80 protein-coding genes and 1 tRNA gene (1 of these 81 cut by a window edge) are annotated in these 85,944 nt (G+C 65.2%); 39 read left to right on the plus strand and 42 right to left on the minus strand.

Annotated features, from left to right (window positions below; all coding sequences use genetic code 11):
• From I6F37_RS29140 to I6F37_RS29165, 6 genes are all read left to right on the plus strand, one after another.
• A protein-coding gene (locus tag I6F37_RS29140; protein ID WP_225153407.1) for a tripartite tricarboxylate transporter substrate binding protein crosses the window boundary here: on the plus strand, positions 1 to 842 show its 3' portion. Its footprint begins 127 nt before the window's first position; only the last 842 of its 969 coding nucleotides appear in the window; the start codon falls outside the window, past its left edge; the stop codon is at positions 840 to 842.
• Positions 843 to 1,047: 205 nt separating this feature from the next.
• Positions 1,048 to 2,160 (plus strand): NADH:flavin oxidoreductase/NADH oxidase, encoded by a 1,113-nt coding sequence (locus I6F37_RS29145; protein WP_225153410.1) that lies wholly within the window; start codon positions 1,048 to 1,050, stop codon positions 2,158 to 2,160.
• Positions 2,161 to 2,290: 130 nt separating this feature from the next.
• Positions 2,291 to 2,698 carry a hypothetical protein gene (locus I6F37_RS29150; protein ID WP_036014633.1) on the plus strand — a complete coding sequence of 136 codons (408 nt, stop codon included), beginning with the start codon at positions 2,291 to 2,293 and terminating at the stop codon, positions 2,696 to 2,698.
• A gap of 286 nt (positions 2,699 to 2,984) precedes the next feature.
• Positions 2,985 to 4,184, plus strand: coding sequence for an efflux RND transporter periplasmic adaptor subunit (locus I6F37_RS29155; protein ID WP_225153412.1), 1,200 nt, complete (start codon positions 2,985 to 2,987; stop codon positions 4,182 to 4,184).
• Positions 4,181 to 7,345 (plus strand): efflux RND transporter permease subunit, encoded by a 3,165-nt coding sequence (locus I6F37_RS29160; protein ID WP_225153414.1) that lies wholly within the window; start codon positions 4,181 to 4,183, stop codon positions 7,343 to 7,345. Before I6F37_RS29155 ends, I6F37_RS29160 begins: the two co-directional genes overlap by 4 nt.
• A 287-nt stretch (positions 7,346 to 7,632) precedes the next feature.
• Positions 7,633 to 8,823, plus strand: coding sequence for an ABC transporter substrate-binding protein (locus tag I6F37_RS29165; protein ID WP_036014626.1), 1,191 nt, complete (start codon positions 7,633 to 7,635; stop codon positions 8,821 to 8,823).
• Between the two features lie 214 nt (positions 8,824 to 9,037).
• Here the strand turns inward: I6F37_RS29165 and I6F37_RS29170 are convergent, their stop codons facing one another.
• From I6F37_RS29170 to I6F37_RS29185, 4 genes are read right to left on the minus strand one after another with little or no spacing between them, the layout of a single operon-like run.
• Positions 9,038 to 9,424 carry an MAPEG family protein gene (locus tag I6F37_RS29170; protein WP_057027794.1) on the minus strand — a complete coding sequence of 129 codons (387 nt, stop codon included), beginning with the start codon at positions 9,422 to 9,424 and terminating at the stop codon, positions 9,038 to 9,040.
• Between the two features lie 27 nt (positions 9,425 to 9,451).
• The gene (locus I6F37_RS29175; RefSeq protein WP_225153416.1) at positions 9,452 to 10,534 is read right to left on the minus strand and encodes a lipocalin-like domain-containing protein; all 1,083 of its coding nucleotides are present in this window, start codon (positions 10,532 to 10,534) and stop codon (positions 9,452 to 9,454) included.
• On the minus strand, positions 10,524 to 12,986 hold the full coding sequence (locus I6F37_RS29180; protein ID WP_036014613.1) for an FtsX-like permease family protein: 2,463 nt from the start codon (positions 12,984 to 12,986) through the stop codon (positions 10,524 to 10,526). The genes I6F37_RS29175 and I6F37_RS29180 overlap by 11 nt, the downstream gene beginning before the upstream one ends.
• Positions 12,983 to 13,636: an ABC transporter ATP-binding protein gene (locus tag I6F37_RS29185; RefSeq protein WP_036014611.1), complete on the minus strand. Its 654-nt coding sequence runs from the start codon at positions 13,634 to 13,636 to the stop codon at positions 12,983 to 12,985. Before I6F37_RS29185 ends, I6F37_RS29180 begins: the two co-directional genes overlap by 4 nt.
• A 145-nt stretch (positions 13,637 to 13,781) precedes the next feature.
• Between I6F37_RS29185 and I6F37_RS29190 the strand changes: the two genes are divergently transcribed.
• Positions 13,782 to 15,107: an MFS transporter gene (locus I6F37_RS29190; protein WP_036014621.1), complete on the plus strand. Its 1,326-nt coding sequence runs from the start codon at positions 13,782 to 13,784 to the stop codon at positions 15,105 to 15,107.
• A 258-nt stretch (positions 15,108 to 15,365) separates the two neighbouring features.
• Here the strand turns inward: I6F37_RS29190 and I6F37_RS29195 are convergent, their stop codons facing one another.
• The 9 genes from I6F37_RS29195 to soxX form a co-directional block, all read right to left on the minus strand.
• The gene (locus I6F37_RS29195; protein WP_036014610.1) at positions 15,366 to 16,574 is read right to left on the minus strand and encodes an MFS transporter; all 1,209 of its coding nucleotides are present in this window, start codon (positions 16,572 to 16,574) and stop codon (positions 15,366 to 15,368) included.
• Positions 16,575 to 16,740: 166 nt separating this feature from the next.
• Positions 16,741 to 16,914, minus strand: coding sequence for a hypothetical protein (locus tag I6F37_RS29200; protein WP_036014608.1), 174 nt, complete (start codon positions 16,912 to 16,914; stop codon positions 16,741 to 16,743).
• 87 nt (positions 16,915 to 17,001) lie between these two features.
• Positions 17,002 to 18,039 carry an MBL fold metallo-hydrolase gene (locus I6F37_RS29205; protein WP_036042512.1) on the minus strand — a complete coding sequence of 346 codons (1,038 nt, stop codon included), beginning with the start codon at positions 18,037 to 18,039 and terminating at the stop codon, positions 17,002 to 17,004.
• Between the two features lie 131 nt (positions 18,040 to 18,170).
• Positions 18,171 to 19,922: a thiosulfohydrolase SoxB gene (gene soxB, locus I6F37_RS29210; RefSeq protein ID WP_225153418.1), complete on the minus strand. Its 1,752-nt coding sequence runs from the start codon at positions 19,920 to 19,922 to the stop codon at positions 18,171 to 18,173.
• Positions 19,923 to 19,972: 50 nt separating this feature from the next.
• On the minus strand, positions 19,973 to 20,278 hold the full coding sequence (locus I6F37_RS29215; protein WP_036014604.1) for a hypothetical protein: 306 nt from the start codon (positions 20,276 to 20,278) through the stop codon (positions 19,973 to 19,975).
• Positions 20,275 to 21,132, minus strand: a complete 858-nt coding sequence (gene soxA, locus I6F37_RS29220; protein ID WP_225153420.1) for a sulfur oxidation c-type cytochrome SoxA — start codon at positions 21,130 to 21,132, stop codon at positions 20,275 to 20,277. Before soxA ends, I6F37_RS29215 begins: the two co-directional genes overlap by 4 nt.
• Positions 21,132 to 21,443 (minus strand): thiosulfate oxidation carrier complex protein SoxZ, encoded by a 312-nt coding sequence (gene soxZ, locus I6F37_RS29225; protein WP_036014600.1) that lies wholly within the window; start codon positions 21,441 to 21,443, stop codon positions 21,132 to 21,134. Before soxZ ends, soxA begins: the two co-directional genes overlap by 1 nt.
• Positions 21,444 to 21,458: 15 nt before the next feature.
• Positions 21,459 to 21,956 (minus strand): thiosulfate oxidation carrier protein SoxY, encoded by a 498-nt coding sequence (gene soxY / locus I6F37_RS29230; RefSeq protein ID WP_036014597.1) that lies wholly within the window; start codon positions 21,954 to 21,956, stop codon positions 21,459 to 21,461.
• A 27-nt stretch (positions 21,957 to 21,983) separates the two neighbouring features.
• Positions 21,984 to 22,277 (minus strand): sulfur oxidation c-type cytochrome SoxX, encoded by a 294-nt coding sequence (gene soxX / locus I6F37_RS29235; protein ID WP_225113698.1) that lies wholly within the window; start codon positions 22,275 to 22,277, stop codon positions 21,984 to 21,986.
• 284 nt (positions 22,278 to 22,561) lie between these two features.
• On the opposite strand from soxX, the gene I6F37_RS29240 reads away from it, so the two are divergent.
• Complete coding sequence (locus tag I6F37_RS29240; protein WP_036014591.1) at positions 22,562 to 23,236, plus strand: DUF938 domain-containing protein; 675 nt, start codon at positions 22,562 to 22,564, stop codon at positions 23,234 to 23,236.
• A gap of 117 nt (positions 23,237 to 23,353) precedes the next feature.
• On the opposite strand, the gene I6F37_RS29245 is transcribed toward I6F37_RS29240, so the two are convergent.
• Positions 23,354 to 25,420, minus strand: a complete 2,067-nt coding sequence (locus I6F37_RS29245) for a prolyl oligopeptidase family protein (RefSeq protein ID WP_036014588.1) — start codon at positions 25,418 to 25,420, stop codon at positions 23,354 to 23,356.
• A 187-nt stretch (positions 25,421 to 25,607) separates the two neighbouring features.
• Here I6F37_RS29245 and I6F37_RS29250 point away from each other — a divergent pair, with 187 nt between their 5' ends.
• Positions 25,608 to 26,855 (plus strand): MFS transporter, encoded by a 1,248-nt coding sequence (locus I6F37_RS29250; protein ID WP_225153422.1) that lies wholly within the window; start codon positions 25,608 to 25,610, stop codon positions 26,853 to 26,855.
• A gap of 140 nt (positions 26,856 to 26,995) precedes the next feature.
• Positions 26,996 to 28,243 carry an MFS transporter gene (locus I6F37_RS29255; protein WP_225153424.1) on the plus strand — a complete coding sequence of 416 codons (1,248 nt, stop codon included), beginning with the start codon at positions 26,996 to 26,998 and terminating at the stop codon, positions 28,241 to 28,243.
• Positions 28,244 to 28,348: 105 nt separating this feature from the next.
• On the opposite strand, the gene I6F37_RS29260 is transcribed toward I6F37_RS29255, so the two are convergent.
• Positions 28,349 to 29,740 carry a M48 family metalloprotease gene (locus I6F37_RS29260; protein ID WP_074448070.1) on the minus strand — a complete coding sequence of 464 codons (1,392 nt, stop codon included), beginning with the start codon at positions 29,738 to 29,740 and terminating at the stop codon, positions 28,349 to 28,351.
• Positions 29,741 to 29,874: 134 nt separating this feature from the next.
• On the minus strand, positions 29,875 to 30,645 hold the full coding sequence (locus I6F37_RS29265; RefSeq protein ID WP_225153426.1) for a thermonuclease family protein: 771 nt from the start codon (positions 30,643 to 30,645) through the stop codon (positions 29,875 to 29,877).
• Positions 30,646 to 31,044: 399 nt separating this feature from the next.
• Here I6F37_RS29265 and I6F37_RS29270 point away from each other — a divergent pair, with 399 nt between their 5' ends.
• The 3 genes from I6F37_RS29270 (at position 31,045) to I6F37_RS29280 (ending at position 33,983) form a co-directional block, all read left to right on the plus strand.
• On the plus strand, positions 31,045 to 32,250 hold the full coding sequence (locus I6F37_RS29270) for an ABC transporter substrate-binding protein (protein WP_036014581.1): 1,206 nt from the start codon (positions 31,045 to 31,047) through the stop codon (positions 32,248 to 32,250).
• A 195-nt stretch (positions 32,251 to 32,445) separates the two neighbouring features.
• Entirely contained in the window at positions 32,446 to 33,234 is a 789-nt protein-coding gene (locus I6F37_RS29275) for an enoyl-CoA hydratase (RefSeq protein ID WP_036014577.1), read from the plus strand.
• Between the two features lie 2 nt (positions 33,235 to 33,236).
• On the plus strand, positions 33,237 to 33,983 hold the full coding sequence (locus I6F37_RS29280) for a hypothetical protein (RefSeq protein ID WP_036014574.1): 747 nt from the start codon (positions 33,237 to 33,239) through the stop codon (positions 33,981 to 33,983).
• Between the two features lie 186 nt (positions 33,984 to 34,169).
• Here I6F37_RS29280 and I6F37_RS29285 read toward each other — a convergent pair whose 3' ends face one another.
• From I6F37_RS29285 to I6F37_RS29295, 3 genes are read right to left on the minus strand one after another with little or no spacing between them, the layout of a single operon-like run.
• Positions 34,170 to 34,982, minus strand: a complete 813-nt coding sequence (locus I6F37_RS29285; protein ID WP_036014572.1) for an enoyl-CoA hydratase/isomerase family protein — start codon at positions 34,980 to 34,982, stop codon at positions 34,170 to 34,172.
• 17 nt (positions 34,983 to 34,999) lie between these two features.
• Positions 35,000 to 36,160 (minus strand): acyl-CoA dehydrogenase family protein, encoded by a 1,161-nt coding sequence (locus tag I6F37_RS29290; protein WP_036014568.1) that lies wholly within the window; start codon positions 36,158 to 36,160, stop codon positions 35,000 to 35,002.
• An 18-nt stretch (positions 36,161 to 36,178) separates the two neighbouring features.
• Complete coding sequence (locus I6F37_RS29295) at positions 36,179 to 37,243, minus strand: acyl-CoA dehydrogenase family protein (protein WP_225153428.1); 1,065 nt, start codon at positions 37,241 to 37,243, stop codon at positions 36,179 to 36,181.
• Positions 37,244 to 37,489: 246 nt separating this feature from the next.
• On the opposite strand from I6F37_RS29295, the gene I6F37_RS29300 reads away from it, so the two are divergent.
• Positions 37,490 to 38,275: an SDR family NAD(P)-dependent oxidoreductase gene (locus tag I6F37_RS29300; RefSeq protein WP_036014550.1), complete on the plus strand. Its 786-nt coding sequence runs from the start codon at positions 37,490 to 37,492 to the stop codon at positions 38,273 to 38,275.
• 147 nt (positions 38,276 to 38,422) lie between these two features.
• On the opposite strand, the gene I6F37_RS29305 is transcribed toward I6F37_RS29300, so the two are convergent.
• Complete coding sequence (locus I6F37_RS29305; protein WP_036014563.1) at positions 38,423 to 38,689, minus strand: GlsB/YeaQ/YmgE family stress response membrane protein; 267 nt, start codon at positions 38,687 to 38,689, stop codon at positions 38,423 to 38,425.
• 33 nt (positions 38,690 to 38,722) lie between these two features.
• Positions 38,723 to 39,289, minus strand: coding sequence for a YidB family protein (locus I6F37_RS29310; RefSeq protein WP_036014559.1), 567 nt, complete (start codon positions 39,287 to 39,289; stop codon positions 38,723 to 38,725).
• 161 nt (positions 39,290 to 39,450) lie between these two features.
• On the opposite strand from I6F37_RS29310, the gene I6F37_RS29315 reads away from it, so the two are divergent.
• Together I6F37_RS29315 and I6F37_RS29320 are read left to right on the plus strand one after the other, a co-directional pair.
• Positions 39,451 to 40,452, plus strand: a complete 1,002-nt coding sequence (locus I6F37_RS29315; RefSeq protein ID WP_036014557.1) for a 2-dehydropantoate 2-reductase — start codon at positions 39,451 to 39,453, stop codon at positions 40,450 to 40,452.
• 20 nt (positions 40,453 to 40,472) lie between these two features.
• Positions 40,473 to 40,688: a hypothetical protein gene (locus tag I6F37_RS29320; RefSeq protein ID WP_074448068.1), complete on the plus strand. Its 216-nt coding sequence runs from the start codon at positions 40,473 to 40,475 to the stop codon at positions 40,686 to 40,688.
• Positions 40,689 to 40,851: 163 nt separating this feature from the next.
• Here I6F37_RS29320 and I6F37_RS29325 read toward each other — a convergent pair whose 3' ends face one another.
• Entirely contained in the window at positions 40,852 to 41,475 is a 624-nt protein-coding gene (locus I6F37_RS29325) for a hypothetical protein (RefSeq protein ID WP_225153429.1), read from the minus strand.
• Between the two features lie 231 nt (positions 41,476 to 41,706).
• Between I6F37_RS29325 and I6F37_RS29330 the strand changes: the two genes are divergently transcribed.
• Genes I6F37_RS29330 through I6F37_RS29345 form a run of 4 tightly spaced genes read left to right on the plus strand, consistent with a single transcriptional unit; the run spans position 41,707 to position 45,286 of the window.
• Positions 41,707 to 43,224: an AMP-binding protein gene (locus I6F37_RS29330; protein WP_036014546.1), complete on the plus strand. Its 1,518-nt coding sequence runs from the start codon at positions 41,707 to 41,709 to the stop codon at positions 43,222 to 43,224.
• Positions 43,225 to 43,245: 21 nt separating this feature from the next.
• On the plus strand, positions 43,246 to 43,884 hold the full coding sequence (locus I6F37_RS29335) for an RraA family protein (RefSeq protein WP_036014544.1): 639 nt from the start codon (positions 43,246 to 43,248) through the stop codon (positions 43,882 to 43,884).
• A gap of 26 nt (positions 43,885 to 43,910) precedes the next feature.
• Positions 43,911 to 44,282: a dimethylsulfonioproprionate lyase family protein gene (locus I6F37_RS29340; protein ID WP_036014542.1), complete on the plus strand. Its 372-nt coding sequence runs from the start codon at positions 43,911 to 43,913 to the stop codon at positions 44,280 to 44,282.
• A 47-nt stretch (positions 44,283 to 44,329) separates the two neighbouring features.
• The gene (locus I6F37_RS29345; protein ID WP_225153431.1) at positions 44,330 to 45,286 is read left to right on the plus strand and encodes a tripartite tricarboxylate transporter substrate-binding protein; all 957 of its coding nucleotides are present in this window, start codon (positions 44,330 to 44,332) and stop codon (positions 45,284 to 45,286) included.
• A gap of 7 nt (positions 45,287 to 45,293) precedes the next feature.
• Here the strand turns inward: I6F37_RS29345 and I6F37_RS29350 are convergent, their stop codons facing one another.
• The gene (locus I6F37_RS29350; RefSeq protein ID WP_225153433.1) at positions 45,294 to 45,653 is read right to left on the minus strand and encodes a glyoxalase/bleomycin resistance/extradiol dioxygenase family protein; all 360 of its coding nucleotides are present in this window, start codon (positions 45,651 to 45,653) and stop codon (positions 45,294 to 45,296) included.
• A 137-nt stretch (positions 45,654 to 45,790) separates the two neighbouring features.
• Here I6F37_RS29350 and I6F37_RS29355 point away from each other — a divergent pair.
• The 3 genes from I6F37_RS29355 (at position 45,791) to I6F37_RS29365 (ending at position 48,002) form a co-directional block, all read left to right on the plus strand.
• Positions 45,791 to 45,867: transfer RNA gene (locus tag I6F37_RS29355), tRNA-Arg, on the plus strand.
• A 119-nt stretch (positions 45,868 to 45,986) separates the two neighbouring features.
• The gene (locus I6F37_RS29360; RefSeq protein ID WP_225153435.1) at positions 45,987 to 46,709 is read left to right on the plus strand and encodes a DUF2569 family protein; all 723 of its coding nucleotides are present in this window, start codon (positions 45,987 to 45,989) and stop codon (positions 46,707 to 46,709) included.
• 153 nt (positions 46,710 to 46,862) lie between these two features.
• Positions 46,863 to 48,002 (plus strand): amidohydrolase/deacetylase family metallohydrolase, encoded by a 1,140-nt coding sequence (locus I6F37_RS29365; protein WP_057027798.1) that lies wholly within the window; start codon positions 46,863 to 46,865, stop codon positions 48,000 to 48,002.
• A 44-nt stretch (positions 48,003 to 48,046) separates the two neighbouring features.
• On the opposite strand, the gene I6F37_RS29370 is transcribed toward I6F37_RS29365, so the two are convergent.
• Positions 48,047 to 48,772 (minus strand): alpha/beta fold hydrolase, encoded by a 726-nt coding sequence (locus tag I6F37_RS29370; RefSeq protein ID WP_225137660.1) that lies wholly within the window; start codon positions 48,770 to 48,772, stop codon positions 48,047 to 48,049.
• Positions 48,773 to 48,892: 120 nt separating this feature from the next.
• On the opposite strand from I6F37_RS29370, the gene I6F37_RS29375 reads away from it, so the two are divergent.
• Entirely contained in the window at positions 48,893 to 49,873 is a 981-nt protein-coding gene (locus I6F37_RS29375) for a helix-turn-helix domain-containing protein (protein ID WP_225153437.1), read from the plus strand.
• Positions 49,874 to 50,048: 175 nt separating this feature from the next.
• Here the strand turns inward: I6F37_RS29375 and I6F37_RS29380 are convergent, their stop codons facing one another.
• The 5 genes from I6F37_RS29380 to I6F37_RS29400 are packed head-to-tail and all read right to left on the minus strand — an operon-like array spanning position 50,049 to position 54,108.
• Positions 50,049 to 51,194, minus strand: coding sequence for an acyl-CoA dehydrogenase family protein (locus I6F37_RS29380; protein WP_225153439.1), 1,146 nt, complete (start codon positions 51,192 to 51,194; stop codon positions 50,049 to 50,051).
• Between the two features lie 13 nt (positions 51,195 to 51,207).
• Positions 51,208 to 52,035: an SDR family NAD(P)-dependent oxidoreductase gene (locus I6F37_RS29385; protein WP_225153441.1), complete on the minus strand. Its 828-nt coding sequence runs from the start codon at positions 52,033 to 52,035 to the stop codon at positions 51,208 to 51,210.
• A gap of 20 nt (positions 52,036 to 52,055) precedes the next feature.
• Entirely contained in the window at positions 52,056 to 52,466 is a 411-nt protein-coding gene (locus I6F37_RS29390) for a MaoC family dehydratase (RefSeq protein WP_225127098.1), read from the minus strand.
• On the minus strand, positions 52,463 to 52,918 hold the full coding sequence (locus tag I6F37_RS29395) for a MaoC family dehydratase N-terminal domain-containing protein (RefSeq protein ID WP_036014516.1): 456 nt from the start codon (positions 52,916 to 52,918) through the stop codon (positions 52,463 to 52,465). The genes I6F37_RS29390 and I6F37_RS29395 overlap by 4 nt, the downstream gene beginning before the upstream one ends.
• Positions 52,919 to 52,926: 8 nt before the next feature.
• Positions 52,927 to 54,108: a lipid-transfer protein gene (locus I6F37_RS29400; RefSeq protein WP_036014515.1), complete on the minus strand. Its 1,182-nt coding sequence runs from the start codon at positions 54,106 to 54,108 to the stop codon at positions 52,927 to 52,929.
• Positions 54,109 to 54,195: 87 nt separating this feature from the next.
• On the opposite strand from I6F37_RS29400, the gene I6F37_RS29405 reads away from it, so the two are divergent.
• Positions 54,196 to 54,933, plus strand: coding sequence for a TetR/AcrR family transcriptional regulator (locus I6F37_RS29405; protein ID WP_036014513.1), 738 nt, complete (start codon positions 54,196 to 54,198; stop codon positions 54,931 to 54,933).
• Positions 54,930 to 56,486 (plus strand): long-chain fatty acid--CoA ligase, encoded by a 1,557-nt coding sequence (locus I6F37_RS29410; RefSeq protein ID WP_036014511.1) that lies wholly within the window; start codon positions 54,930 to 54,932, stop codon positions 56,484 to 56,486. Before I6F37_RS29405 ends, I6F37_RS29410 begins: the two co-directional genes overlap by 4 nt.
• A 122-nt stretch (positions 56,487 to 56,608) precedes the next feature.
• Here I6F37_RS29410 and I6F37_RS29415 read toward each other — a convergent pair whose 3' ends face one another.
• Positions 56,609 to 57,550, minus strand: a complete 942-nt coding sequence (locus I6F37_RS29415) for an SDR family NAD(P)-dependent oxidoreductase (protein ID WP_063824119.1) — start codon at positions 57,548 to 57,550, stop codon at positions 56,609 to 56,611.
• Positions 57,551 to 57,622: 72 nt separating this feature from the next.
• On the opposite strand from I6F37_RS29415, the gene I6F37_RS29420 reads away from it, so the two are divergent.
• Positions 57,623 to 58,279 (plus strand): TetR/AcrR family transcriptional regulator, encoded by a 657-nt coding sequence (locus tag I6F37_RS29420; protein ID WP_225153443.1) that lies wholly within the window; start codon positions 57,623 to 57,625, stop codon positions 58,277 to 58,279.
• Positions 58,280 to 58,405: 126 nt separating this feature from the next.
• Positions 58,406 to 59,083 carry an alpha/beta family hydrolase gene (locus I6F37_RS29425; RefSeq protein WP_225153445.1) on the plus strand — a complete coding sequence of 226 codons (678 nt, stop codon included), beginning with the start codon at positions 58,406 to 58,408 and terminating at the stop codon, positions 59,081 to 59,083.
• Between the two features lie 3 nt (positions 59,084 to 59,086).
• Here I6F37_RS29425 and I6F37_RS29430 read toward each other — a convergent pair whose 3' ends face one another.
• A complete protein-coding gene (locus tag I6F37_RS29430; protein ID WP_036014531.1) occupies positions 59,087 to 60,061 on the minus strand; it encodes a ketopantoate reductase family protein in 975 nt (324 codons plus the stop codon).
• A gap of 151 nt (positions 60,062 to 60,212) precedes the next feature.
• Between I6F37_RS29430 and I6F37_RS29435 the strand changes: the two genes are divergently transcribed.
• A complete protein-coding gene (locus I6F37_RS29435; RefSeq protein WP_225153447.1) occupies positions 60,213 to 61,016 on the plus strand; it encodes an enoyl-CoA hydratase-related protein in 804 nt (267 codons plus the stop codon).
• Between the two features lie 3 nt (positions 61,017 to 61,019).
• Here I6F37_RS29435 and I6F37_RS29440 read toward each other — a convergent pair whose 3' ends face one another.
• Complete coding sequence (locus tag I6F37_RS29440) at positions 61,020 to 61,292, minus strand: hypothetical protein (RefSeq protein ID WP_051057176.1); 273 nt, start codon at positions 61,290 to 61,292, stop codon at positions 61,020 to 61,022.
• A gap of 112 nt (positions 61,293 to 61,404) precedes the next feature.
• Here I6F37_RS29440 and I6F37_RS29445 point away from each other — a divergent pair, with 112 nt between their 5' ends.
• The 4 genes from I6F37_RS29445 (at position 61,405) to I6F37_RS29460 (ending at position 65,753) form a co-directional block, all read left to right on the plus strand.
• Complete coding sequence (locus tag I6F37_RS29445; RefSeq protein ID WP_225153449.1) at positions 61,405 to 62,772, plus strand: FAD-dependent oxidoreductase; 1,368 nt, start codon at positions 61,405 to 61,407, stop codon at positions 62,770 to 62,772.
• A 30-nt stretch (positions 62,773 to 62,802) separates the two neighbouring features.
• Positions 62,803 to 63,807, plus strand: coding sequence for an ABC transporter substrate-binding protein (locus I6F37_RS29450; RefSeq protein WP_225127088.1), 1,005 nt, complete (start codon positions 62,803 to 62,805; stop codon positions 63,805 to 63,807).
• A gap of 358 nt (positions 63,808 to 64,165) precedes the next feature.
• Positions 64,166 to 64,939 carry an ABC transporter ATP-binding protein gene (locus I6F37_RS29455; protein WP_057027464.1) on the plus strand — a complete coding sequence of 258 codons (774 nt, stop codon included), beginning with the start codon at positions 64,166 to 64,168 and terminating at the stop codon, positions 64,937 to 64,939.
• Positions 64,932 to 65,753 carry an ABC transporter permease gene (locus tag I6F37_RS29460; protein ID WP_225153451.1) on the plus strand — a complete coding sequence of 274 codons (822 nt, stop codon included), beginning with the start codon at positions 64,932 to 64,934 and terminating at the stop codon, positions 65,751 to 65,753. The genes I6F37_RS29455 and I6F37_RS29460 overlap by 8 nt, the downstream gene beginning before the upstream one ends.
• Before the next feature lie 120 nt (positions 65,754 to 65,873).
• On the opposite strand, the gene gtdA is transcribed toward I6F37_RS29460, so the two are convergent.
• Positions 65,874 to 66,914: a gentisate 1,2-dioxygenase gene (gtdA, locus tag I6F37_RS29465; RefSeq protein WP_225153453.1), complete on the minus strand. Its 1,041-nt coding sequence runs from the start codon at positions 66,912 to 66,914 to the stop codon at positions 65,874 to 65,876.
• A 213-nt stretch (positions 66,915 to 67,127) separates the two neighbouring features.
• Between gtdA and maiA the strand changes: the two genes are divergently transcribed.
• Positions 67,128 to 67,760: a maleylacetoacetate isomerase gene (maiA, locus tag I6F37_RS29470; RefSeq protein WP_225113688.1), complete on the plus strand. Its 633-nt coding sequence runs from the start codon at positions 67,128 to 67,130 to the stop codon at positions 67,758 to 67,760.
• The gene (locus I6F37_RS29475) at positions 67,750 to 68,262 is read left to right on the plus strand and encodes a MarR family winged helix-turn-helix transcriptional regulator (protein WP_225153455.1); all 513 of its coding nucleotides are present in this window, start codon (positions 67,750 to 67,752) and stop codon (positions 68,260 to 68,262) included. The genes maiA and I6F37_RS29475 overlap by 11 nt, the downstream gene beginning before the upstream one ends.
• Before the next feature lie 153 nt (positions 68,263 to 68,415).
• Here I6F37_RS29475 and I6F37_RS29480 read toward each other — a convergent pair whose 3' ends face one another.
• The 6 genes from I6F37_RS29480 to I6F37_RS29505 form a co-directional block, all read right to left on the minus strand.
• Positions 68,416 to 70,029, minus strand: a complete 1,614-nt coding sequence (locus I6F37_RS29480) for a benzoate-CoA ligase family protein (RefSeq protein WP_225153456.1) — start codon at positions 70,027 to 70,029, stop codon at positions 68,416 to 68,418.
• Entirely contained in the window at positions 70,026 to 71,189 is a 1,164-nt protein-coding gene (locus I6F37_RS29485; protein ID WP_225153458.1) for an FAD-dependent monooxygenase, read from the minus strand. Before I6F37_RS29485 ends, I6F37_RS29480 begins: the two co-directional genes overlap by 4 nt.
• 188 nt (positions 71,190 to 71,377) lie before the next feature.
• Positions 71,378 to 71,593 carry a hypothetical protein gene (locus I6F37_RS29490; protein WP_036026389.1) on the minus strand — a complete coding sequence of 72 codons (216 nt, stop codon included), beginning with the start codon at positions 71,591 to 71,593 and terminating at the stop codon, positions 71,378 to 71,380.
• Positions 71,594 to 71,726: 133 nt separating this feature from the next.
• Positions 71,727 to 72,560: a hypothetical protein gene (locus tag I6F37_RS29495; RefSeq protein ID WP_225153460.1), complete on the minus strand. Its 834-nt coding sequence runs from the start codon at positions 72,558 to 72,560 to the stop codon at positions 71,727 to 71,729.
• 147 nt (positions 72,561 to 72,707) lie between these two features.
• Positions 72,708 to 73,715, minus strand: a complete 1,008-nt coding sequence (locus I6F37_RS29500; protein ID WP_225153461.1) for an NADP-dependent oxidoreductase — start codon at positions 73,713 to 73,715, stop codon at positions 72,708 to 72,710.
• Between the two features lie 461 nt (positions 73,716 to 74,176).
• A complete protein-coding gene (locus tag I6F37_RS29505; RefSeq protein WP_225153463.1) occupies positions 74,177 to 74,977 on the minus strand; it encodes a RimK family alpha-L-glutamate ligase in 801 nt (266 codons plus the stop codon).
• A gap of 373 nt (positions 74,978 to 75,350) precedes the next feature.
• Between I6F37_RS29505 and I6F37_RS29510 the strand changes: the two genes are divergently transcribed.
• From I6F37_RS29510 to I6F37_RS29520, 3 genes are all read left to right on the plus strand, one after another.
• Entirely contained in the window at positions 75,351 to 76,124 is a 774-nt protein-coding gene (locus I6F37_RS29510; protein WP_036014229.1) for a ferredoxin--NADP reductase, read from the plus strand.
• Between the two features lie 375 nt (positions 76,125 to 76,499).
• Positions 76,500 to 78,125, plus strand: a complete 1,626-nt coding sequence (locus I6F37_RS29515; protein WP_036014247.1) for an FMN-binding glutamate synthase family protein — start codon at positions 76,500 to 76,502, stop codon at positions 78,123 to 78,125.
• Positions 78,126 to 78,223: 98 nt separating this feature from the next.
• The gene (locus tag I6F37_RS29520; RefSeq protein ID WP_036014228.1) at positions 78,224 to 78,463 is read left to right on the plus strand and encodes a PilZ domain-containing protein; all 240 of its coding nucleotides are present in this window, start codon (positions 78,224 to 78,226) and stop codon (positions 78,461 to 78,463) included.
• Positions 78,464 to 78,641: 178 nt separating this feature from the next.
• Here I6F37_RS29520 and I6F37_RS29525 read toward each other — a convergent pair whose 3' ends face one another.
• Positions 78,642 to 79,937: a hemolysin family protein gene (locus I6F37_RS29525; protein ID WP_036014227.1), complete on the minus strand. Its 1,296-nt coding sequence runs from the start codon at positions 79,935 to 79,937 to the stop codon at positions 78,642 to 78,644.
• Positions 79,938 to 80,179: 242 nt separating this feature from the next.
• Between I6F37_RS29525 and I6F37_RS29530 the strand changes: the two genes are divergently transcribed.
• Positions 80,180 to 82,255 (plus strand): methyl-accepting chemotaxis protein, encoded by a 2,076-nt coding sequence (locus I6F37_RS29530; protein WP_036014226.1) that lies wholly within the window; start codon positions 80,180 to 80,182, stop codon positions 82,253 to 82,255.
• A 217-nt stretch (positions 82,256 to 82,472) separates the two neighbouring features.
• Here I6F37_RS29530 and I6F37_RS29535 read toward each other — a convergent pair whose 3' ends face one another.
• Together I6F37_RS29535 and I6F37_RS29540 are read right to left on the minus strand one after the other, a co-directional pair.
• Positions 82,473 to 84,443 carry a carbohydrate porin gene (locus I6F37_RS29535; RefSeq protein ID WP_036014225.1) on the minus strand — a complete coding sequence of 657 codons (1,971 nt, stop codon included), beginning with the start codon at positions 84,441 to 84,443 and terminating at the stop codon, positions 82,473 to 82,475.
• A gap of 387 nt (positions 84,444 to 84,830) precedes the next feature.
• The gene (locus I6F37_RS29540; RefSeq protein ID WP_225141012.1) at positions 84,831 to 85,784 is read right to left on the minus strand and encodes a DUF1194 domain-containing protein; all 954 of its coding nucleotides are present in this window, start codon (positions 85,782 to 85,784) and stop codon (positions 84,831 to 84,833) included.
• Between the last annotated feature and the right edge of the window lie 160 nt (positions 85,785 to 85,944).

An 85,944-nucleotide genomic window follows, 5' to 3' on the forward strand; every position in this document is an offset into this window, starting at 1 on the left:
CGGCGGACGTGGTGCCGCGGCTGGTGTTCGAGCATCTCTCCGCCGAACTCGGTCAGCCGATCGTGATCGAAAACCGCGCCGGCGGCGGCGGTGTGGTCGGTTCGGCGGCGGTCGCGAAGTCCGATCCCGGTGGTTACAGCCTGCTCGCCCAGTCGTCGGCGCTGACCATTGCGCCCCTGATGTTCCCGAATGCGAGCTTCGACCCCAGCCGCGATCTCGCCTCGGTGTTCATGATCGGATCCGGTGCCAATGTGATGATCGTGCCGAAGGAGCGCCCTTGGAGAACCATCCAGGACTTCATCGCCGCTGCCAAGGCAAAGCCCGGTTCGATCTCGTTCGGCTCGGTCGGCATCGGCAGCGCCGTGCACATCTCGAGCGAGAAGTTCCGCTACGCCGCCGGCATCGAGGCTATTCATGTGCCGTATCGCGCCGGCCCGGAAGTGATCGCCGACATTCTCGGTGGGCGCATCGATCTGTATTTCTGCCCGCTGGCGACCGCGTTGCCGCTGATCCGCGAGGGCCAAGTGCGCGCGCTGGTGGTCTCGACACCGAAGCGCGTTGCCGAGCTGCCCGATGTGCCGACGCCGGCCGAGATCGGCTTGAAGGACGCCGACAGCGAGATCTGGTTCGGCGTGTTCGTGCCGGCGAAGACCCCGCGCGAGGTCGTCGACAAGCTGCACGCGGCCGCCGAGAAAGTCCTGGCCACGTCGGCGACGCAGGTGAGCCTGACAAAGCTCGGGCTCGAACCGAGGCCGATGAAGCCCGCCGAGATGGACGACCTCGTCAAGCGCGAGCTGGCGGCCAATCAGGAGCTGATCAAGGCCGCCGGCATCAAGCCGTAGGGGCGGGTTACGCCCGCATTCCTCCATCGTCCCGGACAAGCGAAGCGCGGATCCGGGACGACAATAGGGAGACATGTTCGCCGCGGCATCTCCAGCGCAATGCATGCCGCTGCTGGTCGCCATGCTGCCCGTGCGGCTGGCAATTCGCCGCCCACCCACTAAACTTCATGCAATCGCTTCCATTTCTCCAGCCCCGGACCCTCGCATGAGCGCCCTGTTTTCTCCGATCAAGCTGCGCGGACTGACGTTGAAGAACCGCCTCGTGGTGTCGCCGATGTGCCAATATTCGGCCGATGACGGCGTCGCCACCGACTGGCACTTCACCCACATCAACAATCTCAGCCTGTCGGGCGCGGCGATGTTCTGCATCGAGGCGACGCATGTCGAGGCGATCGGCCGTATCACGCCGGGCTGCCTCGGGCTCTACAGCGACGCAGCCGAAGCCGCGCTGAAGCAGATTCTCGCCTCGGTGCGAAAACATTCCACCACCGCGATCGCGATGCAGCTCGCCCATGCCGGCCGCAAAGCGAGCAGCGCGCGGCCCTGGGACGGCGGCCAGCTGATCCCGGTCGAGCAGGGCGGCTGGCAGACGGTCGGACCGTCAGCGGTGCCGCACAAGGAGGGCGAGGCCGCGCCGCTCGCGCTCGATGCCGCGGGCCTCAAGCGCATCCGCGAGGCCTTCGTCGACAGCACAAAGCGCGCCGCGCGGCTCGGCATCGACGCCATCGAGGTCCACGGCGCGCACGGCTATCTCCTGCATCAATTCCTGTCGCCGGTCTCCAACAAGCGCATGGACGAATATGGCGGCAGCCTCGAGAACCGCATGCGCTTTCCGCTGGAGGTGTTCGACGCAGTGCGCGCCGCGTTCCCCGCCGACAAGCCGGTCGGCATGCGGGTGTCGTCGACCGATTGGGTCGAGGGCGGCTGGGATCTGGCACAGACCATCGAATTCGCGAACGCGCTGAAGGCGCGCGGCGTCGACTGGATCGATGCATCCTCCGGCGGCGTCTCGCCGCTGCAGAAGATCCCGCTCGGCCCCGGCTATCAGGTGCAGTTTGCAGAGGCGATCAAGCGCGAGACCGGCCTGCCCACCATCGCCGTCGGCCTGATCACCGAAGCCAAGCAGGCCGAGGAGATCGTCGCGTCGGGTAAGGCCGACATGGTCGCGCTCGCCCGCGGCCTGCTCTACGATCCGCGCTGGGGCTGGCACGCCGCCGCCGAGCTCGGCGGGGTAGTCGAGGCGCCGCCGCAATATTGGCGCTCGCAGCCCTCGACGCAGAAGGCGCTGTTCGGCGAGACCACGTTCGGGGCGAGGTGACTCTCTTCACCTCTCCCCGCTTACGGGGAGAGGGAGTTAGATCCCTCACGCATCCGTAAACCTCCTCACCTTCCACGCCCCCCAAAACTGGCCTAACCTCTCCACACTCAACGCCTCGCGGAGGCTGGCCATGCGTTTTCGTTTTCGTAAAACTGCCCATGTGTTCGAGCGCGTCGGCCTTGCCATGGCGGGGGCCGCGTGCGGATTGTTCGTCGGCGCCTATGTCGGCTCGGCGATCCCCACCCTCACCACGCAGGGCTTCCTGCTGCTGATGATGCTGCTCGGCGGCATCGGCTTCTATCTCGGCATCGACACGCCGCAGATGCCTTTCGACGATGCGCACAGCCAAATTGACGCCGCCGAGCTCATGAGCGCCGCCGGCACGCTCTCCGCCACGCTCACCGCCTTCGCCTCGGTCGCCGTGATCGTGCTCCGGCTCGATCCGCACATGGCCTGGACCTGGCTCGTCTTGGTCGGCTGGATGGCCGGCGTCGCCATGCAGATCGTCGCCGGCGCCAAGGCCAGGCTGCGTAAGTAGCTCTCTTTGTCAGGATGGGCCCGCCTGAAGCGGGCGTCTCGAAGGACAGCCGCCGGGAAAAGCTCGCAATTCCGAGTGCCCGTCGTTCACGGCAGGGTTCGGCTTGCCGCAATTGCCTTGCCCGGCACCGTCTCTCTCTCTGTCAACCCGTCATCCGGTCAGGGCGCCGTTCGGAGCATTGCGCGCGCATTGGTCTTGAAGAGTTCATCTTTGCAACACATCTTGTGGCGCCCGCAGGTAGAGGCGTACCCTGCATCTTCTGCGGCTTTGATGCGAGGACCTGGGGATGAGCGGACCGGACGGAAGCAGGCAGTTGATCAAAAAGCACGATTTCGTTCAGGTCAGCGCAATTGCCGGGCTTCTCGCCGCCGCGTTCGCCCTGTCCGGCTGCGACAAGCCGGCATCGCAGGCTGCGGCTCCGCCGGCGCCGGCGGTGACGGTCGCCCAGCCGGTCAAGCGCACGGTCACCGATTGGGACGAGTTCACCGGCCGCTTCGAGGCGGTGGAGGAGGTCCAGGTGCGGCCGCGGGTCGGCGGCTTCGTCAACTCGGTCGAGTTCCAGGACGGCGCCATCGTGCGTCAAGGTGATCTGCTCTACGTGATCGATCCCCGTCCGTTCGAGGCGGTAGCGACTCAGGCGGAGGGCCAGCTGTCCGATGCGCGGGCGCGAGTGGAGCTTGCCAGGCGCGAGCTCGATCGTGGTCTCAGTCTGGTACAGACCAGCGCCGTCTCCGAGCAGGTCGTCGATCAGCGCCGCCAGGCCTTGCAGGCTGCGCACGCCGCCGAGATGCAGGCCGAGGGCGCGCTGAAGGCCGCCAAGCTCAACATCGAGTTCACGCATGTGGCAGCGCCCTTGACCGGCCGCGTCAGCCGCCATCTCGTCAGCCCCGGCAATCTCGTGCAGGGCAGCGACACCGGCACCTCGACGCTGCTGACTTCGATCGTCGCGCTCGATCCGATCTACATCTATTTCGACATGGATGAGGCGACGTTCATCAAATACAGCAAATTGTGGTTCGAAGGACGGCGGCCAAGTTCGCGCGATACCGCGAACCCGGTGCAAGTGACGCTGGCCGGCGAGACCAAGCCCTCGCGCGAGGGCACCGTCAATTTCCTCGACAATCGGCTGGACGTGTCGACCGGCACGCTGCGCAGCCGCGCGGTGGTGAAGAACACGGATCTTTCGATCCTGCCCGGCCAGTTCGGCCGCGTCCGCCTGATCGGCAGCGCGCCTTACGAGGCGCTGCTGATTCCGGACGCTGCGATCGCAACCGACCAGTCCCGCAAGATCGTGTTCGTGGTCAAGCCTGATGATACGGTCGAGGCACGCCCCGTCGTGCTCGGTCCGCTCGACGACGGCCTGCGCGTGATCCGTGAAGGGCTGAAGCCGGACGATCGCGTCATCGTCAATGGCATCCAGCGCGCCCGCGTCGGCGCCAAGGTCGCTCCCCAGACCGCGCAAGCGCCGGCCGGTGGCAAGTCATGAATCTTGGCCGCCTCTCCATCAACCAGCCCATTTTGGCGATGGTGCTGTCGATCGTGCTCCTGATCGTCGGTGCACTCGCCTACACCACGCTGCCGGTCTCCGAATATCCGCAAGTGGTGCCGCCGACCGTCGTCGTCACGACGCAATATCCCGGCGCCTCCGCCCAGACCGTGTCCGACACGGTCGCAGCTCCCATCGAGCAGGAGATCAACGGTGTCGAGGACATGCTGTATCTCTACAGCCAGGCGACCTCGAACGGCCAGCTCACCATCACCGTCACCTTCAAGCTCGGCACCGATCTCGACAAGGCCCAGGTGCTGGTGCAGAATCGCGTCGCCATCGCGCAGCCGCGCCTTCCAGAGGAAGTGCAGCGCAACGGCGTCACCACCCGCAAGAACTCGCCCGACATCCTGATGGTCGTGTTCATGCTGTCGCCGGACGACACGTTCGACCAGCTCTACATCTCCAATTATGCGCTGCTCCAGGTCCGCGACCAGCTCTTGCGCATCGACGGCGTCGGCGACATCCAGATCTTCGGCGCCCGCGACTATTCGATGCGGCTGTGGCTCGATCCTGACAGAATCGCCAATCTCGGCCTGACCTCGGCCGAGGTGCTCGCGGCCATCCGCGCCCAGAACGTGCAGATCGCGGGCGGCCAGATCGCCGAGCCGCCGATCGCCGATCGCGCCTTCCAGCCCAACCTCACCTTCACCGGACGTTTGAAGGACCAGAAGCAGTTCGAGGATATCCTGATCAAGGCCGGCCCTGACGGCCGCACGGTGCGGCTGCGCGACGTCGCCCGCATCGAGCTCGGGGCGCTGGCTTACAGCACCAACAGCTTTCTGCTGCGCAAGTCGGCGGTCGCGATGCTGGTGACGCAGCGGCCGGGCTCGAACGCGCTCGCGACCGCAAAGAACATCTCCGACACCATGACGAGGCTCAAGGAGAGCTTTCCCAGGGGGCTCGACTTCAATATCGGCTACAACCCGACCGAGTTCATCGCCCAGTCGGTCCACGAGCTGATCAAGACCATCTACGAGGCCATGCTGCTCGTGGTCGTCGTCGTGCTGGTGTTCCTGCAGGGATGGCGGCCCGCGATCATTCCGATCATCGCAATTCCGGTCTCGCTGGTCGGCACGTTCGCGGTGATGGCGGCGCTCGGCTTCTCCATCAACAATCTCACCCTGTTCGGGCTCGTCCTCGCGGTCGGCATCGTGGTCGACGACGCCATCGTCGTGGTCGAGAATGTCGAACGCCATCTCGAGCACGGCCTCAGTCGTCGCGATGCCGCGCTGAAGACAATGGAGGAGGTCGGCGGCGCACTGGTCTCGATCGCCCTGGTGCTATGCGCGGTGTTCGTCCCGACCGCGTTCCTCGGCGGCATCTCCGGGCAGTTCTTCCAGCAATTCGCCGTCACCATCGCCGTTGCGACGGCGATCTCCTGCTTCTGCTCGCTGACGCTCTCGCCCGCGCTAGCCTCGCAGATCCTCACACCACACGAAGAAAAGCGGCCGCCGGCCGCCTGGAACATCATCGCGCGCGGCTGGAATGCGTTCACCGGCGTGTTCAATCGCGTGTTCGACCGGCTGGCGCATGGCTATGCCGGCCTCGCCAATTTCGCGATTCGCCATTCGGTGGTGATGCTGCTGATCTACGTCGTGCTGATCGGCGGCGCCGGCTGGCTGATCGTGACCACGCCGCAGGGCTTCATCCCGGCGCAGGATCGCGGCTACGTCATCATATCCGTGCAATTGCCGGGCGCGGCGTCGCTGGCGCGCACCACCGAGGTCGTGCGCGAGATCGAGCGGATCTCGCTGGATACGCCGGGCATCGTTCGAGTCGCCGCCTTTGCCGGTTTCTCCGGCGCCACCCGCACGCAGGCCGGCAATGCGGCGGCGCTGTTCCCGGTGTTCGACGAGCCCGAGGCGCGGCTGAAGAAGGGCCTGTCCGCGAATGCCATCACGGCCGAGCTGCGCAAGCGCCTGTCCGCGATCCAGGGTGCCTTCATCATCGTGATTCCACCGCCGGCCGTGCCCGGCATCGGCACCGGCGGCGGCTTTGCCATCCGCATCCAGGACCGCCAGGGCCGCGGGCCTGAAATGCTCGCAGCCGCCACCGACGAGCTTGTCGCCGCCGCGCGCAAATCGCCCTCGCTGCTCGCCCCCTCGGTGTTCTCGCCGTTCACGGCCAACACGCCGCAGCTCTTCGTCGACATCGACCGCACCAAGGCGCAGAAGCTGGGCGTGCCCATCTCCAACATCAACGAGACGATCCAGACCTATTTCGGGTCAACCTATGTCAACGACTTCAACCTGTTCGGCCGCACCTACCACGTCACCGCGCAGGCCGACTTCCCGTTCCGGAAAGAACCGAGCGACCTTGCGCGCCTGCGCACGCGCAACGCTTCCGGCGACATGGTGATGCTCGGCAGCGTGGTCGAGTTCAAGGACGTCTCGGGACCCGACCGCGTCGCGCGCTACAATCTCTATGCGGCGTCCGAACTCCAGGGCGAGCCGGCGCCGGGCACGAGCTCGACCACCGCGCTCAACGCCATCAAGCAGCTCGCGAACGATACTTTACCGAGCGGCTTCACCTTCGAATGGACCGACCTGTCCTATCAGCAGGTCACCGGCGGCAATGCCGGTCTCTACGTATTTCCGATCTGCGTGCTGTTCGTCTATCTCGTCCTCGCCGCGCAATATGGCAGCTGGACGCTGCCGTTCGCGGTGATTCTGATCGTGCCGATGTGCCTGCTCGCCGCCACCATCGGCGTTCGCGTCATGGGCCAGGACGTCAACATTCTGACCCAGATCGGCTTCGTCGTGCTGGTGGGACTGGCGGCGAAGAACGCGATCCTGATCGTCGAATTCGCGCGCGATATCGAGAACGAAGGCAAGCCGCGGCTGGAGGCCGTCATCGATGCCTGCCGCCTGCGCTTGCGGCCGATCCTGATGACCTCGTTCGCGTTCATCCTCGGCGTCTTGCCGCTGGTGATCTCGACCGGCTCTGGCTCGGAGATGCGCCAGGCCGTCGGCGTCGCCGTGTTCTTCGGCATGATCGGCGTCACCCTGTTCGGCCTTCTGTTCACACCGATCTTCTACGTCGTGGTGCGGAACCTGGCGGAAGGGCGGCGCGACAAGAAGCCGGAGGCGATGGCCTGACGTCTCTCTCGATGGCCAAAGACTCCGCCACATCCTCCGCTGTCATCCTCGCGAACGCGGGAATCCATAACCACAGGGAGGGGTTTAGCGCGACAGCGGCGAGTCTTCGCCAAACACCATCCTGTGGTTATGGGTCCCGGGCTCGCGCTGCGCACGCCCCGGGACGACGGTGGAGAATGTGGCACGCAGAATCCCATACTAACGACCAACATGAAATGGATGGGCGCGCGCGGGGTTCTTCACTACTATCCGCGCGATTTCACAGAAGAATGCCGGGAGTTAAACATATGAAATCAGCACTTTGGGCCGCAGCGGCCTCGGCCCTTTTGATTGCGGTTCCCGCCTCCGCGCAAGGCGTCAAGATCGGCATCCTCAACGACCAGTCCGGCGTCTATGCCGATTACGGCGGCAAATGGTCGGTCGAAGCGGCCAGGATGGCGATCGAGGATTTCGGCGGCGAAGTACTCGGCCAGAAGATCGAGCTCGTCACTGCAGACCACCAGAACAAGCCTGACCTCGCAAGCTCGATCGCGCGGCGCTGGTATGACGTCGAGAACGTCGACATGATCACGGAGCTGACGACCTCCTCGGTCGCGCTCGCGATCCACGAGCTCTCCAAGGAAAAGAAGAAGATCGACATCGTCGTCGGCGCCGCGACATCGCGCCTCACCGGCGATGCCTGCCAGCCCTACGGCTTCCACTGGGCCTACGACACCCGCGCGCTCGGCGTCGGCACCGGCGGCGCGCTGACCAAAGCCGGCGGCGACACCTGGTTCTTCCTCACCGCGGACTACGCCTTCGGCTACGCGCTGGAGAAGGACACCAGCGAGATCGTCACCGCCAATGGCGGCAAGGTGCTCGGCTCGGTGCGCGTTCCGCTCAATTCGTCGGACTTCTCCTCCTTCCTGCTGCAGGCGCAGAGCTCGAAGGCGAAGATCGTCGGCCTCGCCAATGCCGGCCTCGACACCACCAATTCGATCAAGCAGGCATCCGAGTTCGGCATCGTCGCGAGTGGCCAGAAGCTCGCGGGCCTCCTGATGACGCTTGCCGAGGTGAACGGCCTCGGCTTGCAGGCCGCGCAAGGCCTGGTGCTGACCGAAGGTTATTACTGGGATCTCAACGACAGGACGCGCAATCTCGGCGAGCGCTTCCTCAAGCGCACCGGGCGGATGCCGAGCATGATCCACGCCGGTACCTATTCGGCGACGCTGAGCTATCTCAAGGCCGTCAAGGCTGCCGGCACCAAGGATCCGGATGCCGTCGCCAAGAAGCTGAAGGAGCTGCCGGTCGACGACGACTTCGCGCAAGGCGGCAAGGTGCTCGAGAATGGCCGCATGATCCACGACATGTATCTGTTCGAGGTCAAGAAGCCCTCGGAATCGAAGAAGCCCTGGGATTATTACAAGCTGCTCGCCACCGTCCCCGGCGACAAGGCCTTCTTCACGGCCAAGGAGAGCGGCTGTCCGCTGACGAAGTAGGGAAAGTGGCACAGCGAGCGCCACACCCGCGCTGTCGTCCCGGACAAGCGCGCCTCAAGCGCGCGCCGATCATGGACCCATAACCACAGGCACGCGTGGTTACGGGGACTCGGAGTGATCAGCTCGCATCACGACATCTTCCTGCGGTTATGGGTCCCGGATCGGCGCTTACGCTTGTCCGGGACGGCAGCGGAATGTGTGGCGGCGGATTGCCTCAGACCAACCGCAGCACCACCGCCCCGAGCGCCCCGACCCACAGCGCCATTGCCGCGAGCGCCTGGATCGCAAAGCCGGTGCCGCGCTTGGCCACGGCTTGCGAATAGCCGATGAAATAGACGATCCGGCCGATGATCCAGATCACGCCAATCGCCGCCGCGATGGCGTCGCTGATATAGATCGCGAACAGCCAAAGGGCTGGCAGGACGATCGGCATCCATTCCAACGTGTTCATCTGGATGCGGAAGGCCCGTTCGAAATCCGGATGCCCCGACATCGCAGGTACCTTCACGCCGGTCTTGGTGCGCGAGCGCGAGACGTTGATGGAGGTGAAGAAATAAAACGCGATCGCCAGCAGCGTGACGAGGGCGGTGAGATGATACATCGTCGGTTCCTTCATAGAAATCGCGCCTCAATAGCCGGTCAGCTCGAGATAGCCAATGCCGTCATGTGTGCCGGCAAAGCTGATCGGCCCTTCCCAGTACGAGAAGCCGGTCCCCATCCAGGCGTTCGGATTGAGCGGCTTGCAGAGGATCGAGAATGATCGCGCGGGGATCGCGATCTGCCATTGCAACGGCAACTTGCGTCCCGCAATCTCAGCCGTCGCCTTCGGCATCATCTGGATGTCGCTGCCTGCAATCATCTGCGTCTCGCCGGCCGCGCTGATCCAATTGCCGAACGGATAATTTCTGCCGTCCTTCTGCCGCAGCCGGTACAGCATCAGCTTGTCTCCGGATGACAGATGCAGCGACAGCCAGTCCCAGCCGGTCTGGTCGGCGTCGAGCGGCTGGCTGCTCCATTCCCGGTCCATCCAGGCCTGGCCCGAGACATCGACCGGCTTGTCGTCGATGCTGAGCGTACCGCGCGCGCGGTAGAACGGCTGGCTGTAGTAGTACGAGGCCTGCCCACGCTCCGACTTTCGGCTGAAGCCGCGATCGCCCTGCAGCACGACCGGCCGGTCGGCCTCGAGCGTCAGTGCGTAGCTGAAATCGGCGCCAGCTGCCTTCAGCGACAGCGGCGCCAAAGCGAGGTCATCGGTGCGGTCAAAACTCTTCATCTCCCAATCGTCGATCCAGGCATCGAACGGTTTTGCCGTCACGCCGGCTTGCCCGACGCCACCCCGTGAAAACGTTTCAGAGAAGCGGTGAGTGTCGGCGCGCGTCACCGCGGCATGCGCCATCCACACCTGTTGATTGGCCCAGCCCTCGCCTTGCGGACCTGGCTGCGCCGCCTGGCGGAACAGCGTCCATTGCAGGCCGCACGCCGCACCGCGTGCGTCGACGAGGTTTGCCGTGAGATACCACCACTCGATACGAAACTGCGGATGCGGTCCGTGATCTTCGGGGAAGGTGAATGTCTTTCCCGGCGTTACCTTTGTAAACCCATCGGCGGTCTCGGCGAGTCCGGCATAGCCCTGCGCGCCGGCGCGGCGCGGGAGGGCGAGGGCGACGATGCCACCGGCGAAGGCGCGCCGCGTGATGGCTTCAGCGCTCATTGGCAAACACCTTGACGAGATTCGCCGGCTGCATCCGCGCCAGCCGCACCATCGGGAGCAGCGCCGCAAGCAGCGAGGCGAAGAGCGCCACCGCGACCAGCTCCACCAGATGCAACGGAAAGACGTGGAACGGCAGCCGCCAGCCGAAAGCTTTCACGTTCACGATTGCAATCAGGCACCACGCGACCAGCAGTCCGAGCGGCACGGCCAGCAGTGCCGTGAACAGCGCGACCGAGAGCGTCTTGGTCAGCTCGATTGCGGCAAGGCGTGGCCGGGTCAGGCCGATCGCCCACAGCGGCGCAAGCTGCGGCAGTCGGGAGTTCGCCAGGGTCAGCAGGCTCGTGAGCAATGCGATTCCGGCGACGCCGAGCGTGAAGGCGTTCAGCGCCGACGTCACCGCGAAGGTGCGGTTGAAGATGCGGATCGATTCCGCCTTCACCGTCGCCTGGTCGGCGATTCTGCGGTCGTCGAGCCCGAACTGCTTCTGCAAAGCCGCAATCAGGCCGGGGATATTCTCTCTCGCGACGATCAGGCCGATCCGCGTCTGCGGCGTCTGCGGAAACTGCCGGATCAATGCGGCGACGTTCACCGTGAGCTGCCCCTTAGGGTTGCCGTAATCGGCATAGATGCCGACGATGTCGAGCTCCCAGGTCCCGCCCGGCGCCGGCACCTCGACGACGTCGCCGATCTGCACGTTCAGCCGCCGGCTCAATTGCTCGCTGATGAAAGCGGCATTGCCCGGCACCAGCCGGGTCCAGGCGCGCGGCGCGGTCTCGATCAGCGGCCAGCGCTCACGATAGAGCGCGTGATCGGGCAGGCCGAGCAACTCGACCGGCTGGCCCTGAAACTGCGCCTCCGCGCGCCCGCCCGAGAGGATCGCCTGAACATCGCTGCGATCCTTCAGCCAGTTCCGGATCGCGACGCCTTGCGCATTGTCGGACGCGCTGACGTAGACGTCGGCGGCGAGCCGCCCGTTGAGCCAGCCGATGAAGGTGCGGCTGAAGGTCTCCACCATGGTGGAGACCCCGACGTTGACGGCAAGCGCGAGCAAAAGCGCCATCAGCGCCAGCGACAATCCGGAGAGCTGCTGCCGGCTGTCCGCCCAGAACCACAGCACGAGCGGGCCTCGCGCGAAGCGCTGGCCTACGAGCAGGATGATGTCGAGGAAGGCCGGCAGGATCAGTGCCGCACCGAACATCAACGCGGCCAGCACGCCGAACCCTGCGATCAGTGATTGCCCGTAGTGGAGCAGCAGCAGCGCGACGGCGAACGCGCCGCAGGCTGCACAGCTCTGCAGGATCAGCCAGCGGCGTTGGCGCTGCTGCCAGGCGCCCGGCTGCGCCGTCGCCAGCACCGGCATCCTGATCGCCTTGATCAGGCTGGTCGCCGCCGCCACAAGCGCACCCGCCACGCTGATCCCGATGCCGGCGAGCCACCATTCGGGCCGCAGGCTGAGCTGCCCAGGGATCTGCGCGCCATAGAGTCCGCGCAGCGAGGCCGCGACATCGGGCAGCAGGGCGGCTGCGATGAAATAGCCGCACGCGAGCCCGATCAGGCCTGCGACCAGCGCCAGCGCCACCAGCTCGACCACCAGCACCGTATTGACTAGCCGCGCCGAGGCGCCACAGGCCCGCAAAGTGCGCAGCATTGGCAGCCGCTGCTCGAACGCAAGGCCGACGGCCGAATTGACGATGAACAGGCCGACGAAGAACGACAGCAGGCCGAAGGCGGTGAGGTTGAGATGAAAACTGTCGGTGAGACGCTCGAGCTCCGTCTCCGCATTGGGCTCGACTCGCTCTAACTGCTCGCCGACCACGCTCGCGAGCGGTGCGGGCTTGCCCCTCGGCTTGCCGATCAGCAGCCGCGAGACCTGGTCGGGCTTGCTCAGCAGCCGCTGTGCCACGCCGATATCGACCACGAGCACATCGGGTGCGAGCTGCGGCTGGACCCGCAGCGGCGGCAGCCTTGCGCCGCTGCTGATCGCCGGGGCCGTGCCCTCTGCTTGCTGCAAGCCCCTCAGCGTCTCCCGGGCCACCAACGTCTGGCCGGGCGGAGCAACGAAGCTGCTGAGATCCGTGGCACCCAGGCGTGGCGCGTTGCCGACATCGACCGGCAGCGTGACCGGCTCGATGCCGAGCAGCCGCACTGAATGCCCGTTGATCTGGACGCGTCCCTCCAGCACCGGCGACACCGGCCAGCCGGCGCGGCGGAGCTTTATGAACAGCTCCTGCGGGAAAGTCGCCGCATTGGGAGCGACCAGCATCGCGGTGCGCACGCCGCCGAACGTCGCTGCAGCGCGCTCATAGGCATTGCGGGCCTGCTGATTGATGGCCTGCACCCCGCTCCACAGCGCGGTCGCCGCAATCAGGCCAATCAGGAGCGTCGCGAACTGCATCTTGTGGCGCCGCCAATGGCTGAGCAGCACGGCGAGAACCCAGAGCGCGCGCTTCATGAAATGCGCCCCGCATGCAACGTGAGATGACGGTCGAGCGTGGCGGCGAGATGCAGGCTGTGCGTCACCATCAGGAAGCCGCAGCCGGTGCGCGCGACGAGGTCGCGCGCCAGCGCCAGCACCTCCTCGGCGGTAGCTTCGTCGAGATTGCCGGTCGGCTCGTCCGCCAGCAGCAGCGCGGGCTTTGTCGCCAGCGCCCGGCCGATCGCGACCCGCTGCTGCTGGCCGCCTGATATTTGCTCTGGATACCGTTTGAGCAGGCTGCCGAGTCCGAGGCGCTCGACAAGCTCTTTCGTCCAGGCCGCATCATGCCGGCCGGCGATCCGCGCCTGGAAGGCGAGATTGTCCGCGACGGAGAGGCTCGGGATCAGGTTGAACTGCTGAAAGACCAGGCCAACGCGATTCCGCCGCAAGCTGGCGCGTCCGGCATCCGATAGCGTGGTGACCTCGGCGTCACCCAGCCGGATCGAGCCGCCATCGGCGGCGTCGAGGCCGGCGATCAGGTGCAGCAGGGTGCTCTTGCCGCTGCCGGATTCACCGGTCAGCGCGACGCGCTCGCCAGCCCCGAGGTCGAGGTCGACGCCGCGCAGAACATGGACGGGCTCGCCGGCCGAAGAGAAGGTCTTTGAGAGGTTTCGGATGCTCAGCACGATGACGGCGCCGGACGGAATTAACGGAATTGCTGCCTAGCACACCTGATGCGGAAATGCCGGGGTTGCGTTGGCCCTGAAGCCGCTGTTAGCTTCCAAAACGGCCAAATCAAGAAAGTGCCGAAAGAGACATACGGGGAGAATGATGAGCGCTCAGGAAACGCCGAATGTGGCGGCCAAGACGACCAAAACGCCAAAGGGCGCCTGGACTGTTACATTTCTCCTCTTTCTTTTCATGGTGGTGAACTTCGCCGACAAGATCGTGGTCGGTCTCGCCGGCGTGCCGATCATGACCGACATGAAGCTCAGCGCCGAGCAGTTCGGCCTGCTCGGGTCCTCGTTCTTCTTCCTGTTCTCGATCTCGGCCATCGTGGTCGGCTTCATCGTCAACAAGGTGCCGACGCGCTGGGTGTTGTTGACGCTGGCGGTGATCTGGGCGGTGTCGCAGTTCCCGATGGTCGGCACAGTCTCCTTCACCACGCTCTTGATCTGCCGCATCGTGCTGGGGGCGGGCGAAGGGCCGGCCTTCTCGGTCGCCGCGCACGCCATCTACAAATGGTTCCCCGACGAGAAGCGCACGCTGCCGACTGCAATCCTGTCACAGGGCTCGGCCTTCGGCGTCATTCTAGCGGTGCCGGCGCTGAACTGGATCATCGTCAACCATTCCTGGCACTACGCCTTCGGCGCGCTCGGCGTCGTCGGCCTGATCTGGGTCGCAGCCTGGCTCGCGCTCGGCAAGGAAGGCCCGCTGGAGGATACCGAGGTCCTGGCCGTCACCGAGCCGAAGATTGCGTACGTGCAGCTGCTGACCTCACGCACCTTCCTCGGCTGCGTGATCGCGACCTTCGGCGCTTATTGGGCGCTGTCGCTCGGCCTCACCTGGTTCACGCCGTTCATCGTCAAGGGGCTCGGCTTCTCGCAGAGCCAGGCCGGCTTCATCTCGATCCTGCCCTGGGTGTTCGGCGCCACCATCGTCATCCTCACCGGCTGGATCTCGCAGGTGATGATGGCCCGCGGCTACACCACGCGCGTCTCGCGCGGCGTGCTCGGCTCGGTGCCGCTCATCGTCGGCGGCCTGATCCTCACCGCGATGGCGCATGTCGAGGGCGCCGGCCTGCAGATCGCGCTGCTCGTCCTCGGCTCCGGACTCTGCGGCGCGATCTACGTGGTCTGCCCGCCGATGCTCGGCGAGTTCACGCCGGCCTCGCAGCGCGGTGCAGTGCTCGCGATCTACGGCGCGCTCTACACGCTTTCAGGCATCATCGCGCCGAGCGTGATGGGCACCGTGATCCAGCGCGCCAGCAGCATGCTCGACGGCTACCTGACGGGCTTCACCATCAACGCGGTGGTCATGATCGGCTCCGGCGTCATTGGCCTGCTGCTGTTGTGGCCGAACACGGAGAAAGCTAGGCTGACACGTGGTGCAGCGGCGCAGGGCACGGCGCTGAAGGGCGCAGTGTCGCCGACGTAAGTCGCGGCTCTCTCTTACCGTCCCCTGGAGGGGGAGGGTCGCTGCGCATGTAGCGAAGCGGAATGCGTAGCGGGGTGGGGTGACGGTGTTTCCCCATCCAGCAGTGCCCGAGAGGAGAGATCACCCCACCCCGCTCGCGCTGCGCGCGATCGACCACGGGCGAGCTTCGCTCGTCCCGGACCCCTCCAGGGGAGGGTAAGCGGCTGCCTCGTTAGCCTTCGCAGGAACGACAGTTGAATTTGTGTCGATGCCGACGGCTCAATTTGCTTTCGCCGGCCGGCGCTCCGTGAACGGCGACAGCACCACCGTCGCCACCATGAAGATCACGGACGCGCCGAACACCCAGTGCGGCGCGCTTTGATCCATGATCCAGCCGAACAGCAGCGGTGAGACGATGCCACCGAGGTTGAAGCCGGTAGAGGCGATGCCGAAAGCGCGCCCCGCGGCACCCGGAGGCGCGGCATTGCGCACCAGCATGTCGCGCGAAGGCGCGATCACGCCGGAGAGGAAACCCGCGGTCGCCATCGTCGCCGTCAAGGCCCAGCCCGGCAGCGTCACCAGCGCGATCAGCAGCACGATGGCCGCATTCGCGGCGAAGCAGGCTGCGGCGACATAGCCGTGACGCTCGGTGCGGTCGGCGAGGAAGCCGCCGGCGAGTACGCCCGCGGCGCTTGCGGCGAGAAACGCAGTCAGCGCGACATTGGCGATCGAATAGGACGTGCCGTAGCCGCTCATCAGCGCCACCACGCCGAAATTGTTGATGCCGGCCACCGACAGGCTGAGCAGCATGAACAGCGCAGTCAGCGTGATCAGCGCCGGCGTGATGATGGCCTGCTTTGGCGCGCTCTCGCTGCCGGGCTTCTTCTTGTGCGCACCGGCATCGGGTATGTCCATGATGATCAGCAGCAGCGCCACCGCAATGCCGATCGCGCCCGAGGCGATCAGCGCGCCGGTGCCGCCGGACAGCGTTACGAGCGCGGCCACGATCGCCGGTGCGACGGCGCCGCCGAGAAAGCCGGCAAAGGTATGGATCGAGAAGGCGCGGCCCATCCGCCCCTCGTCCATGTGCTCCGCAAGAATCGCGTAATCGGCGGGATGATAGACGCTGTTGGCAAGACCCAGCAGCACTGCGCAGGCGATCAGCGAGGCGTAGCTGAGATGCAGACCGAGCAGGATCAGCGCGGCGCCGCCGAGCGCGAGCCCGGCCAAGAGAATGCGCCGCGCGCCAAAATGGTCGACGAGGTAGCCGGTCGGCGCCTGGGTTAACCCCGATACCGCCGCGAACACGGTGAGGGCGAAGCCGAGCTCGACATAGCCGACGCCGAGCTTCTCCTTCAGGAACGGAAACAGCATCGGCAGGACCAGCAGATGGAAATGGCTGACCCAATGCGCGATCGAGATCCCCGTCAGCGTGCGCAGCGCACTGTCCGTCTTGCCTTGTTGCGGTGCGGCGAGAACGTCGACCATTGCAGTTCCGTTTCACTCCCGATGGACCGGCAAACTATCGGGGCTGGCGGTTATTTGTCCATGAACGCAGGCGCATGGCAGGTAGTGCGGGCGGGGCCGTGCGGGGTCAGGTGTGCTTCACGCCGTTGTCCCCGGCGAGCGCAGGAACGACAGCGGAGCTGCATCCTCAGAACGGCTCGTCGTCCGGGCCATAGCGGTCGCGCTTCGGCGTTGCGATGTCGCCGTCTTCGTAGTCGTCGTCATCGGTCTCGCGCCGGCGCGGGGCCCTCTTGGCCTTGTCGTCCGCGGGCTTCTTCTCGGTGATCTTGGGCGGCTCGCTCGACTTGCCGGTCTTGGCCATGGCTGGTCCCGGATGGGTGATGCTGCATCCGAATCTACCTGCCAAATATGTGCGGCGCCTGATTTATCTCAAGGGGCGACGAGGCCGTCAGTGCACCACCGGCCCGCCTGCCTTCTTCCAGGCATCGAGGCCGCCGGCGATATGCGCGGTGTTCGGAAGCCCCGCCTCCTTTGCAGCAGCAACGGCCATCGCCGAGCGTTCGCCGAAGGCGCAGAAGAACACCACGCGCCGCCCGGTTGCGGCCGCGACCTCGCGCAGCATGCCGCCGGGCTTGAGGCTCTCCTCGACGGAGGGATACGGCGTGTGCAGCGCGCCTTCGAGCATGCCGTGCTTCATCCGCTCATTGGTCTCGCGCAAGTCCACCAGCAGGATGTCGGGCCGGCCGAGGCTGCGGATCGCCTCGATCGCGCTGAGCGCGCGGCCTTCCTTCTCCAGCTCTTCCTGGTGCAGGCCGACATGCATGTTGGCGGGAATCGCCACGTCCATCATCTTCGGATTGGGCAGCTTCAGATTGGCCATCAGCTCGACATATTCGTCGACCGAGCGCACCTGGAGCCGTGGATTGTAGCGTTTTTCCTCGCCGATGGTGGAGACGGTGTCGCCCTTGTAGTCGTGGGCCGGAAACACCATCGTCTCGTCCGGCAGCTTCAAGAGGCGGTTGAAGATCGAATCGTATTGCGCGCGCGCCGAGCCGTTCTGGAAATCGGTGCGGCCGGTGCCGCGGATCAGCAGCGTGTCACCGGTGAAGACGCGGTCGCCCATCAAATAAGAATAGGAATCGTCGGTGTGGCCCGGCGTGTACATCACGTCGAGCGACAGGCCCTCGATCGTCACCTTGTCGCCGTCGGCCACCCGCATGGCGACGACGTCGGCCTTGGTCTGGTCGCCCATCACGGTCATGCAATGGGTGCGATCGCGCAGCTCGCCGAGGCCGGTGACGTGGTCGGCATGCAGATGCGTGTCCACCGCCTTGACCAGCTTGAGGTCGAGCTCGCGCAGCAATTGGCAGTAGCGGTCGACCTTCTCCAGCACGGGGTCGAGAATCAGCGCCTCGCCGCCGGGGCGGCTGGCGAGGACGTAGCTGTAGGTGCCCGAAACGCTGTCGAAGAGCTGTCGGAAGATCATGGCAGGACCCGGCTTGGAACTGACTTCCAAGATTCTACTACAATACGGGTCGGAAAGAGAAGTAATTCACTGCGTGAGCAGAAAAATTTAGAAGATTATTATTATGGTCGCATGATCGCGGACAAAACACATCATCCCAGTCCTGCAATGCCTGGATTGCCTTCGACGCCTTTCAGCGTCACGCCGGAGCCGAGCCGTTCGGGCATCATCCGGCCCGAGCGCAGATATTTGCCGACCACGTCCCACACCGGCGCGCCCTGCTGGCCGTTGACTGAGGCCCAGCCCGCGACCTTGTAGCGGTGGCTGGCGCTGAGCGCCTTGCCGCTGCCGAGCTTCAGCTCCGAGATGCGGCTGCCGATCGCAGCGTCCGGCGTGCAGGTGTAGCTGAGCCCGCCGGCACGGACCATGTCGCCGCCCTGCTGGTAGTAGGGATCGGCGTTGAAGAGGTTGTCGCAGACGTCCTCGAGCAGGTCCTTGATCTGGGCCCCCGTCATCTCCTGCACATAGGTCTCGGGATAGGTGATCGCGGTTTCCGCCAGCAGATCCTCCATGGTCATGGCCTGGCCGGACAGCACGGTGACGCCCCAGCGGAAGCCCGGCGACAGCGCGATTTCGGCATCGAGCTCGGTGCGCAGCGCGGTGCAGATCAGCTCGTCCATGGGGCCGGAGAAATTGCCGCGGCGATAAAGCAGCCGGTCGGGCGTCGCGATCTTTTCCGACCAGTCGGCCACGTGCGGTGCACGGACCCGGCCGATCAGCTCGGCCATCGCCGGATCGGGCTTCAGCAGCTCCGAATAGACCGGCAGCAGACGATATCTGGCATCGCTGACTTTGCCGCTGTCGAGCGCGAGATCGAGCACACCCAGAAATTTCCCGTTGGAGCCGGCATTGGTGACGAGGGTCGTACCACCTGCGTTCTTCACCGGCATGGGCTGCGGCACGGCATCATGGGAGTGGCCGCCGAGAATGACGTCGATGCCGGTGATCCGGCTGGCGAGCTTGAGATCCACGTCCATGCCGTTGTGCGACAGCAGCACGACGGCGTCGACCTTGTCGGTGCCGCGCAAGGCATCGACATGCTTCTGCAACTCCTCCTCGCGGATGCCGAAGCTCCAGTGCGGTGTGAACCTCCTGGGATGCGCGATCGGAGTGTAGGGGAAGGCCTGGCCGACGATCGCGATGCGATGCCCGCCGAGCTCCTTGATGACGGAAGGCTTGAACACGCGCCCAGTGGCCTTGTCGAAGGCCGGCGCGTCGTTGAACGCGGCCTCTTCGGTCAGGAACACGTTCTGCGCCAGGAACTCGCCCTTGAAACGCTCGAGATTGTCGCGCAGCGCCTGCTCGCCATAGGTGAATTCCCAATGGCCCGTCATCGCCTCGATGCCGAGCAGATTGGCGACCTCGACCATGTCGCGGCCCTGCATCAGGTTGGCCAGCCCCGTGCCCTGCCAGAGATCGCCGCCGTCGACGAGCAGCGAACGCCGCTCGCCGAAATCGGCGCGCAGGCGATCGACCAGCGTCTTCAGATGGGCAAAGCCCCCGAGCTTGCCGAAGCGGCCTGCGGACTTCTCGAACTCGAAGCAGGTGAAGGCATAGGCATCGGCGCTGTCGGAGCGGATGCCGAAGCGCTCGAGAAAGGCCCGGCCGACCAGATGCGGCGGCCGTCCCGCCATCTCGCCGATGCCGATATTGACGCTGGGCTCGCGGAAATAGACCGGATTGAGCTGCGCATGCGTGTCGGTGATGTGCAGGATGCGCGCATTGCCGAACCGTTCGAGGTCGTAGATGCTGGCGGCGTCAGCGCCGCGGGCGAGCCGCGGCAGGCCAATCGTTGCCGCGGCAAGGCCTGCACCTTTCAGGAAATCGCGGCGGCGGATCGCCATTCAAGAATTCTCCGCGCCTCTCGTGGGGGCTGCGTTCACCGCGGGGCAGTCTAGCGGATTTCCATCGCCTTCCAGGCTTCTTTTTCGGAAACAGCCTGGAAGATCGACGCCCTCGCCAGCGCTTCGGCTTCCCTGGCCGCGGCCACCGCACGGCCGAAATCGCCGCCATCGGCAGCCCTTTTCGCGGCCGCCAGCGCAGATACGGTCACCGTCCACTGGTTGCGCATGCCCGCCGCCTCCTTGGAGGCGGCTTCGGCGGCCGCATAGGCCGCCTTGTAGTCCGCCTCACTCGCCGCGCGCGCGGATGGCGCAAGGCTCAAGGCGAGCAGCATGGCCAAGCCAAGTGACAGCTTCATGGCCGTGCTCCCGGTCCCGAGATCGGCAGGCCGTTGGCGACGTAGGACAGGAAATATTCGACGTCGCGATATTCATCCGACTGCGGCTCCAGCGGAACCGCGCGGGTCTGGCTGTTGCAGGTGACGAAGCGGCGGCTGGTCGTGCCCATGCCGCTCCATTCGGAGCGGTAGATCGGCATCGCGTTGAGGATGCCGAGCGCTGGGGCGAGGGTCTCGGCGCGGATGCGCTCGCCCGGGCTCTGCACGTGGCAGCTCGCGCAGGAGAAATTCATCTGGCCGCGCCGCGTGTAGAAATAGCGCTTGCCGTTCTCGTACGCCGCCAGGGCGCGGGGATCGTCGGGTATCTTGATGTCCATCAGCTTGCCGCGCGAGGTGTAGGCCATGTAGGCGGTGAGCGAGGCCATCTCGTCCTTGATGTAGGAATAGGGCGCCTCGCCATTGGCCTCGCGGCAGCGGTTGAGCGCGAGCTCCAGCGTGATGACCTTGCCTTCGCCGCTGTCGAAGTACGGATAGTTCTGGCGGATGCCGATGCCGCCGTTCGGAAAGCAGTCGGCATAGGTCTTGCCGTTCTTGAACGGGGTCGAGAACATCTCCTTGCCGGCCTCGAGCGCGAACTCGTAAGGAGGGAATTCCTCCTTCTCCTGCCACTGCCGCTTCATGTCCTCGTTCATGGAATACGGACCGTTGACGAAATCCTCGTGCTTCACGTTCGGAAATTTCTGGAAGAAGAAGTTCTGGAACGCCTTGGCGTCGGCGACGGGATCGACCTTGTCGGCAGCGATCACGCGCGGCGCGGCGAGCGCGACGAGCGCAGCGCTGAGCGAGCCCAGCAGGAGGTGGATGCGGGCCTTCATCACGCGATCTTCGCGGTGGTCGTATCCGAGCCGCCCTTGTTGTCGGTCCAGGAGATCTTGAGCTCGTCGCCCTTCTTGGCGCCCTTGAAGCTGAACTTGACGTAGGGGTCCTTGGAGACCGCTGTGCCCCAATCGGCGACGAACACGTCCTTGCCGTTACATTCGAACTTCAGCTGCTGGATGAAATGCGCCGGGATCAACTCGCCCTTGGAGTCCTTGACGAGGCCGGTGTCCATGGGGTGCTGGATCAGCGTCTGCACCTCGGTGATGTCGCCGGTCGATGTTGCGCGCACGCGAATGCTGGATGCCATGTCGAACTGCCTCGCTTAGCCGCCGCAACCGCCGACGGTGACCTTGACCTCCTTGGTCGCGCTGTAGAGCTTGCCGTCGGCCTCCACGATCGCGGTCAATTTCGTGGTCCTAGCCATCTTGAGCCGGTTGGCGACGGCAGGGATCGTGCCATCGGGAATCCTGTAGCTGGCCGCCAGCGCGCTCGGGTTCTCCGCCACGAAGAACGAGATCGAGGTGACCTTGTCCAGCGTCGTCGTCACCGAGATCGGCACGACGCCGCCGTTCTCGGCGATCTCCGGCGCATCCAGCTTGACCTTGTCCGACGGCTCGGCGGCCTTGCCGTAGAGCGCCTTGATCGCATCCGCCTCGCTCTTCTGCCTGAAGGCCTCTTCCGGATATTTGTCGTTCGCCGCGGCGCGCGCGGGCGCGAACGGCAGATTGCCGAGGCCGAGCAGCGCCACGGAGGCAGCGCCCTGAAGGATCAGGCGCCGCGTCGGATGAGGCCTCCAATGAGGCTTGGGGGTCGTGGTCATCTCAAGTCTCCTAGGGGCCGCCGGCGGTTACAGGGTCTGCAGGAAATCAACAATCGCGTTGATCTCCTGCTCGGTCAAAATCCGGTTCCGGCCGAACGGCGGCATCATGGTTTGCGGATTGCGCTTGGTCTCGTCGAAGATGATCGCGGTGAGCTCGTTGCGATCGGGGTATTTGGCCTTGATGTCCTTCAGCTCCGGTCCGATCGTCCCCGGCAGGTCGCCGCCTTTGATGACGTGGCAGGTGAGGCAATTGCCCTTGCCGCGGTCGAAGGCGAGCTTCTGGCCTTCCGTCACGGTGGATTGCGCCCCCGCCGGGGCCATTGCCGCGCCGGCGAGGAGGGCCAGCGCAGCAAGCAGAGCGGGCTTGCGAGGAAAGGCGGTCAAGGCATCGTCCCGGCGTTATCTCGATGATCTCGTTTGCGGAATTGTTCAAAAGCACAAAGGCCATCGCCTGACAATCAAGACTATGCACGCGGTGAAATGGAGTTAATATCCTGCGCATTGCAACTGACGAGATAGTTCGTTCATTCGGATGGGCGTGAACTAGCAGATTATTCTCGGACGTTTGGCCGCCTTTTCTGGTTCGCATTTTTTGGGGACGTCACTTGGCTGAATATGTGGTCGAATTTGGCAGGGATGGCGGACGGGTCGAGCCGGATGGCCGGCTCGATGCGCCTGCCTTCCATCGCAATCACGAACCGATCTGGGCAGCGCTGGAAAAGCATCTCGCGGATGCGACCGGCAACGTCGTGGAACTCGGCAGTGGAACCGGGCAGCACGTGGTGCATTTCGCCCGCCACACGCCGGGCCTGATCTGGTGGCCGAGCGATCTCAACCAGCGCCACCTCAAGAGCATCGAAGCCTGGCGCGTGCACGCCGGCCTGCCGAACATCCGTTCACCCCTGCGCATCGACCTCACCGATCCCGACTGGTGCCCGGAAATGAAAAGCGGGCAGGGGCCGACCAGCCTCGCGGCCGTGTTCTGCGCCAATGTCATTCACATCGCGCCCTGGGCCGTGGCCGAAGGCCTGTTCGCCGGCGCGGGCCGTTATCTGCGCCGCGACGGCAAGCTGTTCCTCTACGGCCCCTTCAAGCGCGACGGCAAGCATACCGCGCTCAGCAATGCGGTGTTCGACACCTCCTTGCGCGAGGGCAATCCCGAATGGGGCGTGCGCGACGTCGTCGACGTCGAGAAGCTGGCGAAGGCGGCAGGCCTCGGCCTCGTCGACACGATCGAGATGCCCGCGAACAATCTGACGCTGGTGTTTGCAAGAGGCTAGGAGGTCGTCATGCCCGGGCTTGTCCCGGGCCTCCACGTTCTTCGGGCGGTAAGGCAAGGCGTGGATGGCGGGGCCAAGCCCGGCCATGACGATGTGGAGACGTCAGCGCACCCAACTCTAGCCTTCATCCCGCCACCCGATCTTCTCCTTCAAGAACCGATAGCCCAGCACCTCGAAACCGGCGCGCTCCTTGTTGTCCTTGCCGTAGCCGTGGCCGCCTGCGGGCGGCTCGTAGAACCAGGCCTCATAGCCCATGGCCTGCAGCTTTGCCGCCATCTTGCGGGCATGGCCGGGATGGACGCGGTCGTCGCGCCGCGTCGTTGCAATCAGGATCGGCGGATAGGACCGGCCGGCTTTCACATTGTGATAGGCCGAGTATGTCTGCAGCCATTCCCATTCCTCCGGCTTGTCGGGATCGCCATATTCCGCGATCCAGCTCGCGCCGGCGAGCAGCTTGGTGTAGCGGCGCATGTCGATCAGCGGGATGGTACAGAACAATGCGCCGAAACGCTCGGGATAGCGCACCAGCATGTTGGTGATGAGGATGCCGCCGTTCGATCCGCCCTGCGCGGCGATGCGTTTTGCGCTCGTCACACCGCGGCGGACGAGATCGGCCGCGACCGCGGCGAAATCGTCGTGTGAAAGCTTCTTGCCGGCAAGCCGTCCGGCATCGTGCCAGCGCGTGCCGAACTCGCCGCCGCCGCGCAGATTCGCCTGCACAATCGTGCCGCCGCGCTCCAGCCACAACTTGCCGAGCGAGGAATTGTAGTACGGCTTCACCGAGTGACCAAAGCCGCCATAGGCGCTCAGATAGACCGGCGCATCGCCGGTCTCGCCGGCAGGGCCCGTCTGCACATAGGGGATACGCTCGCCGTCAACGGAGATCGCCTCGTGCTGCGTCACCACGAGGCCATCGGCGGTGAACGTCTTCGGCGCCTGCTTCAGCACGATCGGGCTTGCGACGCCGCGCTCGATCAGCAGCAGCGCCGGCGGCGTCAGCGGGTCCTGCACATTGGCGAGCAGATCGCCATTGCTCTCCGATGCATGGCGGTCGAGCGGCCAGACATCGACGACGCCGATCTGCGGCAGGCCGCCAAGTGTCTCGCGGCTCCAGCTAGTGGCAGACGGTGTGCAGATCTCGAAGCGAGGTTTGAGCTCGTCGAGAATCGACATCACCAGCTTTCCTTCCGCCCAGAACAACCCTTGCAGCGCGCGCCGCGGTGCGGGCTCGAACAGGACGACAAAATCGCGGCTGCCGGCGAGGAAGGCCGAGAGCGAGATGCCGAGCACGGTGTCGGTGGCATAGGTCCGGCCATCGACCTGCCAGTCCTTGCGTAGCTTCATCGCGAACCAGTCGCCATGCGCCTGCATCCAAATCCCGGTCGGCAGATCGAGCTTCGTCGTCGTGCCGGCCGCATCGCGCAGCCAGATGGCGTGGTTGAAGAAGTCGATCTGGTCGACGATCCAGACCCGGGGCGCCGCTCCGGTGTCGTCGGCCATGCCATAGATCACCATGTGATCGGCGGTGGTCTCGATGACCATCTGTGCCTGATCGACCGGTTGGCCGCGCCGCCACAGGCGGACGGTGCGCGCATAGCCCGAGCTCGTCGCCATGTCCTCGCCATGCGCGCTTGACAGCAGCAGCGTGTCGGCATCGAGCCAGTCGACGCCGCCTTTCGCTTCCGGCAGCGCAAAGCCGTTCGCCACGAAACTTTTCGTGGCGAGGTCGAATTCCCGCAAGGTGACGGCATCGCTGCCGCCGCGCGACAGGCTCAAGATCGCCCGCGAGCTTCCCGGCATCGTGGCGATACCGCTAAGCAACCAGTCCTCGTCTTCGCTTCTCGCGAGCTGGTCGATGTCCAGCATGGTCTCCCATGCCGGATCGGCTTTTCGAAATTCCGCAAGCGAAGTCCGCCGCCACAGGCCGCGCGGGTTGGCGGCGTCTTTCCAGAGATTATGCAGGTCGTTGCCGCGCCGGCTGACATAGGGAATGTTGTCAGGTCGGTCATAGATCGCCGCGAGGATGTCGCGATCGTGCTCGAAGGCCTTGCCGCCGAACGCGGCGAGCGTCAGGCTGTTCTGCCGCTCGACAAAATCGAGCGCCTGCCGGCCCTCGATCTCCTCCAGCCACAGCCAGGGATCGTCGTCGGGCGCTTGAAGCGTGGGCCTGTCGTCGACGGACATGAAGGTAACTCCCGGAAGATCGCGGCGGATAGGATTTGATCGAGCGCAAGCCGTCAAGGGTGCGCAGCGTTATCATTCCAGCGATTGCGTCAGGGGCATGGCCCGCGCCCGTTTGCGCCGGTTGCCGGCCCTCTCTCACCCCTCCATAGTGCCGCGAATCAACAGAGCCCTTTGGGCGGAAATGCCGATGCTGGACGTGACTGCAGCCCATGAGATCGCCGACGATGCCCGCGCGCGCGCCAACGTGGTGCGCCTCGCCGCCGCGCAGGCGCTGACCGGCGCCAACTCGGCCGTGATCTTCGCCACCGGAGCGATCGTCGGCGCCACGCTCGCGCCCGACATGTCGTTCGCGACCGTGCCGATCTCGATGTATGTGGTCGGGCTCGCCGCCGGGACGCTGCCGACCGGCGCGATCTCGCGCCGCTTCGGCCGCCGCGCCGCCTTCGTCATCGGCACGGGTCTCGGCACGCTCACCGGCCTGCTCGGCTCGCTCGCAATTCTGCGCGGCTCGTTCGCGCTGTTCTGCTTTGCTACCTTCCTCGGCGGTCTCTACGGCGCGGTGGCGCAATCCTATCGCTTCGCCGCCGCGGATGGCGCCAGTGCGGCCTACCGGCCGAAGGCCGTGTCCTGGGTGATGGCGGGCGGCGTGTTCGCCGGCGTGCTCGGTCCGCAGCTCGTGCAATGGACTATGGATGTCTGGCAGCCTTATCTGTTCGCCTTCAGCTTCCTGGTGCAGGCCGCCGTCGCGCTGATCGCGATGGGCATCGTCGCCGGCGTCGATATGCCGAAGCCCGCGCCGGCCGATCTGCACGGCGGCCGGCCGCTGCTCACGATCGTGGCGCAGCCGCGGTTCATCGCGGCAGCGCTGTGCGGCGTCATCTCCTATCCCATGATGAACCTGGTCATGACCTCGGCGCCGCTTGCGATGAAGCTGTGCGGCCTGTCCGTGTCCGATTCCAATTTCGGCCTGCAATGGCACATCGTTGCGATGTACGGGCCGAGCTTCTTCACGGGCACGCTGATCGCGCGCTTCGGCGCTCCGAAGATCGTCGCCGCCGGCCTGCTGCTGGAAGCGGGCGCCGCCATCATCGCTCTCTCCGGCCTTACGGCGATGCATTTCTGGGCGACGCTGATCGTGCTCGGCGTAGGCTGGAATTTCTCCTTCATCGGCGCCTCCGCGTTGGTGCTGGAGACGCATCGCCCGCAGGAGCGCAACAAGGTGCAGGCCTTCAACGATTTTCTGGTGTTCGGCATGATGGCGATCGGCTCGTTCTCATCGGGCCAGCTGCTCGCCAATTACGGCTGGTCCGCGGTGAACCTCGTGGTGTTCCCGCCGGTGGTGCTGGGCCTTGCGGTGCTCTCGCTGGTCTCCTGGGCGAAGCGCCGCAAGGCGCGGCTGGAGGCAGCCATGGGCGAATTCCCCGACGCGGTCTAGTTTGGCAAGAGGCTGTCAGCAGCGTTAATACTTCGATGCAGGTCGAAGTGATTTTCGAGGGCCGCGTTGTTACATGATGCTCGTCATGAAGAAGCGAGCGCAGAGCCAGGCGCTTGCGGGGATGCGAAGGAGAAGCGCAAATGCTCGACAGTCCCCGCCACGCTATGCCAATCGACGAATCCTCGCTCCGCTATGAAGGCTGGCGCATCGTCGCGGTCTGCTTCCTGCTCGCGACCTTCGGCTGGGGCCTCGGCTTCTACGGCCAGAGCGTCTACGTCGCCGAGCTGCAGCGCGCGCGGGGCTGGCCGGCCTCGCTGATCTCCTCCGGCACCACGTTCTTCTACCTGTTCGGCGCGCTGTTGGTCGTCTTCGTCGGCGAGGCCGTGCGGAAATACGGTCCGCGGCTGAGCCTGATCGCCGGGACGCTGGCGATGGCGGCGGCTGCGGTCGCGATCGGCGCGGTGCGCGAGCCCTGGCAGCTCTATCTCGCTAATGCCGTGCTCGCCTTCGGCTGGGCCGGCACCAGTCTTGCCATGATCACCAATACGATCAGCCTGTGGTTCGACGAGAAGCGCGGCATGGCGATCAGTCTCGCGCTCAATGGCGCCAGCTTCGGCGGCATCGCCGGCGTGCCGCTGCTGGTGGCGTTGATCGGCCATATCGGCTTTGCCGGTGCGATGTACGCCGCCGCCGGCGCCATGCTGGTGCTGCTCGTGCCGGTCATCCTCCTTCTCGTCGGCCGCCCGCCCGATCGCCACGGGTGGCAGGCGGCGGCGAAGGCGAAGCCGCAATCATCGACTGAGATCCGCGCCTGGGCGCTGCGGGACGCCGGCTTCCTCACGGTGACGATCGCCTTCGCCCTGGTGCTGTTCGCCCAGGTCGGCTTCATCGTGCATCTGATCTCGTTCCTCGATCCCGTGATCGGACGCGAGCGCGCCGCCGTGGCCGTCGCGGTGCTCACCGCGATGGCGGTGGTCGGCCGCGTGCTGTTCTCGCTGGTGATCGACCGCATCAATCAGCGCCTCGCGTCCGCGCTGTCGTTCCTCAGCCAGGCCGCCGCGCTTCTCGTCGTCGTCAACCTGCACAACGATTACGTGCTGATCGCGGCCTGCGCCGTGTTCGGCTTTTCGGTCGGCAACCTCATCACGCTGCCCTCGCTCATCGTGCAGCAGGAGTTCGACTCCGCCGCCTTCGGCGTGCTGATCAGCCTCAACACGGCGATCAACCAGGTGACCTACGCGTTCGGTCCCGGCGTGGTCGGTTTCCTGCGCGATCTCTCCGGCGGCTATACGCTGCCCTTCTATCTCTGCATCGTGCTGGAGGTGATGGCGGCGGCGCTGATCATGGTGCGGGGGAGGCCGCGTCTCTCTGGGATGACATCCGCTTAGCGCGGCGTCGGAGCATGGTCCGGAAAAGTGTGTAGCGGTTTTCCGAAAAGATCATGCTCAAAAGAATAACCTAAAGCGCGATGACGATCCCAATCGCATCGCGCTTTAGTCCGCCACGATCTTGACGCGGTCGCGCACCTTCACCTGCGCGGTGCGATCGAGGCCGTTCAGTACGCGGAAGCGCTCGGCGGGATGGTCGACGCCGGCCATGCGGTGGGAGAGCGACTCCACGGTATCGCCGGGCTGCACAGTGATGACCTTGATGCGCAGCGGGCGCGCGGCCTGGATTTCCTCCAGAGTCAGCCGCCGGAACGAGTTGACGGTCTCGCGCGCATTCCGCTCGCTCTCGGTCGATTTCTGCCGTGCCGCGAAGATGAAGCGATAGACGTCGCTGCCGAAGCGCAGCGCATAGACCTTGAACTGCCATTGGTCGCCCTTGGCGGTGGCGGACGCCGCTGGAAAACCGTTGACGGTGAGATCCTCGGTCGAAGCCTTCTCGACGCCTTCCATCCAGCCGGAATTGAGGTAGTCGCCGAGCGACTGTTCGGCCGGCACGCGCACGACGTCGAAGCGCATCGCCTGCGCGCCGCCCTCGCGGACGCCGATCACGGCCTGCGCGGTGTTGTCGAGCGTGAAATTGTCCGGCGCCTGGAAGGTGAAGCCGAGCTTCGGATGCAGGAAGCGCCGGCCGCGGACAAAACCTTCGCTCGGGTCTTCGCCATAGACGAGGTTGTCGATCGCGGCGAGATAGCTTTCGCGATCGCGCTCGGCGCCTTCAGGCGCGGTGTATTGGCGGGCAATGTTCTGCGCGTTCTGGACGCGTTCCGGAGTTGCCGGATGCGACGAGGTGAAATCCTGCGCGCGCGGATCGAGCGAGCTCTTGCCGGCCTTCAGCTCGGCATTTCGCTCCATCGCGGACAGGAAGCGCGCCGCGCCGTACGGGTCGAAATGCGCCTTTGCGGAGATGCCGACGCCGATGCCGTCGGCCTCGAACTCCTGCTTGCGCGAGAAGCTCGCCATGGTGAGCTTGGTCTTGGCCAGCGCCAGCGCGGTGAGGTCGGGATCGTTGCTCATGTCGGTGACGACGCGGGTGACGATCGCGGCCTGGCGGGCCTGGTCCTCGCGCATCGCCGCGTGCTTGGACAGCACATGCGCCATCTCGTGGCTGAGCACGGAGGACAATTCGGAGGTGTCGCTGGCGAGCGCGAGCAGGCCGCGCGTGACATAGAGCTGGCCGTTGGGCAGCGCGAAGGCGTTCACCGCCCCGGAATTGAGGATGGTCACCTTGTAGCCCTGGTCGGGCCGCTCGGAGGCCGCGACCAGCCGGTCGACGGTCTTGCTGACGAGCGCCTCGAGCTTGGGATCGTCATAGGTCCCGCCATAGCTCGCCAGGATGCGCTCGTGCTCCTTCTCGGTGGCCGGGGTTTGGGCGACGGCGGGCTTCGGCTTCGGCATCGCGACGGCTGCCGGGGTCGCCGCAGTCTGGAACCGGCCCATATCGCCGCAGCCAGCGAGAAGTCCGCCCAGCGCAAGGCAAAGCGCGGCCGGCGCAGCCCGCAGGCGGCGGCAATCGCCCAGTCCGTGCCGTTCTAGCACCCCATTCACGTCGTTTAACCCGTGCCCGGCCTGTCTTAAGGCCTTACCCCTGTCGGCTCGTTTGCGCCCAGCAACTCGATCTGCCCCACGAGGCGTACATCGATGCGTGGCCCCGTATTCCCCTCAACCCAGCCCCGAACGCGAATACGCCGATTCTCCAGGAACTTAAGGGCCATACCAGCGCTTTCGAACGCCGCTAGCGTGCGCTTTGAAATAGTCACGGCAAAGCCGCGTGTCCAGTTTCGTCCGAAGTTGAGGTAGGTCGTTGCCCCAGCTTGCCGGACCGACAGGACTTTGCCTTCGACCACCGTAAAGCGCCCGATCTCCGCCAAAATATCGTCCGGACTTTCCGCGTTTTTTATGGCCGACGGGTCAGCCCAGCTGCCTATTTTTTGGCGCCGCGCCGCAGCTTCGGACGCCATCAGGGCGGCCGCGCAGTCCTTGTCCAGGATCTCGGCGGAGGCGATGGCATCGCCCCGAGCGAGCAGCATGGCCTGCACCGAGATGTCGCCTTCGCCGATGAAGACAAGCGCACTCTGGCGGCCGTAGCGATCAGGCGTGTCGTCAGCGCTCCGCAGCATCACGTCGTGGCCGGCGAGCAGCGAGGTCAGCGCCTGCTTCGTGGTCGCGGTCGGCGCGATGCCGCTGAGGCGGATCTCGCGCCCGTCATCGAGCCGCACGCTGCGCGCATCGACGATGGCAGCGACGCGGCCTTCGCCTTGGGACTCGAACTGGCAGGGGCCCGCGAATGCCGAGCTACTTGCGACGAGAAGACATGCGACGATGAAGCGAAGCCGTTGCGTCACGTGATCCGGAGAGGTTGCATTGCGGCCGGACTTTAACTCATGAGTGGTGAGACGCGAAGGGGCTTTCTCACACCCTTCATTGCGAGGAGCTCTTCGCGACGAAGCAATCCAGACTGTTTCCGCGGACGCATTTCTGGATTGCTTCGCGGAGCCTGTCATCGGGCCGCGCTTCGCGCGGACCCGTTGGCTCGCAATCACAATGCGGGGACAGCTTCCGTCCTCGCGGCATTCCGCTTTGCGGAAAGCGCGCATTGATCATTCATCTGCATCGCACCTGCGCTTGCTGCGCTCTTGCGCATGCGGCATGATTGCGGCAACAGCGAATAGCCAAGAGCAATAACCCAAGAGCAATAACCAAGCCGCCATCAGAGCACGGCGCGATAAGGGAGGTCGTTTTCGATGAAGACTATTTTGTCCGGCATTTTTGCCGCCGCGTTTGCCCTCAATGCGAGCGCCGCACAGGCTCAGGACAAGCCGCCGCTGAAGATCGGCGGCATCCTCGACATGTCGAGCCTTTATGCGGATATCACCGGTCCCGGCAGCGAGACTGCGGCGAAGATGGCCGTCGAGGATTTCGGCGGCGAGGTGCTGGGACGCAAGATCCAGGTGCTGGCGGCCGACCATCTCAACAAGGCCGATCTCTCCGCCAACATTGCCCGCGACATGCTCGATAATCAGGGCGTCGAGATGATCTACGACGTCGCGGCCTCCGCGACCGCGCTTGCCGCCGGCGAGATCGCGAAAGCGCGCAACAAGATCATCATGTTCAACGGGCCGGGCTCGATCCGTCTCAGCAACGAGGCCTGCGGCCCCTACACCATCCACTACGTGTTCGACACCTACGGCCAGGCCAACGTGACCGGTCTTGCGGCGGTGAAGTCGGGTCTCGACAGCTGGTTCTTCCTCACTGCCGACTACGCCTTCGGCCAGGATCTGGAGAAGGACACCAGCGCGGTCGTGACCAAGACCGGCGGCAAGGTGCTCGGTGCCGTCCGCCACCCGCTCAACACGTCGGATTTCTCTTCCTTCCTGCTCCAGGCTCAGGCCTCCAAGGCCAAGGTGATCGGGCTCGCGAATGCCGGCGGCGACACCATCAACGCCATCAAGCAGGCGGCGGAGTTCGGCATCACCAAGGGCGGCCAGAAGGTCTCGCCGCTGCTCGCGTTCGTCACCGATATCGACTCGATCGGGCTCGAGACCGCGCAGGGGCTGCTGCTCGCGGAAGCGTTCTACTGGGATCTCAACGACGACACGCGTGCATTCTCGAAGCGCTTCATGGAGCGCACCAAGCGCGTGCCGACCTCGGCACAAGCCGGCGTCTATTCCTCCGTCACCCATTATCTGAAAGCTGTGAAGGCAGCCGGCACGACCGACGCGGCGGCGGTGATCAAGCTGATGAAGGAGACGCCGATCAACGACTTCTTCGCCAAGAACGGCAAGATCCGCGAGGACGGCCGCATGATCCACGACATGTACCTGTTCGAGGTGAAGAAGCCGTCGGAGTCCAAGGGGCGCTGGGACGATTACAAGCTGCTCGCCACCGTCCCCGGCAACGAGGCGTTCCAGTCATTGGAGCTGTCGCGCTGCCCGCTGGTGAAGAAGTGACGGCGTGACGTAAGGGCACGCCGTCATCCCGGGGCGCGCCAAACAATAGGTCGTCATCCCGGGGCTCGCGAAAGCGAGAGCCCGGGATCCATTGGGCGGCATTGACGGTTGAGAGATGGATTCCGGGTTCGCGACTTCGTCGCGCCCCGGAATGATAAAGTGAGAGAGTGGCACCACAGAATGAGGCCAACATCCATGAACGACATGGTCCTGCAAAAGCTCGAAGGCGGGCTGCTCACCATCACGATGAACCGGCCGGAGCGGAAGAACGCGCTCAATCCCGAGATGGTCGCCGGGCTGGTCGAGGCGGCACGGCGCGCGGCTGATGATCCCGAGGTGCGGGCGGTGCTGTTCAAGGGCGCCGGCGGCTCGTTCTGTGTCGGCGGCGACGTCAAGTCGATGGCAGCTGGTCGCGCGCCGCTGCCGTTCGAGCGGAAGCTCGCAAATCTGCGCCACGGCATGGAGGTCTCGCGCATTCTGCATCAGATGCCAAAGCCCGTGGTGGCGCAGCTCGACGGCGCGGCGGCCGGCGCCGGCCTGTCCATGGCGCTGTCCTGCGACCTGCGCATCGCCTCCGAATCCTGCAAGATCACCACTGCTTTTGCCAAGGTCGGATTCTCCGGTGATTACGGCGGCACCTATTTCCTGACTCAGCTGCTCGGCAGCGCGCGGGCGCGCGAGCTCTATCTGATGTCGCCGGTGCTCACCGCGAAGGAGGCACATGCGATCGGCATGGTGACGAAGGTCGTGCCCGACGCCGAGATCGACGCGGCCGCGCACGAGCTCGCGCTGTCGCTGGCGCAAGGGCCGTCGATCGCGCTCGGCTTCATCAAGCGCAACATCAACAACGCCGAGCACCTGGCGCTGGAGGATTGCTTCGACGGCGAGGCGATCCATCACACCCGTTGCGGCGACACCGAGGATCACAAGGAGGCGGCCAAGGCCTTCGTCGAGAAGCGCAAGCCGACCTTTAGGGGCGCATGACCATGGCGCCCTATATCCGGCTGCGTCAGATCTGCCTGGTCGCGCCGCAGCTCGAGCCCGTCATCACGGATATCGGTCGGATCATGGGCCTCGCCGTCTGCTATCGCGACGGCAATGTCGCCAAATACGGCCTCGAGAACGCGCTGCTCCCGGTCGACACGATCCTGCTGGAGGTGGTCGCGCCGTTCAAGGACGGCACCACGGCCGGTCGCTTCATCGAGAAGACCGGCGGCCGCGGCGGCTACATGGCGATCTTCTGCTGCGACGATCCGGACGCGCGCGGCCGCAAGGCCAATGCGCTCGGCGTGCGCACCGCCAACGTCATCGACCACGCGCCCTATCACGGCGTGCAGCTCCACCCCCGCGACTGCCGCGCCGCCTTCATCGAGTTCAATCACACCGAAGGCAGCGACGACATCCTCGGGCCGTATCCGCCGGCGGGACCGGACTGGCAGAAATTCATTCGCAAGGATGTGACCGAGGCGCTGACGGCGGTGGAGATGCAGAGCCCGGATCCGCAAGGGCTGGCCGAGCACTGGGGCAGGATCATCGGAATTGCGCCTGAAGGCGCCGAACTGAAGCTACCCAACGCGACCTTCCGCTTCGTCAAGGGCGCCAGCGAGATCATGAGTGCGCTGGAGTTTCGGGTGACTGACGTGGCGCAGGTGCTGCATACCGCCAAGGCAAAAGGGCTCGCGGTTGAGGGCAACGAGTTTCTGCTGGGCGGAGTGACGTTCCGCGTGAGTTGAGCGGGCAAACCCTCTCCCCCTGTGGGAGAGGGTGGCTCGCCGCGAGCGGCGAGACGGGTGAGGGGTCTCTCTCCGCGAGCGAATCACTTGCGTTTGAATGCGCTGAAGCAGCCCCTCATCCGGCGCTTCGCGCCACCTTCTCCCACAAGGGGAGAAGGAAGAAAGAAGCGATCGCTTTGTAATAAACTACCTTCCCTTGAAATTCGCCACCCGCCGCTCTTCCGTGGCCTTCACGCCTTCCTGGAAATCGTCCGTCGCGCGCAGCCGCGTCTGCTCGGCGAGCTCGTGATTGGTCGCGGCCATCACGCGGTCGGCGAGGCCATTGCGCATCGTGGCGCGGGTGGAGAGCAGGCCGAGCGGGGAGCATTCGGCGATCTCGCCGGCGAGCTTCATCGCGGCCACCTTCACCTGGTCCTGCGGCACCAGCTCGTTGGCGAGGCCCCATTTGTAGGCTTCCTCGCCCGTGACGCGGCGACTGGTATAGAACATCAGCTCGGCGTTGTTCTTGCCGATCAGCTCCGGCAGCGTCACGGTCAGGCCGAAGCCGGGATGGAAGCCGAGCTTGGTGAAGTTTGCGGAGAAGCGCGCTTCGGGACAGGTGACGCGGAAATCGGCCGACACTGCAAGCCCGAGACCGCCACCGATGGCCGCGCCCTGCACGGCGGCAACGATCGGCTTCTTGGCGCGGAAGATGCGCACGGCCTGGATGTAGAGATGGTTGATCGGGCCGAGACTGTCGGCCGGATCGCCCTTTTTCTCGGCCTCGCGCGCCTCCTGGGCCTGCCGCGCCGGATCGCCGAAATTGGCGCCGGCGCAGAACGCCTTGCCCTGCGCGGAGAGCACGGAGGAACGGATTTCGATGTCGCGGTCGAACTCGTCGAGCGCGTCCGCGATCTGGTTGATCAGCGAGATATCGAAGAAGTTGAGCGGCGGACGGCGGATCTCGATGGTGCCGACATGCCCGACCTTCTCGACGCCGATATCTTGATAGGTGCTCATGATGATCCTCGATTGACTTAACGCAGACCCAATCCGCGGGCGATGATACCGCGCAGCACCTCGGTGGTGCCGCCCTGGATGGTGAGTTTCGGCGCGGTCTTGATCGCGAAGTCGAGCTGCCGCTCCAAGGTCTCACGGTTGGTCGCGGTCTCCTCGACGAAGGCGGCGAGATCGCGCACGCGATGCGGCAGCTGCTGCTCCCAGACCGTGCCGATGTCCTTGACGATGGACGCTTCGACCACCGGCTCCTTGCCGGCTTCGAGCATGCCGGCCACCGAGACCGACATCCGCCGCATGGTGTGGAGCTGCGCGACCAGGCGGCCGATGCCCTCGGCGCTGCGCGTGTCGGGATTGGGACCGACAGCGCGGACCAGCTCGGTGAGGACGTAATAGGTCTCGAGGAAACGCTCAGGGCCCGAGCGTTCATAGGCGAGCTCGCTCGTCGCCTGTTTCCAGGCGCCGTCGACTTCGCCGAGCACGTGATCGTCAGGGATGAAGTGATCGGTGAAGACCACCTCGTTGAACTCGTACTGGCCGGTGATCTGGCCGATCGGGTTCACCTTGATGCCCGGCTGCTTCATCTTGACTAGGAACTGGGTCAGGCCGTGGCGGCGGTTTTCCTTGGTCGGCGGCGAGGTCCGGAAGATCGCGATCATGTAGTCGGCGATATGCGCCGACGAGGTCCAGATCTTGGTGCCGTTGATGAGATAGCCGCCCTCGGTCTTGGTCGCGCGCGTCTTCGCCGCGAACAGGTCGGAGCCGGAGTTCGGCTCGCTCATGCCGATCGCAAAGCAGATCTCGCCGCGGCAGATCCGCGGCAGGATCTCCATCTTGATGTGCTCGGGCGCGTACTTCAAAAGCACCGGCCCGCTCTGGCGGTCGGCGACGAAGAAGCGCCGCGTCGGCGCATTGGCGACGCGCATCTCCTCGGTCACCACGTAGCGCTCGAGGAAGGAGCGTTCCTGGCCGCCATACTTTTTCGGCCAGGTCATGCCGAGCCAGCCCTTGGCGCCGACCCGGCGGGAAAATTCCGGCGCGTCGGTGTCCTCGCGATTGGGCTTGTGCGGATCGAAAGTGCCGGCGGCGATTTCCTCGGCGAGGAAGGCGCGCACTTCCTTGCGCAATTGCTCGCATTTCTCCGGCAGGCGGATCGGATCGAAACGGAGGGCAGCGGTCATTTTTGTCTCGTCCCCTGATCAGCGCGACGCCACGAGCGGCCACAATTCATCGGCACCGCGGTTTGCCACGAGCTTGCCGAGCTCGACGGCCCAGTAGCTTTCCGAGCCGAAATCGTCGCGCCAGGCCAGCGCGCGCAGCGAATAGCGGTGCAGGATGTGCTCCATGGTGAAGCCGATCGCGCCATGCACCTGATGCGCGATGCCGCCGCCCTTCTCGGCAGCTTCCGCGCAGCGGATCTTTGCGGAGGCGGCTTCAAGATAGATCTCGTCGTTGAACGATCTTGCATTGGCGATGGCGTCGGCGGCGGACGTCGCCGCCGCAAGCGCCGCGGCGGATTCGCCGGCAAGGCGCGCGAGATTGTGCTGCACGGCCTGGAATTTCGAGATCTTCTTCTCGAAGGCGACACGCTCGTTGGAATAGCGCACGGAGATGTCGAGCATGGATTCCAGCGCGCCGGCGATCTGGAGGCTGCGCGCGACGCCGCCCATCAGCATCAGATGGGTCTGCTCAAAGCCCTTCGGCGCGGGCTTGATGGCGACGGGCTGGACCTTGTCAAGCGTGACGGTATCGCTGTGGTCGTAGCCGACATTGAGCCCGGCCTCGATCCGCGCCTTGGCCGCGTCGATCAGCGCAATGGAAGCACCGTCCTTGCCGTGTGCCAGCACCGCAAAATGCTTCGCTGCTTTTGCAAAGGGCACGCCGCGCGCGCGACCGGAGAGCGCACCGTCGGCATCGAGGGTGATACGGTCCTTCGGGGACGCCGGCACGATCGTCATCTCGCCTTCGGGGGAAGCGATCTTGGCCTGTGCCAGCAGCCATCCCGCCAGCATGGTCTCGGCCAGCGGCACCGCGACTGCGAAACGGCCGGCGGCGTTCAGCAGCGCAAAGCCGTCGGCGAGGCTCGCGCCCGAGCCGCCGAGATCGTCCGGCACCCAGGACAGCGGCAGGCCGGCTTCGCTCAGCGCCTGCCACAGCGGCGCCTGCCAGGAATTGTTCTTGTCGTTGTTGATGGTTTGCGGGTCGGCGAGATCGGCGAAGATTTTCTCCGCGGTCTCGACGACGATATTGTCACTCTCCGCCACAGCGTTCCCCGTATCTTGCCATTGGCGCGTCCGGTCAGATCGGCCAGTGCGCAGTCTCTTCTTGCGCCCGATGATCGGAAAAAGCCATGGCCCTGACAAGCGTTGATCGCAGGTCCATCTGCGGCGTGGGCATGGGGCCAGGCTTCAGGAAATGCTAATTCCGCTTAGCGGAGTTTGCTCGATTTGCAGGGCGCGGCAAACTCGCTAAACAGGACGCCACACCAGATACAGGGGAAGGAAATCCGGATGGCAAAAGACGGCTTGTGCGCAATCGTGACGGGGTCCGCATCCGGGCTGGGTGCAGCGACTGCGGAGATTCTCGCCCGCAGCGGGGCGCGGCTCGTCATCAACTATTCGTCGAGCCGGAAGGAAGCCGAGGCGACGGCCGAGACCTGCCGCAAGGCCGGCGCCGCGGAGGTTTTGGTCGCACAGGGCGACGTCTCCAAGGATGAGGATTGTCGCAAGATCGTCGCGGCGGCGAGCGGCTGGGGCCGGCTCGACATCCTCGTCAACAATGCCGGCACCACCAAGCATGTGGCTCACGCCGATCTCGACGGTCTGTCGGCGGAAGATTTCCAGCGGGTCTATGGCGTCAACACCATCGGTCCGTTCCAGATGGTGCGCGCGGCGCGCAGCCTGCTCGAAGCCGCCGCCAAGGCTTCGGGGCGGCCATCTGCGGTCGTGAACGTGTCCTCGGTCGCCGGCATCAGCGGCGTCGGCTCGTCGATTGCGTACGCCGCGAGCAAGGGTGCGCTCAACACCATGACGCTGTCGCTGTCGCGCGCGCTGGCGCCGCTGATCCGCGTCAACACGGTCTGTCCTGGCTATATCGACACGCCCTGGTTCACCAAGGGCCGCGGCGAGGCGCAGGCCAAGCAGGTGCGCGACAGCGTCGTGGCGAAAGTGCCGCTGAAGGTCGCATCATCCGCGGAGGACATCGCCCAGCTCGTCTGCTTCCTGGCGACGCCGGCCTCCAGCAACATGACCGGCGAGGTCGTGCGCATGGATGCGGGGATGCATTTGATTACGTGAGACCCGATACGCCCTCTCCGCGTCATGGCCGGGCTTGACCCGGCCATCCACGTGAGGCCGCTCGGGTCGAAGGACGTGGATGCCCGGGTCAAGCCCGGGCATGACGATGAGGAGGTGGCGTGCTCTCGTCGTTACCGCTTCTAAGCGCTATCCCTTGATCACGCCGCTCGCTACCAGCCGATTCCAGATGAACAGCACCACCACCGCGCCGATGGTCGCGGTGATGAAGCCGGCGCCCTGGTCGGGGCTGTAATGGCCGATGGCCTGGCCGATCCAGGTGGCCAGAAACGCACCGGCAATGCCGAGGATGGTGGTGAGGATGAAGCCGCTCGGATTGTTCGGCCCCGGCGACAGCCAGCGCGCGATGAGGCCGGCAATGAAGCCGACCAGGATGATCCAAAACAGGCCGCCCATGCTCATGACTGTGCTCCCCTCTCTTTGAACCGATCAGACCCGATCCGAGAGTTCATTCTCGGTCGGCAGCCGTCCGTCCGGCGTCAAATGGTCGACCACCTGGGGCAGATACTGGCTGAGGCCGGAGAGCAGCTCTTCGCGTGACAGGCCGCTCTGGGCGGACAGGCTCTCGATCTGGTCGGCGCCGAGCGCGCTGGCGAGATCGCCCGGCGCGATTGGCTTGTTCTCGCCCTTGCCGACCCAGGAATTGGCGGCATCACCGTGTCCGCTCTGCTGGAGTTGGTTGAGGAGATCGCCAAGCCCGCCGCTCAGAATGCTGCCGGCCGCACCGCCGGCGAGCAGGCCGCCGAGGCCGCCCTTGAGCATGTCGTTCAGACCGCCGCCCCGACCTACGTTCACCGGCGGAGGCGCGGGTGTCGGCAACGGTTGGGGCGCTGAGCCGGACTGGTTGCCGGTGAAATGCTTGAATGCCTTCCAGGCGAGCAGGCCGAGCAGCGCCATGGTCATCGGCGACATGCCGCCGGAGGATTTCTCGGAGCTCGGTGTGCTCTGGCCGCGCGGGCCGTTCTGCATGCCGTTGAGGACGTCGAGTAGACCCATGGTGCTCTCCTTTGGCGTCTCGTTCGGCGAGCGCTCGCCGCTGACTGCCCCCGGGGCGAGAAGATATGGGGCACTCATGACCGTTACAAGTCGGATGCGCCGCGATTGGTTGTCGGGCTCGGCTCTGCTATCGAAGGCCGGTCATTCAGGGAGTGAGCTCGGTGATTGCGGATCGACCGATCGTTGTGGCCGGCGCCGGCGCCATCGGCTGTTTCGTCGGCGGCATGCTGGCCGCCCGCGGCCGCCGCGTCGCGCTCCTGGTGCGGCCGCGGGTAAAGACCGAGATCGAGCGGTTCGGCTTGCTTCTGACTGATTTCGACGGCTCCGAGAACAAGCTCGGCGCGGGTCAACTGGCGCTGTCGGAGGATCCCTCGATCTTCCACAGCGCCGGCATCGTGCTGGTGACGGTGAAAAGCGCCGATACCGCTGCTGTCGCCGAGCAGATCGCGCAGCATGCGCCTGAGGATGCCGTCATCGTCTCGCTTCAGAACGGCGTCGGCAATGTCGCTGCGCTGCGCGAGCGGCTGGGCGGCCGCCGCGTGCTGGCCGGCATGGTGCCGTTCAACGTGATCGCGATGGGCGAGGGCCGCTTCCACCGCTCGACCTCCGGCGACATTCATGTTGGCGAGGATGCGGAGAACACGGCCGGGAAGCTCTCGGTCGCCGGCCTCACGATGCGCGCGAGCGGCGACATCACCGGCGTGCAATGGGGCAAGCTGATCATCAACCTGAACAACGCGCTCAGCGCGCTGTCGGACATGCCGCTTGCCGCGCAACTGGCCAGCCGCGACTGGCGCAGGCTGTTCGCCGACCAGATGGCCGAAGGGCTGGCCGTGCTGAAGGCCGCCCACATCGTGCCGGTGTCGTCGACGCCGATCCCGATGAGCTGGTCTCCAACCCTGCTGCGGCTGCCGGATGCGATCTTCGGTGCAATCCTGGGACGGACCATGAAGATCGATCCCGAGGCGCGCTCCTCGATGTGGCAGGATCTGAAGCAGGGCCGCAAGACCGAGATCGACTATCTGCAGGGCGCGGTGATCGCGCTCGCCGAGCGGAACCATGTCGCCGTGCCGCTGATGCGCCGCATTGTTGCGCTGATCAAGGAAGCCGAGGCGGCCGGCAACGGTCCGCTCCGTATGACGCCGCAGCAGATTCGGGGGTAGCGCCCGAAAGGAGGAGCGCGATGAAACGTGGTCTTGTGATCGGGCTCGCGCTGACTGCCTTCTGCGGCACATCGACGCTCGCCTATGCGAGGCCGCCGACGGTGATGAACTCACCTGGATATGACAGGCGATTGCAGGAGAGCCGGTCGCAGTTGGGTGCTTCGCCGATGGTGACGGAGCCGGCGACTGCGCCGTTGGCGAAACCGAAGCAGGGCAAAAAGAAGCGCACGAACTGAGGGTGGGAGCTGATCTCCATCCAACTCGTCATTGCGAGCCACCGAGTCGGCGCAAAGCGCCGCCCGATGACAGGCTCCGCGAAGCAATCCAGAATCCCACCGCGGAAAGACCCTGGATTGCTTCGTCGCAAGGGCTCCTCGCCATGACGGTTATGGATGCAACTCACCCCTTCTTCGCGGGCTTGCTCGGGGTCGGGTTGAACAGCTTCTTCAGGTCGTTCAAGCTCTCCGACAGCCGCGGCCATTCGCAGGAGAACGAGCCCTTGGCGCAAGGTGCAGCCTTCGGCTTCGCGCCCGCGGCTTGCTGCACCTTCGGCCGCTCGACCGGCACCGGCACGCGCGCGACTTCGGTCCGCAGCGCGACCTGCTGCAGCTGCTGCAACTGCTGCTCCTGCTGTTCGCGCTGCTGCCGGGCGATAGCCTGGGCCGCTTCGTTGCTGCGGCGCTGGTTGGCGAGATAGGCCGTATAGGCTTCGTCGATCTTCTTCTGCTCCTCCGGCGTCGGATTGGGACCGGCGATATCGAAGGTGCGATCCTGGAGGAAATCGTAATAGGAATAGCCGCCGCCCGGCTTGCGGCGGCCGGCGAACTTGGCGTTGCAATCGGCAAGGGCGGCCGTCTTCTCCGCTTTGGTTGCGGCCTTCTCGGCGGCGTCGGCGCATTCCTCGAAATCAACCGGAGCGCGCTTCCACCATTGCGCCTCGGCATGCCCGTGCGTCAGCAGGAACAAAGCTGCTGTACCTACGGCGAGCAGCGCCGCACGACGCGATGTAACGACCGACGACATTCTACGAGAGCATTCCTTGCGCAACTCAACCCGAACTGAGTCGAGCCGGATTTTTGCCCCTTTCTTGCCGGCTTGTCACCCATGGAACCCAGGAAATTCAGGGCTGCGATGCTGACATTTTGTGCTTGACGTGGCGCGAGAGTCACAGCGCCCTGACCGCAGGCTGGTACACTCGTGCCGCGAGCGCCTCACTCCTGCGGCGACGCCAAGAAGACGAAATGGAAACGCCTGATGTTGCTGCCGCTCTCAGATGTGCCGCGCTGGTACGCGGAACGCAAACCACACGGCACGATTGCGATCCGTCACGGGCAGGACACGCTGACCTGGGACGAGCTCGAGCGCGGCGCCAACCGCCGCGCGCGGGCATTCATGGCCAAGGGCGTCAAGCCCGGGGATTTCGTCGCGATCGGATTGCCGAACGGCAACGCGTTCTTCGAGACCTCCTTTGCGGTGTGGAAATGCGGCGCGACGCCGACCTCGCTGTCGTGGCGGCTGCCGCGCGGCGAAGCCGCCGCCGTGCTCGACATTCTCAAGCCTGCGCTGGTGGTCGGCGGCGAGGCCGACTGGAATGCGCCCAACCGGTTGGCCGCCGACTTCGTGCCGGAAGGATTCTCGGATGGGCCGCTGGCGCCGCCGGTGGCGCGATACTGGAAGGCGATGACCTCAGGCGGCTCGACCGGCCGACCCAAAGTGATCCTCGATCACCAGCCGGCCGTGACCGATACCGCGGCTGCGCCGCCGCTCAATATTCCATTCGGCGTATCGCTGCTCAATCCCGGTCCGCTCTACCACAACGCGCCGTTCATCGTGTCGCATTATGCGCTGTTCGTCGGCGGCAAGCTCACGGGGCTGACCAAGTTCGACGCCGAGGAGACGCTGCGGCAGATCGAACGCGAGCGCGTGCAATGGGTCAATTTCGTGCCGACCATGATGCACCGGATCTGGGCGCTGCCTGCGAGCGTGCGCAACTCTTACGATCTGTCGAGCCTGCAGACGGTCTTCCACATGGCTGCGCCGATGCCGCCGTGGCTAAAGGAGAACTGGATCGGCTGGCTCGGACCCGAGCGGATTTGGGAGCTCTATGGTGGCACCGAGCGGCAGGGCGCCTGCATCATCTCCGGCACTGAATGGCTGACGCACAAGGGCTCGGTTGGCAAGATCGGCGACATGGCGAAGCTTCGCATCGTCGGCGAGGACGGCAAGGACGTTGCGCCCGGCGAGACCGGCGAGATCTATTTCCTCAACAATGACGGCAAGGACGCCACCTACCATTATCTCGGCGCCGAGCCGAAGCGCCGCGCCGACGGCTGGGAATCGCTCGGCGATATCGGCCGGCTGGACGCCGAAGGTTATCTCTATCTCGGCGACCGCCTCGCCGACATGGTGCTGCGCGGCGGCGCCAACATCTATCCGGCCGAGGTCGAGGCCGCGGTGTCCGAGGCTCCCGGTGTGCGCTCCTGCGTCGTGGTGGGCCTGCCCGATCCGGAACTGGGCCAGCGTGTGCATGCCATCATCGAGCCGGAGCCCGATGCGGACGGGCAGGCCATTGCCGACGGCATGGCGGATTTTCTCAAGGACCGGCTCAGCCGCTATAAGCATCCCGAAAGCTTCGAATTCGTCAGCGCCCCGCCGCGCGACGATTCCGGAAAAGTTCGGCGCACCCTGTTGCGCGATGAGCGTGCGACGTGGATGAAGGAGGGGCGCGCGTTCCGGATCTTGTCTTCGAAGGCGCGGGCGCATGCCGAATGAGACAAGCAAGGAAGGACTGACATGACGATCACCATCGCAGCGAGCAGCGTGAAGAAGCCGCCGGCCGATATCATCGAGGGGTTCAGGGACGCGCCGACCTCGGTGATCTCGGACAATCTCGCCCGGCTACCCGGTGCAGTGGGGCTGAGGCCCTATCACCGCGGCGGCAAGCTGGTGGGCACGGCCTTCACCGTGCGCACCCGTCCCGGCGACAATCTCGCGATCCACCGCGCGCTGGATCTGGTCGGGCCCGGCGACGTCATCGTGGTCGACGGCGGCGGCGACGAGACGCGCGCGCTGATCGGCGAGATCATGAAGAACATCGCGCAATGGCGCAAAGCTGAAGGCTACGTAATCGACGGCGCGATCCGCGACGTCGCAGCATTCGCGGCCGACGACTTCCCCTGCTACGCCCGCGCAGTGATCCATCGCGGTCCCTACAAGAACGGCCCCGGCGAGATCAACGTGCCGGTGACGATCGGCGGCAGCGTGATTGCGCCCGGCGACATCGTCGTCGGCGACGAGGACGGCGTGGTGTCGTTTCCCGCTGCCGGGGCGGCCGCCCTGTTGGACGCGGTGCGTGTCCAGGTCGCGCGCGAGGAGGAGACGTTGAAGGCGATCCGCGAGGGCCGTTACCAGGGCGCCTACGGCAAGTCCTGATCAGAGGAGCGTGAAGGGAGGATGGCGTGAGCCAGAAGGAAGAATTTCACAATCTCGATGATGCCAGCGACGGACTCTTCCGCGAGCTTGCCGCCGGCGTGACCACGCGCATCTTCTCCGGCGAGCAGGCGATGCTGTCGGTGGTGACGCTGGCCCCGCATGCGCAAGGCACGCTGCATCATCACCCCGAGGAGCAGTGGGGCGTGCTGCTCGACGGCTCCGCCATCCGCGTCCAGGGCGAGGAGGAAATCCCGGTGAAGAAAGGCGATTTCTGGCGCACGCCCGGGAACGTGCCGCACACCATGCGCGCCGGCCCGGACGGCGCCCGCGTGCTGGACATCTTCAGTCCGCCTCGGCCAGAATACAGAAAAGCAGGATCAGGCTTCGGCACGACCTAGCGCTCAAAAGCAAAAAAGCAAAGCGCTACACATAAAGGGAGGGGACCATGACGATCACACGACGGGCGCTGCTGGCCGCGCCGGCTATTCTCGCATTGACGCCGGCGATGGCGCAGGCCGGCAAAATCACGCTGGTGGTGCCGTTCCCGCCGGGCGGATCGACCGACGCCATGGCGCGGCTGCTGCAGACGAACCTGCAGACCAAGCTTGGTCGCATCGTGGTGGTCGAGAACAAATCGGGCGCGGCCGGTGCGCTCGGCGCGGCGCAGGTCGCCAAGAGCCCGGCCGACGGCTCGACCTTCCTGGTGACGTTCGATTCCCACGCCGTGATCCCGTCGATCCTCGACAAGCCGCCGGTCGATGTCGAGCGCGAGCTGATGCCGGTGCTGCTGATCGGCACCGCGCCTTACGTGATCGCGGCCGGCGCTGGCCGCCCCTACAAGAGCTTTGCCGACGTGGTTGCCGCCTGCAAGGCGACCCCCGGTGCGGTGAAATATGCCTCGGTCGGCATCGGCACGCTCGGCCATCTCGCCATGACCGTGCTCGGTAACAAGGCCGGCGTCGAGATCATGCACGTGCCCTATCGCGGCGGCGGGCCGGCCATGAACGACGTGCTCGGCGGCCACGTCGATCTCATCGCGGGATCGGCGGCGCTGGTCGCCGCCCAGCTCGGCACCAATATGCTGCGTCCGATCCTGCAGCTCGGCCGCGAGCGGCTGCCGGCCCTGCCTGATACTCAGACCGCGATCGAGGCCGGCTTCCCGGACTTCGAGACGCTGGCCTGGTGGGGCATCTTCGCGCCCACGGGCACGCCGCCGGACGTCGTCGCGGCCTTCGCGGCGGCGTCCAAGGAGATCCTGAGCGAGCCCGCGACCGCCGCCCAGCTGAAGGAGACGCAACACATGACGCTGCTGCTCCATCACGGCGCCGCCTTCAAGACCTTCTTCGACAAGCAGGTCGCCACCTGGGGCAAGGTCGTGAAGGACAACAATATCAAGGCGTGAGGCCCCGTCATGCCCGACGAAGGGGACGTGCGAAACTGAGCTCATGGCCATCGGGGTCGGTGAGATGGAAGTAGCGCTCGCCCCATTCTGCGTCGCGCGGCGTGGTCGACGGCTGCCATCCCGCGGCGCGCGCCTGCTCATAGATTGCGTCGACATCGGCGACATGGAAGATGACGCGGCCCCACCAGGACCAGCGTTTGTCGTCCGGCTGTGCCGTCAGGTTAAGATAACCGGGGCCGACGCGAAAGCTCGTGAATGCGGCGGCTTCGCCACCATACAAGAGCTCGAACCCCAGCGACCGGTAGAAGTGCACGGCGCGCCCCATGTCATGCGTGCCGAGCGTGATGGCGCTGATGCTTCCGATCATGTGAGCTGCTCCGTTGGGAGGGGCCTGGAAGTATAGCCGCCCCGTTCAGGCTGACGATCGATCTCGCCCGCCTGACGGCTGGCGAACCGCATTTTGCTCTGCTATGAGGGGGCCGAGCCCGCACCCACGGGTTCCGCGGTCCCGTAGCTCAGCCGGATAGAGCGGCGGTTTCCTAAACCGTAGGTCGGAAGTTCGAGTCTTCCCGGGATCGCCACTTTTCCGCGCGTTTACGCCGCGCCTAGGGCACGCAACGCCGGTATTCCCCCCAAGCGTTATTCCATCGTGACGTGTGCCGACAGCCGGCTAAAATACGGCGGGTGCAGGGGGCCTTGCATGGCGGACTCATGGTACTACGCTGAGGGCGGGCAGCGGCGCGGCCCGTTCTCGATTTCTGAACTCCTTACGCTTCTCGCGGGTATCGCCGATCCTCGGCGCGTGCTGGTCTGGCGGCACGGCTTCGAGAATTGGAAGCCGGCCGGGGAGGTGCACGAGATCACGCAGCAGCTCCTTCAATCGCCGCCGCCAAGCCCAGCATCGCCGCCGGTTGAGGTCATTCGCGAGGCGGCCGCTCCCGCAGAAGACGGCGCTTCATTCAAGGACGTCCAGCCAGAGATGACCGGCATCAGCGGCTGGCTCGGGCTTCTGGCGTTCGGCCAAATGATCGGCATCGTGCGCCTCGTCGTCAATACCGCGCAATATGTGCAGTCGATCTCCAGCGAGACCTGGGTGCAATTCTCAATCGTATTTTGGGGCGAGATAGCGATGAACGCCGCGCTGATCGGTCTCGCAATCTGGACGGCGGTGCTCCTGTTCATGCATTCCCGTAGATTTCCAGCGTTCTTCATTGTGCAGATGATCTGTGCGGTACTGATGCCGTTGATCGATCTGGTTTGGGTTGCATCGATCTTTTCCATTGGCTTGAACCGTCCGTTCGGTGATTTTTTCACTATCGAACCTCTTCAAGTCGCACGAATGGTCGTCGGTGCGATCAGTACCGCGATTTGGATAACCTACGTCCTTCGCTCCCGTAGAGTCGCGAATACGTTCACGGAGTAAGCCGTCATGCATCCGGCGGCCCGCAAGCCGAGCGGACAGGATGCCCGCTGATTTGCTCGGCTGGTGCAAAAATTGCTAACAGAAGCGACCGGGCCGGAAGGGGCACCTTCCAGCCCGGTCCGTGCCTGTCCGTTGCCATACCCGGAGACCATGATGCCTTTTGACTTGATCCTTCGCGGCGGAAGGGTCATTGACCCCTCGCAGAAGCTCGATGCCGTGACGGATGTCGCATTTTCGAACGGCAAGGTTGCCGCTGTTGGCACTGGGCTCAAGGCGGATCCGGGCACCGATGTCCGCGACATCTCGCAGTTCATCGTGACGCCCGGACTCATCGATCTGCACACCCATGTCTATTGGGGCGGCACCTCGCTCGGCATTGATGCCGAGGAGTTCTGCCGCCTCTCCGGCGTCACCACGGCGGTCGATACCGGCAGCGCTGGCCCCGGCAATTTCGCCGGCTTCCGCAAGCATGTGATCGAGCCGAGCCAGGTCCGCATCCTCGCCTATTTGCACGTCTCGCATGCCGGCATCTTCGGCTTCTCGCACCGGATCATGGTCGGCGAGAGCGAGGAGCTGCGCCTGATGAATCCGATCGAGGCGGCCGAAGTGGCCGATGCCAACCGCGATCTCATCGTCGGCATCAAGGTGCGCGTGGGCCTGCATTCCTCGGGCACCTCGGGCGCGGTGCCGCTCGACATCGCGCTCGAGGTTGCGAACGAGGTCGGCATGCCGCTGATGGCGCATATCGATCATCCGCCGCCGAGCTATGAGGACGTGCTGGCGCGGCTGCGTCCCGGCGACGTGCTGACCCACGCGTTCCGCCCCTTTCCCAACACCCCGGCGACGGCGCAAGGCACCGTGAAGAAAGCGGTGCTGGAGGCGCGCGAGCGCGGCGTGCTGTTCGATATCGGCCACGGCAAGGGCTCGTTCGCGTTCAAGACCGCGCGCGCCATGTTGGCCAATGGTTTCCATCCGGACACGATTTCCTCGGACATCCATCAGCTCTGCATCGACGGACCGGCCTATGACCAGGTGACGACCATGTCGAAGTTCCTGTGCATGGGCATGGAGCTGCCGGATGTGATCGCGGCATCGACGGTGAATGCGGCGATGGCGCTGCGGCGTCCTGAGCTCGGCAGCCTCAAGCCGGGCAGCGTCGGCGACGCGACGTTGATCTCGGTGCGGCAGGGCCAGTTCGACTATGAAGACGTCGTCGGCGAGCACCTGATCGGCGATCGCAAGATCGTGTCCGAAGGCGTCGTCATCGGCGGCCGCTGGTGGCATCCGAATTGAGCGGCGCGCGCGGATCGTGACCACGTGCTCGCATGACGCACTGATCAGTCGCGTCCCGCCTCCATGATCGCCTTGGCGAGCCGCGCCGGGTCCGAGAAGCACAGTTCGTGGCTTCCCGGCACCTGCACCAGGCGAAACAGGCCGAGCTTCTCCGACAGGCGCGGATGCCAGCCATGGCTGTGCGGCATCGCGGTATCCTCGGTGCAGTTGATGTAGGATTTGGCCAGCGGCATCTCGGCCGGATTGCTCTTGAGCGCGATCTTGTCGCTGAAGGTCGCCAGCGGATGCGGATTGAGCACGTCATAAGCGCGCTGCGCCGTCTCCAGATCGGCATCGTTGATGAAGGCCTCGCGCCAGATCGGGAAGGGCAGCACCACCGAGCCGTCGCCGCGCTCGGCCGCGATGGCGTCGAACAGTCCGACATAATGCGGCGGCACCATGTCGTTGAGGCATTCGCCGCCGTTGGGCACGAAGGCATTCCAATAGACCAGACGGCGGATGCGCTCCGGCACGAGGTCGGCAACGCCAGTGATAACCATGCCGCCATAGGAATGGCCGAGCAGGATGACGTCCTTCAGATTATTCTCGGCCAGGTAGTCCGCGATCGATTGGATCGCTTCCTTCAACCCGGTCGTCTTGGCATCGCCCGGACGGTTGCCCTTGATGGTGGGGGTATGGACTTGATGGCCGGCGGCGCGGATCGTCGCGGCGACCGGCTCGAGCTCGGCGCCTGTATGCCAGGCGCCATGGACGAGAACGTAGGTCGACATATTGTGGCTCCTCCCGAGGGTGTGGTTAGATCGGCGCAGCGTCGCCGCACGGCAAGTGTGGACCGGCGACCGATTTGCCGCTTGGCTGGAAGTGAACCGTATTGGTCTCGGAGTGAACCGATGCAGCAGATCGAGCGTCCCGTTCCGTCACGCCACTCGGCCTGGAATACGGTGGGCGTACGGCCTCACGAGCAATTCGCCTATTATCGCGAGGCAATCTGCCAGGCTTTCATGAATCTGACGCCGGAGCCGGCGGCCGCCGCCGCCTTTCCCGCCAGCGTCGAGCATGTCCGTCTCGGTGATGCCGCGATCAACCGCGTCAGCTTCCCTGAGCACGTGGTGCGCCGTTCCGCGGCCGACATTGCGGCGTCCGATCGCAGCTGCTTCTACCTCAACCTGAAGCTGGCCGGCCGCTGCCGCATCCAGCAGGACGGTCGCGAGATCAGCCTGTCGCCCGGACAGGTCGGCATCTTCGACAGCGACCGCCAGTTCGCGCTCCTGCACGATCGTGGTCCGCAGCTGCGCGTCGCCTCGTTCTGGGTGCCGGCAGAAGCCTTGCGTGAACGGCTGCCGGCTTCGTTCGACGTCGTTGCGGCACGCCTCTCGGACGATCCCGTCGTCGGCCACCTCATTGTCGAGACCGCGCGCACGCTCAGCGAGGGCGCGCTGCAGATGGGCGAGGACGAAGGTGTGCGGCTGTTCCGGGCGCTGATCGAATTGGTTGCCGTGAGCCTGTCGCGAAGCAGCCGCCTGCACGCAGCTGAAGCCGAGAGTCTCGCCGATGCAACCACGCTGGCGGTGAAACGTGCCATCCACCGGCGGCTCCGCCAGCCGGGACTTGCGGTCGCAGACGTCGCCGCCGCCGTCGGCATCAGCGAGCGCTACGTGCACAAGCTGCTGGCGCGATCGGGCTCCAGCTTCACCGACTACGTCATCGACCATCGTCTCGACGGCGCGGCCAGGGATCTCAGGACTCCCGCGATGGCGGAGCGCGCGATCGGCGCCATCGCGTTCGATTGGGGTTTTTCGGACCTCTCCCACTTCACCCGCCGCTTCAAGCAGCGCTTCGGCTGCCGGCCGCGCGACTGGCGCGCGCGGTGAGAGAAACTGCGCGGCGACTCGCTCGATGAGCCCCCTCTCCCCGTTCTTACGGGGAGAGGGTTGGGGTGAGGGGCTGCTTCCGCGAATACGGTGAGAGACGGACCTGTGGAGAGTCCCCCTCACCCGATCGCTACGCGATCGACCTCTCCCCGCAAGCGGGGCGAGGTGGAGCGCCTCACAGCGACCGCGCGATTAGCAGCTTCATGATCTCGTTGGTGCCGCCATAGATCTTCTGGATGCGGGAATCGATGAAGATGCGCGAGATCGGGTATTCCTGCATGTAGCCGTAGCCGCCGAATAGCTGCAGGCATTCGTCGGCGGTCTCGACCTGCTTCTCCGAGCACCAATATTTCGCCATCGAGGCCGTCACGGTGTCGAGGTCCTTGGCGATCAGGCGCTCGATGCACCAGTCGACGAAGACGCGCGCGATCATCGCCTCGGTCTTGCGCTCGGCCAGCGTAAAGGCGGTGTTCTGGAAATCCATCAGCGGCTTGCCGAACGCCTTGCGCTCCTTGGTGTAGTCGGTGGTGAGCTTGACCGCGCGCTCCATCGAGGCGACGGCGCCGACCGCGAGCGCAAGGCGTTCCTGCGGCAATTGCTGCATCAACTGGACAAAACCCTGGCCCTCCTCCTTGCCGAGCAGGTTTTCCGGCGGCACGGTCACGTTGTCGAAAAACAGCTCCGAGGTGTCGGAGGCGTGCAGGCCGATCTTGTCGAGGTTGCGCCCGCGCTTGTAGCCGTCCGCGCCCGCAGTCTCGACCACGATCAGCGAAATGCCTTTCGCACCTAGCTCGCCGGTGCGCGCGACCACGATGACGAGATCGGCAGCCTGGCCGTTGGTGATGAAGGTCTTCTGGCCGTTGATGACGTAGGAATTGCCCTGCTTCTTCGCCGTGGTCTTGACAGCTTGCAAGTCCGAGCCGGTGCCGGGCTCGGTCATGGCGATGGCGCCGACCATCTCGCCGGACGCCATCTTCGGCAGCCAGCGTTTCTTCTGCTCCTCCGAACCGTAATTGAGGATGTAATGCGCGACGATGGCGCTGTGCACGGAGACGCCGGTGGTCAGCTCTGGCACCGTGCTCTCGAGATCGTCGAGCACGGCGGCGTCATAGGCGAAGGTGGCGCCGAGACCGCCATATTCCTCCGGCACGCTCGCCAGCAGCGCTCCCATCTCGCCGAGCCCGCGCCAGGCGAAGCGGTCGACCATTTTCTGCTCGCGCCATTTCTCGGCATGCGGCGCCAGGTCCTTGGCGAGATATTTGCGGAACTGGTCGCGGAAGACGTCGAGGTCTTCGGTCATCCAGGACGATCGATAATGCATCAGCGCCTCGCTCTCAGACAATCAGGCCGCCGCCGGCGACGACCACCTGACCACTGATATAATTGGATTCCGGACTGCAGAACAGATAGACGGCGTCGGCCGCCTCTTCCGGCGTACCGCCGCGGCCGAGCGGGATCATGCGCGACATGGCTTCCAGCATGTGCGGCTGCACGCCGACCTTGATGTCGCGGCCGGCGACGTCGATGGTCTTCTGCTGCGCCTCGATCGGCTGGGTCAGGCGGGTGTTGATGAGGCCGAAGGCGACGCAATTGACGTTGACCTTGTAGCGGCCCCACTCCTTGCACATGGTTCGGGTCAAGCCGATCAGCGAGGCCTTGGCCGAGGAATAGCTGGCCTGCCCGGCATTGCCGTAGAGACCCGCGATGGAGGAGATGTTCACGACCTTGCGGAACACCTCGCGTCCCTCTTCGGCCTCCTTCCTGGCGAAGACGCGGATCGGCTCGGCGGCCGCGCGCAGGATCCGGAACGGCGCGACGAGGTGGACGTCGAGCATGGCCTGGAACTGCTCGTCGGTCATCTTCTGGATGGTGGAGTCCCAGGTATAGCCGGCATTGTTGACGATGATGTCGAGCCCGCCGAACTTGTCCAGCGCGGCGCCGACGAAGCGATCGGCGAAGCCCGCCTCGGCGACGCTGCCGTTCACGGCAGTGGCATTGCCGCCGAGTGCCTCGATCTCCGCGACCACGGCGTTGCCGGGCTCGGCATCGAGGTCGTTGACGACCACCCTGGCGCCTTCGCGCGCCAGCTTGAGCGCGATCGCGCGTCCGATGCCCCGGCCTGAGCCGGTGACGAGCGCGACCTTTCCCTGCAGTCTTGTCATTTGAATGAGTCCTCTTGCTGTCACAGCGCGACGACGGCGCTGCCTTCGAGCTTGACCTCGCCGCGATCGTCCTTGGTGGTGAGCGCGAGCCTTGCGCGACGCTCGCCGTCCTCGACGAAGAGCTCGGTCACGGTGCCTTCGCAAGTGAGCTTGGCGCCGAGCTGAGTGATCGAGACGAACCGGGTCGCAAAGCTGCGGAGCTTCGACGGCGGCACCACATCCGTCAGCGCCTGCCCAAGAGAGGCCATCACCAGCATGCCGTGGGCGAACACATCGGGAAATCCGGCCGCCTTGGCGAAGTCGATGTCGACGTGGATCGGATTATGATCGCCCGATGCACCGCAATAGAGCGCGAGCGTGTGGCGGGTGATCGGCGGAAAGACCTTGTGGACGATGCGCTCGCCGGCCTTTATGTCTTCGGATGCCGTCATGACGCCGCCTCGTCGCGGACGACGATGGTGCGCGCGGTATCGGCGACATGCACGCCGTCCTGGTTGGTCACCTCGCATCGGATGCCGATCAGCGTCATCGCGCCGCCCTTCTTGTCCACGACGCTGGTCACCAGCGGTCGAAACGTCAGGGTGTCGCCGACCAGAACCGGGGCGTGATAGGCGAAGCTTTGCTCACCATGCAGCACGCGGGACAGATTGATGCCGAGCGCGCTGAACATTTCGAAGGGGTCGTCGACGTCCATCATCTCTAGGCAGAACAGATAGGTCGGCGGCACCGGCATGCCGGTGAACCCGGCCGCCCGGGCAGCATCCGCATTGCGGTAGACCGGATTCTGTTCACCCAGCGTGTTGAGGAAGTAGCGGAGACGGCCGGGCTCCACGCGCGCGGTGACCGGCGTGAAGCTGCGCCCTACGGCGGACTGGTCGACCATGGCCGATATCAGTGCCGCTTGTAGAGCGTGACGACGCAAGCGCCGCCGAGGCCAAGATTGTGCTGGAGCGCGACCTTGGCACCCTCGACTTGCGTCGAGCCTGCGGTGCCGCGCAGCTGCCGCGTCAGCTCGTAGCACTGCGCAAGCCCGGTGGCGCCGAGCGGATGTCCCTTGGACAGCAATCCGCCGGACGGATTGGTCACGATCCGGCCGCCATAGGTATTGTCGCCGTCATTGATGAACTTGCCGGCTTCACCCTCGCCGCAGAGGCCGAGCGCCTCGTAGGTGATGAGCTCGTTATGAGCAAAGCAGTCGTGCAGCTCCACCACGTCGAGATCACCGGGGCCGATGCCGGCGCTTTCATAGACTCGGCCTGCCGCCTCTTTGGCCATGTCGTAGCCGACCAGCTGCATCATGTCGCCGGCCTTGAAGGTCGAGGGCGTATCGGTGGTCATGGCCTGCGCCGCGATGCGTACTTCTTTGCCGATGCCATGCTTGTCCGCAAACCGCTCGGAGACCAGCACGGCGGCGGCGCCGCCGCAGGTCGGCGGGCACGCCATCAGGCGCGTCATGACGCCGGGCCAGATCACCTGGTCGTTCATCACATCGTCCGCACTGACCTCCTTGCGGAAGAGTGCGAGCGGATTGTTCTTGGCATGGCGGCTCGCCTTGGCGCGCACCTTGGCGAAGGCGTCGAGCGGGGTGCCGTACTTCTTCATGTGGCTGAGCCCGGCGCCGCCGAAATAGCGCAGCGCCAGCGGTATGCCGGGGGCGTCGATCAACTGGTCCGCAGCCGCGTCGAACTCCTCGAACGCGCTCGGGCGATCAGTGTAGACGCTGCCGAGCGCGCCGGGCTTCATCTGCTCGAAGCCGACCGCCAGCACGCAATCCAGCGCCCCGCTTGCGATCATTTGCCGCGCCATGAACAGCGCGGTCGATCCGGTCGAGCAATTGTTGTTGACGTTGACGATGGGAATGCCGGTCATCCCGACGTGATACAGCGCGCGCTGCCCGCAGGTGGAATCGCCGTAGACGTATCCGGCATAGGCCTGCTGCACCTTGTCGTAACCGAGGCCGGCATCGGCGAGCGCCAGCTTGATCGCCTCCGTCCCCATCTCGTGATAGGGCGCGCTCGCGCCCGGCTTGGCGAACGGGATCATGCCGACCCCTGCGACGATGACGTCAGACATGGCTTCCTCCCAATAAATTACCCATTGGACTTTTTCTTACCCATGGGTAACATATCGGCCGAACCCCACGAGAGTCAACCGACGAGCATGGATTCAGCGCCCCCCGTTCCACCCTCATCGCCATCGCCCTGGCTGCCGTTCGAGAGCCGCCGCCGCGCCCGCGACGAAAAGCGCGAGGCGGTGCTGCGCGCCGCCGTGCAGCTGTTCCTGGAGCAGGGCTATCACCGCGTGACGCTGAACGAGGTTGCGGACCGGCTGAACATCACCAAGCCCGCGCTGTACAATTACTTCCGGGGCAAGGACGAGATCCTGTTCGAATGCTGGTCGATGGGCGCCGAACTCGTCGACGGCGTGATCACGGAGATCAACGCCGGCGGCGGTTCGGGTCTCGCCAAGCTGCGCAAGCTGGTGCACGCCTATGCCGAACTGATGGCGACCGATTTCGGCGCGAGCCTGGTGCGTTTCGATTTGCGCGATCTGGCCGAGCGGAACGCCGGTGTCGCACGCGCCGCCAAGAGGCGGATCGACGCCACCTTCCGGCGTTACATTGCCGCGGGCATCGCCGACGGTTCGATCAGGCCTTGCGATCCCAAGCTTGCAGCCTTCGCGATCGCGGGTTCGCTCAATTGGATCGGCCATTGGTATCGACGGGAGGGCAAGCTGTCGCCGACCGCGATCGCCGACGAGTTCACGGTGCGGCTGACGGACGGCCTGGCGTCCCAGGTTCGGCTGCAGACGACAAGGAAGACGCCGAGGGCGCCGCAAGGGCGCAACTCAGGACGCAAGACAACAGGGAAGAAACGCACGGGAGGAGAGACGGGATGAACATCACGCACGGCCTGCGCAGGGCGCTGCAGATCAATCCGAATGGGCTGGCGACCGTTTATGGCCAGCGGCGGCGCAGCTGGGGCGAGCTCGGCGAGCGCGTTACAAGGCTGGCCGGCGGCCTGCGCACGCGCGGCGTCAGGGACGGCGACCGTGTTGCGGTGCTGTCCTTCAACTCGGACCGCTATCTCGAGCTCTATCTGGCGACCGGCTGGGCGGGAGGCGTGATCGTGCCGCTCAACATCCGCTGGAGCGCGCTGGAAAACGAGGATGCGCTGCGCGACTGCCGCGCGTCCGTTCTGCTGGTCGACAAGGCCTTTGCGCAGGTCGGCGCGCAGCTCGCCGGCGCCATTCCGGGGCTGAAGCTGATCTATGCCGACGATGGCGAGGCGCCGGCGGGGATGGAGAGCTATGAGGCTTTGGTTGCGGGCAGCGCTCGGGTGCCCGACGCCATGCGCAAAAGCGACGATCTCGCCGGCATCTTTTACACCGGCGGCACCACCGGCCGTTCCAAAGGCGTGATGCTCAGTCACCAGAATCTGATGGCCAATGCGCTCAACGCACTCGGCGAAGGCCTGTTTCCGGCAAGCGCGATCTATCTGCATGCGGCTCCGATGTTTCACCTTGCCAACGGGGCGGCGATGTATTCGCTGCTGCTCTCCGGCGGCTCGAACGTGATCGTTCAGGGCTTCACGCCCGAAGGCGTGATGGCTGCGATGCAGAACGAGCGCGTCACCGACGTGCTGCTGGTGCCCACGATGATCCAGATGTTCGTCGATCACCCCGCGATCGGCAAATACGACCTCTCGTCCCTGAAGAACATCATCTACGGGGCCTCGCCGATCAGCGAGGCGGTGCTCGATCGTGCCGCGCGCGCACTGCCGCATGTGCGCTTCACCCAGGCCTATGGCATGACCGAATTGTCGCCGATCGCGACGCTGCTACATGCGAACGAGCATGTCGCGGAGGGGCGCAGAAAGGGACGTCATCGCGGTGCGGGCCGCGCCACGCTCGGTTGCGAGGTGCGGATCGTCGACGAGAACGACCAGCCGCTGCCGGCGGGCGCGGTCGGCGAGATCGTGGTGCGCGGCGACACCGTGATGATGGGCTATTGGGAGCGGCCGGAGGAGACCGCGCGCGCCGTCGTCGACGGCTGGATGCACACGGGCGATGGCGGCTACATGGACGAGGACGGGTTCATCTATGTCGTCGACCGGGTGAAAGACATGATCATCTCGGGCGGGGAGAATGTGTACTCGGTCGAGGTCGAGAACGCGCTGGCCCAGCATCCGTCGGTGCTGCAATGCGCCGTGATCGGAATTCCCAATGAGCAATGGGGAGAGCAGGTCCATGCCGTCGTGGTCAAACGCAGCGGCGTAGAGGTTTCGACCGGCGAGCTGATCGAGTTCACGAAGACGTTGATTGCCGGCTACAAATGTCCGCGCAGCATCGAGATCACCGAGACGCCGTTGCCGCTGTCCGGCGCCGGCAAGGTGCTGAAGCGCGAGCTGCGCAGGCCGTTCTGGGAGGGGCGGGAACGGCGGGTCAGCTGACGGCTCCCGCGCGTTACGGCCTGCGCGCCGAGGACGCGCGAAGATTGATGTTTTCCAGATCGTGGTCGCGCGGATACGCCCACCGGGATCGCCATGAACTGTGTTTTCAGGCTGCGTCCGATCTAGCCATGAGCCGTCTTGCCGCCGTCGATCACGAACTGGCCCCCGGTCGTGTAGGGATGATCGTCTGAGGCCAGCACCAGCGCAAAAGCCGCGATCTCCTCGGGCGTCGCCAGGCGCTGCAACCCCGGGACGTTGGATTTAGCCCATTGCGCGATGCCGACGTGCCAGGCGGCATCGGGCAGGCCCTCCATGCCGGCGAGCCGGCGGATCATCGGGGTGTCCGTGGTGCCGGGGATCAAGGTGTTGATGCGGATGCCATGCTTTGCGTAGTCGAGTGCCGCGGCCTGCACCAGGCCGACCAGTCCCCGCTTGGCAGCCGAATAGGCCGAGCGCTTGGCCGACGTCGCAATGGCGTTGGACGAGGAGGTGACGACGATCGATCCGCCTTTCTCCAGCATGTGCGGGATTTGATATTTCATCGACAGGAACACGCCGCGCAGATCCGTGCCGATCACGTCGTCGAATTCGGCCGCGCTGAATTCATGCAGCGGCTTCTCGATGGAGATGCCGGCATTGTTGAAGGCGACGTCGAGCCGTCCGTAGCGCGCGATCGTCGCGTCGACCAGCGCCTTCACCTCGGACTCGTGGCGCAGGTCGGCGCGAATGAAGACGGCCTCGCCGCCGGACTCGCGCACCTCGGTCTCCACCTGCTTGCCACGGTCGGTGTTGCGCCCGCAAAAGGCGACGCGGCCGCCCTCGGCGGCGAACATCAGCGTTGCGGCCCGCCCGATTCCGGAGGTGCCGCCCGTGACGATGACGACCTTGCCCGCGAACCTTTGCTTGCCGCTCGGCTTTTGCTGCGGCAGCGCCGCGCCCTGGCCGAGCGCCACGCCGCCGGCGAGGCCGCCGACGGCACCTGCGAGCATGCCGAGGGCCGCGCCCCCGACCAGATGACGCCGCTTTACGGGATGGCTCGCGATGATATTCTGCATTTCGGTCATTTCGAACTCCGGTCCGCTCAATCTGAACAGTGTTAAGATAGATATGCTGCAATCTGAACAGTGTCAAGTTACATGAAGAAACGGCCCCCCGCCGCCAAGCGCAGCACCGCTCCGACCCGGCCAAGGCCGGAGGTCGGATACCATCACGGCGAATTGCAGGAGGCGCTGATCGCCGCGAGCGAAGCCATTCTCGCCGAGCAGGGCGCGGAAGCCTTCACGCTGCGCGAAGCCGCACGCCGCGCCGGCGTTTCGCCGGCCGCGCCATCGCATCATTTCGGCAACGCCCAGGGCCTTCTCACCGAAGTGGCGATCCGCGGCTACGACGCGCTTGCCGGCGCCTTGCGCGAGGCGGCCTCCGGCAAGCAGGGCGTCCGCGACAAGCTCCACGCCCAGGGACTTGCCTATGTCGATTATGCGTTGAGGCATCCCGGCCGTTTCCAGATGATGTTTGCCAACAAGCGGCTGGTTGCCGACGATGCGCGCCTGAAGCAGGCGAGCAGGGCCGCCGGCCATGCGTTCGAGGTCGTCGTCGCCGAGCTGACCGGCGGCACCGCGAAGGAGGCGAAGACGGCGGCTGCGGCGGCCTGGTCCACCGTTCACGGCTTTGCCAAGCTTGCGCTCGAGGAGAAATTCGGCTCTGTGACCAATGAGGCCGGACGCCGCGAGATCATGATGACGCTCGATCAGGTCCTGAACTATCTCTGGCCCGCGAGCGGCACGCGCCAATAGAGCATGATCCGTAAAAGTGCGAAGCGGTTTTCCGGAAAGATCATGCGCAAACAACAACCTAAAGCGTCATGACGATTCATCCAGATCTCATCGCGCTTTAGATGCACATCGAGGCTTGCGTAGGTCATGACGGGCAAGACAACAGAGCTCAAGCTCGACATCGGGCGCATCGGCACGGTCTCGGCGATCCTGACGCAGCCGACCCACGCGCGCGCCTGCTACGTCCTGGCGCACGGCGCCGGCGCAGACATGCGGCATTCCTTCATGGAGAAGGTTGCAGCCGGCCTTGCCGAACGCGGCATTGCGACGTTCCGCTTCAATTTTCCCTACATGGAAGCGAAGAAGGGACGTCCTGACCCGCCCGCAATCGCACACGCGAGCGTGCGCGCCGCGGTCGCGGAGGCGGGGCGGCTCTGCCCCGGGCTGAAGCTCGTTGCCGGTGGAAAATCATTCGGCGGCCGCATGACCTCGCAGGCGCAGTCGAAGTCGCCGCTCCCCGATGTCAAAGGGCTGGCCTTCCTCGGCTTTCCCCTCCATGCTGCCAAGAAGCCGTCGAGCGAGCGCGCCGAGCACCTCGCTGCAATCGCGATTCCCATGCTGTTGCTGCAAGGCACACGCGATGAGCTTGCCGATCTTGCCCATCTCGAGCCCGTCATCGAGCGGCTCGGGCGTAAGGCGACGCTGCATGAGGTCGCAGGCGGCGACCATTCCTTTGCGGTGCTCAAGAAATCCGGCCGTAGCAATGACGAGGCGCTCAACGAGGTGCTGGACACGCTCGCGGCCTGGATCGATGCGCTCGCCTGAGGCTCACGCGGAATAAAGCCCCTTGTCGCGCGCCTTCTGGATCGCGAGCGCGGCGATCAGGTCGAGCGTCGGCGTGGACAGGCCGGCGGTGCGCGCGAAGGCCTGGGGCGCCTTCACCAGCACGTCGATTTCCATGGCGCGGCCGAGCTCGTAATCCTGCAGCAGCGACGGCTTGTGATTGGGGGCGGGGCCGCTGCGGCTGGCACGCTTGACCTCGGGAATGAAGTATTGGGCGATTTCGTTGGCCTCGTTCAGCATGCGCGGAATCACCTCCGTGAAGGCGGGGTCGTCGCGCACGCCGCGCGCGGTCTGGCCGGTGAGCAGGCACAGCACCGACAGCGACATGTTGGTCAGCAGCTTTGACCAGATCGCCTCGCGGATCTCGGCGACCGGCGGCGATTCCAGCCGCGCATCGTTGAAGACGCCGCGCAGTTTCGTGATCCGCTCGCAATTGCGGTCGTCGCATTCGCCGATCAGGAGGCGGTTGCGGTCCGGCGTCAGGTTCTGCACCACGCCGGGCGCGATCACCTCGTTGGAGGAGAAGATCACACCGCCGATGATCCGCTCCTTCGGGATGCAGGCGCGCAGGCGCCCGCCGGGATCGAGGAATGAAATGTCGGGCGGTGTCGGGTGCCGCGGCGGCAGGCCGATACCGTACCACCAGGGAATGCCGTTCTGCGCGAACACGATCGCGGTGTCGTCCTGGAGCAGCGGCTTGATGCTGGAAACCAGCCCCTGAAGCGCCGTCGCCTTCAAGGTCGAGATCACGACGTCCTGCGGGCCGAGCTGAGCCGGATCGCCTGACGCGTTCACCTTGGCGCCGACCTCGGAATCGCCGACGCGCAGCTTGAGGCCGTTGGCGCGGGCCGCCTCCAGATGCGCCCCCCGCATCACGCAACTGACCTCATGGCCGGCGCGCGCCAGCCGTACCGCAATGTGGCTGCCGACGGCGCCTGCGCCGAAAATGCAGATGCGCATGTTGATATCCCGTGTCCATCCCGTGGTGTCGCCCGGCGCCAGCATGACACAAGCCGCCATGCGATGGACGCGGCCACCCTACGCCGGAAAGATATGGATCAGGGCAGGCGCGCTCAGCCATAGTGTGCGGCAAACAACCGGAGGACCGCCGATGAGTACCAGCCCCGTCCTGTGGAGCCTCGATGAACGCGGGGTTGCGACCGTCACGTTGAACCGGCCGGAGGTCAACAACGCCTATGACGGCGCGCTGATCTCAGGCGTGCTCGCGGCCATGGACGACCTCGGCAGCAAGCTCAATTTGCGCGTCGTCGTGCTCCGGGGCAACGGCAAGCACTTCCAGGCCGGCGCCGACCTCAAATGGATCAACAGTGTGCGTCCGCAATCGGCTGAGGCGAACGAGGCGGCCTCGCGGGCGACGTTCGAAGCCGTGCAGCGGCTCAACACGTTGCCGATCCCCACCGTCGCGCTGGTGCAGGGCGGCTGTTTCGGGGGCGGTACCGGCGTCATCGCGGCTTGCGATGTCGTGATTGCCGCCGACAACGCCCTGTTCTCGATCACCGAGGTGCGCTGGGGCCTGACCGCCGCGATCATCGTCCCGCAGCTCTGCGATGCCATTAGTGTACGGCAAGTCCGCCGCTACGCGCTGACCGGCGAGCGCTTCGGCGCCGAAGACGCCCGCCGCATCGGCCTCGTCCACGAGGTGGTGCCGCTCGCCGATCTCGAGGCCGCAGGCGCCAAGGTGGTCGAGCAGCTGCTCGCCAACGGACCGGAGGCCATGGCCGAAACCAAGCGGCTCGCGCTGGAGAGCTCGTTCGGCGGCATGGCCGTGGACGATGGCGCTTACACCCGGCTCGTGCAGCTGCATTCGCTCAAGCGCCAGAGCGCGGAGGCGGCGGAGGGACTGACCTCCTTCGCCGAGAAGCGGGCGGCGAATTGGGGCAGTGGCAAAGGTTAGGCGTCAGCAGCCGCGGCAGATGTTGTTGATGCTGCGATAGACCGCGTCGTCGTCCTGCCGCAACTGGCGCAGCGTGTCGAGCGTCGTGCTCTCAGCCGCCGGCGTGGCCGGCTTGCGCTTAGCCGACAGGTCTTCCTCCTGCCGTTTGTAGCAGGCCTCGCGATCGGGCTTGGCGGGGATGAAGCGGCAGTTTTGCTCCACGGCCGAGGCGGGAACGGCCGAGATCGCGATGGCGATAGAAGCGGCGAAGCAGTATCTGACGATGATCGAATCCATGCCTGCACTTGTCTCAGGTCCATCGTTAGCGAGCAACCGCGATCTTGCGGGCATGAGGACCGCCGGCTAAGCCGTGATCCAGTTCGAACCAGATTCCGGGAAGGAACGCGCCATGTGGGCCACGACGATCGACGAACCAGCGCGCAAAGTGCCGCTCTATGGCGAATATGAAGTCGTCGTGCTCGGCGGCGGGCCGGCCGGCATCGTGGCGGCAGCCGCAGCGGCGCGCGCGGGGCGGAAGACGCTGCTGATCGAGCGCTACGGCTTTCTCGGCGGCATGGGCACCGCGGCCGGCGTCACCAATTTCTGCGGCCTGCACGGCAATGTCCATGGCGAGCACCGGCGGCTGGTGCAGGGTCTGGCCTCGGAGCTGCTGGCGCGGATCGATCGCTTGAACGGCCTCAACGCGCCGCATCTGATCCTCGGCAAGGTCTTTGCCCAGGCCTATGACACCGCCGCCTACAAGATCGCGGCCGACCAGCTGCTCGCCAGCCATAAGGTGAATATGCTCTTCCACGCCCTCGGCGCCAGCGTCGTGATGGCCGATGAGCGCCGCATCGACGCGATGCTGGTCGAGACCAAGGCCGGCCGGCAGGCGGTGCGCGCGGAAATCTTCATCGACTGCTCCGGTGACGGCGATCTCGCCGTGTGGGCCGGCGCGCCGTTCGAGATCGGCGACGAGCACGGCCATCCGCTCTACCCCTCGATGATGCTCCGTCTCAACGGCATCGATCCCGCCAGGGCCGGCGAGGCCTGGCGCACCATTCCGCAATTGATGGAAAAGGCCGTCGCGGCCGGCACCCACACATTCCCGCGCAGAAGCGCGATCGTGCGGCCACAGAGATCCGGCATCGAATGGCGGGTGAATTTCACCCAGGTGGCGCGCGAGGACGGCCATGCCGTCAACGGCATCGAGCCCGACGATCTCACCCGCGGCGAGATCGAGGGACGCAAGCAGGCGCTCGCCGCGTACGAATTCCTGCGCAGCGCGGTGCCGGGGTTCGAAAAGTCCTACATCGTGGACCTGCCGCCACAGCTCGGCATCCGCGAGACCCGCCGCATCAAGGGCGGCTACCAGCTCAGCGGTGAGGACGTGCTCGGCTGTGCCTCGTTCGCGGATTCCATCGGGGTCAACGGCTGGCCGATCGAGGCCCATGTGCCCGGCGACGTCGTCTTCACCTTCCCGCCGATCCCGGAATCGCGCGGCTACAACGAGCTGCCCTACCGGATGTTGGTCCCTGAAGGCGTCGACAATCTCCTGGTCGCCGGCCGCTGCGCCTCGATGACCCACGAGGGCCAGTCGGCCGCGCGGGTCTCCGGGGCCTGCTTTGCGATGGGTGAAGCCGCCGGTTCCGCCGCCGCGCTGGCGCTGTCCGGAAACCGGATTCCACGCGAAATCCCCATTGAAAAGTTGCAGGAAACGTTGAAACAACAGGGCGCCTTCATCGGACGGGACCAGGCGGTGCCCGAAGGCCTGTAACGCACTGCAAGACAAAGCGGAGGAAACGGGATGATCGGGATTGCGCGGCTCGCGGTAGGGGGCCTGATGGCGATCATGGCTATGGGCACGGCATGGGCCGAGGATCCGCTGAAAGCCAGGATCGGCGTGCTCCGCCTGTCTTCGTCGGCGCCGGTCTTCATCGCGCAGGACAAGGGTTATTTCCGTGAGGCCGGCTTGGAGGTCGAGCTGAAGTTCTTCGACGCGGCGCAGCCGATTGCGGTCGCCACCACCTCGGGCGACGTCGATTTCGGCGTCACCGCCTTCACCGCCGGGCTCTACAATCTCGGAGGCAAGGGCACGCTGAAGGTGATCGGCGGCATGAGCCGCGAGAAGCCGGGCTATCCCCTGATCGGCTATTTCGCCAGCAACAATGCCTATGCGAGCGGCCTGAAGACGCCGAAGGACCTCGCCGGCAAGCGTGTGGCGATGACGCAGGTCGGATCGAGCTTCCATTATTCGCTCGGCCTGCTCGCCGACAAATACGGCTTCAAGCTGGCGGACGTAAAGATCGTGCCGCTGCAATCGCTGTCGAATGCCGCCGCCGCGCTCAAGGGCGAGACCGTCGATGCCGCGTTGCTGCCGATCTCGACTGCGCGAAAGCTGATGGACGAGGGCGGCGCGAAATTCCTGGGCTGGGTCGGTGACGAGACGCCGTGGCAGCTGGGCGCGGTATTCGCCGCGCCGAAGACGTTGGCCAACAAGGCGCTGGTGACGAAATTCCTCGGCGTGCTCGCGAAAGCCGACCGCGAATATCACGACGTCATCCTTGCCGCGATGAAGGACGGTGTCGCCCCGATCAACGACAAGACCAGGCCGCTGCTGGAGATCATCGCAAAGTACACCAACCTGCCGGTCGAGCAGGTGGTCGGCAACTGCGCCTATATCGATCCCGACGGCAAGCTCGACGTGAAGAACGTCGACAACCAGATCAAATGGCTGCAGGAGCAGGGCTTCGTCGACAAGGGCTTTGATGCCGAAGCGATCATCGCGAAGGAATTCGTGAAGGTGGATTGATGCTGATTGTGCAAACTCCCGCGGCAGGCGATCTGCCACCCTCCCCTGGAGGGGGAGGGTCGATCGCACCGGCGATGCGCAGCATCGTCCGGAGCGAGCGGGGCGGCGTGAGCCACGGCGGTGGTCTATCTGTCGCTTGCTCCGACCATTCGCGGGAAGTTCGGGCGCAGGAATTGCCAGCATCCGCGCCGATAGACTGTCACCCCACCCCGGTTCGCATTTCGCTTCGCTCAATACGACATAGCCGAAGCTTGGCTTCGGCGTTCTCAGGGACGGCCGCCATAGGCGGCCTATGCCCTCCCCCTCCAGAGAAGGGTGAAGAGCGCGCACACCAGCCCGAGCAGAAACGGTGCGCCTCATGGACCTGATTGCCAGCCACATCTCCCATCGCTTCGGCGATCTCGCTGTGCTCGACGACGTCTCGTTCACCGTCGGGGCCGGCGAGGTGGTAGCGATCGTCGGGCCCTCCGGCTGCGGCAAAAGCACGCTGCTGTCGATCCTCGGCGGGTTGCTGCAGCCGACCTCCGGCGCGCCCGAGCTGCGGGGGGCGCCGCCGGCGGACAGTCTCAATCCGCTGACCTTCGTGTTCCAGGACTTTGCGCTGCTGCCCTGGGCGACGGTGGAGGAGAACGTCGAATTCCCGCTGCTGCACACCCAGCTCTCGGCCGCGCAGCGCCGCGCGCTGGTCGAGGATGCGCTGCGCCGCACCGGCCTCACCGATTTTCGCCAGACCTATCCAAAGCAGCTCTCCGGCGGCATGCGCCAGCGCGTCGGCATCTCGCGCGCGCTTGCGGTGAGGCCCGCGATCCTCTTGATGGACGAGCCGCTGTCGGCGCTGGATTCGCAGACTCGCGAGCTGCTGCTGGAGGATTTCATCCGCCTGCTTGCCGATGGCGGCATGGGCGCGGTCTACGTCACCCACAATCTCGAAGAGGCCGCGCGGCTCGCCGACCGCATCGTGGTGCTGTCGCGCCGTCCTGGCCGCACCCGCGAGGTCGTCACCGTGCCGATGGCGCGGGCGACGCGCGGCGAAGCGGCGGCGCGCGAAAAGCTCCTGGTGCTGCAGAACCAGATCTGGTCGCTGATCCGCAACGAGGCGATCGATGCCGAGCGCGAGGTCCAGCATGCTTGATCGCGCGGCAACGGACACGGCCAAGGACGAAGCGACGCGGCCCGTCCGCTTCCGCGGCGCCGGTTTCGTGCCTGCCTCGAGCCGGTACGGCGGCTGGATCGCGCTCGGCCTGCTTATCGCGATCTGGCAGGCCGCCGGCAGCGCCGGCCTCGTCAATGCGCTGTTTCTGCCGACTCCTTCCGCAATTGTTCGCGCGATCTATCAGCTCGCCGTTTCCGGCGCACTCTGGCAGCATGTTTCGGCCTCGCTGCTGCGGATCGGCGTCGGCTGGCTGTTGGGAACGGCGGCTGGCATCGCCGTCGGCTTCGCCATCGGCCTGTCGCGCCTTGCGCGCAGCGTCGGCATCACCTTCATCTCGGCGCTGTTTCCGATTCCGAAGATCGCGTTGCTGCCGCTGCTCATTCTCTGGCTCGGCATCGGCGAAGAGCCGAAGATCGCGACCATTGCGCTCGGGGTATTCTTCTCGACCGCGATCTCGGTCTATAGCGGCGTCGATGCCGTGCCGCGCAACCTGATCCGCATGGCGCAGAGCTTCAACGTTCCGTTCGCCACCATCGTGCGCAAGGTGATCTGGCCGGGCGCGCTGCCGGCGATCCTTGCCGGCTTCCGCATCACCGCCTCCGTCGCGCTGCTGCTGGTCGTCAGCGCCGAGATGATCGGCGCCCAATACGGCATCGGCGCCTTCGTGCTGCAGGCCGGCAACCTGATGCAGACCGATCAGCTGCTCGCGGGCGTCGTGATCCTGTCGGTGTTTGGGCTGGCGGTCGGGAAGGTGATCGGCTGGCTGGAGATGCGGCTGTTGCACTGGCGCTAGATACGATCACCGGCGCCGTAGGGTGGGCAAAGCGAAGCGTGCCCACCATTCCTTCATGAGTCGCGAAGACGTGGGCACGGCGCAAGGGCGCCTTTGCCCACCCTACGAGACCGGCGACCGTCACGCGTTCCCGCGGTCTTCCCTGAACAGATCCAGCTTCTGCTGCACCGGCCGATCCGAGAAGCTGAACAGCACGGCGTCCTCATCCGCCTCGTGCGTCACCCAATGCCAGCTCGGCACCACGAACAGGTCGCGCGGGCCCCATTCGAACATTGTATCGCCGACGCGGCTCCGACCCTTACCCTCGATCGGGCAGAACACCGTCGCATCGGTCGAACGATAGCGCGCGGTGTTGAAACCCTTCGGCAGCAGCTGGATGAAGGTGCCAATCGTCGGCATCGCGAAATCGCCGGTCTCGGGGTTGCTGAACTTCAGCTTGAGGCCGTGGCAGGCGTCCCATTCCTGGCTCGTCCTGGCCTTCTCCAGCGCCTCGCGGGTGTAGGCATAGGGATAGCTGAAGATAGGCGAAGTCTTCGAGCTCCGCTTCACATCAACGGGCAAGAGGTTGTGGCCGTAGCGGGCAAAGCTGTCGCCCGCGGGCTTGGTGATCTTCTGCTGGTCTTCCTTCGCGCCTTCGGCAAAGGAGCAGTCGAAGAACTGCACCAGGGGAATGTCGAGGCCGTCGAGCCAGAACATCGGCTGGTCGGTCTCGTTGGAATGATCGTGCCAGGTCATCGACGGCGTGATGATGAAGTCCCCCGGCTCCATCGCGGTACGCTCTCCGTCCACCGCGGTGTGGGCGCCCCTGCCTTCGAGCACGAAGCGCAGCGCCGACTGGCTGTGCCGGTGCGCGGGCGCGACGTCGCCGGGCACCACCATCTGCACGCCGGCATAGAGCGAAGTCGTGACCTTGGATTGCCCGCGCAGCCCCGGGTTCTCCAGCACCAGCACGCGCCGCTCGGCTTCCTTGGCGGTGATGAGCTTGCCGGCTTCAACCATGTAGTCGCGGATGACGTCGAACTTCCAGACGTGTGGCCGGCACGCGCTCTTCGGCTCCGGCGTGATCAGGTCGCTCATCACCGTCCACAGCGCGGTGAGATTCTCGCCGTCGATCTTCTTGTAGAACGCCTCGCGTTCCGGCGTCTTGGTCACGGCTTCCATGGCTGCGGCTCCCGATCGTTTGTTGATTGACAGTATACTGAGGATCTAGGTAGCGTCAACGTGACGGATGACATACAAGGTTGTCATTCCGGGGCGAAGGGCCGCGCAACGCGTGGCCCGGCGAGCCCGGAATCCATAACCACGATCGGGAGTATGGATTCCGGGCTCGACGCTGGCGCGTCGCCCCGGAATGACAAAAGCAGGGAGGTCTCAATGAAGCTGCACGGCTATTTCCGCTCCAGCGCCGCCTACCGCGTGCGGATCGCGCTGAACCTCAAGGGGCTCGGCGCCGAGCATCTGCCGCATCATCTGCGCAAGGGCGAGCAATGCGCCCCCAGCTATCTCGCCATCAACCCGCAAGGCCTGGTGCCGGCGCTGGAGGACGATGGGGGTGGAGTACTGACGCAATCGGTGGCCATAATCGAATGGCTCGACGAGACCCATCCCAATCCGCCGCTGCTGCCGAAGGATCCGCTGCGCCGCGCCAAGGTGCGGGCGTTTGCGCTGGCGATCGCCTGCGACACCCATCCGGTGCAGAACCTGAAAGTGCTGGCGCGGCTGCGTGAGCTCGGCCTGCCCGAGGAGAAGGTCCAGGATTGGGCCGCCTGGGTCAACCGCGAGGGCCTGTCGGCCTGCGAGACGCTGATCAAGGACGAGAAGGGCCCATTCTGCTTCGGCAATGCGCCGACGCTGGCCGATCTCTGCCTCGTGCCGCAGCTCGGCAATGCGCGCCGCTTCGGCGTTGACGTCTCCGCCTATCCGCGCCTGCTCCAGGCCGAGGCCGCCGCCAAGGCGCTGCCGGCGTTTGCCGATGCGGCGCCGGAGAAGCAGCCCGATGCCGAGTAAGCCGCTTGCTCCGATCACGATGGACGCGGTCTATGCCGCGCCGGGTTATCTGTTCCGGCGCATGCAGCAGATCGCGGTCTCCATCTTCATGGAGGAGTGCAAGACCTTCGACCTTACGCCGGTGCAATATGCCGCGCTGATCGCGATCCACACCCATCCCGGCATTGATGCGACCCGGCTCTCGGCGGTGATCGCTTTCGACCGCTCCACGCTCGGCAGCGTGATCGAACGTCTCCAGGCCAAGGCCTATATCGAGCGCAAGCCGGCACCGGAAGACAAGCGGATCAAGCTCCTGTACTTGACGAAGTCCGGCGCCGCGATCCTGCGCGAGATCATCCCCGCCGTCGAGCGCGCCCAGGCCCGGATGCTGGAGCCGCTCAAGCCCGCCGACCGCAAGGCGCTGATGGGCCTGCTGGCGCAGCTGGTCGATCTCAACAACGAAGCCTCCCGCGTGCCGCTGCGCGCGGAGGACGCGCTGGAGCATCTTGGGAAGGCTGGGTGAGGGGCTCCAGTTGTAGAGCGACACTGTCGCCCTCAATCTCGACTGTCATTCCCCGCGCAGGCGGGGAATCCAGTACCCCGCGGCGTCTCGATTCAACCGCTACCGTCTCGGAGTACTGGATCGCCCGGTCAAGCCGGGCGATGACAGCACGCCTCACATCCGCAGCAACGCCTGCCGATCGATCTTCCCCGTGCCGGTCTTCGGCAGCTCGTCGATGAAGATCACCTCGCGCGGATATTTGTAGGGCAGCAGCCTGGCCTTGACATAGTCCTGCAGCCTGCGCGTCGCCTCACTCTGGTCGACCGCTCGGCTGTTCATCACCACCACCGCCTTCAGCGTCATGCGACGGTCCGGCAGCTCGGCGGCGAACACCGCGCATTCGCGGATGTCGGGGTGATCGGCGAGGCACAGCTCGACCTCGAGCGGGTAGACCCACTGGCCGGAGATCTTGATGAGATCGTCGGCGCGGCCACGGAAGAAGTGGAAACCGTCGGCATCCCGCACGAAGCGATCACCGGTGTAGATCCAGCCGCCCTCGCGGATGGTCTCGGCGGACTTATCCGGCCGGTTCCAGTACAGCGGCGTGTTGGAATCACCGCGGACCCACAGAATCCCTTCCTCGTTGTCGCCGACGTCGCGGCCGTCCTTGTCGCGCAGCGCGACCTCGTAGCCGGGAACGCGCAGGCCCGCAGCACCGAGCTTCTTCTGCTCGGGCCGGTTGGAGAGATAGATGTGCAGCACCTCGGTCGAGCCGAGGCCTTCGACGATTTCGAGCCCCGTGAGCGTCTTCCAGCCGTTGAAGACCTCGGCCGAAAGCACCTCGGCGGCGGAGAGTGCCATGCGCAGCGACGAGAAGTCCGTCTTGTCCGCGCCCTCGGCCTTGGTTAGCGCGGTGTACAGCGTCGGAAGGCCGAAGAAGATTGTCGGCTTGTACTGCTCGATCGCCGCGAAGATCGCTGCCGGCTTCGGCTGGCCCGGCAGCAGCAATGTTGCGGCGCCGGCCGAGAACGGGAAGGTGACGGAATTGCCGAAGCCATAGGCGAAGAAAATCTTCGGCACCGAGAAGCAGATGTCGTCAGGCGTCAGCTTCAGTACGTTCCGCGCAAAGGCGGCATCCGTGTAGGCCATGTCGTGCTGCAGGTGCACGATGCCTTTGGGCCGTCCGGTCGAGCCGGAGGAGTACATCCAGAACGCCATTTCGTCGCGCCGCGTCGGCGCTTCCGCCAGCTCAACAGAAAATTGCGCGAGCCAGCTCGCCGCCGCGAGCGCCCGCGGCGCCGCGTGCTCGCCGGCCGCGCCGTTGGCGACGATCAGCGTATGCAGCTTCGTCTCCTTGCAGGCCTCGGCATTGAAGCGGGCTACGAATTCTGCAGCCGCCACCGCGACGGTCGCGCCGGAATCGGCGAGGTAGAATTGCAAGAGGTCCGGCGGCGTCAACGTATTGATCAGCAGCGGCACGAAGCCGGCGCGCACGGCGCCGAAGAAGGCGGCGGGGTAGGCCGGCGTGTCGTCGAGAAACAACAGCACGCGATCGCCGCGCTTCAGGCCAAGCGAGGCGAAACCGTTGCCCCAGCGGCAGGCCTCCGCGCAGAGCTCGGCATAAGTGCGCGTGCCTGCTGGCCCCAGGAGCGCGAGCTTGTCGCCGCGGCCCTTGCCGAGATTGTCGAACAGCACGCGGCCGGCATTGTAGATGTCGGGAACGGCAAAGCCGATCTCGCGCGCGCCATCGCTGTCCGCTGGCACCTGGTCACGGATGTCATGGCTCATGCCGCATCTCCGCCCTTGTCTTCGGCGCCGTCTCCGGCGTTCCTGGCCGCCTCGTAGCGAGCCATGAAGGCCGGCGACATCGCACGCAGCCGGGAATCGTCGATGCGGCCGGAGCGGGTGATGTAGCTGTAGGCGAAGTCCATCAGGGGAAGCTTCATGTGCTCGGCGAAATGTTCGTACCAGAACGCACTGGTGCGCGCCGCGTTGACGAGCTTCTGCACGATGGGCTTGCGCGCGGCCTGATAGCGATGCAGTGCGGTCGCAAGATGCGCATCCGACTCCAGCGCCTTGACGAGGGCGATGGCGTCCTCGATCGCGAGCCGTGTGCCCGAGCCGATCGAGAAATGCGCCGAATGCAGGGCGTCGCCGAGCAGCACCATGTTCTTGAACGACCAGTGCTCGTTCCAGATCCAGGGAAAATTGCGCCAGACCGATTTGTTGGAGACGAGGCAATGGCCGCCGAGCGTGTCGGCGAACACCTCCTCGCAGACGCCCTTGGACTGCTCGACGTCCTTGTAGGCGAACCCATAGGCCTGCCAGGTGGCGTAATCGCATTCGACCAGGAAGGTGCTCATGGTCGGCGAATAGCGGTAGTGATGGGCGTTGAAGGCGCCGCGTTCGGTCTTCACGAAAGTCTGCGACAGCGTGTCGAAGCGTTTCGAGGTGCCGTACCAGACGAACTTGTTGGATGAGTAGGACAGCGAGGTGCCGAAATCGCCCTCATAGGCGCGGCGCACCAGCGAGTTCAGCCCGTCGGCGGCAACGATCAGATCGTGGCCGTTGAGCTGGTCGATCGCCTGGATCTGCGTGTCGAAGCGTGGCGTGACGCCGATAGCGAATGCGCGCTGCTGCAGGAATCTGAGCAGCTCCAGCCGGCCGATCGAGGAGAAGCCGACGCCGTCGATGGCGACGCTGTCGCCATGCAGGTGCAGCGTGATGTTCTCCCAGCTCTCCATGTGCGGGGCGATCGCATCGACCGTATCGGGGTCGTCCGTGCGCAGGAACTCCAGCGCCTGGTCGGAGAACACGACGCCAAAGCCCCAGGTCGCGTCGGCCGGGTTCTGTTCGAACAGGTCGACCTGATCCTCGGGGTGACGCTTCTTCCAGAGATAGGCGAAGTAGAGCCCACCGGGCCCCCCGCCAATCACGGCGATCCGCAACGTCTGCCTCCCTAATTGACAGTATACTTACTATCTAGGGGTAGACTAATGTGCTCCGGTGTCCGGCGCCAGCGGAATTATTGCCAGCGCGCGGCACGCCAAAGCACGTGTCCGGACACGCGTTTTGCGAGTCCGAAACCGTCAGGTGCGAATCATAGCCAAACCGGGGCGGATTGGCCACCGGGGGGTCAGACGCAGCGCTTCACATAGACCCCGTTCACAAGAACCCTGGTGCAGCGGACCGCCGGCACCGGCTTGCGGACGACCACGGCTGCATTCGGGCCGGCGCAGCCGGCGCGAACGACGCCGCGCGCGCATACCACCGCGTTGGCGTCGGTGGTCTCGAAGGTCATGGTGGCCGCGAAAGCCAGAAGCGCAGAAGCAACGAGCAGCAATGAACGCATGTTGTCCTCCCGGGGCTTGTCGTGGTCGTAGCGGCCTTTCAAACATCGATTAGTTTACGCCTCAGCACGCGAAAACCTTCGCGTCACGCACCGCAATTCATGCCGCGGACGAATGAATTAATCCCGCTCGGTCTCATCGCGCCGCGAAAGGCGCGAGCACCTCCTTGCAGGCCAGCGAGAGCGATGCCGCCCGGTTGGAAATGCATTGGATGATCCGGCCGCCGCCGGGCGCCACGCCGGCGCAGAGGGTGCGGATGTCGGCGCCGCAAGCCGACCGCACGATGAACAGCTCTTCGCGCGGCAGCAATGGCCGCAGCACGATGGCGGCCGGAGCCGCGGCAGGCGCCGCCTCTGCGGCCGGTGCAGCAGCGGAAGCAGGCGCGGCCGCTCCGCCACCGAAAGCCGCATTCACCGCCTTGGCGCAACCGGCCGACACCTTCGCCGTGTTCTTCTCCAGGCATTCGAGCGCCGGCGTACCGCCGGGCGGCACGCTGGCGCAGACCTTGGGATAATCGCCGCGGCAGGCGCTCTTGATCGCGGAAACCTGCGCGGGGCTCGGCTGCTTTGCTGCTGCTGCCTTCGGCGCCGCCGCCGCTCCCGGCTTGGAAGCTGGCGCGGCAGCCGGCGCCGCTTCCGTTTTGGCCGGTTCAGACTTGGCCGGTTCAGATTTGGCCGGTTCAGATTTGGCGGGCGCTGCTTCGGTCTTCGGCGCGGCGGCCGGTTCGACCGCGCGAACCGCAGCTTGGCAGCCCGACGACAGGCTCGACATGTTCTTGGCGAGGCATTGATACGCCTCCACTCCGCCAGGCGTCACGCTCGAGCAATGCGCCATGAAGTCCGAGCGGCATGCGGACCGGATCGCGCTTTTCTGGGCCTCGGTCTGCGCGAACGCTCCTGTTGCAGTTGCGAAGAGTGCTGTCGTCAGCAACGCCGTGCGCGTCGATGCATGCTTCAACGTTTTGAACATTTGAATGAATTCCTGCCCGATCGGGAACGCCGACCATCCTGAAAAAATATGCAAGCGCAATCGTCGCGAGGGTCATCTCGCGAGCGGCATCTTTGGCCGCTTCGGCCTCTACCGCAAGTCAATTCTGTCGGTGCAATTGGGGCGCGACTACGTCGTCAGTCTCACCATGCGCTTGCCGCGGTTCTCGCCTGCGAGCAATCCAATCAGCGCTTTCGGCGTGGTCTCAAGTCCATCGAGAATGTCCTCCTGCACCTTGAGCTTGCCGGATTTCACCCAAGCCTGGAGATCGGCGAGCGCGCGCTCGCTGTCCTTCATGTAGTCCATCACGATGAAGCCCTGCATGGTCAGCCGCTTCACCACGATCAGGCCGGGCACGCCGCGCGGGCCATGTGCGGCAGGCGCGCCGTCATATTGCGAGATCGCGCCACAACAGGCGATGCGGCCGTAATTGTTCATCTGCGGCAGGCAGGCTTCGAGGATGTCGCCGCCGACATTGTCGAAATAGACGTCGATGCCATCAGGCGCCGCTGCGCGCAGCGCCTTGAACACCGCGCCATCTTTGTAGTCCACGGCGGCATCGAAGCCGAGCTCGGAGGTCAGCCAGCTGCACTTGTCGGCGCCGCCGGCGATGCCGACGACGCGGCATCCCCTGATCTTGGCGATCTGTCCGACGATCGAGCCGACCGAGCCTGCGGCTGCGGAGACCACGACCGTCTCGCCCTCCCTGGGCTTGCCGATCTCAAGCAGGCCGAAATAAGCGGTGAGGCCGGCGATGCCGAACACGCTGAGCAGGTGCGTCATCGGCTCGAGCTTCGGCATCTTGGTCAGATGCTTCGCCGGCACGGCGGCAAATTCCTGCCAGCCGGTGTCGCCGAATACGATGTCGCCGGGTGCAAGCCCCGCTGCCTTCGAGTTGACGACCTCGGCGATGGCGCCGCCGGCCATGACGCTGTTGGCTTCGACGGCGGAACGATAGGTCGCGCCGTGCATCCAGGCGCGGTTGGCCGCGTCGAGCGAGATGTAGCGTACGCGCAGCAAGGCCTCGCCGTCCTTCGGCTCCGGCATCGCGCCCTCGACCATCCTGAAATGTTCGGGACCGAGCTTGCCGCTGGGCTTCTCCACCAGCAGGATCTGGCGATTGATGTTGCCGCTCATGGCGTTTCCCTCTTCATTTGCTTGACGATCATTGATGCAGCCGCCGCAAGGAAAGCGTGCAAGCCGCATGCGTCGTGCGCTGCATGAAGGCTAGATCGCCGCTTTCCATTTCACAACGGGAACATCCCGACAACGCGGCCGCACGCAAGGCGTGTTGCGTCGAGCGCGCCTTCCACAAACAAATGGTTCACCGCGCGACTGCCCACAGGCGAGCGCCTGAACGTGCCGATCTCGCTGCAGTTGGAGGAGGCGTTCAAGGCGATTCCCCGGGCGCGAAGAATTAGCGCTTACTTCCCTTCTCCCCTTGTGGGAGAAGGTGGCGCGAAGCGCCGGATGAGGGGTTGCATCCGCGAGTCCTGTTGCGAGAGGCTCGCGCGCGGAAAGAGACCCCTCACCCGTCTCACCGCTACGCGGTGAGCCACCCTCTCCCACAAGGGGAGAGGGTGCAGTGTGCTTCGCAGCTAATTGTTATCAAACACCCGGTCGAGCGCCGCGCCATACGCCGCCTGCACCAGCTCCGGATGCAGCTTGCCCAGCGCCTCCATCATCACGCCGGAATTGATCTCGAGCACCTTCCATTCGCCGTTCACGCGAACCACGTCGATCGAAGCAAAGACGATGCTGATGGCGCACGCGGCATCGATCGCGAGCTTTGCGCAGGCCGCGCGGACTTCGCCGTCCTCCAGCAACACCGGCTTTGCGCCGGAATCGAGATTGTGCCGCCAATCCGAGCCGCGCTGCTTGCTGTAGACGACGAGCGGCATGTCATCGAGCAGGACCACGCGGACCTCCTCCTCGATCGCGACAAAGGGCGAGATCACGAGCCCCGTACTCATCGAAAAGACCTCGCTGGCCGCCCGGTCGAGCTCCGCCTCCGTCGTCACCTTGAACACCGATCGCCCTGATGTCCCCTCGTTCGGCTTCACCACCACGCCCTGCGGGTTTTGGGCAAGCTGCGCCAGCATTCCCTCGCGCCAATCGGCGCCGGCGACATGCACGCCCAGCTTCGGGTTGAGGAACAGCCGATGCGGAACGCAGGGCACCTCCGCCAGCGTCAGCGCCTCGGCGGTGGCCGATTTGTCATTGGCGAGGCGATGGGCGATGGCGCTGTTGAGGCCGATGTCGTAGCCGAAGGCGAAACGGCGCCGCGGCCCCCGGCGCATTGCGATCAGCCAGCCGTCGGAGCGGACATCGACCGCGATGCCCCGCTCCGCACAATACCGCCTGATCGCCTGAACGAAGATCCGCTCGCCGCTTGCCATGGTGTTTCGTCATTCCTGTTGCCAAAAGCCGCAAAAATGCGGGCATCGGCGCCAAACCGGCTGAAAATCAGAGCTATTCTTAATGAAATTCTTGCGAGCGCGCCGGAAATTAAGTGCTGCAATGAAGGCCGGGAGGGAAAAGATATTATCCTCCGCGCGCGCCAGGCAGCAGATTCCTTAATGATGTGACCAGTTCTGCCGCAAATGCCGGTTTGACCGGCATCAATTGCATCCGAAACGAGGTTGATTATTGGTCTCAATGGCGTAGATCACACACGCGAAATCCTCCGCCATGGCAAATGGTGCCGCCCCGATTTCAGGGCCGGGCAACGCTTTTGCCCTAAAACCGCAGTTATTCGGAATATCGAAAATCATGAGCGCGTTTTACCGAGAGAAGGTTCTTTCCGTCCACCACTGGACCGACACGCTGTTCAGCTTCCGCGCCACCCGCGATACCGGCTTCCGGTTCCAGAACGGCCAGTTCGCCATGATCGGCCTCGAGGTCGATGGCCGGCCGCTGCTGCGGGCCTACAGCATGGCGAGCGCCAACCACGAGGAAGAACTCGAGTTCTTCTCGATCAAGGTGCAGGACGGTCCGTTGACCTCGCGCCTGCAGAAGATCAAGGAAGGCGACACCATCCTGGTCGGCCGCAAGGCGACCGGCACGCTGATCACCGACAACCTGCTTCCCGGCAAGCGGCTGATGCTGCTCTCGACCGGCACCGGCCTTGCGCCCTTCGCCAGCCTGATCAAGGACCCCGAGGTCTACGACCAGTTCGAGTCCATCGTGCTGGTGCATGGCTGCCGTCAGGTCTCCGAGCTCGCCTATGGCGAGAAGCTGGTCGCGACCCTGCGCGAGGATGAGCTGTTCGGCGAGCTGCTCGCGGATAAGCTCGTCTATTATCCGACCGTGACCCGCGAGCCGTTCCGGAATCGCGGCCGCATCACCGACCTCATCAGCTCCGAGCAGATCTTCAACGACATCGGGCAGGGCCCGCTCGACATCGCAACCGACCGCATCATGATGTGCGGCAGCCCGGCGATGCTGGAAGAGCTGAAGCAGATGTTCGAGAGCCGCGACTTCGTCGAAGGAAGCGGCAACAAGCCCGGCCATTTCGTGATCGAGAAGGCCTTCGTCGAGCGCTAAGCACCACGCTCTCGTGTCCCGGACGCAGCGCCCCTTCGCCGTGCGCTGCAGAGCCGGGGTCCATCTCGCCGCATCGTATGCTGTTGCATTCTGGGTCCCGGGTCTGAGCTTGCGCTTGCCCGGGACACTGCATGGCTTGCGCCGCCTCCAGCCTGACCCCATCCGACCCCTCTGCTGCACCGCAAAATCCGTCCATCCGGCTGATTGATTTGTCTCGGCCGAATTCGCTAGCCTGAAACAAGGGCGGCGTCATATCCGTATGACAGGCGCGGGCGTATCGTGACGCCTTCTGCTGGCGAGAGGATCGGAATCGTGGCCGACGACAACAAGACGCATGCATCCCCGAAACGCCTGCCGCTGGCGGAGGAGGGGATCATGGAAACCCTGCTGCTGCCCTTCTCGCCGCGCTTCATCGTGCTGACGATCTGCGCGGTGGTCACCGCGCTCCTGATCGGCATCGGCATCTCCGACGGCAAGATCTTCGACATCCTGCTGATTCCGATCCTGATCTTCGGCGCGCTGACCCTGCTCGGCGTCCGCGATCTCCTGCAGAAGAGCCACGCGGTGCTGCGCAACTACCCGATTTCGGCGCATATCCGCTTCCTGCTCGAAGAGATCCGCCCCGAGATGCGGCAATATTTCTTCGAGAGCGAGAAGGACGGCATGCCGTTCTCGCGCGACACCCGCGCGGTGGTCTATCAGCGCGCCAAGATGGAGCTCGACAAGCGTCCTTTCGGCACCCAGGAGGACGTCTATCGCGAGGGCTATGAGTGGATGCATCACTCGGTCTCGCCGAAGGCGCATGCGACGGAGAAATTCCGCGTCGTGATCGGCGGGCCGGACTGCGCAAAGCCCTATTCGGCCTCGGTGTTCAACATCTCGGCGATGAGTTTTGGCGCGCTCAGCCCCAACGCCGTGCGCGCGCTGAATGCCGGCGCCAAAAAGGGTGGTTTCGCGCACGACACCGGCGAGGGCGGCGTCAGCCCCTATCACCGCGAGATGGGCGGCGACATCATCTGGGAGATCGGCTCGGGCTATTTCGGCTGCCGTCATCTCGACGGCAGCTTCGATCCCGAAGCGTTCGCGCGCGTCGCCGGCGACGACCAGATCAAGATGGTCGAGCTCAAGGTCAGCCAGGGTGCCAAGCCCGGCCATGGCGGCGTGCTGCCGGCGGCCAAGGTCTCCGAGGAGATCTCCAAGATCCGCGGCGTCGCCATGGGCGAGGACTGCATCTCGCCGGCCTCGCACCGCGCCTTCTCGACGCCCGTGGGCATGATGCAGTTCATCGCCGAGATGCGCCGCCTTTCGGGCGGCAAGCCGGCCGGCTTCAAGCTCTGCATCGGCCATCCCTGGGAGTTCCTGGCGATCTGCAAGGCGATGCTTCAGACCGGAATCTATCCTGATTTCATCGTCGTCGACGGCAATGAGGGCGGCACCGGTGCCGCGCCGCTCGAGTTCATGGATCATCTGGGGATGCCGATGCGCGAGGGCGTCAATTTCGTCCACAACGCGCTGGTCGGCATCAATGCGCGCGACCGCATCAAGATCGGCGCCTCCGGCAAGATCGCGACCGCCTTCGACATGGCGCGCGCCATGGCGATCGGCGCCGATTGGTGCAATTCGGCGCGCGGCTTCATGTTCTCGCTCGGCTGCATCCAGTCGTTGAGCTGCCATACCGACCGCTGCCCGACCGGCGTGGCGACGCAGGACCCGACGCGGGCGCGCGCGCTCTATGTGCCGCTCAAGATCGACCGCGTGCACAATTATCACCATGCCACGCTGCACTCGCTGACCGAGCTGATCGCCGCGGCCGGGCTCGAACATCCGCAGCAGCTGCGGCCGATCCATTTCAGCCAACGGACGTCGACGACCCAGGTGAAGTCGTTCGCGCAGCTCTATCCGGCGCTGCGTCCGGGCGAGCTGCTCGAAGGCACGGAAGACCCGCGCTTCCGCGACGCCTGGCAGATGGCGCGCGCCGAGACGTTCCAGCCGGCGTTGTAAGATGCGGGCTGCGGCTGCCGTAGGCCAGGGACCTCAAATTGCCGAGAGCGGAGGGTAGGGTTTAACGGCTGGTTCAACTTTGGGTGTAGATTCGCCCCATGGACGAGCGACGCGACAAGGCCCGACATCGCGTGCTGAAGGCCGGAACGATCGAGTTCGGCGGCGGCGCGATCGACTGCACCGTCCGCAATCTCTCCGATACCGGCGCCGCACTCGACGTCGCCAGCCCCGTCGGCATTCCCGATCATTTCACCCTGTTCGTCCAGGCCGACGGCACGCATCGGACCTGCACGGTGGTCTGGCGCAAGGAAAAGCGGATCGGGGTCAGGTTCGGGTGATGATGTTTCCCTCTCCCCTTGTGGGAGAGGGTGGCTCGCCGCGTAGCGGCGAGACGGGTGAGGGGTTCTATCCGCGAATCCAATTTTCGATTGAATGTGCGGAGACAACCCCTCATCCGGCGCTTCGCGCCACCTTCTCCCACAAGGGGAGAAGGAAAAGCGGGTGCGCCGTCACCTGCTACCCCGTCTCGACCTCAGTCAATCGGCTCGCCAATATCTTGTCGATCCTTCGCCCGTCGAGATCGACCACCTCGATGTGCCAGCCGCCGAAATCGAAGGCATCGCCGACATCGGGCAGCATGTTGAATTGTTGCAGCACGAGGCCTGCGACCGTGTTGTAGCGATGCGGCGGCAGCTCGATGCCGAGCAGCTCGCCGAACTCGTCGACCGGCATCCAGCCGGAGACCAGCAGCGAATCGTCGTCGCGCCTGATGAAGGCCGGCTCGGGCGGTCCCTCCTCGGAATGAAAGGCGCCGACGATCGAGTAGAGGATGTCGGCGGCGGTCACCATGCCCTCGAAGGCGCCGTATTCGTCATAGACGAGCCCGACGTGAACCGGGGCCGCTTTCAGGATGGTCAGCACGTCGCGCGCATCTGCCGACACCGGGATGCCGGGCGCCTCGCGCACGAGCGCGCGCAAGTCCGGGCTGCGTTCGTTCATATAGGCGATCAGCAAATCCTTGGCCTGCAGCACGCCGATCGGCTTGTCGCGGTCGCCGTCAGAGACGGGAAAGCGCGAATGCGGGCTCTTGGCGATGATCTCCCGGATGGCGGCGCGATCGTCGTTCAAATCGATCTCGTCGACCTCGGTGCGCGGCGTCATGACCGCGCCGACCGGCCGGTCGCCCAGCCGCATCACGCCGGCGATCATCTCCTTCTCGCCCGGCTCGAGCACGCCTGCGCTCTCGGCCTCGCTGACGAGGTGATGGATCTCGTCCTCGGAGACTTTCTCCTCGGCCTTGCCGCCGCGGCCGAGCAGGGTGAGGATCAGCTTGCCGGAGACGTCGAGTAGAAAGACGAGCGGCAGCGATATTTTCGCGAGCGCGTGCATCGCCGGCGCGACCCGCACCGCGATGCTTTCAGGATCGCGCAGCGCCACCTGCTTCGGCACCAACTCGCCGACGATCAAGGTGCCGTAGGTGATGAGCGTGACCACGATGCCGACGCCGACGATGTCGGCAATGCCCTTGGACAGGCCGAGCTCGAGCAGCCATTGCGTCAGCCGCTGCCCGAGCGTCGCGCCCGAGAACGCGCCGGAGAGCACACCGACCAGCGTGATGCCGATCTGCACCGTCGAGAGGAACTTGCCGGGATCGGCCGCCAGCGTCAGCGCCCGCTCGGCGCCGCGCACGCCCTTGGCCGCGAGCAGCGACAGCCGCGCTGGGCGCGATGACACCACGGCCAGCTCCGACATGGAGAGCAGGCCGTTGATGACGATCAGGACGACGACGATGGCGAGTTCGAGCGAAAGCATTGACGTTCCGGAGGTAAGCAAGTGTGGCCGGGCTGCCGGCAAGCCACTGATATAGGTATTCAGTGCGGAAGTGCTGGCGATTCTGCTTATTCGTCGCCGAAAGGGAACCCGTGCGCGACGGCGTTCCCAAAGGCGTCCGCGACGACTTGACACCCCGCGGAACTACGGATCGTTGCTTAACGAGCCCTTAGTGGCCGCCCGCTAGCTTTTGCCCTTGCAAGAATAGACCCGGGGACCTGAGGATGCGGATCGGAAAGCTTTTCGCGCTGTCGATGCTGACGGTGACGGTGTTTGCAGTCATCCTCGGCGCCGAGGTGCTAATACCGCAGGCGCGCATCTTCACCGATCGCTCCGATGCGATCAAGACGGTGGAGGCATTTGGCGCGACGCTGCTGGCCAACCAGCACGTCGCCAGCCTTCGCGCTCCCTATATCGGACCGATCTTCCAGGAAGGCGCTGCAACGCAGGCGCAGCTCGAAGTTGCCGCGAAGGCCGCGAAAACGGCCGAGGAGGGCTTCGAGGCCGCGAGGCGCGCCGTCATGGTGCTGGACGGCGGCGGCGCCATCGCCGAGAATCTTGACCGTGCCGCGCGGCGGCTGAAGGAAGTCACCACGGCGGCCGATCGCGCGATGAGCGTTCCGCTGGCGGCGCGCGACGGCGCCGCGACCAAGGGATTCCTCCCCGGCGTTGCCGAGGTCATCGGCCACATCGAACCGGTCATGAACAAGCTCGAGGCGAAGGTCATCAACGCCGATTCCTCGCTTGCGGCGCTGTTGAACCTGGCGCGGACGGCGCAGGATCTGCGCGTTTCGGCCGGCAGCCGCGCGGCCACGCTGTCCCCGGCGCTCACTGCGCGCCGTCCGCTCACCGCGGCCGAACTGTCGCTGATGGATCGCATGCAGGGGCGCGTGGAGGTCGATCGCGAGCGCATCGAGGCCGGTCTCGAACAGCTCGAAAATCCCGTCCGCATCGCCACCGCACTGAAGGCGGCTACGGAATCCTATTTTGGAAAAGCCGCGGTTGCCGTGGACAAGGAGATTCCTGCAGCACGGACTGACGGTAAGTACGCCGGCACCGCCGACGAGCTGGCGAAGATCATCGTGCCGGCCATCCAGATGTTCTACGGCGTGCGCGACGCTGCGCTGGCGGAAGCCGCCGAGCGCGCCTCGGCCGCTCGCGACGGCGCGTTGGCGATGCTCGCGCTCGCCGGCGTCGCCGTGCTGGCCCTGCTCGGCACGCTCGGTGGCGTGACCATCATGCTGCGCAGGCGCGTGGTGACGCCGCTCGGCCGGATCGCCGACGTGATCGGAGCGCTCGCCGCCGGGCAGCACGAGGTCGAGATTCCCGCGACGGGCCGCAGCGACGAGATCGGCCAGGTCGCCGGCTCGCTCCAGCATTTCAAGGATTCGCTGCTCGCCAAGAAGTCCGCCGACGAGGCGGCCGCGATCGAGGCGGAAGCGAAGCTGAAGCGCAGCCAGCGCATGGATCAGATCGCGCGCGAGTTCGAAGCCATGATCGGCGACGTCATCAACACCGTCTCGTCGGCATCCTCGGAGCTGGAAGTCTCCGCGGGAACGCTGACGAGCACGGCCGAGCAATCGGAAAAGGTCACCGCGACCGTTGCCGCCGCATCCGAGCAGGCCTCCACCAACGTGCAGACCGTTGCCGCCGCGGCCGAGGAGATGGCCTCGTCGGTCGACGAGATCAGCCGTCAGGTTCAGGATTCCGCGCGCATCGCCGGCGAGGCCGTGCAGCAGGCCGGGCGGACCAACGAGCATGTCGGCGAGCTCGCCAGGGCTGCGGGGCGGATCGGCGACGTCGTCGAGCTCATCAGTCAGATCGCCGGCCAGACCAACCTTCTGGCGCTCAACGCCACCATCGAGGCGGCGCGCGCCGGCGAGGCCGGTCGCGGCTTCGCGGTCGTCGCGTCCGAGGTCAAGGCGCTGGCCGAGCAGACCGCCAAGGCGACCGGCGAAATCAGCCAGCAGATCTCCGGCATCCAGGCCGCGACGGAGGACTCCGTCGGCGCCATCAAGTCGATCGGCGACACCATCTCCCGCATGTCCGAGATCGCGTCCGCCATCGCCGCGGCGGTCGAGGAGCAGGGCGCGGCGACGCGCGAGATCTCACGCAATGTGCAGCAGGCCGCGCGCGGCACCCAGCAGGTCTCCGCCAGCATCGTCGACGTGCAGCGCGGTGCCAACCAGACCGGATCGGCCTCCTCCAACGTGCTCGCATCGGCGAGATCGCTGTCCGGCGAGAGCAGCCGGCTCAAGGTCGAGGTCGGAAAATTCCTGGACGCGATCCGCGCGGCGTGACGAGCGTCTCTCGCCGCTTGGTGAGGCAATCGCATTGAAGAGCGACGTGCCCGCGGTCCATCCTTCGAGACGCCTGCCTCTGGCGGGCTCCTCAGGATGAGGACGGACTATGCGGCAGCTATTTCCACGGGCGCCGGTGTTGCTTAGCCTCATCCTGAGGAGACCGCGACGCGGTCGTCTCGAAGGACGCGTCGCGCGCACCGAAGTCGCGTCGAGCTCAGAACTCCCCGTGCAGCCGCCCCGAAAACACCGACACCGGTCCGCGGTCGGCATTGTAGGCGGGGTTGACGATGAGCTGGTAGTCGGCGGTGAGGGTGATGTTCTTGTTCACCGCATAGGCGTAATAGGTTTCAAGGATACGTTCCTTGCGGTAGTTCAGCGCGCCGTCGCCGACCAGCACACCGAGGCCGCCGGCGGCGAGGAATTCGCGATAATCCTGCGAGATCGCATTGATCGCGCCGCCGACGCCGATCACGTCGTCGGGTCGGCCCCAAGTCGTGCCTTTGATCGAAACGCCGCCGGACAGGCTGCGATGAATGTCGGTGAAGGCCAGCGTTTCTGTCTTGCCGTCGTTCCAGCTCCAGCGGCCGAACAGGCCGACATCGTCGGTGATCGCCTGCTCGAGGTTGAGCACGTAGCCGTACTTCAGGCGGCCGCGCCGGGTCTGCGCGATGTCGAGATTGAGCGCGGGATTGTCCAGCGTCTCGCGGAAGCTGCCCATGTTGGCGCTATCGAGCCAGCCGATGGTCCTGAGCTTGCCCGGCCGGCCGAACAGCGAGAAGCGCGTCTCGAGCTCGAGCAAATATTGACCGCGCTCCCCGACCCTGGTGTCGAAGTGATTGGCGTTGGACTCGGAGACCATCAGGAAATAGCCGCCGCGTAGCGCCCATTGCTTCTGGTTGAGCTCGGCGGTGACGCCGTAGGTGAGACCGACCTTGTCGGCGGAATAGTCGAAGGCGCCGGGCGCCCAGATCGACCAGTTCATGAAGTCCCGGCGCGTATCCTTGGCGTAGGCATTGCCGTCGAACACGTCGATCACCGGAAACTTGCCGGCCTGAATCGTGAGGCGCGACACGTCGACCTTCTGCCCCAGCTGCAGCTGACCGCTCGCGAGCTCTTCCTGCTCGCCGCCGAAGCCGAAGGTCTGGCGCACGAACAGGCGCGAGGTGTTGTAGTGCGGATAGGGGAAGTTCGACTTCTGCGCTTCGCCGTTCGGGAAGCCGGCCGCACCGACCGTGTCATTCAGCCCAAATCCCTGCAGCAGCTCGGGATTGTAATAGACCTCGCCGCCGTCCCACAGCCGCGCGTTCAGGAACAGGCTGTTGCTCCAGGTCGCTTTGGCCTGCCGCGACGGCGACAGCGAGTTCGGCCCGGTATAGAGCGCGGGAAAGGATGGATAGCCTTGCGGAAGATAAGTGGTCTGGCCGTGAATCTCCCAGCGGTCCGATTCGGTGTCGATCAGTGAGCTCTTCGGATCATAGCTAGGCAGGCCCGGCCAATCGAGCTTGCGGTTGAGGCCGAGCCTGACCTGCTGGAAGTCGAGCGACGAGGACGTGTATTGCGCGCCCGTGGAGAAGGCGACGTTGGCGCCGTCGAAGCGGCTGTAGAGATATTCGAGCCGCGCGCTCCAATGCGGCGCGAAGGCGTATTCGAGGCCGGCGCCTGCGACCCAGCCGGGCCGCGTGTTCAGGATCTTCGGGATTTCGGCGCCGGAGGCCGGCGCGTCGAAATAGCGCTCGCCCATCCAGGCGAAGCCGCCGGTGGCATAGATGAGCCAGGGACCGCTGGTGTAGCCGACGCGGCCGCGCACGCTCGCGGCGTAGTCCCATTGCTGGGTGACGGTGTTGGCGGGCGTTGCCAGGAACGAGACGATCGAGTTCGAGGTGATGTAGTTGGGAAACGTAAAATCGCCTTCGACGCCGACCAGCCAGCCGGAGTTGAGGCGGTAATTGTAGCCCGCCTGCACGCCGCCGATCATGCCGCTGAAGACGCCGCTGTCGCCGAGTGCGGTGCCGTCGTTCAGCGCGAAGCGCGACGAGCCGCGGCTGTAGCCGGCATGCGCGCCGATATAGAGACCGGTCCAGTCATAGACCGCTCTCAAGGCCGGCTCCTTCAGCGGCAGATCGGCCGCGCGGCCGGCGGCCGGAAAAGCCAGCACGCCCGTGGCAATCGCCGCGGCCGTTCGCAAGCACCAGTGTCTGTGACCCCTCAACCTCAAACGCACGCCCCCGCAAACGCGAATGTGTCCCACCCGCCGCGATATCCCTGCCGGGTCGCGGCGATTCTGTCACCAGGCCTCCGCGTTCGAGGCGACCGGCCGGGATGGTCTCGATTCGCCTCGACTTCGTCCCAAGCTCCTGAATCTGCGACAAGCCTTATTGCGAATAATTCGCAATAGCAACTGATCCCCATCGCCATGGAGGAGAGTTCGCACCACTATGTGACGCGGCTGCAACATCGCCCCTCTGCTCAGCAACCTGAACAGCCCGAGCGGAGCCCGGCCGCTTGCGGGAGGACCTGTCAGGGATGGGTGGGCCATGGGGGGCGATGGCCGGTTCCCGGCCCGCGGAAGGACCTAGCAGCCGCGGCAGATGCCCTTGATCTTCTTGTCGAGCAGCGCGTCATCCTTGCTGGACTGACTGCTCGCCGCCGGTTTGCTCATGGCCGGACTATTGCTCCCCGGTGTGATCGCGCCCCAGCGCTCCTGCCAGAGTTTCTCGCCGATCGTGCAGAGAACGCGCGGCTCCTTGTCCGTAGAGGGGGCAGGCGATTGATCTGGCGTTTGGCCCGCCACCTCGAGAGTCAGCTTGGTCCGGATCGCCTCCTTGAAATTTTCGCGATCGGTGACCGGTACGACAAAGGAACCCGGGCCGCCGATCACGCAATCCTCGTAGTACCAATCGATATGGTCGATATGCTGAAAGTCTGTCGGAGCAGCGGGTGTTGCGTTGGTCATGACCGGCAGGCCTGTGATGACGAGGCCTTGCTGCAACGCTTTGTCGCGCGCTGAGGTGACCGGATCGCCATTGCTGTTGGGGCCATCGCCCGAGACGTCGATGATACGGCGCGGACCACTGTAGGGGTTCTGCTCGAATAGCGAGGCGGCGAACTTAATTGCACTTGAAATCGAGGTGCGCGAACCGCGGCGGATCGGTGCATTGGTGATTTCAGTTGCGACCGCCTCAGCCGCTCCCGGCCCGTCGATCTGTCGCCAGGGAACGACAATTTTCTGGTCGCTGGTCGATGACCATTCGAAATAGGTCAGCGCGATCTTGCCGGCAGGACCGGCTCGCACCGCCCGGAGAAACTCCTGCGAGACGATGGCCTTGGCATAGCCTTCGCGTTGGGCTGCAAGGTCATCCGGCTCCATTGAGTAAGAAACGTCGACTGCGATGACGAGCTCGAGGTCTACGGCAGGGCGGCTGTCGCCCTGGGTCGCCGTTAGCGGCTGTGAGGCCGGCTCGGGACATGCCTGTGTCGATGTCAGGATCGCAATCAGGATCGATCCAATTGAGATCTGCCAACTCACGCTCGCCCTCCAGCCGCCCATTCGTATCCTGACACGCGGAACGTGCAATCGGAAGGGTTGTCCGACTCATCATGGGCTGTTCTGGCCGCAACACGAATGACCCCGCCCGGGGGGACGGCCGGGCGGGGTCATTCGTGTTGCGGCCAGAACAGCCCATGAT

Origin of the sequence: Bradyrhizobium sp. NBAIM08, from assembly GCF_020193935.1 — a bacterium.
GTDB lineage: Bacteria > Pseudomonadota > Alphaproteobacteria > Rhizobiales > Xanthobacteraceae > Bradyrhizobium > Bradyrhizobium yuanmingense.

Excerpts from the sequence above, each read along its gene's own strand:
- I6F37_RS29455 (WP_057027464.1), top strand. The coding sequence starts at position 64,166 with ATGGACCTGATTGCCAGCCACATCTCCCATCGCTTCGGCGATCTCGCT.
- I6F37_RS29195 (WP_036014610.1), bottom strand. The coding sequence starts at position 16,574 with ATGGTCGACGTTCTCGCCGCACCGCAACAAGGCAAGACGGACAGTGCG.
- soxZ (WP_036014600.1), bottom strand. The coding sequence starts at position 21,443 with ATGGCATCCAGCATTCGCGTGCGCGCAACATCGACCGGCGACATCACC.
- I6F37_RS29270 (WP_036014581.1), top strand. The coding sequence starts at position 31,045 with ATGAAGACTATTTTGTCCGGCATTTTTGCCGCCGCGTTTGCCCTCAAT.
- I6F37_RS29505 (WP_225153463.1), bottom strand. The coding sequence starts at position 74,977 with ATGGCAAGCGGCGAGCGGATCTTCGTTCAGGCGATCAGGCGGTATTGT.
- I6F37_RS29180 (WP_036014613.1), bottom strand. The coding sequence starts at position 12,986 with ATGAAGCGCGCGCTCTGGGTTCTCGCCGTGCTGCTCAGCCATTGGCGG.
- gtdA (WP_225153453.1), bottom strand. The coding sequence starts at position 66,914 with ATGGAAGCCGTGACCAAGACGCCGGAACGCGAGGCGTTCTACAAGAAG.
- I6F37_RS29365 (WP_057027798.1), top strand. The coding sequence starts at position 46,863 with ATGCCTTTTGACTTGATCCTTCGCGGCGGAAGGGTCATTGACCCCTCG.
- I6F37_RS29330 (WP_036014546.1), top strand. The coding sequence starts at position 41,707 with ATGTTGCTGCCGCTCTCAGATGTGCCGCGCTGGTACGCGGAACGCAAA.
- I6F37_RS29510 (WP_036014229.1), top strand. The coding sequence starts at position 75,351 with ATGAGCGCGTTTTACCGAGAGAAGGTTCTTTCCGTCCACCACTGGACC.
- I6F37_RS29425 (WP_225153445.1), top strand. The coding sequence starts at position 58,406 with ATGACGGGCAAGACAACAGAGCTCAAGCTCGACATCGGGCGCATCGGC.
- I6F37_RS29480 (WP_225153456.1), bottom strand. The coding sequence starts at position 70,029 with ATGAGCCATGACATCCGTGACCAGGTGCCAGCGGACAGCGATGGCGCG.
- soxX (WP_225113698.1), bottom strand. The coding sequence starts at position 22,277 with ATGGCCCCGGCGGGGGCGCAATCCACCGTGACGGAAGGCCAGAAGCTC.
- I6F37_RS29290 (WP_036014568.1), bottom strand. The coding sequence starts at position 36,160 with ATGACCGCTGCCCTCCGTTTCGATCCGATCCGCCTGCCGGAGAAATGC.
- I6F37_RS29360 (WP_225153435.1), top strand. The coding sequence starts at position 45,987 with ATGGCGGACTCATGGTACTACGCTGAGGGCGGGCAGCGGCGCGGCCCG.
- I6F37_RS29165 (WP_036014626.1), top strand. The coding sequence starts at position 7,633 with ATGAAATCAGCACTTTGGGCCGCAGCGGCCTCGGCCCTTTTGATTGCG.
- I6F37_RS29325 (WP_225153429.1), bottom strand. The coding sequence starts at position 41,475 with ATGTCGTCGGTCGTTACATCGCGTCGTGCGGCGCTGCTCGCCGTAGGT.
- I6F37_RS29285 (WP_036014572.1), bottom strand. The coding sequence starts at position 34,982 with ATGAGCACCTATCAAGATATCGGCGTCGAGAAGGTCGGGCATGTCGGC.
- I6F37_RS29350 (WP_225153433.1), bottom strand. The coding sequence starts at position 45,653 with ATGATCGGAAGCATCAGCGCCATCACGCTCGGCACGCATGACATGGGG.
- I6F37_RS29160 (WP_225153414.1), top strand. The coding sequence starts at position 4,181 with ATGAATCTTGGCCGCCTCTCCATCAACCAGCCCATTTTGGCGATGGTG.
- I6F37_RS29190 (WP_036014621.1), top strand. The coding sequence starts at position 13,782 with ATGAGCGCTCAGGAAACGCCGAATGTGGCGGCCAAGACGACCAAAACG.
- maiA (WP_225113688.1), top strand. The coding sequence starts at position 67,128 with ATGAAGCTGCACGGCTATTTCCGCTCCAGCGCCGCCTACCGCGTGCGG.
- I6F37_RS29400 (WP_036014515.1), bottom strand. The coding sequence starts at position 54,108 with ATGTCTGACGTCATCGTCGCAGGGGTCGGCATGATCCCGTTCGCCAAG.
- I6F37_RS29440 (WP_051057176.1), bottom strand. The coding sequence starts at position 61,292 with ATGGATTCGATCATCGTCAGATACTGCTTCGCCGCTTCTATCGCCATC.
- I6F37_RS29530 (WP_036014226.1), top strand. The coding sequence starts at position 80,180 with ATGCGGATCGGAAAGCTTTTCGCGCTGTCGATGCTGACGGTGACGGTG.
- I6F37_RS29170 (WP_057027794.1), bottom strand. The coding sequence starts at position 9,424 with ATGTATCATCTCACCGCCCTCGTCACGCTGCTGGCGATCGCGTTTTAT.
- I6F37_RS29155 (WP_225153412.1), top strand. The coding sequence starts at position 2,985 with ATGAGCGGACCGGACGGAAGCAGGCAGTTGATCAAAAAGCACGATTTC.
- I6F37_RS29215 (WP_036014604.1), bottom strand. The coding sequence starts at position 20,278 with ATGAAGCTGTCACTTGGCTTGGCCATGCTGCTCGCCTTGAGCCTTGCG.
- I6F37_RS29320 (WP_074448068.1), top strand. The coding sequence starts at position 40,473 with ATGAAACGTGGTCTTGTGATCGGGCTCGCGCTGACTGCCTTCTGCGGC.
- I6F37_RS29420 (WP_225153443.1), top strand. The coding sequence starts at position 57,623 with ATGAAGAAACGGCCCCCCGCCGCCAAGCGCAGCACCGCTCCGACCCGG.
- I6F37_RS29300 (WP_036014550.1), top strand. The coding sequence starts at position 37,490 with ATGGCAAAAGACGGCTTGTGCGCAATCGTGACGGGGTCCGCATCCGGG.
- I6F37_RS29280 (WP_036014574.1), top strand. The coding sequence starts at position 33,237 with ATGGCGCCCTATATCCGGCTGCGTCAGATCTGCCTGGTCGCGCCGCAG.
- I6F37_RS29150 (WP_036014633.1), top strand. The coding sequence starts at position 2,291 with ATGCGTTTTCGTTTTCGTAAAACTGCCCATGTGTTCGAGCGCGTCGGC.
- I6F37_RS29310 (WP_036014559.1), bottom strand. The coding sequence starts at position 39,289 with ATGGGTCTACTCGACGTCCTCAACGGCATGCAGAACGGCCCGCGCGGC.
- I6F37_RS29490 (WP_036026389.1), bottom strand. The coding sequence starts at position 71,593 with ATGCGTTCATTGCTGCTCGTTGCTTCTGCGCTTCTGGCTTTCGCGGCC.
- I6F37_RS29460 (WP_225153451.1), top strand. The coding sequence starts at position 64,932 with ATGCTTGATCGCGCGGCAACGGACACGGCCAAGGACGAAGCGACGCGG.
- I6F37_RS29415 (WP_063824119.1), bottom strand. The coding sequence starts at position 57,550 with ATGACCGAAATGCAGAATATCATCGCGAGCCATCCCGTAAAGCGGCGT.
- I6F37_RS29205 (WP_036042512.1), bottom strand. The coding sequence starts at position 18,039 with ATGATCTTCCGACAGCTCTTCGACAGCGTTTCGGGCACCTACAGCTAC.
- I6F37_RS29245 (WP_036014588.1), bottom strand. The coding sequence starts at position 25,420 with ATGTCCGTCGACGACAGGCCCACGCTTCAAGCGCCCGACGACGATCCC.
- I6F37_RS29495 (WP_225153460.1), bottom strand. The coding sequence starts at position 72,560 with ATGTTCAAAACGTTGAAGCATGCATCGACGCGCACGGCGTTGCTGACG.
- I6F37_RS29375 (WP_225153437.1), top strand. The coding sequence starts at position 48,893 with ATGCAGCAGATCGAGCGTCCCGTTCCGTCACGCCACTCGGCCTGGAAT.
- I6F37_RS29345 (WP_225153431.1), top strand. The coding sequence starts at position 44,330 with ATGACGATCACACGACGGGCGCTGCTGGCCGCGCCGGCTATTCTCGCA.
- I6F37_RS29520 (WP_036014228.1), top strand. The coding sequence starts at position 78,224 with ATGGACGAGCGACGCGACAAGGCCCGACATCGCGTGCTGAAGGCCGGA.
- I6F37_RS29260 (WP_074448070.1), bottom strand. The coding sequence starts at position 29,740 with ATGGGCCGGTTCCAGACTGCGGCGACCCCGGCAGCCGTCGCGATGCCG.
- I6F37_RS29395 (WP_036014516.1), bottom strand. The coding sequence starts at position 52,918 with ATGGTCGACCAGTCCGCCGTAGGGCGCAGCTTCACGCCGGTCACCGCG.
- I6F37_RS29200 (WP_036014608.1), bottom strand. The coding sequence starts at position 16,914 with ATGGCCAAGACCGGCAAGTCGAGCGAGCCGCCCAAGATCACCGAGAAG.
- I6F37_RS29145 (WP_225153410.1), top strand. The coding sequence starts at position 1,048 with ATGAGCGCCCTGTTTTCTCCGATCAAGCTGCGCGGACTGACGTTGAAG.
- I6F37_RS29500 (WP_225153461.1), bottom strand. The coding sequence starts at position 73,715 with ATGAGCGGCAACATCAATCGCCAGATCCTGCTGGTGGAGAAGCCCAGC.
- soxY (WP_036014597.1), bottom strand. The coding sequence starts at position 21,956 with ATGACCACGACCCCCAAGCCTCATTGGAGGCCTCATCCGACGCGGCGC.
- I6F37_RS29370 (WP_225137660.1), bottom strand. The coding sequence starts at position 48,772 with ATGTCGACCTACGTTCTCGTCCATGGCGCCTGGCATACAGGCGCCGAG.
- I6F37_RS29450 (WP_225127088.1), top strand. The coding sequence starts at position 62,803 with ATGATCGGGATTGCGCGGCTCGCGGTAGGGGGCCTGATGGCGATCATG.
- I6F37_RS29445 (WP_225153449.1), top strand. The coding sequence starts at position 61,405 with ATGTGGGCCACGACGATCGACGAACCAGCGCGCAAAGTGCCGCTCTAT.
- soxB (WP_225153418.1), bottom strand. The coding sequence starts at position 19,922 with ATGGCGATCCGCCGCCGCGATTTCCTGAAAGGTGCAGGCCTTGCCGCG.
- I6F37_RS29525 (WP_036014227.1), bottom strand. The coding sequence starts at position 79,937 with ATGCTTTCGCTCGAACTCGCCATCGTCGTCGTCCTGATCGTCATCAAC.
- soxA (WP_225153420.1), bottom strand. The coding sequence starts at position 21,132 with ATGAAGGCCCGCATCCACCTCCTGCTGGGCTCGCTCAGCGCTGCGCTC.
- I6F37_RS29275 (WP_036014577.1), top strand. The coding sequence starts at position 32,446 with ATGAACGACATGGTCCTGCAAAAGCTCGAAGGCGGGCTGCTCACCATC.
- I6F37_RS29255 (WP_225153424.1), top strand. The coding sequence starts at position 26,996 with ATGCTCGACAGTCCCCGCCACGCTATGCCAATCGACGAATCCTCGCTC.
- I6F37_RS29475 (WP_225153455.1), top strand. The coding sequence starts at position 67,750 with ATGCCGAGTAAGCCGCTTGCTCCGATCACGATGGACGCGGTCTATGCC.
- I6F37_RS29385 (WP_225153441.1), bottom strand. The coding sequence starts at position 52,035 with ATGACAAGACTGCAGGGAAAGGTCGCGCTCGTCACCGGCTCAGGCCGG.
- I6F37_RS29410 (WP_036014511.1), top strand. The coding sequence starts at position 54,930 with ATGAACATCACGCACGGCCTGCGCAGGGCGCTGCAGATCAATCCGAAT.
- I6F37_RS29390 (WP_225127098.1), bottom strand. The coding sequence starts at position 52,466 with ATGACGGCATCCGAAGACATAAAGGCCGGCGAGCGCATCGTCCACAAG.
- I6F37_RS29335 (WP_036014544.1), top strand. The coding sequence starts at position 43,246 with ATGACGATCACCATCGCAGCGAGCAGCGTGAAGAAGCCGCCGGCCGAT.
- I6F37_RS29305 (WP_036014563.1), bottom strand. The coding sequence starts at position 38,689 with ATGGGCGGCCTGTTTTGGATCATCCTGGTCGGCTTCATTGCCGGCCTC.
- I6F37_RS29430 (WP_036014531.1), bottom strand. The coding sequence starts at position 60,061 with ATGCGCATCTGCATTTTCGGCGCAGGCGCCGTCGGCAGCCACATTGCG.
- I6F37_RS29250 (WP_225153422.1), top strand. The coding sequence starts at position 25,608 with ATGCTGGACGTGACTGCAGCCCATGAGATCGCCGACGATGCCCGCGCG.
- I6F37_RS29435 (WP_225153447.1), top strand. The coding sequence starts at position 60,213 with ATGAGTACCAGCCCCGTCCTGTGGAGCCTCGATGAACGCGGGGTTGCG.
- I6F37_RS29175 (WP_225153416.1), bottom strand. The coding sequence starts at position 10,534 with ATGAGCGCTGAAGCCATCACGCGGCGCGCCTTCGCCGGTGGCATCGTC.
- I6F37_RS29405 (WP_036014513.1), top strand. The coding sequence starts at position 54,196 with ATGGATTCAGCGCCCCCCGTTCCACCCTCATCGCCATCGCCCTGGCTG.
- I6F37_RS29515 (WP_036014247.1), top strand. The coding sequence starts at position 76,500 with ATGGAAACCCTGCTGCTGCCCTTCTCGCCGCGCTTCATCGTGCTGACG.
- I6F37_RS29380 (WP_225153439.1), bottom strand. The coding sequence starts at position 51,194 with ATGCATTATCGATCGTCCTGGATGACCGAAGACCTCGACGTCTTCCGC.